Source organism: Citrobacter sp. L55, from assembly GCF_002850715.1.
In the GTDB taxonomy this organism is placed as follows: domain Bacteria; phylum Pseudomonadota; class Gammaproteobacteria; order Enterobacterales; family Enterobacteriaceae; genus Citrobacter; species Citrobacter braakii.
This window is the reverse complement of the sequence record NZ_KZ559409.1, coordinates 1-115,343: the sequence shown is the minus strand read 5'-3', so window position 1 is coordinate 115,343 and position 115,343 is coordinate 1. Positions and strand designations below refer to the sequence as shown.

100 protein-coding genes, 1 rRNA gene, 5 pseudogenes and 1 riboswitch (1 of these 107 running past the window's edge) are annotated in these 115,343 nt (G+C 52.7%); of the genes and pseudogenes, 53 read left to right on the top strand and 53 right to left on the bottom strand.

Going from position 1 to position 115,343, the window contains the following annotated elements:
- The 5 genes in view from B9P82_RS19825 to yihU are tightly spaced (at most 52 nt apart) and all read right to left on the bottom strand, a layout consistent with a single transcriptional unit that may run on beyond the window.
- Nucleotides 1–1,780: the 5' portion of an alpha-glucosidase gene (locus B9P82_RS19825; protein ID WP_101700784.1), read on the bottom strand. The gene continues 257 nt to the left of window position 1, outside the view; only the first 1,780 of its 2,037 coding nucleotides appear in the window; the start codon lies at nucleotides 1,778–1,780; the stop codon falls past the left edge of the window.
- Nucleotides 1,781–1,832: 52 nt separating this feature from the next.
- A complete protein-coding gene (locus tag B9P82_RS19820; protein WP_101700783.1) occupies nucleotides 1,833–2,708 on the bottom strand; it encodes an aldose-1-epimerase in 876 nt (291 codons plus the stop codon).
- Nucleotides 2,709–2,726: 18 nt separating this feature from the next.
- Nucleotides 2,727–3,968, bottom strand: a complete 1,242-nt coding sequence (gene yihS / locus B9P82_RS19815) for a sulfoquinovose isomerase (RefSeq protein WP_080859875.1) — start codon at nucleotides 3,966–3,968, stop codon at nucleotides 2,727–2,729.
- Nucleotides 3,969–3,980: 12 nt separating this feature from the next.
- Nucleotides 3,981–4,856 carry a sulfofructosephosphate aldolase gene (gene yihT, locus B9P82_RS19810; protein WP_016155170.1) on the bottom strand — a complete coding sequence of 292 codons (876 nt, stop codon included), beginning with the start codon at nucleotides 4,854–4,856 and terminating at the stop codon, nucleotides 3,981–3,983.
- A 19-nt stretch (nucleotides 4,857–4,875) separates the two neighbouring features.
- Nucleotides 4,876–5,766 carry a sulfolactaldehyde 3-reductase gene (gene yihU / locus B9P82_RS19805; RefSeq protein ID WP_101700782.1) on the bottom strand — a complete coding sequence of 297 codons (891 nt, stop codon included), beginning with the start codon at nucleotides 5,764–5,766 and terminating at the stop codon, nucleotides 4,876–4,878.
- 166 nt (nucleotides 5,767–5,932) lie between these two features.
- Here yihU and B9P82_RS19800 point away from each other — a divergent pair, with 166 nt between their 5' ends.
- From B9P82_RS19800 to fabY, 6 genes are all read left to right on the top strand, one after another.
- Nucleotides 5,933–6,829 carry a sugar kinase gene (locus B9P82_RS19800; RefSeq protein WP_019077939.1) on the top strand — a complete coding sequence of 299 codons (897 nt, stop codon included), beginning with the start codon at nucleotides 5,933–5,935 and terminating at the stop codon, nucleotides 6,827–6,829.
- A 33-nt stretch (nucleotides 6,830–6,862) separates the two neighbouring features.
- The gene (locus B9P82_RS19795; protein ID WP_016155173.1) at nucleotides 6,863–7,666 is read left to right on the top strand and encodes a DeoR/GlpR family DNA-binding transcription regulator; all 804 of its coding nucleotides are present in this window, start codon (nucleotides 6,863–6,865) and stop codon (nucleotides 7,664–7,666) included.
- Between the two features lie 104 nt (nucleotides 7,667–7,770).
- The gene (yihX, locus tag B9P82_RS19790; RefSeq protein WP_016155174.1) at nucleotides 7,771–8,370 is read left to right on the top strand and encodes a glucose-1-phosphatase; all 600 of its coding nucleotides are present in this window, start codon (nucleotides 7,771–7,773) and stop codon (nucleotides 8,368–8,370) included.
- Entirely contained in the window at nucleotides 8,364–9,236 is an 873-nt protein-coding gene (locus tag B9P82_RS19785) for a virulence factor BrkB family protein (RefSeq protein ID WP_019077938.1), read from the top strand. Before yihX ends, B9P82_RS19785 begins: the two co-directional genes overlap by 7 nt.
- Nucleotides 9,233–9,670, top strand: coding sequence for a D-aminoacyl-tRNA deacylase (dtd, locus tag B9P82_RS19780; RefSeq protein ID WP_101700781.1), 438 nt, complete (start codon nucleotides 9,233–9,235; stop codon nucleotides 9,668–9,670). The genes B9P82_RS19785 and dtd overlap by 4 nt, the downstream gene beginning before the upstream one ends.
- Before the next feature lie 44 nt (nucleotides 9,671–9,714).
- Nucleotides 9,715–10,656, top strand: coding sequence for a fatty acid biosynthesis protein FabY (gene fabY / locus B9P82_RS19775; RefSeq protein WP_049282313.1), 942 nt, complete (start codon nucleotides 9,715–9,717; stop codon nucleotides 10,654–10,656).
- 17 nt (nucleotides 10,657–10,673) lie between these two features.
- Here fabY and B9P82_RS19770 read toward each other — a convergent pair whose 3' ends face one another.
- The 3 genes from B9P82_RS19770 to B9P82_RS19760 form a co-directional block, all read right to left on the bottom strand.
- Nucleotides 10,674–11,126 (bottom strand): helix-turn-helix domain-containing protein, encoded by a 453-nt coding sequence (locus B9P82_RS19770; protein WP_080859878.1) that lies wholly within the window; start codon nucleotides 11,124–11,126, stop codon nucleotides 10,674–10,676.
- On the bottom strand, nucleotides 11,123–11,434 hold the full coding sequence (locus B9P82_RS19765) for a type II toxin-antitoxin system HigB family toxin (protein ID WP_019077936.1): 312 nt from the start codon (nucleotides 11,432–11,434) through the stop codon (nucleotides 11,123–11,125). Before B9P82_RS19765 ends, B9P82_RS19770 begins: the two co-directional genes overlap by 4 nt.
- A gap of 84 nt (nucleotides 11,435–11,518) precedes the next feature.
- Complete coding sequence (locus B9P82_RS19760) at nucleotides 11,519–12,448, bottom strand: alpha/beta hydrolase (RefSeq protein ID WP_101700779.1); 930 nt, start codon at nucleotides 12,446–12,448, stop codon at nucleotides 11,519–11,521.
- A gap of 205 nt (nucleotides 12,449–12,653) precedes the next feature.
- On the opposite strand from B9P82_RS19760, the gene B9P82_RS19755 reads away from it, so the two are divergent.
- Nucleotides 12,654–12,896 carry a ribbon-helix-helix domain-containing protein gene (locus tag B9P82_RS19755; RefSeq protein ID WP_016155181.1) on the top strand — a complete coding sequence of 81 codons (243 nt, stop codon included), beginning with the start codon at nucleotides 12,654–12,656 and terminating at the stop codon, nucleotides 12,894–12,896.
- Complete coding sequence (locus B9P82_RS19750; RefSeq protein ID WP_101700778.1) at nucleotides 12,896–13,270, top strand: type II toxin-antitoxin system VapC family toxin; 375 nt, start codon at nucleotides 12,896–12,898, stop codon at nucleotides 13,268–13,270. The genes B9P82_RS19755 and B9P82_RS19750 overlap by 1 nt, the downstream gene beginning before the upstream one ends.
- Nucleotides 13,271–13,306: 36 nt before the next feature.
- Here the strand turns inward: B9P82_RS19750 and fdhE are convergent, their stop codons facing one another.
- The 4 genes and pseudogenes from fdhE to fdnG all read right to left on the bottom strand — a co-directional run bounded on the left by fdhE (nucleotide 13,307) and on the right by fdnG (nucleotide 18,829).
- On the bottom strand, nucleotides 13,307–14,236 hold the full coding sequence (gene fdhE / locus B9P82_RS19745) for a formate dehydrogenase accessory protein FdhE (RefSeq protein ID WP_003028685.1): 930 nt from the start codon (nucleotides 14,234–14,236) through the stop codon (nucleotides 13,307–13,309).
- A complete protein-coding gene (gene fdoI / locus B9P82_RS19740) occupies nucleotides 14,233–14,868 on the bottom strand; it encodes a formate dehydrogenase cytochrome b556 subunit (protein ID WP_003028686.1) in 636 nt (211 codons plus the stop codon). Before fdoI ends, fdhE begins: the two co-directional genes overlap by 4 nt.
- Nucleotides 14,865–15,767, bottom strand: coding sequence for a formate dehydrogenase O subunit beta (fdoH, locus tag B9P82_RS19735; RefSeq protein WP_003028691.1), 903 nt, complete (start codon nucleotides 15,765–15,767; stop codon nucleotides 14,865–14,867). The genes fdoI and fdoH overlap by 4 nt, the downstream gene beginning before the upstream one ends.
- Before the next feature lie 12 nt (nucleotides 15,768–15,779).
- Nucleotides 15,780–18,829, bottom strand: a pseudogene (gene fdnG / locus B9P82_RS19730) (formate dehydrogenase-N subunit alpha).
- Nucleotides 18,830–19,023: 194 nt separating this feature from the next.
- Between fdnG and fdhD the strand changes: the two are divergent.
- A complete protein-coding gene (gene fdhD, locus B9P82_RS19715; protein ID WP_072161021.1) occupies nucleotides 19,024–19,860 on the top strand; it encodes a formate dehydrogenase accessory sulfurtransferase FdhD in 837 nt (278 codons plus the stop codon).
- A 128-nt stretch (nucleotides 19,861–19,988) separates the two neighbouring features.
- Nucleotides 19,989–20,201 (top strand): YdgH/BhsA/McbA family protein, encoded by a 213-nt coding sequence (locus tag B9P82_RS19710; RefSeq protein WP_003825262.1) that lies wholly within the window; start codon nucleotides 19,989–19,991, stop codon nucleotides 20,199–20,201.
- A 56-nt stretch (nucleotides 20,202–20,257) separates the two neighbouring features.
- On the opposite strand, the gene B9P82_RS19705 is transcribed toward B9P82_RS19710, so the two are convergent.
- From B9P82_RS19705 to B9P82_RS19680, 6 genes are all read right to left on the bottom strand, one after another.
- Nucleotides 20,258–22,003 carry a putative frv operon regulatory protein gene (locus B9P82_RS19705; protein WP_053388918.1) on the bottom strand — a complete coding sequence of 582 codons (1,746 nt, stop codon included), beginning with the start codon at nucleotides 22,001–22,003 and terminating at the stop codon, nucleotides 20,258–20,260.
- A complete protein-coding gene (locus B9P82_RS19700) occupies nucleotides 22,003–23,073 on the bottom strand; it encodes an aminopeptidase (protein WP_101700777.1) in 1,071 nt (356 codons plus the stop codon). Before B9P82_RS19700 ends, B9P82_RS19705 begins: the two co-directional genes overlap by 1 nt.
- Nucleotides 23,063–24,508 (bottom strand): PTS fructose-like transporter subunit IIBC, encoded by a 1,446-nt coding sequence (locus B9P82_RS19695; RefSeq protein WP_094169172.1) that lies wholly within the window; start codon nucleotides 24,506–24,508, stop codon nucleotides 23,063–23,065. Before B9P82_RS19695 ends, B9P82_RS19700 begins: the two co-directional genes overlap by 11 nt.
- Before the next feature lie 10 nt (nucleotides 24,509–24,518).
- Nucleotides 24,519–24,965: a PTS fructose transporter subunit IIA gene (locus B9P82_RS19690; protein WP_047357774.1), complete on the bottom strand. Its 447-nt coding sequence runs from the start codon at nucleotides 24,963–24,965 to the stop codon at nucleotides 24,519–24,521.
- Nucleotides 24,966–25,147: 182 nt separating this feature from the next.
- Nucleotides 25,148–25,471: an AzlD domain-containing protein gene (locus B9P82_RS19685; protein WP_016155190.1), complete on the bottom strand. Its 324-nt coding sequence runs from the start codon at nucleotides 25,469–25,471 to the stop codon at nucleotides 25,148–25,150.
- On the bottom strand, nucleotides 25,471–26,130 hold the full coding sequence (locus tag B9P82_RS19680) for an AzlC family ABC transporter permease (protein ID WP_016155191.1): 660 nt from the start codon (nucleotides 26,128–26,130) through the stop codon (nucleotides 25,471–25,473). The genes B9P82_RS19685 and B9P82_RS19680 overlap by 1 nt, the downstream gene beginning before the upstream one ends.
- 101 nt (nucleotides 26,131–26,231) lie before the next feature.
- On the opposite strand from B9P82_RS19680, the gene B9P82_RS19675 reads away from it, so the two are divergent.
- Together B9P82_RS19675 and B9P82_RS19670 are read left to right on the top strand one after the other, a co-directional pair.
- Entirely contained in the window at nucleotides 26,232–26,780 is a 549-nt protein-coding gene (locus B9P82_RS19675) for a helix-turn-helix domain-containing protein (RefSeq protein WP_016155192.1), read from the top strand.
- A gap of 336 nt (nucleotides 26,781–27,116) precedes the next feature.
- Complete coding sequence (locus tag B9P82_RS19670; RefSeq protein ID WP_101700776.1) at nucleotides 27,117–28,514, top strand: carbohydrate porin; 1,398 nt, start codon at nucleotides 27,117–27,119, stop codon at nucleotides 28,512–28,514.
- Between the two features lie 291 nt (nucleotides 28,515–28,805).
- Here the strand turns inward: B9P82_RS19670 and rhaM are convergent, their stop codons facing one another.
- The 5 genes from rhaM to rhaB form a co-directional block, all read right to left on the bottom strand.
- Nucleotides 28,806–29,120, bottom strand: a complete 315-nt coding sequence (gene rhaM / locus B9P82_RS19665) for an L-rhamnose mutarotase (RefSeq protein ID WP_016155195.1) — start codon at nucleotides 29,118–29,120, stop codon at nucleotides 28,806–28,808.
- On the bottom strand, nucleotides 29,117–30,265 hold the full coding sequence (fucO, locus tag B9P82_RS19660) for a lactaldehyde reductase (RefSeq protein ID WP_053388915.1): 1,149 nt from the start codon (nucleotides 30,263–30,265) through the stop codon (nucleotides 29,117–29,119). Before fucO ends, rhaM begins: the two co-directional genes overlap by 4 nt.
- 126 nt (nucleotides 30,266–30,391) lie before the next feature.
- The gene (gene rhaD / locus B9P82_RS19655; RefSeq protein ID WP_016155197.1) at nucleotides 30,392–31,219 is read right to left on the bottom strand and encodes a rhamnulose-1-phosphate aldolase; all 828 of its coding nucleotides are present in this window, start codon (nucleotides 31,217–31,219) and stop codon (nucleotides 30,392–30,394) included.
- Between the two features lie 143 nt (nucleotides 31,220–31,362).
- Nucleotides 31,363–32,622 (bottom strand): L-rhamnose isomerase, encoded by a 1,260-nt coding sequence (gene rhaA, locus B9P82_RS19650; RefSeq protein WP_019077926.1) that lies wholly within the window; start codon nucleotides 32,620–32,622, stop codon nucleotides 31,363–31,365.
- Entirely contained in the window at nucleotides 32,619–34,088 is a 1,470-nt protein-coding gene (rhaB, locus tag B9P82_RS19645) for a rhamnulokinase (RefSeq protein ID WP_016155199.1), read from the bottom strand. Before rhaB ends, rhaA begins: the two co-directional genes overlap by 4 nt.
- 300 nt (nucleotides 34,089–34,388) lie before the next feature.
- Here rhaB and rhaS point away from each other — a divergent pair, with 300 nt between their 5' ends.
- Nucleotides 34,389–35,237: an HTH-type transcriptional activator RhaS gene (gene rhaS, locus B9P82_RS19640; protein ID WP_016157890.1), complete on the top strand. Its 849-nt coding sequence runs from the start codon at nucleotides 34,389–34,391 to the stop codon at nucleotides 35,235–35,237.
- Nucleotides 35,238–35,342: 105 nt separating this feature from the next.
- Nucleotides 35,343–36,191, top strand: coding sequence for an HTH-type transcriptional activator RhaR (gene rhaR, locus B9P82_RS19635; RefSeq protein ID WP_101700775.1), 849 nt, complete (start codon nucleotides 35,343–35,345; stop codon nucleotides 36,189–36,191).
- Here the strand turns inward: rhaR and rhaT are convergent.
- Complete coding sequence (gene rhaT, locus B9P82_RS19630; RefSeq protein WP_046276208.1) at nucleotides 36,188–37,222, bottom strand: L-rhamnose/proton symporter RhaT; 1,035 nt, start codon at nucleotides 37,220–37,222, stop codon at nucleotides 36,188–36,190. The genes rhaR and rhaT overlap by 4 nt on opposite strands.
- 289 nt (nucleotides 37,223–37,511) lie before the next feature.
- On the opposite strand from rhaT, the gene sodA reads away from it, so the two are divergent.
- Both sodA and kdgT read left to right on the top strand, forming a co-directional pair.
- Nucleotides 37,512–38,132, top strand: a complete 621-nt coding sequence (gene sodA, locus B9P82_RS19625; RefSeq protein ID WP_016155203.1) for a superoxide dismutase [Mn] — start codon at nucleotides 37,512–37,514, stop codon at nucleotides 38,130–38,132.
- A 235-nt stretch (nucleotides 38,133–38,367) separates the two neighbouring features.
- Nucleotides 38,368–39,351, top strand: a complete 984-nt coding sequence (gene kdgT / locus B9P82_RS19620; RefSeq protein ID WP_016155204.1) for a 2-keto-3-deoxygluconate transporter — start codon at nucleotides 38,368–38,370, stop codon at nucleotides 39,349–39,351.
- Between the two features lie 41 nt (nucleotides 39,352–39,392).
- On the opposite strand, the gene B9P82_RS19615 is transcribed toward kdgT, so the two are convergent.
- A complete protein-coding gene (locus B9P82_RS19615; RefSeq protein ID WP_016155205.1) occupies nucleotides 39,393–40,289 on the bottom strand; it encodes a dihydrodipicolinate synthase family protein in 897 nt (298 codons plus the stop codon).
- 152 nt (nucleotides 40,290–40,441) lie between these two features.
- Here B9P82_RS19615 and yiiM point away from each other — a divergent pair, with 152 nt between their 5' ends.
- The 4 genes from yiiM (at nucleotide 40,442) to B9P82_RS19595 (ending at nucleotide 44,383) form a co-directional block, all read left to right on the top strand.
- On the top strand, nucleotides 40,442–41,116 hold the full coding sequence (gene yiiM, locus B9P82_RS19610) for a 6-hydroxyaminopurine reductase (RefSeq protein WP_101700774.1): 675 nt from the start codon (nucleotides 40,442–40,444) through the stop codon (nucleotides 41,114–41,116).
- A 228-nt stretch (nucleotides 41,117–41,344) separates the two neighbouring features.
- On the top strand, nucleotides 41,345–42,049 hold the full coding sequence (locus B9P82_RS19605) for a GntR family transcriptional regulator (RefSeq protein ID WP_019077919.1): 705 nt from the start codon (nucleotides 41,345–41,347) through the stop codon (nucleotides 42,047–42,049).
- Between the two features lie 8 nt (nucleotides 42,050–42,057).
- Nucleotides 42,058–43,014 carry a sugar phosphate isomerase/epimerase family protein gene (locus tag B9P82_RS19600; RefSeq protein WP_049040558.1) on the top strand — a complete coding sequence of 319 codons (957 nt, stop codon included), beginning with the start codon at nucleotides 42,058–42,060 and terminating at the stop codon, nucleotides 43,012–43,014.
- A 118-nt stretch (nucleotides 43,015–43,132) separates the two neighbouring features.
- The gene (locus B9P82_RS19595) at nucleotides 43,133–44,383 is read left to right on the top strand and encodes an MFS transporter (protein WP_101700791.1); all 1,251 of its coding nucleotides are present in this window, start codon (nucleotides 43,133–43,135) and stop codon (nucleotides 44,381–44,383) included.
- Nucleotides 44,384–44,423: 40 nt separating this feature from the next.
- On the opposite strand, the gene cpxA is transcribed toward B9P82_RS19595, so the two are convergent.
- Nucleotides 44,424–45,797, bottom strand: a complete 1,374-nt coding sequence (gene cpxA / locus B9P82_RS19590) for an envelope stress sensor histidine kinase CpxA (protein WP_016155210.1) — start codon at nucleotides 45,795–45,797, stop codon at nucleotides 44,424–44,426.
- Entirely contained in the window at nucleotides 45,794–46,492 is a 699-nt protein-coding gene (gene cpxR, locus B9P82_RS19585) for an envelope stress response regulator transcription factor CpxR (protein WP_006686193.1), read from the bottom strand. Before cpxR ends, cpxA begins: the two co-directional genes overlap by 4 nt.
- 150 nt (nucleotides 46,493–46,642) lie before the next feature.
- Between cpxR and cpxP the strand changes: the two genes are divergently transcribed.
- The 6 genes and pseudogenes from cpxP to B9P82_RS19550 all read left to right on the top strand — a co-directional run bounded on the left by cpxP (nucleotide 46,643) and on the right by B9P82_RS19550 (nucleotide 52,767).
- Complete coding sequence (gene cpxP / locus B9P82_RS19580; RefSeq protein WP_016155211.1) at nucleotides 46,643–47,143, top strand: cell-envelope stress modulator CpxP; 501 nt, start codon at nucleotides 46,643–46,645, stop codon at nucleotides 47,141–47,143.
- A 147-nt stretch (nucleotides 47,144–47,290) separates the two neighbouring features.
- Nucleotides 47,291–48,193, top strand: a complete 903-nt coding sequence (fieF, locus tag B9P82_RS19575; protein WP_016155246.1) for a CDF family cation-efflux transporter FieF — start codon at nucleotides 47,291–47,293, stop codon at nucleotides 48,191–48,193.
- A 185-nt stretch (nucleotides 48,194–48,378) separates the two neighbouring features.
- Nucleotides 48,379–49,341 (top strand): 6-phosphofructokinase, encoded by a 963-nt coding sequence (gene pfkA, locus B9P82_RS19570; protein WP_003028778.1) that lies wholly within the window; start codon nucleotides 48,379–48,381, stop codon nucleotides 49,339–49,341.
- A 205-nt stretch (nucleotides 49,342–49,546) separates the two neighbouring features.
- Nucleotides 49,547–50,535 (top strand): annotated as a pseudogene (gene sbp, locus B9P82_RS19560) (sulfate/thiosulfate ABC transporter substrate-binding protein Sbp).
- A 104-nt stretch (nucleotides 50,536–50,639) separates the two neighbouring features.
- Entirely contained in the window at nucleotides 50,640–51,389 is a 750-nt protein-coding gene (locus tag B9P82_RS19555; RefSeq protein ID WP_019077918.1) for a CDP-diacylglycerol diphosphatase, read from the top strand.
- A gap of 73 nt (nucleotides 51,390–51,462) precedes the next feature.
- The gene (locus B9P82_RS19550; protein WP_016157906.1) at nucleotides 51,463–52,767 is read left to right on the top strand and encodes an SLC13 family permease; all 1,305 of its coding nucleotides are present in this window, start codon (nucleotides 51,463–51,465) and stop codon (nucleotides 52,765–52,767) included.
- Between the two features lie 82 nt (nucleotides 52,768–52,849).
- Here the strand turns inward: B9P82_RS19550 and tpiA are convergent, their stop codons facing one another.
- On the bottom strand, nucleotides 52,850–53,617 hold the full coding sequence (gene tpiA / locus B9P82_RS19545; RefSeq protein ID WP_003028783.1) for a triose-phosphate isomerase: 768 nt from the start codon (nucleotides 53,615–53,617) through the stop codon (nucleotides 52,850–52,852).
- A 111-nt stretch (nucleotides 53,618–53,728) separates the two neighbouring features.
- Nucleotides 53,729–54,325 (bottom strand): YiiQ family protein, encoded by a 597-nt coding sequence (locus B9P82_RS19540; RefSeq protein WP_016155250.1) that lies wholly within the window; start codon nucleotides 54,323–54,325, stop codon nucleotides 53,729–53,731.
- 100 nt (nucleotides 54,326–54,425) lie between these two features.
- Between B9P82_RS19540 and B9P82_RS19535 the strand changes: the two genes are divergently transcribed.
- Nucleotides 54,426–54,857: a DUF805 domain-containing protein gene (locus B9P82_RS19535; RefSeq protein ID WP_047497573.1), complete on the top strand. Its 432-nt coding sequence runs from the start codon at nucleotides 54,426–54,428 to the stop codon at nucleotides 54,855–54,857.
- Between the two features lie 38 nt (nucleotides 54,858–54,895).
- On the opposite strand, the gene fpr is transcribed toward B9P82_RS19535, so the two are convergent.
- The 4 genes from fpr to B9P82_RS19515 all read right to left on the bottom strand — a co-directional run bounded on the left by fpr (nucleotide 54,896) and on the right by B9P82_RS19515 (nucleotide 59,260).
- Nucleotides 54,896–55,642, bottom strand: coding sequence for a ferredoxin--NADP(+) reductase (gene fpr, locus B9P82_RS19530; protein ID WP_101700772.1), 747 nt, complete (start codon nucleotides 55,640–55,642; stop codon nucleotides 54,896–54,898).
- A gap of 95 nt (nucleotides 55,643–55,737) precedes the next feature.
- Nucleotides 55,738–56,748, bottom strand: a complete 1,011-nt coding sequence (gene glpX / locus B9P82_RS19525; RefSeq protein ID WP_016155253.1) for a class II fructose-bisphosphatase — start codon at nucleotides 56,746–56,748, stop codon at nucleotides 55,738–55,740.
- Nucleotides 56,749–56,883: 135 nt separating this feature from the next.
- Nucleotides 56,884–58,392, bottom strand: coding sequence for a glycerol kinase GlpK (gene glpK, locus B9P82_RS19520; RefSeq protein WP_016155254.1), 1,509 nt, complete (start codon nucleotides 58,390–58,392; stop codon nucleotides 56,884–56,886).
- Nucleotides 58,393–58,414: 22 nt separating this feature from the next.
- On the bottom strand, nucleotides 58,415–59,260 hold the full coding sequence (locus B9P82_RS19515) for an MIP/aquaporin family protein (protein ID WP_101700771.1): 846 nt from the start codon (nucleotides 59,258–59,260) through the stop codon (nucleotides 58,415–58,417).
- Between the two features lie 428 nt (nucleotides 59,261–59,688).
- Here B9P82_RS19515 and zapB point away from each other — a divergent pair, with 428 nt between their 5' ends.
- The 3 genes from zapB to B9P82_RS19500 all read left to right on the top strand — a co-directional run bounded on the left by zapB (nucleotide 59,689) and on the right by B9P82_RS19500 (nucleotide 60,837).
- Nucleotides 59,689–59,934, top strand: coding sequence for a septal ring assembly protein ZapB (gene zapB / locus B9P82_RS19510; RefSeq protein WP_019077914.1), 246 nt, complete (start codon nucleotides 59,689–59,691; stop codon nucleotides 59,932–59,934).
- A 92-nt stretch (nucleotides 59,935–60,026) separates the two neighbouring features.
- Nucleotides 60,027–60,404, top strand: a complete 378-nt coding sequence (locus B9P82_RS19505; RefSeq protein ID WP_246842139.1) for a hypothetical protein — start codon at nucleotides 60,027–60,029, stop codon at nucleotides 60,402–60,404.
- A 43-nt stretch (nucleotides 60,405–60,447) separates the two neighbouring features.
- The gene (locus B9P82_RS19500; RefSeq protein WP_094761942.1) at nucleotides 60,448–60,837 is read left to right on the top strand and encodes a hypothetical protein; all 390 of its coding nucleotides are present in this window, start codon (nucleotides 60,448–60,450) and stop codon (nucleotides 60,835–60,837) included.
- A 42-nt stretch (nucleotides 60,838–60,879) separates the two neighbouring features.
- On the opposite strand, the gene rraA is transcribed toward B9P82_RS19500, so the two are convergent.
- The 7 genes from rraA to priA form a co-directional block, all read right to left on the bottom strand.
- Nucleotides 60,880–61,365: a ribonuclease E activity regulator RraA gene (gene rraA / locus B9P82_RS19495; protein ID WP_008787034.1), complete on the bottom strand. Its 486-nt coding sequence runs from the start codon at nucleotides 61,363–61,365 to the stop codon at nucleotides 60,880–60,882.
- A 92-nt stretch (nucleotides 61,366–61,457) separates the two neighbouring features.
- On the bottom strand, nucleotides 61,458–62,387 hold the full coding sequence (gene menA, locus B9P82_RS19490) for a 1,4-dihydroxy-2-naphthoate polyprenyltransferase (protein WP_016157915.1): 930 nt from the start codon (nucleotides 62,385–62,387) through the stop codon (nucleotides 61,458–61,460).
- A gap of 67 nt (nucleotides 62,388–62,454) precedes the next feature.
- The gene (gene hslU, locus B9P82_RS19485; protein WP_003028803.1) at nucleotides 62,455–63,786 is read right to left on the bottom strand and encodes an HslU--HslV peptidase ATPase subunit; all 1,332 of its coding nucleotides are present in this window, start codon (nucleotides 63,784–63,786) and stop codon (nucleotides 62,455–62,457) included.
- 9 nt (nucleotides 63,787–63,795) lie between these two features.
- A complete protein-coding gene (hslV, locus tag B9P82_RS19480) occupies nucleotides 63,796–64,326 on the bottom strand; it encodes an ATP-dependent protease subunit HslV (RefSeq protein WP_003028805.1) in 531 nt (176 codons plus the stop codon).
- A gap of 91 nt (nucleotides 64,327–64,417) precedes the next feature.
- Nucleotides 64,418–65,392, bottom strand: a complete 975-nt coding sequence (gene ftsN, locus B9P82_RS19475) for a cell division protein FtsN (protein WP_072034356.1) — start codon at nucleotides 65,390–65,392, stop codon at nucleotides 64,418–64,420.
- A 93-nt stretch (nucleotides 65,393–65,485) separates the two neighbouring features.
- Complete coding sequence (gene cytR / locus B9P82_RS19465) at nucleotides 65,486–66,511, bottom strand: DNA-binding transcriptional regulator CytR (protein ID WP_016157916.1); 1,026 nt, start codon at nucleotides 66,509–66,511, stop codon at nucleotides 65,486–65,488.
- Nucleotides 66,512–66,667: 156 nt separating this feature from the next.
- The gene (priA, locus tag B9P82_RS19460) at nucleotides 66,668–68,866 is read right to left on the bottom strand and encodes a primosomal protein N' (protein ID WP_016155264.1); all 2,199 of its coding nucleotides are present in this window, start codon (nucleotides 68,864–68,866) and stop codon (nucleotides 66,668–66,670) included.
- Between the two features lie 257 nt (nucleotides 68,867–69,123).
- On the opposite strand from priA, the gene rpmE reads away from it, so the two are divergent.
- The 3 genes from rpmE (at nucleotide 69,124) to B9P82_RS19445 (ending at nucleotide 71,868) form a co-directional block, all read left to right on the top strand.
- A complete protein-coding gene (gene rpmE / locus B9P82_RS19455; protein WP_008787040.1) occupies nucleotides 69,124–69,336 on the top strand; it encodes a 50S ribosomal protein L31 in 213 nt (70 codons plus the stop codon).
- A 339-nt stretch (nucleotides 69,337–69,675) separates the two neighbouring features.
- Nucleotides 69,676–70,356, top strand: coding sequence for an oligogalacturonate-specific porin KdgM family protein (locus B9P82_RS19450; RefSeq protein WP_047497584.1), 681 nt, complete (start codon nucleotides 69,676–69,678; stop codon nucleotides 70,354–70,356).
- Between the two features lie 87 nt (nucleotides 70,357–70,443).
- Nucleotides 70,444–71,868 carry an MFS transporter gene (locus B9P82_RS19445; protein ID WP_101700770.1) on the top strand — a complete coding sequence of 475 codons (1,425 nt, stop codon included), beginning with the start codon at nucleotides 70,444–70,446 and terminating at the stop codon, nucleotides 71,866–71,868.
- A gap of 53 nt (nucleotides 71,869–71,921) precedes the next feature.
- Here the strand turns inward: B9P82_RS19445 and metJ are convergent, their stop codons facing one another.
- Complete coding sequence (metJ, locus tag B9P82_RS19440; RefSeq protein ID WP_003825168.1) at nucleotides 71,922–72,239, bottom strand: met regulon transcriptional regulator MetJ; 318 nt, start codon at nucleotides 72,237–72,239, stop codon at nucleotides 71,922–71,924.
- Nucleotides 72,240–72,504: 265 nt separating this feature from the next.
- Here metJ and metB point away from each other — a divergent pair, with 265 nt between their 5' ends.
- Both metB and metL read left to right on the top strand, forming a co-directional pair.
- Complete coding sequence (gene metB / locus B9P82_RS19435; protein WP_101700769.1) at nucleotides 72,505–73,665, top strand: cystathionine gamma-synthase; 1,161 nt, start codon at nucleotides 72,505–72,507, stop codon at nucleotides 73,663–73,665.
- A gap of 2 nt (nucleotides 73,666–73,667) precedes the next feature.
- The gene (metL, locus tag B9P82_RS19430) at nucleotides 73,668–76,100 is read left to right on the top strand and encodes a bifunctional aspartate kinase/homoserine dehydrogenase II (RefSeq protein ID WP_101700768.1); all 2,433 of its coding nucleotides are present in this window, start codon (nucleotides 73,668–73,670) and stop codon (nucleotides 76,098–76,100) included.
- Here the strand turns inward: metL and B9P82_RS19425 are convergent.
- The gene (locus tag B9P82_RS19425) at nucleotides 76,075–77,250 is read right to left on the bottom strand and encodes a cytoplasmic protein (RefSeq protein WP_101700767.1); all 1,176 of its coding nucleotides are present in this window, start codon (nucleotides 77,248–77,250) and stop codon (nucleotides 76,075–76,077) included. The genes metL and B9P82_RS19425 overlap by 26 nt on opposite strands.
- A gap of 133 nt (nucleotides 77,251–77,383) precedes the next feature.
- Between B9P82_RS19425 and B9P82_RS19420 the strand changes: the two genes are divergently transcribed.
- Entirely contained in the window at nucleotides 77,384–78,940 is a 1,557-nt protein-coding gene (locus tag B9P82_RS19420; protein ID WP_049040565.1) for a bifunctional metallophosphatase/5'-nucleotidase, read from the top strand.
- Nucleotides 78,941–78,977: 37 nt separating this feature from the next.
- Here the strand turns inward: B9P82_RS19420 and B9P82_RS19415 are convergent.
- Nucleotides 78,978–79,211 (bottom strand): annotated as a pseudogene (locus B9P82_RS19415) (carboxymuconolactone decarboxylase family protein); the annotation flags it as partial.
- On the opposite strand from B9P82_RS19415, the pseudogene B9P82_RS19410 reads away from it, so the two are divergent.
- The 3 genes and pseudogenes from B9P82_RS19410 to katG all read left to right on the top strand — a co-directional run.
- A pseudogene (locus B9P82_RS19410) lies at nucleotides 79,205–79,591 on the top strand (LysR family substrate-binding domain-containing protein); the annotation flags it as partial. The pseudogenes B9P82_RS19415 and B9P82_RS19410 sit on opposite strands and share 7 nt — an antisense overlap.
- A gap of 157 nt (nucleotides 79,592–79,748) precedes the next feature.
- Nucleotides 79,749–80,636, top strand: a complete 888-nt coding sequence (gene metF, locus B9P82_RS19400; RefSeq protein ID WP_016155273.1) for a methylenetetrahydrofolate reductase — start codon at nucleotides 79,749–79,751, stop codon at nucleotides 80,634–80,636.
- Between the two features lie 168 nt (nucleotides 80,637–80,804).
- Nucleotides 80,805–82,984, top strand: a pseudogene (gene katG, locus B9P82_RS19395) (catalase/peroxidase HPI).
- A gap of 84 nt (nucleotides 82,985–83,068) precedes the next feature.
- Here the strand turns inward: katG and B9P82_RS19390 are convergent.
- From B9P82_RS19390 to ptsP, 3 genes are read right to left on the bottom strand one after another with little or no spacing between them, the layout of a single operon-like run.
- Nucleotides 83,069–84,172, bottom strand: coding sequence for a bifunctional L-1,2-propanediol dehydrogenase/glycerol dehydrogenase (locus B9P82_RS19390; protein ID WP_049040568.1), 1,104 nt, complete (start codon nucleotides 84,170–84,172; stop codon nucleotides 83,069–83,071).
- Between the two features lie 12 nt (nucleotides 84,173–84,184).
- Complete coding sequence (gene fsa, locus B9P82_RS19385) at nucleotides 84,185–84,847, bottom strand: fructose-6-phosphate aldolase (protein ID WP_016157926.1); 663 nt, start codon at nucleotides 84,845–84,847, stop codon at nucleotides 84,185–84,187.
- 15 nt (nucleotides 84,848–84,862) lie between these two features.
- Entirely contained in the window at nucleotides 84,863–87,364 is a 2,502-nt protein-coding gene (ptsP, locus tag B9P82_RS19380; RefSeq protein ID WP_101700790.1) for a phosphoenolpyruvate--protein phosphotransferase, read from the bottom strand.
- Nucleotides 87,365–87,672: 308 nt separating this feature from the next.
- On the opposite strand from ptsP, the gene B9P82_RS19375 reads away from it, so the two are divergent.
- The 5 genes from B9P82_RS19375 to B9P82_RS19355 all read left to right on the top strand — a co-directional run bounded on the left by B9P82_RS19375 (nucleotide 87,673) and on the right by B9P82_RS19355 (nucleotide 92,687).
- Complete coding sequence (locus B9P82_RS19375; RefSeq protein WP_003825153.1) at nucleotides 87,673–88,752, top strand: PTS fructose transporter subunit EIIC; 1,080 nt, start codon at nucleotides 87,673–87,675, stop codon at nucleotides 88,750–88,752.
- 14 nt (nucleotides 88,753–88,766) lie between these two features.
- On the top strand, nucleotides 88,767–89,087 hold the full coding sequence (locus tag B9P82_RS19370) for a PTS fructose-like transporter subunit IIB (RefSeq protein WP_016155279.1): 321 nt from the start codon (nucleotides 88,767–88,769) through the stop codon (nucleotides 89,085–89,087).
- Between the two features lie 100 nt (nucleotides 89,088–89,187).
- Complete coding sequence (locus B9P82_RS19365; RefSeq protein WP_101700766.1) at nucleotides 89,188–91,485, top strand: formate C-acetyltransferase; 2,298 nt, start codon at nucleotides 89,188–89,190, stop codon at nucleotides 91,483–91,485.
- Nucleotides 91,451–92,329, top strand: a complete 879-nt coding sequence (locus tag B9P82_RS19360) for a [formate-C-acetyltransferase]-activating enzyme (RefSeq protein WP_101700765.1) — start codon at nucleotides 91,451–91,453, stop codon at nucleotides 92,327–92,329. The genes B9P82_RS19365 and B9P82_RS19360 overlap by 35 nt, the downstream gene beginning before the upstream one ends.
- A 1-nt stretch (nucleotide 92,330) precedes the next feature.
- Complete coding sequence (locus tag B9P82_RS19355; RefSeq protein WP_016155282.1) at nucleotides 92,331–92,687, top strand: PTS fructose-like transporter subunit IIB; 357 nt, start codon at nucleotides 92,331–92,333, stop codon at nucleotides 92,685–92,687.
- Here B9P82_RS19355 and B9P82_RS19350 read toward each other — a convergent pair.
- From B9P82_RS19350 to argE, 4 genes are all read right to left on the bottom strand, one after another.
- Nucleotides 92,674–93,534 carry a helix-turn-helix transcriptional regulator gene (locus B9P82_RS19350; RefSeq protein ID WP_101700764.1) on the bottom strand — a complete coding sequence of 287 codons (861 nt, stop codon included), beginning with the start codon at nucleotides 93,532–93,534 and terminating at the stop codon, nucleotides 92,674–92,676. The genes B9P82_RS19355 and B9P82_RS19350 overlap by 14 nt on opposite strands.
- 86 nt (nucleotides 93,535–93,620) lie before the next feature.
- Nucleotides 93,621–95,354 carry a phosphoethanolamine transferase CptA gene (locus tag B9P82_RS19345; protein ID WP_101700763.1) on the bottom strand — a complete coding sequence of 578 codons (1,734 nt, stop codon included), beginning with the start codon at nucleotides 95,352–95,354 and terminating at the stop codon, nucleotides 93,621–93,623.
- Between the two features lie 209 nt (nucleotides 95,355–95,563).
- Nucleotides 95,564–98,215 (bottom strand): phosphoenolpyruvate carboxylase, encoded by a 2,652-nt coding sequence (ppc, locus tag B9P82_RS19340; RefSeq protein WP_101700762.1) that lies wholly within the window; start codon nucleotides 98,213–98,215, stop codon nucleotides 95,564–95,566.
- Nucleotides 98,216–98,558: 343 nt separating this feature from the next.
- Nucleotides 98,559–99,710 (bottom strand): acetylornithine deacetylase, encoded by a 1,152-nt coding sequence (gene argE / locus B9P82_RS19335; RefSeq protein ID WP_019077897.1) that lies wholly within the window; start codon nucleotides 99,708–99,710, stop codon nucleotides 98,559–98,561.
- A 155-nt stretch (nucleotides 99,711–99,865) separates the two neighbouring features.
- Between argE and argC the strand changes: the two genes are divergently transcribed.
- The 3 genes from argC to argH all read left to right on the top strand — a co-directional run bounded on the left by argC (nucleotide 99,866) and on the right by argH (nucleotide 103,102).
- Entirely contained in the window at nucleotides 99,866–100,870 is a 1,005-nt protein-coding gene (gene argC / locus B9P82_RS19330; protein ID WP_016155287.1) for an N-acetyl-gamma-glutamyl-phosphate reductase, read from the top strand.
- Between the two features lie 10 nt (nucleotides 100,871–100,880).
- Nucleotides 100,881–101,654, top strand: a complete 774-nt coding sequence (gene argB, locus B9P82_RS19325; protein ID WP_101700761.1) for an acetylglutamate kinase — start codon at nucleotides 100,881–100,883, stop codon at nucleotides 101,652–101,654.
- Between the two features lie 74 nt (nucleotides 101,655–101,728).
- Nucleotides 101,729–103,102 carry an argininosuccinate lyase gene (gene argH / locus B9P82_RS19320; RefSeq protein ID WP_101700760.1) on the top strand — a complete coding sequence of 458 codons (1,374 nt, stop codon included), beginning with the start codon at nucleotides 101,729–101,731 and terminating at the stop codon, nucleotides 103,100–103,102.
- A gap of 56 nt (nucleotides 103,103–103,158) precedes the next feature.
- On the opposite strand, the gene B9P82_RS19315 is transcribed toward argH, so the two are convergent.
- Nucleotides 103,159–105,603 carry a glycosyl hydrolase family 18 protein gene (locus B9P82_RS19315; RefSeq protein ID WP_047415545.1) on the bottom strand — a complete coding sequence of 815 codons (2,445 nt, stop codon included), beginning with the start codon at nucleotides 105,601–105,603 and terminating at the stop codon, nucleotides 103,159–103,161.
- A 482-nt stretch (nucleotides 105,604–106,085) separates the two neighbouring features.
- On the opposite strand from B9P82_RS19315, the gene oxyR reads away from it, so the two are divergent.
- On the top strand, nucleotides 106,086–107,003 hold the full coding sequence (oxyR, locus tag B9P82_RS19305) for a DNA-binding transcriptional regulator OxyR (RefSeq protein WP_003028858.1): 918 nt from the start codon (nucleotides 106,086–106,088) through the stop codon (nucleotides 107,001–107,003).
- On the opposite strand, the gene sthA is transcribed toward oxyR, so the two are convergent.
- Complete coding sequence (sthA, locus tag B9P82_RS19300; RefSeq protein WP_016155291.1) at nucleotides 106,986–108,386, bottom strand: Si-specific NAD(P)(+) transhydrogenase; 1,401 nt, start codon at nucleotides 108,384–108,386, stop codon at nucleotides 106,986–106,988. The two genes, oxyR and sthA, sit on opposite strands and share 18 nt — an antisense overlap.
- A 191-nt stretch (nucleotides 108,387–108,577) precedes the next feature.
- Here sthA and fabR point away from each other — a divergent pair, with 191 nt between their 5' ends.
- On the top strand, nucleotides 108,578–109,213 hold the full coding sequence (gene fabR / locus B9P82_RS19295; RefSeq protein ID WP_003028862.1) for an HTH-type transcriptional repressor FabR: 636 nt from the start codon (nucleotides 108,578–108,580) through the stop codon (nucleotides 109,211–109,213).
- 15 nt (nucleotides 109,214–109,228) lie between these two features.
- Entirely contained in the window at nucleotides 109,229–109,588 is a 360-nt protein-coding gene (locus tag B9P82_RS19290) for a YijD family membrane protein (protein ID WP_016155292.1), read from the top strand.
- Between the two features lie 45 nt (nucleotides 109,589–109,633).
- Here the strand turns inward: B9P82_RS19290 and trmA are convergent, their stop codons facing one another.
- On the bottom strand, nucleotides 109,634–110,734 hold the full coding sequence (gene trmA / locus B9P82_RS19285) for a tRNA (uridine(54)-C5)-methyltransferase TrmA (RefSeq protein WP_101700759.1): 1,101 nt from the start codon (nucleotides 110,732–110,734) through the stop codon (nucleotides 109,634–109,636).
- Nucleotides 110,735–110,849: 115 nt separating this feature from the next.
- Nucleotides 110,850–111,037, top strand: a riboswitch (cobalamin riboswitch).
- A gap of 64 nt (nucleotides 111,038–111,101) precedes the next feature.
- Between trmA and btuB the strand changes: the two genes are divergently transcribed.
- The 3 genes from btuB to B9P82_RS19270 all read left to right on the top strand — a co-directional run.
- Nucleotides 111,102–112,940 (top strand): TonB-dependent vitamin B12 receptor BtuB, encoded by a 1,839-nt coding sequence (gene btuB, locus B9P82_RS19280; protein ID WP_047497611.1) that lies wholly within the window; start codon nucleotides 111,102–111,104, stop codon nucleotides 112,938–112,940.
- Nucleotides 112,885–113,736: a glutamate racemase gene (gene murI, locus B9P82_RS19275; protein WP_016157938.1), complete on the top strand. Its 852-nt coding sequence runs from the start codon at nucleotides 112,885–112,887 to the stop codon at nucleotides 113,734–113,736. Before btuB ends, murI begins: the two co-directional genes overlap by 56 nt.
- Nucleotides 113,737–114,208: 472 nt before the next feature.
- Nucleotides 114,209–115,343: ribosomal RNA gene (locus B9P82_RS19270) — 16S ribosomal RNA — on the top strand; the annotation flags it as partial.

Here is a 115,343-nt window from a genome sequence, read left to right as displayed (position 1 = left end):
AATGTAGGAATAGCGGACGCATCACCGGCAGACCGGTAGCGCTGTTTTGTGCGACTGCCTGTTTCAGATACGGTTTAAGGGTGGTAAAGACGGTGGTCATACGAGCAAAGTGGGCGATGGTGTCAGCATCGCCATCAAACTGCCAGTTATCGCCAGGGCGGTTACCTTCGTGGGTGCGCATCATCGGCGTGAAGGCGCTAAAGTCACACCAGCGCAGCAGCAGCTCTTTGCTGCGTTTCATTTCAAATAGGGTGGTGTAGCCGCCGATATCGCTGTGGTGCAGACCATGACCGCTCATCGCCAGTGACAGCGCTGCAGGAACGACGGAAGCCAGACCGTCGTCAAGGCTCCAGTCAACGTTCTGATCGCCTGCCCACATCATGGTGGAGTATTTCTGGCTGCCGGTGTAACCCGCACGCATAAAGAACAGAATCTCGCCGAGCTTGCCAGTCTCCTGTAACGCTTCGTAGTTACATTTCGCCCACAGCGCAGGCCAGGCGTTATGCATAATTTCAGCGCTAATGCCATTGTGCAGGTAAGTGTCTGTTGGCAGGTATTCGCCAAAGTCGGCCATCCAACCGCCGCATCCCAGCTCAATCATGTTCTTTTTGATGACTTCTTTGAACCAGGCGTAGGCTTCAGGGTTGGTCAGGTCCACCACGCCGCCATAAAACTCGCCAAACTCAACCAGATAGTCAGCGCCAGAGGCATCTTTCGCCAGATAACCGTGCGCAGCCGCTTCAGCGCAGAGATCTTTATCGCTGGCGACGTACGGGTTGATGTAGGAGAGGAATTGCACGCCTTCTTCTTTCCACTGCTTAATACGGCTATCCAACTGAGGATAGTTGTCGCTGTTCCACTTCCAGTTCCACATCACGCGTTTGCCAAAGGAGGTCATGCGGATCCCGGACCAGTCCTGCGCCCAGATGCCGTTTACTTTCACGCCTGCGTTACGCATGGTGTCCAGTTTGTTCTGGCAAACCTCAGTACCGCCTTGAATACCGAGCGTGACGCCATCGTAGATCCAGTCCGGCAGCTCCGGCTGGCGTCCTAACAGCGCGGTCAGTTTTTCCAGTAAAGAGATGTAGGTGTCAGCGCATTCAAATCGTAGGGTGGTTTTGTCCTCCCACAATGCCAGTTCGTGATACTCCGGCGCGCTGAAGTCGAAATTCATATAGCAGCTGTTATCAACGTGGCAGTAGTACTTCTGCGTGCTGACGAAGGTCGGCTGCGGGAAAAAGGTCCAGTAGTAGTCACCACCAGCATTTTCTTTGCAGTCTGCCTGCCAGGTGACATAGCTATTTTTGTTACGGCCCACGCCCTGTTCGCTGGTCCACAGTGGGAACGGTTTACCGCGTAAGTCGAAATAAGAGAACTGTTCACCGCAGCCGTAAATATGATCGTCCGGGTTGGCAGCCAGACGCAGCCAGATGCGGTTATGGCTGAGGTCATCGTTGTGCAGATCCAGCTTCAGGCGACCCTGTTCATCGGTGGAGATGTGCAGCGTGGCGTTGATGGTGTTACCGCGACTGAAATGCACCTGCCAGCCGTCAGGCGACTCGCTGACCGTGGCGTCGGTCAGGGCAATCTTCTCATTGAGTTTGTCTTTAATGCTGAAGTTGCCGCGGAACATATCAATATCGGCAACGCCAGCGCCGATCCACAGGCAAGGTGTTTCTGTGCTGTGACGTAAAATCAGGCGCTGGTGGTATGTCAGCGTAAAGCCATTCTGTAACGTCGTTAGTTCTAAAGCGGTTGACCGTTGTTGTAGCGAATTCATTATCGTCTCCGTAAAAATAGGGTAATTCGGTAATTTTTGTTTTGGGATAAGGTTATTCGGCACCGATTAAAAAATGCATCCGATGCATCTCGCCGGGTGCCAGAGAGATAAGACTGATGCCTGAATTAAAGGCATCTGGCGGGCAGGTCATGGGTTCTACGGCAATCCCCAGACGGTGTAATTTCTCGCCGCTGTAAATCTGTAGCCACGGCTGGTCGCAACGTAAGTACGTCGTCATATTTTTCGTTGCACTGAACATGCTGACTTCCCATTCACGCCCGGACACAGGGGTTTTAAAGGTGTGATCGATCTGCGTTGCAGCGACAGGGCGCGGCGTGGTGAAATTCAGCGCGGTATTCTCAACGCGATGCGTTTCCAGGGTATCAATGTCAAAGACCTCATCTGTCGGAAGAGTGAGCGTACAGCTATCTATCTTCTCAAGACCACAGGTCAAATAGGGATGAGCGCCAGAACCATAAGGCGCTGATTCATCACCAATATTCAGCGTAGTAATAAAAATGTGCAGACCGCTTATTGCATCAAGGCGATATGTTGTTTCAACCAGTAATGAAAAGGGATAACCATAAGAGGGCGGCAGAAAAATCATCAGCGACACTTCCGATGCCGACTGCTGGTTAATCTGCCAGTCCCGCCAGGCCAACAGCCCGTGAATGGCGGTATGCGAAATAGGGTCGTTAACGGCAAGCTGGAAGGTCTTGCCGTTATGTTGATAGCTGCCGTCTGCAACGCGGTTTGGCCATGGGACTAACACTTTTCCTAAATGCGCCTGCGGCATCTCTTTCGGCTTATGTGGAATAACGATGTGACGCCCACGATGCATCAATTCTGCCAGCCCAGCGCCAACCGTGACGATTTTCGCCTCGTAGTGTCCGGCCTGAAGATGAATGGTTTTTCCACCACTATGCATGGCTGCTATCCTTGTGACTTATTTGGCGTTGATATCCAGAAGACCGGCAGCAACCGCCGGAGCAAGGCCCGGAGCCAGCGGTAGACGCGGGATTACCAGGCAGTGCAGCAGGTGATAAATGTCCTGCTTACCGTCCCAGACTTTGGTGGTCACTTTGTTATCGGTGTCCAACTCCTGCCACCATGAACCGGTCTCGTAGTCCATCAGATAGGTGATGCAGTAATCCCACCACTTCTGGTACCAGGCTTCGTACTGGCTGTCGCCGGTGAGGGTATACAAGGCATAGGCGGTACCCATGGCTTCGACTATCGGCCAACGCACTCTTTCGCGAACGATTGGTTTACCGTCCCAGTCCACCGAATAGACAAAACCATCCGCACCGTCCGGTGCCCAGGCATCACGGATGGTGGCGTGGAACAAGCCTTTGGCATCTTCCAGCAGCCAGGCGGGAGGCGTTTCGAAGCGGGCTTCCAACGCGGCATGCAGATGCAGCATCAGACGGCCCCATTCGATCCAGTGGCCCGGCGTGCCGCCGTATGCGCGGAAACGGTGAGCAGGGTTATCCTTGTTGTAATCGCGGATTGGGTTCCACTGTGAATCGAAGTGCTCGTTGACGCGATACTCCCCGCTGCGGGCCACGTCGTGAATAATCACCGAAGCAATTCGCAGTGCGCGATCGAGCCATTTACGGTCATGGGTAACGTCATAAACGATCAGGAAAGCCTCGACCGCGTGCATGTTGGCGTTACCGCCACGGTAATCTTCCGTCTGGCTGAAGGCTTCGTCCCAGGACTCCAGGCACATCTGCTCGTCTTCGCTCCAGAAGTACTTTTCAATCACCTCGATGGCATCATCCAACAATTGTCTGGCCTGTGGATGACCGGTAGTGACCGCGCTTGCCGCGCCGAGCAAGACGAAGAAATGCTGATAACCCTGCTTGGAGGCGTCCATCACGCCTTCGTCATTTACGCAGGCGTACCAACCGCCGAAGCGTGTGTCGCGTAGCGCACCGTTCAGCGCTTTAATGCCGTGATCGACGAGTTGGTATGCGCCAGGCCGACCCATCGACGCGGCAACGGAGTAGACGTGCAGCATGCGGGCGGTGATCCACAGATGTGTCCCCATATCTGCTCTGACCTGACCACTGTTTCCCAGCCAGCCAAATCCGGTAGGTACCGCAGCGTTCTTACCAAAGTTAAAGATGCGGTCTGTTTCCTGCTCCAGCCAGCGGTTGTGGCTTAGGGTGTTAAACCATTTCATTCTGAGATCCTCTTAGCGCCGGGCCATCATTTCATCGACGATATCGCCCAGACGCTGCAACTTAGGTGCGGAAACATCACGCAGCATCAGTTCGGTATCCGGCAGGCCAACCACGGATGACCAGACCGCACGTCCGGCCAGGAAGCCGGATGCGCCAGCGGTCATTGCTACGCTGACCGCGCGTGGGAACAGTTTTTCATCCACACCGGAGGAGAGAATGACCCACGGCATGTTGATGTTTTCATTCAGGCGCTGAGAGGCGCTAAGCAGCTCTTGTTGGGTTCCTTTGCCGTACAGAGGCATTTCGACCTTGTAGAGATCGGCACCGCTATCACCCAGTTCTTTCGCGGCATCGATAATGGCCTGTTCACGATCGAACTTATCGCCACGACGTGGCGGGCGAACAACCGGCTCGATGATGCTCAGCAGGCCATTGGAATGGCACAGTTCATTGAATTCTCCCACCATATCAAGACGTTGTTGGGCATCTTCATCGCTACGCCACAGCACCAGCAGTTTGAGGGCCTTGGCACCATCTTGCTTCACGGTCTGCGGGTCGATTTTTTTATCAATCACCACGCTATCGACCGGAATACCGTTACCCGGAATGAACTCATCAGCGGCCACAATCATGGCGCAGTTTTTGGCGACCGCGTTTTGCTCTACAACCTGGCGGTAGCAGAACTGCTGATCGACCAGAATGGCGGAGGCATAGGGGGAAAGGATCTTCGCCGCATTGACTTTGAAATCGGTCAGCACGCTGTCATTGACCGGGGATTTTGCACCCGCGGCGGCAAACATTAAGCGCATGGCTTCGCGCTGATCGACCGCCAGCATGGCAAACCCGCCGGAAGCTCGGGTGATATCTTTCAGGGTGTACTTGGTCATTGTTCAGTCCTTTTACTTATCAAAGTTGGGAATTCAGTCCGGCAGATGTCCGAACCTGCTCGAGTATTGCGGTCCAGTCTTCCCGGCCACGGCCAGCGGCCCGTGCCTGGTTATAGACTTCGCGGGAAGCGGCGCCGAGCGGCATCGGCACGTGCAATTGGTTGGCAACGTCCAGGGCGATGCCAAGATCCTTGTGAGCTAAATCGATCATGAAAGCCGGGGAAAGATCGCCTTTCAGCACTTTGTTCGGCCAGGAGGTAGTAAAGTGGCCTTTTCCGGCGGGGGTGCCGCTCATGACTTGCAAAGCCACATCGAAGGAGAGACCAAGTGCCTCGCACAACACGGCGGCTTCGGCAGAGAGGGCGTTTAGCGCGATACTCATGTAGTTGTTGATGAGCTTCACGCGGATCCCCATGCCGGGACCACCTGCATTGATCAATTCATTACCCATCGCCATCAGAACCGGTGTGGCGCGTTCTACCTGCTGTGCCGTTCCACCTGCCAGCAGCAACAGCGTTCCCGCTATGGCGTGATCGGAGGTGCGTCCAACCGGGCAATCCATCATATCGAAGCCTTGGGCACGCATATCGGCGATGAGTTTATCGGTTTGCAGTGGGTGAATAGTCGACATATCAATTACTAACGCCTGCTGGGAGAGGCTTTCGCAAATACCCTGCTCGCCGAACAATACGCTGCGCACCAGATCGCCGTTTGGCAGCATGGTGATGACAAATTCTGCACCTTGTGCTGCCTGAGCCGGGCTACTGGCAGGCTGTGCTCCTTTTTCCACCAGGCGCTGAACGGCATCCGGGTTAACGTCAAAGACGCTGAGTTGATGACCCTGCTTCAGCAAGTTGCTCGCCATGGGTGAACCCATCTGACCTAATCCGATAAATGCTATAACTGCCATAACGTTCTCCTGAGACGTGGATGTCATTTTTTGTCATTTAAGGTCGTTTGTTTCTGTCTGTTTTTGATCGTATTTGTAATTTATGGTCAAAAAATTGACAGTCGTCACTTTTTAAACATTTTGTGAAATTAAAATGATCCCATCTTGAAACGCCTAAGGAACGACCATGATTCGTATTGCTTGTGTAGGTATTGCCGTGATGGATCGCATCTATTACGTGGAAGGTTTACCGACTGAAGGAGGTAAGTATGTGGCGAAGCGTTATACGGAAGTGGGCGGCGGGCCTGCTGCAACGGCCGCAGTGGCTGCAGCGAAGCTGGGCGCTAAGGTGGACTTTATTGGCCGTGTGGGCGATGACGACACCGGAAATAGCTTGCTGGCGGAGCTGGAGTCCCTGGGGGTAAATACCCGCTATTCCCGGCGCTACGCGGGGGCGAAGTCTTCACAATCGGCAATTATGGTTGATGCGCAAGGGGAACGGATTATCGTTAACTATCCCAGCCCGGATTTACTGCATGATGCTGACTGGCTCAATGAGATCGATTTTACCCAGTGGGATGTGGTGTTGGCGGATGTTCGCTGGCACGAAGGGGCCAGGCAGGCGTTCACATTGGCACGTCGGGCGGGAGTGATGACGGTACTGGATGGTGACGTAACGCCACAAGATATCCGCGAGTTGGTGGCATTAAGCGATCATGCTGCGTTTTCTGAACCCGGTCTGGCGCGTTTAACCGGGATAAACGATCCTGAAGCCGGACTGAAACAAGCACAAACGCTCACAAATGGTCACGTATATGTAACGCGGGGCAGTGCAGGCTGCGACTGGATAAAAAATAATACGTTGCAGCATCAATCTGGATTTAAAGTCGACGTTGTTGACACTACGGGGGCGGGGGATGTTTTCCATGGTGCGCTCGCGTTTAGCCTGGCCGGTGGCGACCTCCCGGAAGAGGCCGTCAGGTTCGCCAGCGGGGTTGCTGCGCTAAAATGTACGCGTCCGGGAGGAAGGGCCGGAATCCCTGACTGTGATCAAACCCGATCTTTTCTGTCACTTTTTGTATAAAATGCCAGGGCAATGGTTTTTCGAGGAAATTTCATGAGTCTTACCGAACTGACCGGTAACCCGCGACACGATCAACTGCTTATGCTGATTAGCGAGCGCGGTTATATGAATATCGACGAGCTGGCCAGCCTGCTGGACGTGTCCACGCAGACCGTGCGTCGTGATATTCGTAAACTCAGCGAGCAGGGATTAATTACGCGTCATCATGGTGGCGCGGGCAGAGCCTCCAGCGTGGTGAATACGGCGTTTGAGCAGCGTGAAGTCTCCTGGACGGAGGAGAAAAAAGCCATCGCGGAAGCGGTGGCGGACTACATTCCCGATGGGTCAACGGTGTTTATTACCATTGGCACCACCGTTGAGCAGGTGGCCCGCTCGCTGTTAAACCATAATCATTTGCGCATTATCACCAACAGTCTGCGCGTGGCGCACATTCTTTATAACAATCCACGTTTTGAAGTCATGGTGCCGGGGGGAACGTTACGCCCGCACAACAGTGGCATCATTGGTCCTTCTGCCTCGGCATTTGTCGCTGATTTTAGGGCCGACTACCTGGTAACCAGCGTTGGCGCGATCGAAAGTGATGGCGCGCTGCTGGAGTTTGATGTCAATGAAGCCAGCGTAGTGAAAACGATGATGTCGCACTCAAGACACATTCTGCTGGCAGCGGATCATACGAAATATACGGCTTCTGCCGCGGTAGAAATTGGTAACGTCTCTCAGGTGACCGCGCTGTTTACCGATGAATACCCAGGTCCCGCATTGCATAATTTACTCCAGTCACAACAGGTTGAAATTGTGCAGGTGAGTCCTTCACAAGATGATGCTTTGGCCGTGTAATTCCTCAGATGATGGCTCGATAAGTTCGAAGCCATCACTCTCACATAGTCAAACTTCTCCTTTCCCGCTACAGTTATTCATCCACGGCGAATAAGGAGAAGGGCATGCTCTATATCTTTGATTTAGGTAATGTGATTGTCGATATCGACTTCAACCGCGTGTTGGGCACATGGAGCGATCTGAGCCGTGTACCGCTGGCCTCGCTGAAGCAAAGTTTCACCATGGGGGAGGCTTTTCACCAGCATGAGCGAGGTGAAATAACGGATGAAGCCTTTGCCGAGGCGCTATGTCATGACATGGCACTGCCGCTAAGTTACGAGCAGTTCTCTCACGGCTGGCAGGCCGTTTTTGTGGCATTGCGCCCTGAAGTCATCGACATCATGCATAAACTGCGTGAGCAGGGGCATCGGGTGGTCGTTTTGTCGAATACTAACCGTCTGCACACAACATTTTGGCCGGATGAATATCCTGAAATTCGTCAGGCTGCTGACCATATTTATCTTTCCCAGGATCTGGGCATGCGAAAACCGGAAGCGCGGATTTACCAGCATGTCCTGCAGTCTGAAGGTTTTTCTGCGGAAGATGCGGTCTTTTTTGACGACAACGCCGATAATATTGAAGGAGCTAACCGGTTAGGGATTACCAGTATCCAGGTCGTCGATAAAACGACCATTCCTGACTATTTCGCGAAGTTGTTATGTTAAAAAATGTTCAGCAACAAGCCAGGCACCATACGCGTCCTGTACGGGCCTGGCTGAAGCTACTATGGCAGCGGATTGATGAGGACAACATGACGACGCTGGCAGGGAATCTTGCCTACGTTTCACTGCTCTCATTAGTGCCGCTTATCGCCGTTGTGTTTGCTCTTTTCGCCGCATTTCCGATGTTTTCCGACGTCAGTGCCCAGCTACGTCATTTTATTTTTGCAAACTTTATCCCGGCGACGGGAGACGTCATCCAGCGTTATATCGAACAGTTTGTCGCCAACTCGAACAAAATGACGGCCGTTGGGGCATGTGGGCTGATTGTCACGGCGTTATTGCTGATGTATGCCATTGATAATGCTCTGAATACTATCTGGCGCAGTAAGCGCACTCGTCCCAAAGTTTACTCTTTCGCCGTCTACTGGATGATTTTAACGCTGGGGCCGCTGCTGGCGGGGGCTAGTCTGGCGATCAGCTCTTATTTGTTGTCATTGCGCTGGGCCAGCGATCTCAACTCGGTGATTGATGACGTCTTGCGTATTTTCCCTCTGGTGCTTTCCTGGCTCTCGTTCTGGCTGCTTTACAGCATTGTACCGACTACGCGTGTGCCCAATCGTGATGCGGTTATTGGCGCCTTTGTGGCCGCCGTGTTGTTCGAGGCCGGAAAGAAAGGATTTGCGCTCTACATCACGATGTTCCCGTCGTATCAGCTCATTTACGGTGTCCTGGCGGTGATCCCCATTTTATTTGTCTGGGTATACTGGACGTGGTGTATCGTCTTGCTAGGCGCGGAAATAACTGTCACTCTCGGGGAATACCGCAAACTTAAACAAGCCGCAGAACAAGAAGAAGCAGATCAACCATGATTGCATTAATTCAGCGCGTAACCCGTGCCAGCGTCACCGTGGAGGGCGAGGTGACGGGTGAAATTGGCCTAGGACTTTTGGTCTTGTTAGGTGTCGAAAGGGATGATGACGAACAGAAAGCGAACCGTCTGTGCGAGCGCGTACTCGGCTATCGAATCTTTAGCGATGCCGAAGGAAAAATGAACCTCAACGTGCAGCAATCAGGTGGCAGTGTGCTGGTGGTTTCACAGTTCACGCTGGCGGCAGATACCGAACGTGGCATGCGTCCGGGGTTTTCGAAAGGCGCTTCGCCCGAGCGGGCAGAAGCGCTGTATGAATACTTTGTTGAGCGTTGCCGCCAACAGGAAATGAATACGCAAACCGGTCGATTCGCTGCGGATATGCAGGTTTCACTGGTTAATGATGGCCCCGTGACGTTCTGGTTACAAGTATGAACCAGCTACCGGTGTGGCCGCGGGCAACAAGAGAGAATACGACTATGTATCACCTTCGAGTACCGCAAACAGAAGAAGAGTTGGAGCGTTACTACCAGTTTCGCTGGGAGATGTTGCGTAAACCGTTGCACCAGCCCAAAGGCTCCGAACGGGATGCCTGGGACGCGATGGCGCATCACCAGATGGTGATGGACGAAGAGGGAAATCTGGTCGCGGTCGGGCGTCTGTATATCAATGCGGATAACGAAGCCTCCATACGCTTTATGGCCGTTGACCCCTCAGTGCAGGAGAAAGGGTTGGGCACGCTGATGGCGATGACCCTGGAGTCTGTGGCGCGTCAGGAAGGGGTAAAGCGCGTAACCTGTAGCGCCCGTGAAGATGCGGTTGAATTTTTCGCCAAACTGGGGTTTGTGAGTCAGGGCGAAATTACCACGCCACAAACCACGCCGGTGCGCCATTTTTTGATGATTAAACCCATCGCAACGCTGGACGACATTCTCCATCGCGGGGACTGGTGCGGACAGCTACAGCAAGCCTGGTACGAACATATTCCATTGAGTGAGAAAATGGGCGTGCGCATTCAGCAGTACACCGGGCAGAAATTTATTACTACGATGCCAGAGACAGGCAATCAGAACCCGCACCATACGCTGTTTGCCGGAAGCCTGTTTTCACTGGCGACGTTAACGGGCTGGGGGCTTATCTGGCTGATGCTGCGCGAGCGTCATCTGGGGGGGACGATAATCCTCGCCGACGCGCATATCCGATATAGCAGGCCAATTACCGGGAAACCTACCGCTATTGCCGATCTGGGCTCGCTGAGCGGTGACCTGGACCGTCTGGCAAGAGGCCGTAAGGCGCGCGTTCAGATGCAGGTCGGGGTGTTTGGCGATGACACGCCGGGCGTCGTGTTTGAAGGTACCTACATTGTGCTACCCGCGAAACCGTTTGGCGCATATGAAGAGGGCGGGAATGAGGAAGAGTAGGTCAGAGGGGATCCTCTTTACTCGATGAATGCGTCTGCCGGAAGGTTAAAGCGTTCTGCGAGCATTTTAATATGACTTACAGTCAGTGCTCTGCGACCATTCAAGATGTTGCTGACATTGGATTTTGAACCAAGTTCGTTGGCAAGATCTGCTGCTTTGAGACCATATTGATCCATGAGCGTACGCAGTAACGCAACGCCATGAGGAGTATGTTCCAGTTGTTGGTTGAGGGCACTGAACTCAGGCGCATGTTTTTCGTAGTCGCGGATCCGAGCTGAAAGCAGCTCAAACAACGGGTTTTCCAGGTCGTTACGATCAACCAGAAACTCCACCAAAGCGAGTGCTTTTCGGTACTCTGCCTCATTTTGTTCTTTGCCTAACAGGGGGATTTTTTTCACTGCATCGGTAAAGGTATCGATCATCAATTTTACACTGGCTGTGTCTATCTGATGGCTTTCATGCGTTCTCATTCTTTGTGACCCCGATAGTATGTGGTTAGTCTGTCATACTCGGCATGGTGAACGATATGCTTCACAAATACCTTTTGCAGTTTGAAATCAATATAGGCAATAAGTCTCAAGCAGTTACCTGAAACATTAATCACCCACCATTTATTTCTGTATTTAAAATTATCCAGTGAAGGTATGTACTGCTTCATCTCTTCAGGAGTGTGGAACATTTTTTTCTCTAAAATATTCAGCAAATCAACGAGTGCTGCCATGTGGTTTGGAAAACGGAGTATTGCCTCGTTGAAAGGTTTTCGGCTGATAACATGCATGGTGTAGTTCCATTACAAGGTTTTCAACCTGAAAACAAAATAACGCAAGGTAATTAAGTTTTCAAGATGAAAGCAAAATATTAATCAAGCATGTCTTCCTGATACAGGATTTACGACGCGCCAGGCCACATCTCGCATAACATTTCGTGCCGCCTGGCTCACTCCTGCCAGCTGGAAAAATCCGTGGATAACGCCAAGATAGCGTTGGCAGGTACACTCCACGCCCTGCTCCTGGAACCGTTGATACAGGGCTTCGCCCTCATCGCGCAGTGGGTCGAATTCGGCTGTAATGATGTGCGTGGGCGGCAGACCGTTGAAGTCTTCACGCCAGACAGGGCTGGCTTCGGGATGCCGCAGGTCGGTTTGCGGCAAATACATCTCGTAACCCGAAAGCAACGTGTCACGTGTGATAATGTAATCCTGCCCATTTCGGTCGTAGCTCTCAAACTTGGCGGTCGCGTCCAGCATCGGGTAAATCAGCATTAGCTGCGCAGGTTGCCATTGATTGGCAGCTTTCAGGCGCAGTGCAGTGATCAGCGCCAGATGCCCGCCCGCACTGTCGCCAGCAAGCGTAATCCTGCCGCGGTCGACACCCAGTTTCTGGGCATACTTCCAGATAATATTGGCTCCCGTTTCAGCGTCGTTATGTGCAGCCGGGAAAGTATGCTCTGGTGCAAGGCGATACTGCACCGCAATGACTCGACAGCCGCTGTACCAGGCGAGCTGCCTTAGCTGGTTATCATGCGTCGCGAATCCGCCACTGACAAAGCAGCCGCCGTGATAATAGATAACGCAGGGTAGATTTCCCGTGGCGCCCCGCGGCGAAACAACGCGAAATGTCATTTCATCGAGTTCAATATCTTCAACCTGTACGCGGGTTTCAGTTTCTCCTGCCAGTACCGTGCTGACAATGTAGCCTGCTCTCCGGTCATCAATATTTTGCTCGCGCGAAGAAGGGCGTCCCGCCGCGATAAATGCCTCAACCAACTGTGCAATCCCGATTTCCAGTGCCATTTATTATTTTCCTTATCTGTATGGATATACAGTTTTATAACCTGGATAACCGCGAATGAGAATGGGAAAAGTGGTGGGGTGTACGATTCTGGAAAGCGGCTCGCAAAAGTAAAAATCGTTCGCGTGAAGGCTATTTTCTCGCTTTTCTCGGGTGTATGTTGTGTGGGAATTAATCGCCAATGATATACTGGAGGTATATGTGAGTATGATGGCTGGGATGGATATGGGCAGAATTTTACTCGATTTATCAGACGAAGTGATCAAACGTCTTGATGATCTCAAGGTGCAGCGTAATCTGCCGCGGGCCGAGCTTTTGCGGGAGGCTGTTGAACAGTATCTTGAGAGGCAGGATCAAGCTGAAACGACAATTTCACGTGCTCTTGGGCTATGGCAAGGTTGTGAGGAAGATGGCGTTGATTATCAGCGTAAACTCCGTGAGGAATGGTAATGGTCACAGGATCTGCGCTTTTTGATACCAACATCCTCATCGACCTGTTTAGCGGGCGAAGTGAAGCAAAACTAGCGATAGAAACATGGCCGCCGCAGAACGCAATCAGCCTCATTACATGGATGGAGTTGATGGTGGGCGCAAAAAAATATCATCAGGAATCTCGCACACGCGTTGCGCTAGGCGCTTTTAATGTGATCGGTGTTTCACAGGATATTGCTGAACGAAGCGTGAGTATCAGGCAGGAATATGGGATGAAATTGCCGGATGCCATCATTTTGGCCACTGCGCAGATTCATCGTCTTACACTGGTTACGCGTAATACCAAGGATTTTGCAGGCATATCCGGCGTGGTCACACCGTATACGTTATAACCCGGGCGACCTGCGCCGCCCGGTAGTGCGAAGAACTTACTCCCCTTCACCCGGGAACAGGAACGGGTTGATGGAGCTGCGGGCAAAGCCCTCTTGCTCCATGTGTGCGTCCAGCATCAGTGAAGCGAGATCGTCGGCTACGGCCTCGACTTTCGGGTCTTTTTCCTGATAGAGAATCTTCAGGTAAGTCCCGCAATCGCCGCAGCTTTCAGCTTTAATTGCCGCCTGTTCGTTATCCAGCGACCAGTAGTTCAAATCACGGCTCTGCTCACAGTTGCTGCACTTCACGCGCACCACGTGCCACTCGGTTTCGCACAGGTTGCAGTGCAAATAGCGCAGCCCCTGAGTGGTACCGATTTGCACCATGCTGGAGACCGGCATTGAACCACACACCGGGCAGTACTGACGCTGTTCGCCGTATTCCGCACGGGCTTTGCCGGGGATCAGGCTCGCCATCTGCGCCCAGTAGAGCGACAGGGCAGCCCAAATGAACGGTGCTTTGTCGCTGCTGACGGAGGCGAAATCGGAGGCAAACAGCGCGCTGGCCATCAGTTCCAGCTCCTGCTCCGAGGCTTTTTCCAGATTCTCGATCACGGCCAGCGCAGGGCCGCTCATTTCCGGCTTCAGCTCAGCAATTAGCGATTGCAGCAGTTTTTGCCAGTGCTTGTCGCGTGGCAGAACGTGGATATCCAGTGGCGGTTTGCCCTGATCGTTCGCTTCTTTGATGCGAGCGGTCAGATCCATCTGCAGCGGATGGTCGTACAACACCACTTCCTGCGCGTGAGCGATCAGCGCGGCAAAACGCAGGTAATCACCCAGCGGGTTGTTCTCGGCCAGCTCGCGCAGACGTTCAGCGCGGCGGTTATACAAATTTTTGAGTCTGGGGAATAATAACGGCGGAATCATATCCGCCGTGCGTTTCTCGCTCTTCTCCAGCTCATCTTGCGGGATTATGCGAATACTCATTCAGATGACTTTTCCTGTTTCTGGCGGACTTCACGGTACCAGCGCGGGTGATGTTTCTTCGCCCATGAGCTGGTAACCCATCCTTCCACCATCGCGGTAATGGTGCCTTTCACCCAAAGGGCGGCGTAAATGTGCACCATGATAACCACAATTAACGCTACTGCGGCAAATGAATGCAGCATTAACGCGAATCGGATCACCGGGATTGAGAAAGCAGGCGCAAAATACGGACGCCAGATGACCACTCCGCTCACCAGCAACAGGACCAGGAAGATAATCGCCGCCCAGAATACGCATTTCTGGCCGAAGTTATAACGTCCCGTGTCACCTACTTCCTCGTTGACGACAATCTTACGAATATTCTTCGCCCAAAAGATATCATCCCGATTGATTAGATTGTGGTGCCAGTAACGGAAAAACATGATGATAAACGAGGCAAACATGATCACGCCGACAAACGGGTGCACAATTCGCGCCAGTTGCGGCGTGCCCATGATGTGCATCAGCCAGTTAAAAGACGGGAAGAGAAAACCCATCCCGCTCACTGCCGCCAGAATGAAACAGAAGGCGGTGATCCAGTGGTTGATGCGTTCCGGCGCTGTGTAGCGCACGATGGTGTCACGTCGTTTCATTTGCGCACCTCGTCTTTTTCTTCATGCAGATTGTCTTCTTCCTCTTCCGCACGGTTCGGGCCTACGCCGACGTAGTGGAAGATACTGGCCGCAAATGTCGCTGCAAAGCCGACGGCTGCGAGAGGTTTCCAGATGCCTTTCCAGAACTTCACGGTGGCGCTGATTTCCGGGTTCTCCGGCAGACCGTGGTACAGATTCGGCTTGTCCGCATGGTGCAATACGTACATCACGTGCGTACCGCCAACGCCTGCCGGATCGTACAGACCTGCGTTTTCGTAACCACGCGTTTTCAGCTCCGCCACGCGCTCACCGGCCAGCGTTTTCATCGACTCTTTAGTGCCGAAATGAATAGCGCCGGTTGGACACGTTTTCACGCAGGCTGGTTCTTGTCCGACCACTACACGGTCAACGCACAGCGTACATTTGTAAACGCGGTTGTCTTCCGGGTTGAGGCGCGGCACGTCGAACGGGCAGCCCGCGATACAGTAGCCACAGCCGATGCACTGCTCGGACTGGAAGTCGACGATACCGTTGGCATACTGAATGATTGCTCCTTCGGCCGGACACGCCTTCAGGCAGCCCGGATCGGCGCAGTGCATACAGCCATCCTTGCGGATTAGCCACTCCAGTTTGTCGTTTTGTTCCACTTCCGAGAAGCGCATTACCGTCCAGGATTTAGCGGTCAAATCAGCCGGGTTGTCGTACACCCCAACGTTGTTGCCCACTTCATCACGGATGTCGTTCCATTCTGAACACGCCACCTGACACGCTTTACAGCCGATACAGGTGGTGACGTCGATAAGCTTCGCCACCTCTTCCTGATGGTCCCGCGCCTGAGGCGCGGGGGTGAAACCGTTAGTGGCGGAACGACGAATGATGTCTTGCGATTGATAAGCCATAGGTCGTCTCCGTTACACCTTTTCCACGTTCACGAGGAAGGACTTAAATTCCGGCGTCTGCGTGTTCGCATCACCGACGAATGGCGTTAACGTGTTAGCGATAAAGCCTTTTTTCGCCACACCTTCGTAGCCCCAGTGAATCGGAATACCGATAGTGTCGATATCCTGACCGTTGGCCTTCAACGTGCGAATACGTTTGGTCACCACCGCTTTGGCTTTAATGTAGCCACGGTTAGAGGAGACTTTGACGGTATCGCCATGAGAGATACCGAGCTTATTCGCCAGCTTCTCGCCAATTTCCACAAACTGCTCCGGCTGGGCGATAGCGTTAAGCAGCGCATGCTTAGTCCAGTAGTGGAAGTGCTCGGTCAGACGGTAGGTCGTACCGACGTACGGGAACTTATCCGCTTTACCCAGTGCTTCCGCGTCACCTTTAAAGATACGTGCGGCAGGGTTAGAGATAACGTTCGGGTGCAGCGGGTTAGTCCCCAGCGGCGTTTCAAACGGCTCGTAGTGTTCCGGGAACGGACCTTCTGCCATCTTATCGATAGCAAACAGGCGTCCCATCCCTTCCGGCTGCATGATGAACGGCCCAACGTTGCTGCCCGGCGCGGCGGCACTGTAGTCTGGAATATCCATCCCGCTCCATTTCGCCCCGTCCCATTTCAGGATCTGACGTTTTGGATCCCACGGATTCCCCTGCGGGTCAGCGGAGGCGCGGTTATACAGAATGCGGCGGTTGAGCGGCCACGCCCATGCCCAGCCCAGCGTATTGCCAAGGCCTGACGGATCGGCGTTATCGCGACGTGCCATTTGGTTGCCTTCCGGCGTCCAGCTACCGGCAAAAATCCAGCAGCCGCTGGAGGTGGTACCGTCGTCACGCAGTTGGGCGAACGAGCTAAGCTGTTGGCCTTTCTTGACGATAACGGCACCGGTGGCCGGGTCGATAATGTCGGCCAGGGCTTTTCCGTTGCTCTCCATCGCCACTTCTTCCGAAGCCGGTTCGTGTGGGGTGGAGTAGTTCCAGGTCATGCTCAGTACCTGTTCCGGGTTCGCGCCACCCTGCTCGGCATACATCTTGCGCAGACGCAGGAAGATACCGGCGAGGATTTCACCATCGGTAACGGCAATCCCCGGGGCATCCGCACCTTTCCAGTGCCACTGCAGCCAGCGACCGGAGTTGACGATAGAACCGTTCTCTTCGGCGAAGCAGGTGGACGGCAGACGGAAGACTTCGGTCTGGATTTTCGACGGGTCAACATCGTTCGACTCACCGTGGTTCTGCCAGAAGGTGGAGGTTCTGTGTTGAGCGGGTCGATGGTGACCAGGAACTTCAGTTTGGACAGTGAAGCCACAACCTTGTTTTTATTCGGGAATGATGCGACCGGGTTAAAGCCCTGGCAGATATAGCCATTCACTTTGCCCTGGTTCATCATCTCGAAGTACTGCAGGACGTCGTACCCTTTATCCCACTTCGGCAGCCAGTCGAAGCCCCAGCTGTTTTCCGCTGTCGCTTTATCGCCAAAGAAGGCTTTCATCATCGAAACGAAGAATTTCGGGTAGTTGCCCCAGTAGTTCACCTGGCCTTCCAGCAACGGTTTTGGCGTGTTGGCGGCAAGGTAAGTTTGCAGGTCAGTTTGCTTCTCGCTTGGCAGCGTCATATAGCCCGGCAGGCTTTGTGACAGCAGACCTAAGTCGGTCAGACCCTGAATGTTTGAGTGTCCGCGCAAGGCGTTAACGCCGCCGCCAGCCATCCCCATATTGCCAAGCAGCAACTGGATCATCGCCATGGTACGGATGTTCTGCGCACCAACGGAGTGTTGCGTCCAGCCCAGTGCGTACAGGAACGACGCGGTTTTATCTGGGCGGCTTGTTTCTGCGATGTACTCACAGACCTTCAGGAAGTCGGCCTTTGGCGTACCGCAGATATTTTCTACGACGTCCGGCGTGTAGCGGGAGACGTGCTGTTTCAGCAGGTTCCATACGCAGCGCGGGTGTTGCAGGGTGACATCGCGTTTGGCGAAGCCTTTTTCATCCAGTTCGTAGTTCCAACTGGTTTTGTCATACTTGCGTTTGTCCGCGTCGTAGCCGGTAAACAGGCCATCTTCGAAACCGTAATCCTCACGCACGATCAGGCTTGCGTTGGTATAGGCTTCAGTGTATTCGCGGTTGAATTTTTCGTTGTTCAGCAGGTACAGCAAAACGCCTGACAGGAAAGCAATGTCAGTACCGGAACGAATCGGAGCATAGAAATCAGCCACTGCCGCGGTTCGCGTAAAGCGCGGATCGATAACAATCAGCTTCGCGCCGTTGTGAATTTTGGCTTCCATCGCCCAGCGGAACCCGACCGGGTGAGCTTCAGCGGCGTTACCGCCCATCACCACAACGAGGTTGGCGTTTTTAATGTCGACCCAGTGGTTGGTCATCGCACCGCGACCAAATGTTGGAGCAAGACTTGCTACCGTTGGTCCGTGTCAGACGCGTGCCTGGTTGTCGACCGCGAGCATACCAAGCGCGCGGGAGAATTTTTGTGTTAAATAGCCGGTTTCGTTACTGGAAGCGGAAGCACACAGCATCCCGGTGGAAAGCCAGCGGTTAACGGTTACGCCTTCGGCGTTTTGTGCAACGTAGTTAGCGTCGCGGTCTTCTTTCATCAGCTTAGCGATGCGGTCAAATGCCTCATCCCAGCTAATCTGTTGCCACTTATCAGAGCCAGGTGCGCGGTATTCCGGGAATTTCAGGCGGCTTTCAGAGTGGATGAAGTCCACAAGTCCTGCCCCTTTCGGGCACAGTGCGCCACGGTTAACCGGGTGATCCGGGTCCCCTTCGATATGGAAGATGGATGCTTTGGCGTTTTTTGCTCCGTCACCGAGACTGTACATTAACAGTCCACAGCCAACGGAACAGTAAGTGCAGGTGTTACGGGTTTCGCGGGTGCGCAGCAATTTATATTGCCGTGTTTCCGCTAGCGCTACGCCGGGTGCAAAGCCCAGTGCCGCTGCCGTGGTGCCTGCCATACCGCCAGCGCAGATCTTAAAGAACTGCCTTCTGCTGACCTGCATGGTTCGCTCCTTGTTTCGACATTGTCACGTTCCCTTCGTTTTCCTATAACGCGAACGCGAGGGAAGTGGTTGTTATTTTTCTTTGCGGACGGGACCGCAAAGGTCCAGAATTGGGTGAATTTCCCTCCGTCCAAGAGGGGTTTGTAAAGAATACCACAATGTTGGTATGCGTGTTCCAATACGGTTAAAAGAAAGTGAATAAGATTATTCAAGAAAACATCAAGAATGTGACATCTCCGACAGGATCTCGTCAGTTGACCCTCTGGAAGCGCGAGGACTTGCAACATCCTCAGCCAGATGAGGTAGCTGAAGAAGTGCCTGTGGCGCTGGTATACAACGGGATTTCACACGTGGTGATGATGGCATCACCGAAAGATCTTGAGCACTTCGCGATGGGTTTTTCACTTTCTGAAGGCATTATTGAGTCCTCGCAAGATATTTACGGGATGGACGTGGTGCCTTCCTGCAACGGATTAGAAGTGCAGGTTGAGCTGTCCAGCCGGCGCTTTATGGGGCTGAAAGAGCGTCGTCGCGCGCTGGCCGGTCGGACTGGCTGCGGTGTTTGTGGCGTGGAGCAACTTAATGATATTGGCAAACCGGTCCAGCCGCTGCCGTTTACCCAGACATTCAATCTGGCGCATCTCGATAACGCCTTAAGGCATCTCCCTGATTTCCAGCCTGTTGGGCAACTGACAGGCTGCACGCACGCGGCTGCCTGGATACAGCCGTCAGGTCATCTGGCGGGTGGGCATGAAGATGTTGGACGTCATGTTGCGCTGGATAAACTGCTGGGACGACGTGCGATCGAAGGGGAAACCTGGCAGCAGGGCGCGGTATTAGTCTCCAGCCGCGCCAGCTACGAGATGGTGCAGAAGTCGGCAATGTGCGGCGTGGAAATCCTGTTTGCTGTTTCTGCGGCGACAACGCTCGCTGTGGAAGTTGCCGAACGCTGTAACCTGACGCTGGTGGGTTTTTGCAAACCGGGCCGGGCGACGATTTATACACATCCCGAGCGTCTGATAACTGAGTAACCAGTATTCAATTAATTTGAATAAGACTGGCAAATCCTTCCGCTTTTAGTTGTGCGATGAGATGGCTATTATTTATCACATCAAGGCACGGTGCCTTAATCAAACAACTAAGTTAAAGGGTTTATATCATGAAAAGCATCAAAACTTTTGTCGCAGTTATCGCTCTGGCTACTTCTTTCGGTTCTTTCGCTGCTCAGACAGTTACCGCAACCGGTTCTACACTGGAAAGCGCTGAAGCAAAAATTGCCGCTCAGGCTGAACGTGCAGGTGCCAGCGATTATAAAATCACTCAGGCATACACCGGCAACCGCGTGCACATGACCGCTGAACTGCTGAAATAAAATACCTCAGTACTGTCGAAAGAGCGCCCTTGAGGCGCTTTTTTCATTTCCGGTATTCACTGCCTGAGCAATCCGATAAACGCGTTATAGTCTTTCAATCCCGCAATAGTTTCTGCCGGATGGCTGCTCAGCACGCTGGATAAATAACTGAAGATTTTTAGCTCATGCCGCGCCTCGGCGGCGGCACAGGCGATCAGGACATGGCTGACCGGTTCGTTATTCACCAGAATAGGGTGTGCGAGGGTAATAAAGAAACCACGAAAGCGGCGCTCCTGTTCGCTCCAGCAATGAGGAATCGCCAGGCGATTCACGATCAGGTTTTCACCTTCATGCTCCCGGGCGCAAATGCGCAGCGCTTCGTCCTCGGTGATATGGCTCTGTGCCACAAGCTGGCCGCAGATCCGGCCGATGATACTCTGCCAGCTTTCGGCCTTCATATTGGCGTAATGGAAGCTGCCCGGCTGTAAAAAGAAACGTTCGGGCTGCTGGCGGATAAAGGCCGTTGCGAGGAAGTGTTTAATCTGCTCGGTACCTGCAGCGGTGATGATGTTCTTGATAGTTAAGGTATTTTTTATAGATTCATCAAGTAAATAGTGACTATTGTTGATGATTAACAGTGGGGTGATTTCTTCACTGATGGCGCTGACTTCACTCGTATTTCGCGCAATGATCACCCGACAATTCAGAACATCTCGCTCAATGGCCTGTTGGTTGATGGTGGCGATAGCATTCTGGTCGGATAACAAAATGACCGGCTGGCGCTCGTTTTGATGGCGCTCCAGGGCGCAGGCGAAGTAAAGCCCTATGAGGTCGCTATCGAACAGTGGGATATCCAGTTTTTCACGCAACAGGGCAATAAAACGCAGACTCAAATCGAAGGCGGCAGGCCAGGTCGACTTCAGGTTGTGCATACTGCTCTGGCGATGTTCTGGTACCCAAACCGGGGCAGAGACGCATCTCAGCAGGTGGCCGGTAATATTATCAACCAGTTGGGTATCGATAACGTTCAACGCAACGATGCCGGGAACGCTTTTTAACAACAAGGTCACCGCATCGGCAGAAATTGTCATTGCCTGCTGTTGTCTGATTTCCAGAAGGCCGATCAGTGTTCTGAAGGCGTTCTCGCCCAGGTAGACTCTTCCTTGTTCCACCGCATTTTTCAGTGAAACATACCGACACTCCGGCCATGATCCGGAGAGCTGGTTACGCAGGGCATAGACGGCCAGCACCAGACTTGCCAGGTACTCTCCCGAGATGAGCGGGAATTCATTAAGTTTTTCACATGCTGCATTGAGCCTGTCGATGTTGTCTCGGGTAATACCCGGCAGTGGAATTAAGAGGGGATCTTTTTTAAGCAGATTCGCCAACAGGATAATGCGCTTTTCTTCCGGTTCATCAATGAAATGACCGACGCCCGGGCGGCTGGCAAGACAAAAGGCGCGCTCATAGCGCTGCTTCAACCGTGGGAGACGATCGGCCACCCAGGTTTCAGGTAAATTGAGCGCCGAAGCCAGCTGTACACGCGGTGTAAAGGTATTGAGCAGAAGAAAGGCCAGCAACCGGTCATCATTATCATGGCGTTGCAGAAGCTGAAAATAACCGCGTCTGTCGACAATTTCCAACTGATAGCCCGCACTGCCGCCGGGCTGAATGCGGGCCTTACCGCTGAGGGTAAAATTGAGGTAGTCAATATCGCGCAGGATGGTTCTGCCTGAAACGCCAGTTTGCCGCGCCAGGTCGCCCAGCAAACACGGCTGCTGTTCAAGAAGATCCACCAATTTTAACTGGCGTTCCGAAAGCATTAACTCTCCCGGCGAAAGTCAGTAAGCGCGCGGACCTTTTCGGTCGACAGCGAGGTGAGCAGTTCCCGCACCAGCCTAAACAGCGCGTCGTAATCCGATGCAGAAATCATGCCGCTGTTGGCGTGGAGATAGCGCGTCGGCAGGCATAGCGCCGCCACCGGACGACCGCCGCCCATAACGTTATAGCGTCCACCGTCCGTCGCCCCGGTTTTCATGGTGCAAAACTGCAATGACGCACCGCTGTTTTCTGCACACGCTTTTAATGTGGCAACCAACTGCTGATTAGGGAAATAGCGCTTATCGAACAGCATCAGCCCTGGGCCCTCGCCAAGCTTGAGTGGGTATTTAATGCTGTCGATTCCGGGCACATCGCCCGCAACCGCAGTATCCAGCACGATCACCACATCGGGCTTGATATGCTCCGCTGAGGTTTGCGCCCCGCGTAGACCCACTTCTTCTTCCACGCTGCCCACGCCGTACAGGGTAATTTCAGGGTTATCCACGGTTTGTAAAAGCTCGGCCATCAGGGCGCAGCCGACGCGATTATCCAGCGCTTTGCCGACGATCTTATCTTCGCCCCAGCGAGCGAAATTGGCTTCCGGGCTAACGAAGTCACCGATCGCAATTCCGCGGTTTTCTACTTCTTCGCGGCTGTTGGCACCAATATCGATGAACATTTCGTCAAATGTCAGAGGTTGCTGTTTCTGCTTTTCCGTTAAGGCGTGCGGTGCCACGGAGCCGATTATGCCAGGGATTTTGACGCCCTTGCGGGTGCGGATGGCGACCCGGTGGTTCAGCATCGACTGGCTCCACCAACCGCCAATGGTGGTGAAGCGCAAAAAGCCGCTTTCGTCGATATGCGTGACCATAAAGCCCACTTCATCCATGTGACTGACGATGGCAACCTTCGGCCCACGGTTGCCCTTGCGTGCGACAAAGCTGCCGAGGCCGTCAAAAGTGATTTCATCGACGCTGGAATCCAGCGCATTAATGAGAAGAGTGCGAACTTCCTGCTCATCACCGCTGACGGCGCTGGCTTCGCATAACTGCTGAAGTAACTCAATGTTCATGGGCAAGCTCCTGCTGTGCGGCTTTACGTTTCAGCCACAATCCTTTCAGGATGATAATTAACGAAATGTTCAGCGCCAGACCGATAGCCAGCACCAGGTAAAATGCCCCCACCGGAGACATCAGGCCAATCAGCGGATCAAAGATACCTAAACCCGGCGCGAGACGTTTGATTCCAAAGGCGATGACCAGCATGCCGGTAATACCACCGGAGAGTGTATTGGCGGTAATCATCGGCAGCGGCGCGGCCAGCGCATAGGGGATTGCCGGTTCGGTGGCGACGGTGGCACCCACCACAATCGCACTGCTGGCGGCGGCCTTCTCCTGCTGGGTAAACAGTTTCGGCGCTAAATAGGTAGCGATACCTGCCGCGACGGGCGGCATCAGCGCCACCACGCCGACGATGGCGTACCAGTCATAGATATGTTTTTCCAGCAGTGAGAAGCAGAAGAACCAGGCCGTTTTATTGATTGGCCCGCCCATATCAAATGCCAGCATTGCGCCAACGAGGAAGGCTGCGCCCATTTTCATTGATGGTGGAATGGTGTTCAGGAAGTGCAGCAGCCCCCCCATGATGTCGGACATCACCGGGCCGATGACGTAATAAGTCAGTACGCCAAACACCAGCAAAGTGACAAACGGGATCAGCATGGAGCCGAGCAGCGGCTGCAACGCTTTGCCGAGCCGAACCTTGCGAAACCAAAGCACAAAGTAGCCAATTGCCAGCCCGAGTACGACCGCGCCGAGAAACCCCGCGCCGGACTGGGTGCCGAGTAGGCCTTTATCGTTCGCCAGGTAACACACCAGAAACGCCGGGGCAAAAGCGGGCTTATCGGCAATCGACCACGCGATGTATGCCCCCATAATGGGGATCATAAAGGTGAAACCCAGATAGCCGATGGATTCAACAACCCAGGTGAACGACGGCGCACCTTTCGACATATCGGCATAGGGCAAACCGAACTGCACCAGCATATTAGCGATGGCGACCAGAATACCGCCGCCAATAACAAACGGCAGCGCGGCGGAAACGCCAGCCATCAGGTGGCTCATCACGCTACCGTGCTGGACCTCCTGTTTTCCCAGCTTCACGCTGCTATCAGTGGCAAAAAGTTGTGAGTGAGTCGGTAACTGCGTAAAAATCAGGTCGATATTTTTCAGCGCCTGGGAAATGGCTATTTCATAGACTTTTTTCCCGGCGAAACGCGCCCGGTCTTCACCGCTCAGGCCGCGACCTGTAGCCAGAATAACGTAATCGGCAGCGGCAATTTCTTCACTGGTCAGTCGGTTTTCGACGCCGCTTGAGCCCTGGGTTTCGACTTTAATCGTATGGCCGAGCGAGCGCGCTTTTTGCTCCAGCGCTTCTGCCACCATATAAGTGTGGGCGATACCCGCCGGACAGTTGGTAATCGCCACTAAACGCAAGGATGACTCCATAGCCGCTTCCTTATGAGGTTAAGGTCTGATTGAGCAGGGCGAGCACCTGGTTGGTGTCGCCTTGCTTCAGTTGGTTGATGAAATCTTGATGGATAATTTTGCGGCACAGGGTGCCGATAATTTTGACCTGATCGTCCTCGCCCGTTTGTGGCACGCCGAGGCAGATCCAGCAGTTAACGTCCTCGCCGTCGCTGGCTTTCCAGTCCACTTTTTCTGATTTGCGCGCGAACAAGACGAAGGGGCGTGTGATACAGACGCTTTTACCGTGTGGGACGGCAATGCCCGAACCAAAGCCGGTGGAATGCAGCTTTTCGCGTATCAGCAGCGTTTGCAGGAAGGCGCTGCGGTCAGAGACGTAGCCATTTTGAAGCGCCATATTCGCCAGTTGCTTGAGGATGGCATAAACGCTATTCCCCTGAATATTCAGGTCAATGCAGTTAGCTGTAAGGGCTGTCATGATGGGACTCCGTTAAAAACTGTTTGATTTGATTTTAACGGTGAGATGGTGAAGAGATGAGCAGCAATATGTCAGCGGGAAGTGACAATTTGAGGCAGAGTTAGCGCCTGGTTTTGTGGGGTAAAACACATAACGCTACAGGTGATTACCCTGATGAATATTTCGCCAGGGTAATTATATTCTTAGTGTATACCCACCATTCGTAACAGCGCGGTTACCACCGCAGCGGCAACGATCACCACGATCAGCGGCATCTTACGCCAGGCGAGAAATACCGCAAAAGCCACGCCGAGTACGCGCGCCATTCCGGCAAAGTGTTCGCCCTCGTAAAAGGTGGTCGCCAGCGCAACGGAGAACAGTAATACCGTTGCGGCGTCGGAAAGCAGCGCCTGCGAGCGTTCTGAGAACGCTAAACGGCTTCCAAGCTTGGCTCCCCCTAAACGCATTAAATACGTTCCCAGAGATAACATGGCGATACCGACGATAAACAGCGTCATGTTGCCCATTATTTTTTCCTCGTCAGTAAGCCAAAGAGTGAGAGCAAAACCGGTAAACCGACCGGCGCAAAGGGAATGGCGGCAAGCGACAACGTGGCGCCGCTACAGGCACGAATCAGCGTAGTGCGGTTTTTGAATGCCGGGACGACCAGAGCCAGCAGAATGGCAGGGAAGACGGCATCCAGACCGATGGTTTCCGGGGCAGGGAGCAGTTTGCCGACGCCTGCGCCGATCAGGGTGCCAACAGGCCAGAAAATTGCGACGCCCAGACCGCACAGCCAGTAGGCGGCTTTACGTTGCTCAGGCGTTTTTTGCGACAGGCCAAAGACTACGCTTTCGTCGTTCATAATATGACAGCCGAGGAAACTGGCAGCTCGGGTGCCTACCAGATCGCGCACGGTGACGCCGAACGGCACGTGACGGGCGTTAACCAGTAAACCCGCAGCCGCAGCCGCCAGTGGATTACCACCGCTGGCGATAATGCCGATAAACATAAACTCGGACGCGCCCGCCAGCACAGTAATAGAGAGTACAAACGGTACCCACAGCGGGAAGCCGTAGGCCATCGCCAGCGAGCCGTATGACATGCCGACTACACCGACGGCCAGACAGACTAAAAATATTGCTTTTATCGTGTCGCCTTTGAGACTGGAAAAATAATGTTTCATACCGTTTTAGCCATATCGAACGAGTTTCCATTATAATGAACGCGACCAATTGGCTTTACAAGTCGAACAATTCGTTCGATATAAAAAACATGGAGTCGTGAATGACCCAGCCCATCAGTATGATCGCGAAAAGTCTGGTGCGTGAACGTCAGCGCACTGGTTTGTCGCTGGCGGAGATTGCCCGTCGCGCGGGGATTGCAAAATCGACACTCTCGCAATTGGAAGCGGGCAATGGGAATCCTAGCCTGGAAACGCTCTGGTCGCTGTGTGTGGCGTTAGATATTCCCTTTGCGCGCTTGCTGGAACCGCAGGAGCAAAAAACGCAGGTGATTCGCCGCGGCGAAGGGACAAAAGTCGTGGCTGAGCAGGCCCACTATCAGGCCATTTTACTGGCCGCCTGCCCACCAGGCGCGCGGCGGGATATCTATCTGCTGCTGACGCAGCCGGGCGCGGATCGTATTTCACAACCGCATCCACCGGGATCGGTTGAACATATTATCGTAACGCAGGGTAAGGCGATGGTGGGATTGACGGAAGCGCCGGAGGAGTTAGGTGAGGGCGATTATATTTGTTACCCTGCCGATCAAGCGCATATCTTTAAAGCACTGGAGCCTGACACTCAGGCGATTCTGGTTTCTGAGCAGAGTTAATTGAACGCTTATTAAATAAAGGCGCGGCGATTGTCGTTCGCGCCTTTATTATTTTTAATTATATTTTATTGTTATTCATATAAAATTGTTTTTATTATTTTTCGTTAATTTCAGCACTATTGTTATATCCCTCACATTCTTAATTATATCTACGTTACACATAATAAAATCAGTATGATAATAAATATTAGCCTGCACTGGTGCCACGTTTTAATGTTCTGAATTTATTTCAGTCATCGGTATCGTATTACCTATAAAAATATTTTTTGGATTTGCATGTTGCGCGTCTTCCGGTCGGAAGACGTTGGACGATCTTTATTTCAAGGAAAGCAAATAATGAAGAAATCGACATTAGCTTTAGCAATAGGTCTATTATTAGTGGCAAATAATGGCTTTGCTAAAACGCAAAAAATGACTCTGGAACAGCGGCTCGAACAACTGGAGGCTCGGCTGGAAGCTGCGGAAAACCGCGCGGCAAAAGCGGAAAATCAGGTGCAGCAATTGCAGGTACAGCAGGCTGCGGAGATCCAGGAAATTAAAGTTGCTCAGGGAAATACGCCAGTCAACGGCACTACGCCCGCACAAGAGACCAAAAAGAACGCCACTACCCCTAATCTGGTGCTCTCCGGCTATGGCGATCTGAAAATCTACGGCGACGTGGAATTCAACATGGATGCGGAAAGCAACAAAGGCGTGCTGGCGGCAACCAATTCGAATGTGGGCGACCCAACCAATGAACGCTGGGATCTGAACGGACGTATCCTGCTGGGCTTTGACGGTATGCGTAAGCTGGATAACGGCTATTTCGCCGGTTTTTCAGCGCAACCGCTGGCTGACATGACGGGTTCGGTCAATCTTGATGACGCCGCTTTCTTCTTCGGTCAGGAAAATGACTGGAAAGTAAAAGTCGGTCGTTTCGAAGCTTACGATATGTTCCCGCTGAATCAGGATACCTTTGTTGAGCATTCAGGGCATACCGCCAACGATTTGTATGATGACGGTAGCGGCTATATCTACATGATGAAAGAAGGTCGTGGCCGTTCAGATTCCGGCGGCAGCTTCCTGATGAGCAAACAGCTCGATAACTGGTATTTCGAGTTAAATACCCTGCTGGAAGATGGTACCTCGCTTTATCAGGATAGCCGCTATCATGGTCGTGAAATGTCGCAGGAGAAAAACGTGGCTTATCTGCGCCCGGTCGTCGCCTGGACACCGGTGGATGCGCTGACGATTTCTGCGGCCATGGAATCGAACGTTATCAATAACGCCTATGGATATACCGATGCTCAGGGCAACTTTGTCGATCAGTCCGATCGTAACGGTTACGGTATGACGATGACCTGGAACGGTCTGAAAGCCGATCCGGAAAATGGCCTGGTGTTTAACCTGAATACCGCTTATCTCGATGCGGATAACGAAAAAGACTTTACGGCGGCGGCCAACGTTCTGTGGAAGCGCTTTGAACTGGGCTATATCTATGCTCATAACAAGATCGACGAATTTAACGGTCTGATCGATCACGATGATAATGACTGGTTCTACAATGAGGGCACTTACGATATTCATACCATTCATGCGTCTTATTTAATTCCGAACGTGATGGATATGCAGAACTTTAATATTTATCTCGGCGCTTATTATTCGATGATTAACAGCGATAACAGCAATCCGGAGAATTATACCGACGACGACGACCGTTACGGCGCGCGTCTCCGTTTCAAATACTTCTTCTGATTTTCCGTTCTCAGGCGCCTGGATTCAGGCGCTTTTTTCTTAGAGCCTGGTCATCAGGTTTTTATTTCCCCACCCAGTTATTTTTGATTTTGAACTTGTCGGCGCGGTTGTAGCTACACGAGTAGTTAAATGCCGTCCCATCTTCCAGTTTGGTGACGCCGGAGACTTTCAGCATTGGCAAGCCTGAGCAGGTGCCGGGTCGTGGGGAAATGGCGTGGATGACAAAACGAACGCAATGCTGCTAACGGGAGAAAAAAGTTTCCTCCCCCGTCAGGGGAGGAAACAGAGCGGTTAAGGCAGATAAAACACTTCTTTTAGCTCAGCGCTGACTGGACTGTTGTCCGGGTTTGCCGGCATGACATCACGCATATGCTTCCACCAACGCTGGCAAACATCGGTGCTGGCAACGGCGTTCCAGCGCTCTTCTGACTCAATCTCGACGGTGGCGAACAGCAGGTTGCGTTCCTGATCGAGATAAATCGCGTAGTGATGGGCACCGTGCTCTTTCAGCACCGCTTCCAGTTCTGGCCAGATGGGATTGTGCCGACGTTGATACTCAACGTGCGCGTCGGCATTCACCTGCATCACAAAAGCCTTGCGGATCATAACGCCTCCAGATACAGCTCGCGGACTTCGTCGCGGCTGGCGGTGCGTGGGTTACACGGCGCGCATGGATCGGCCAACGCTTTATCCAGCCAGCCTTCAATATCCTCTTTCGTCACGCCAAGGGAACTAAAACCAGCCGGAATACCTACACGCTTGCTCAGGGCACGAATCGCGGTGATGGCCTCCATGCTTGCCGCTTCGTCGCTCATCCCGCGGGTGTCCACTCCCATCGCCTGCGCCACTCGGGCAAAACGCGCCACGGCGTTAGGGCGGTTAAAGTTTTCGATGATCGGCAGCAGGATAGCATTGCAGACGCCGTGCGGCAGGTTGTGGGTCGCGCCTGGCTGGTGTGCCAGCGCATGCACCAGACCCAGACCAGCACTGTTGAATGCCATACCCGCCAGATACTGACCAAACGCCATTTGTTCGCGGGCTTCGAGGTTATGACCATCGTCGACCGCTTTCGGTAGCCACAGGTTGATCAGGCGAATTGCTTCCAGGGCGTTGGCGTCGGTGAGCGGATGCGCGCCAACGGAAACATAGGCTTCCACCGCGTGAGTCAGGGCGTCCATGCCGGTTGCGGCGGTAACGGAGGCTGGGATTTCCAGCATCACGCTGGCGTCATCCACGGCGATATCCGGGATGATGTTCGGGTCGATGATCACCTCTTTGACCTTGCGGGCAGAGTCGATAATGACCGCGTTGCTGGTCATCTCTGCTGCTGTACCAGCAGTGGTATTGATGGCAACCAGCGGCACGCCCGCATTTTTCACTTTGCCCACGCCGGAGTAAGCGGTAGAAGGGCCAGGGTTGGCGGTCAGGATCTTCACCGCTTTGGCGGTATCGATCGGGCTGCCGCCGCCGAAGGCGATAATATAGTCACATTCTGCCCCCTGATATGCCGTAAAACCTTTCTGTACCAGCTCTTCTGTCGGATTCGGGAACACCTCATCAAACAGGTGGTAAGACATTTGATGTTCATCCAGTGCGACAAAGAGGCTATCCAGCAGGCCCAGCTTCACCAGTTGACCATCGGTGACGATCAGCGCTTTGCCCCATTGTTTATTCGCCACGAGATTCACCATATCGGCAATCGCGCCGGCGCCATGCAGGCTAATTTTTGGCAGTGCCAACATAAAGCTCATCACTATTCTCCTTAAAAAAAATCCCTGGTGCCCGATGGCATTACGCTTATCGGGCCGACGGTGAAACGTGCATCGTCATGTAGGCCGGATAAAGCGAAGCCGCATCCGGCGTTGAGTTGGCAGGTATCAGTACAGCTCTACGGCACTTGCCAGCGGAGTCACGCCAAAGCGTTTAGCCAGTGCTACCAGCTCTTCACGCGTGATGGTCTGCTTCATACCGCCCATCGAATAGATTTTGACTAAAACTTCGGCGGATTTTTCTGCGGTATCTATCAAGCCAAATGCTTCGTCGAGGGAGGGACCGCTGCCGAACACGCCGTGGAACGGCCACAGTACCAGCGAGTGTTTCTGCATTTCCTCGGCGGTTGCCTGGCCGATTTCATCCGTACCCGGCACCATCCACGGCAGAATGCCGACGCCATCCGGGAACACCACCAGACACTCGGTGCTGCCTTCCCACAGTTTGCGGGTAATCAGCGGGGTATTGTTTTCCAGCACGTAGGTCAGGGCGATCAGGTTGGTAGCATGGCAGTGCATGATCACGCGGTCTTTGCCGTTCGTCGCTTTAATACGCTCGCAATGGGAGAGGAAGTGAGCCGGCAACTCAGAGGTTGGCACCGCTTCGTGGGTCAGGCCCCAAAGGATGTGGTAGCCCGCGCCGTCGCTGTCTACTTTCACCACGCCCAAATTTGCCGCGGGATCGAGCTGAACGTTACGGAAAAATTTACCGGAACCGGTGACGATAAACGGCGTGTTCGCCAGCAAAGGCATTGGCTGACTTAGCGCGATATAGCGCGGTTTTTCGTGGAAATCGGCGCTAAATGGCGCAATGTCAGCCTCATCCAGACGCAGCGTCAGGTTGCCGCCGTTACGTTCGTCCCAGCCTTTCAGCCACGCGTCGGAAGTGGCTTTGATCATCCCCTGGACGAACCAGGAATTAGTCATGTTTTGCATATTCGGTGATCCTGTTGATTGCCCGATTATTATCGGGTCTTACGTAGGCCGGATAAGTGAAGATCCATCCGGCAATCGTCTTTCATTCATTGCCGGATAGCGACGTGGGGCGTCTTATCCGGCCTGTAAGCCTGGTGTCACGGTTAGCTACGTTTGCTCAAAATCTCTTTCTCATAGGCGCGCACGCTGTCCAGCCACTGGCTTCCTGCTGGCGTGTCGTGACGCTGGCAATACATCTCCCACACGGCCTGCCACGGCAGCGATTTTTGCTCTTCCAGCAAGGCCAGACGTGCGGTGTAGTCGCCGCTGGCTTCAAGCTGACGCAGTTGTTCGGTCGGTTCTAACAGCGCGCGCAGCAGGGCTTTTTTCATATTGCGGGTGCCGATAACCCACGCGGCGATGCGGTTAATAGAGGCGTCGAAGAAGTCGAGGCCGATGTGTACGCGGTCGAACAGGTTGTGGCGAACGATCTCGCTGGCAATCGCCTGCGTTTCATCATCCAGCAGCACCACGTGATCGCTGTCCCAGCGCACCGGACGGCTGACGTGCAGCAGCAGACGCGGTACGTACAGCATGGCGGCGGAGATTTTGTCGGAAATCACTTCAGTCGGATGGAAGTGACCCGCATCCAGGCACAGCGCGGTCTGACGGCTGGTGGCGTAACCCATATAGAACTCGTTGGAGCCCACGGTGTAGCTTTCGGCGCCGATGCCAAACAGCTTGCTCTCGACGGCGTCGATATGGTGCGCCGGGTCGAGTTTTTCGCTGATCACTTCATCCAGTGCTTCAAGCAGACGTTGGCGCGGTGCTAACCGGTCAACGGTAATGTCTTTCATGCCATCCGGGATCCAGATATTCATCACCGATGGCGTACCCAACTGCTCGCCAAAATACGCTGAGACGCGACGGCTGGCTTTGCAGTGGTCAATCCAAAACTGGCGAATGGTGTCATCGGCGTGGGCCAGCGTGAAGCCGTCGGCGCTCAGCGGGTGAGAGAAGCAGGATGGGTTGAAATCCAGCCCTAACTGGTTTGCTTTCGCCCACTCGACCCAGTTTTTAAAATGTTCAGGTTTGATTTGGTCGCGGGCAACCGGCGTATCGGACTCCAGATAGATCGCGTGCAAATTCAGACGTTTTGGACCCGGGATCAGGCTCAGCGCCTGCTCCAGATCGGCGCGCAGCTCGGTGGCGTTACGCGCTTTGCCCGGATAGTTGCCGGTAGCCTGAATACCGCCTGTGAGCGAGCCTTCCGGATTCTCGAAACCGGCGACATCATCGCCCTGCCAGCAGTGCATGGAGACCGGCAGACGATCGAGCTGGCGTAAGGCCGCCTCGACATCAATGCCTACCGCGGCGAAACGCAGTTTTGCCAGTTCCCAGGCTTGTTCAAGTTGAGTGGTCATGCGCAAAGCTCCTTTGTCTGTCGTAGTGATGGAAACTGCGCCTGGTAGCGGGCAATTTCACTTTCAGGATTTGGAATGAAGGTGGTCAGGTCGTAGTTGGCACGCACCACCTGACGGAAATCATCGACGTTGTTAAGCTCGTCCAGCGTCATCAACTGGATGCCAATATTGCCGAGCGTGGAGGCCTCAATCGGCCCGGACATCACGCGAATACCGCAGGCATCCGCGCACAGCTGGTTCAGTAGGGCGTTCTGGCAGCCGCCGCCAACGATGTGCAGTTGGCTAAATGCTGCACCACGCAGTTGTGCCAGTTCTTGCAGAATGTCAGCGTATAGCAATGCCAGGCTGTCGAAGATACAGCGCGCCAGTTCGGCGTTTTGCTGGGGAACGGGTTGACCCGATTCACGACAGGCCGCCTGAATTTCCGCGCTCATATCGTCGGGGTTGATAAAGCGATCGTCGTTCGGGTTTATCAGGAATTGGCAGGCCGGCAGCGCTTGCGTTTGGGCAATAAGCGTTGGCAGGTCGGTAATCTGGCGCTCTTTTAAAACGCGCTGGAGCAGCCACAGTCCCATGATGTTTTTCAGTACGCGGTAGCGCCCTTCCGCGCCCCCTTCGTTGGTGATGTTCGCCGCCAGCGCCGCATCGTTGGTATACGGCGTTCTGCTCTCAAAGCCCATCAGCGACCAGGTACCGGAAGAGAGATACGCACTATTTTTATCGGCCAGCGGTGAAGCGATGACCGCGCTGGCGGTGTCGTGACTGGCGACGGCCACAACCGGAATTTGGTTTTTCTGCGGGCAAATCCAGTGACCAATGACGTTCCCCGGATGCGTCGGGCGACCAAACCAGGCTTTGTCTGCCCCGGTCCACGCCAGCAGCGTGTCATCCCAGTCGTCGGTGTTGATATTGACTAACTGGGTGGTGGTGGCGTTGGTGTATTCCCAGTTCAATTTGCCGGTCAGGCGAAAGCTGAAGTAGTCGGGGATCAGCAGGGCATGTGCCACCTGCGCAAGCAGTTCTGGCTGCTGTTCAACCAGCGCACGTAGCTGATACAAGGTGTTAAACGGCAGAAACTGAATGCCGCTACGGCGGTAGATTTCACCTTTACCTGGCTGCGCCATCGCCTGTGACATAATGCCGGTCGTGCGGCTGTCACGGTAAGAGACCGGCAGACCAACACGTTGTCCGGCGTTATCGATCAATACGTAATCCACGCCCCAGGTATCAATGCCAATGCTGTCTATCCGAATGCCTTCATCACAGACTTTTTTCAGGCCAAGGCGAATGTCGTTTTCCAGGCTGTCGATGTCCCAGGTGTCAAAACCGTCCGTTTTTTGCAGACAGTTAACGAAGCGGTGGATTTCACGCAGCGTCAGGGTGCGGTGTTTACTGTCGTAACGTGCGAGCATTACGCGCCCACTGGATGCGCCGAGATCGACAGCGACACAATGGCGAAAAGTCATGGCGAGGTCCTTCTGAGTTTTATTGCACTCAGTCTAAGAACCCCGAATAAAGCGTACCTTCTTGACAGTGACAGCCCCAATTAGCGGCTGGCAACATGGCAAAGGTGAACGTGATGTTGTTCACAGTTTCCACTAATAGCGCGGATTTTGGCGGATGTGACGCCTTCCGCATTTCCCGATCTTTCCCGCCATTTCTTGAAGAATTAACCGTGTTTACGCACTTTGGCGTCAAAAAATTAAGGTGAGGGTAGGAACCCTTAATTACTATTCAGCCATATTCGTTAATCAGGGGGAGCCGTCATGACCGTACTGCATTGCGTGGATTTTTTTCCGACAGGTAAAGCGCCTGTGGCTATTGAACCGCGGCTTCCTCAGCCCGCGTTTCCTGAACATCATCATGATTTTCATGAAATTGTGGTGGTCGAACATGGAACGGGGATCCATGTGTTCAACGGACAGCCTTACACCATCAGCGGCGGTACGGTGTGTTTCGTCCGCGATCATGACAGGCATTTATATGAACATACTGACAATCTGTGTCTGACCAATGTGTTGTATCGCTCTCCGGATGCGTTTCAATTTCTGGCCGGGCTGAATCAGCTTTTGCCTCAGGAACAAAATGGGCAGTATCCCTCCCACTGGCGCGTAAACCAGGGCGTACTGCAGCAGGTTCGTCACCTGGTGGGGCAGATGGAGACGCTCGGCGAGGAGATGGATACGCCCACGGCGGCAAATCGCGAGATCCTGTTTATGCAGTTGCTGGTACTGCTGCGTAAAAGCAGCCTGATGGAAGCGGCGACCGATAACGATGCGCGGCTTAACCTTTTGATGGCATGGCTGGAGGATAACTTTGCCGAAGAGGTGTGTTGGGAGGCGCTGGCCGAGAAGTTTTCGCTCTCTTTACGCACTCTGCATCGCCAGCTTAAACAGCAAACAGGATTGACGCCGCAGCGCTACCTTAACCGTCTGCGACTGATTAAAGCCCGACATCTGCTCCGCCACAGTGATGACAGCGTGACTGATATCGCTTATCTCTGCGGTTTCGGTGACAGTAACCACTTTTCGACGCTTTTTCGCCGTGAGTTCGAGTGGTCGCCACGCGATATTCGTCAGGGGCGTGACCTTATAGCGGGAAGCAGCCTTCAGTAACGCGAAAGCTATCAACGTTTTTTACCGTCCGTTTGCTGATAATCATACCCTTTCATGCCGGATAAGCGCAGCGCATCCGGCAAGCGTACAGGTTGAGGTGATGTGATGGCGAATCATCTGGTTCTTTTGAAATCAGACTTTTTTGCGCATGAGCAGCAGGCTGTCGCCGTGGCCGATCGTTATCCGCAGGATGTCTTTGCTGAGCATACCCACGAGTTTTGCGAGCTGGTTCTGGTCTGGCGCGGCAATGGTCTGCATGTCCTTAACGAACGTCCGTACCGGATAACCCGTGGCGATCTGTTTTACATTCGCGCCGAAGATAAACACTCCTACACCTCCGTTAACGACCTTGTGTTGCAAAATATCATCTACTGCCCGGAGCGGTTAACGCTGAATGTTGACTGGCAAGGGGCGATCCCCGGATTTGACGGTACGCCGCGGCAGCCGCACTGGCGACTTGGCAGCGTTGGCATGACCCAGGCCAGACAGGTGATAAGCCAGCTTGAGCATGAAAGTAATCAGCGCGATGCGCAGGCCTTTACCATGGCTGAGCTGCTGTTTGGTCAACTGGTAACTCACCTTAAACGTCATCGTTATGCCACGGATACGCTTCCGGCGACGTCAAGTGAAACGCTGCTGGATAAACTGATCACCGCGTTAGCCGGTAGCCATGAGCATGCGTTCGAACTGGATACGTTTTGCGAGCGTGAACGGTGCAGCGAACGCGTTTTGCGCCAGCAGTTCCGTAGCCAGACCGGGATGACTATCAACCAGTATCAGCGCCAGGTGCGGGTGTGCCATGCACAGTATCTGCTCAAGCATAGTCGGTTGATGATTAGTGAGATTTCCATGCGCTGCGGCTTTGAGGATAGTAACTACTTTTCGGTGGTATTCACGCGCGAAACCGGGATGACGCCGAGCCAGTGGCGTCATCTCAGTACCCAACATGATTAGCTGGCCATTCCCAGACCAACAATGTTTGCCGCGACAATGATCACTACGCAGCCAAGACTTAGCACGCTGACCGGACGGCGACCCGCGTTTTTCCACTCTTTCAATACCAGTCCGACAATTCCGCCGCACAGAACATAGAAGCTCATGTGCAGCATCCAGCTTACATAGTCATACTGTGCCGGAATACGAGCGTGGCCCCAGGCGTAGAAGAAGAATTGCAGATACCACATCAAGCCACCAAGTGCGGAGAGCAGCACGTTGGTGATAATTAGCTGTTTGGCTAACGAGAAGTCAGCTTTTATCGACAAGTTTTTCACTTTTGCCAGACGAATGAAGCAGAAACCCAGGTTGACTAGCGCGCCACCGCCCATGATAACCACATAGCTTGGCAGGGCGACATACAGCGGATCAACGCCCAACGCGGCGGCGGCATCGTGCATTGGTTTAGCAGCGTTCATCGCAAATGACATCCCGGCAGAGAAAATGCCGCACATGACCGCCAGAACCAGCCCTTTTTTCAGATTGAACTCTTCCGCTTTGATGCCCATTTTGCGTTCTTTTAACTGACCCGCACGGGTAACAATGCCCACGCCAATCAGCGCGACCAGCACGCCAAGCAGCGTCATGCGTCCGCCAGAGGTGTTGATCAGTACATCAAAGTTGCCGTTAATAATCGGGGTCATCAGCGTGCCGACAATCAGCGTAATACCAATCGCAATGCCGATGCCCATCGACATACCGAGATAGCGCATGGTCAGGCCATAGTTGATATTACCAATCCCCCACATCGCACCGAACAGAAACACCGGCGCCAGCGTGGAGAGGCTAAAGGAGCTGAAGTAGGCCCAGAAATCGGGAAGTAACATGGCGCTGATGGTCCATGGGAGGATAAGCCAGGAGACGATCCCGCCAACCGACCACATCGTTTCCCATGACCAATGTTTGACTTGCTTGAACGGGGCATAGAAACAGGCGGCACTGGCTGCGCCTATCAAATGCCAAAAGATACCCATCGTAATCGCGTTACTCATGACTTAATCCTCGTTATTTTTTATCGTCGGTAATTACCCCTCCGACCAAACGAGTTTAAAAATTATGCAGGTAGTTAACCTTTTAACGATTGCCGCCATTTGGCGCATGTTGGCAATCATCACGTTAAGTGGGTGATTCGGCTCACATCTTTAGCAATGGACTTGAGTCATCAAAACCTTGTAAAAAGTACGGCATTGATAATCATTTTCAATATCATTTAATTAACTATAATGACCCAACTGCTTACGCGGCGTTAACACTGGCCGCCCGACAATACTGGAGATGATTATGAGTTATACACTGCCATCCCTGCCGTACGCTTATGATGCCCTTGAACCGCACTTTGATAAGCAGACGATGGAAATCCACCATACCAAACACCACCAGGCTTACGTAAACAACGCTAACGCTGCGCTGGAAAGCTTACCTGAATTCGCGAGCCTGCCTGTTGAAGAGCTGATCACCAAACTGGATCAACTGCCAGCAGACAAGAAAACCGTACTGCGTAACAACGCGGGCGGCCACGCTAACCACAGCCTGTTCTGGAAAGGTCTGAAAACCGGTACTACGCTGCAGGGCGACCTGAAAGCGGCTATCGAACGTGACTTCGGCTCCGTGGACAACTTCAAAGCTGAATTTGAAAAAGCTGCAGCAACCCGTTTTGGTTCCGGCTGGGCGTGGCTGGTTCTGAAAGGTGACAAACTGGCTGTTGTTTCCACTGCTAACCAGGATTCCCCGCTGATGGGTGAAGCTATCTCTGGCGCTTCCGGCTTCCCGATCGTGGGCCTGGACGTTTGGGAACACGCTTACTACCTGAAATTCCAGAACCGTCGCCCGGACTACATCAAAGAGTTCTGGAACGTGGTGAACTGGGACGAAGCTGCCGCGCGTTTCGCAGCGAAAAAATAAGTTCTACGCTTTAGTAAGCCCCTGCAAGCGATGCTTGTGGGGGTTTTTTTGTGATCAAAATCAATATAAAAACAATGATCCACTTAAATTGAAACAAGGTTTTATTATGCGAGTGGGATCACTTTTATAGTCTCTATGAATGTCTATCTTCGTTTCATCAAGACGGGCGCATCTCATAAGCAAGATGCAATCGCCCATAAAAATTGCCCCATTTTTATGTCTACAGGTGATGGAAATGCAGATCAAACGAACGATAGAGAAAATCCCAGGCGGCATGATGCTGGTGCCGCTTTTTCTGGGCGCGTTGTGTCACACCTTTTCCCCCGGCGCCGGGAAATACTTCGGCTCCTTTACCAACGGTATGATCACCGGTACGGTGCCTATTCTGGCGGTCTGGTTCTTTTGTATGGGGGCGTCGATCAAGCTAAGCGCTACCGGTACCGTACTGCGTAAATCAGGCACGCTGGTCATAACCAAGATCCTGGTAGCGTGGGTGGTCGCGGCGATTGCTTCACGTATTCTGCCGGAACATGGTGTAGAAGTTGGTTTCTTCGCCGGGCTGTCTACGCTGGCGCTGGTGGCCGCCATGGATATGACCAACGGCGGGCTGTATGCCTCGATTATGCAGCAGTACGGCACCAAAGAAGAGGCCGGGGCGTTTGTCCTGATGTCGCTGGAGTCTGGCCCGCTGATGACTATGGTGATTCTCGGAACCGCCGGGATCGCTTCGTTTGAACCACACGTGTTTGTCGGGGCCGTATTACCGTTCCTGATTGGCTTTGCGCTGGGGAATCTGGACCCTGAGCTGCGGGAGTTCTTCAGCAAAGCGGTGCAGACGTTGATTCCTTTCTTTGCCTTCGCGCTTGGTAACACCATTGATTTGAGCGTGATTGCGCAGACCGGTGTACTGGGTATTTTGCTGGGCGTGGCGGTAATTATCATTACCGGTATTCCATTGATTATTGCCGATAAACTGATTGGCGGCGGCGATGGCACGGCGGGGATTGCGGCCTCCAGCTCAGCCGGTGCGGCGGTCGCTACGCCAGTGCTGATTGCTGAAATGGTTCCGGCATTTAAACCGATGGCGCCGGCAGCAACTTCCCTTGTCGCCACGTCGGTGATTGTGACCTCCATTCTGGTGCCGATTATCACTTCCATCTGGTCGAAAAGAGTTAAAGCCAGGGCGGCGGAAATTGATATTCGTAGCGCCGTGAAGTAAGTCTCTTTTGCCGGATGGTCTGTTACATCCGGCTTAACGATTTACGCTTTGACGACAAATACCTCATCGATGGTCCGACACTCACCCTCGTTCAACTCTCCGCCGGCATTTCGTGACACGCCGGTGCAATAGCCAAACTTACGCGATACCACGGTTTTGATGGTGGTGACGAAATCTTCGCCGATGGCGTAGATGGACATGTAGGTGCCAATCTGGTCCTGAATGTCGCGAAGTGCTGTCAGGTCGCCCTGTTTAAATGCTTCCCGTGCGCTGACAAACAGTTCAGGCATGACGTTGTTTAATCCTGAAATCACCCCCGCGCCGCCTGCCAGCAGGTTAGGAATGTAGTATTCGTCATAGCCGGACAACACGGCAAAATCCTCCCGTACGGCGCGGGTGGTCTGGATCATACTGCGAGTATGGGACTGGCAGTCGACGGTATCTTTAATGCCTGCGAAGTTGGGGAACTCGGCGGCGAGGGTGGCAACCAGTTCAGGTGTTAAATCGCAGCCAGTGCGCGCCGGAAAGTTATAGGCAAACCATTTACCGCTGAGCTTCTGCCCCAACTGACGGAAGTAGCTCAGCAGCTGTTTTGCCGTTTGCCCATAGTAGTAAGGCGGCAGGATCATCACGGCATCGTAATCGGCGCGATACGCTTCCTGCGCCATCAACAGCACATCATTCTGGCAGGTGGATGAGACGTTGGCGACCATCTTCAGCGAGCTCATAGCGCGGGCCTCGCGGATTAGTAACAGCTTTTCTTCGAGCGTAAAGGAGGCAAATTCCCCGATGCTACCCATCAGCAAAATCACGTCGATTTTGGCCTCGGTAAGGCGTTTGAGATGCTGGCTTAGACCGTTAAGATCGATCTTGCCGTCATTATCCATTGGCGTAATGGAAGGACACCAGACGCCAGCAAATTGCGATTGACCAGTCACGTTGTTGACTCCTTATTTGAAATGATGTTTCAAAACCAGATTACATTGATAGCATGTGTCCCTAAGTTTCATGTGAACCGTGCTCTCATTTTGAGCGACTGGGGTAAAATAAATGTGGTGTAATGGGGGAAATTTATCGGGAGAGGGAACAGATGCGATATCCGGTCGATGTTTTTACAGGCAAGGTTCGGGACTACACGGGAAGCCGTCCCAGCGCGATTGCTAAGGTCCAGGTTGACGGCGAGCTGATGCTGACCGAACTGGGGCTGACGGGTGATGAACAGGCGGAAACGAAAATTCACGGTGGGCCGGATCGCGCGCTGTGCCACTATCCGCGTGAACACTATCAGCACTGGAGACAAGAGTTTCCGGAGCAGGCAGAGCTCTTTGTCGCGCCCGCGTTTGGCGAGAATCTCTCTACTCAGGGGCTAACGGAAGAGAATGTATTTATTGGCGACATTTTCCAGTGGGGAGATGCGCTGATTCAGGTCACGCAGCCGCGCTCGCCGTGCTTTAAGCTGAATTTCCATTTTGGCATCAGCGATATGGCTAGCCAGATGCAGGATGCAGGCAAGACGGGCTGGTTGTGCAGCGTCATCGCTCCAGGCCAGGTGTCGGCGGACGCGCCGTTGATCCTGGCTTCACGCGTCAGCGACGTCAGCGTGCGGGAGGCGATTGCCATTGCCTGGCATATGCCGTTTGATGACTCACAATATCACCGTTTACTCTCGGCTGCCGGGTTATCGAAAAGCTGGACCAGAACGATGCAAAAGCGTCGTTTAAGCGGCAAGATCGAAGACAATTCCTGCCGTTTGTGGGGAAAATAAAGCCATTCTGGCCATGCAATTAAATCAGGTGGTAACACCTGATTTGCCTTTCTCGTGGTTCTTATCTCTGCATACTAAGGCGGGTTAAAAAACCTGCTTGTCACGCCATGTTTTCAGTCCATTCTTGATACCTGGCCCACAAAAAGAAACTCTGCGTTGAAAAAAAACTTGAGTATTTCCTGCACTCAAATATCTTAGCTTTAAATTGGTTTAAACCAGATGAGCAAGATGAAAAAGAAAAACAATGTTGATGTGCTTAGAGAGCGCTTTGAAAGCTGGTTAAACGAGAATAATTTGCCAGCGGGCTCTAAATTGCCTTCGGAGAGAGAGTTATGTGAGTTGCTGGATGCGAAGCGCATGACCTTACGTCAGGTTCTGATTGAGCTTGAGATCGATGCGCGTATCTTCCGAAAGAACCGCAGTGGTTGGTTTATTTCATCGAAGCGATTTATTTATAATCCCAAATCACTTTCCAGCTTTAATGCTGAAGCCTGTGCTCAGGGGCGCAAGCCTTTTTGGGGGTATTTAACCAAAGAAACGATTGCGACGGTTCCGCACCATGTTGATGATGTTTTTCTCTCCTCCGGTGATCGCTATTTAGTTACCGGTTGGTGTGGTCTTGATTCGCATAAAGTGTTTTACCATGAGTCCTATATTGATGCTGATGTTGCGCCAGGATTCATTAACAAATTGGGCAATCAGTCTTTTGCCAGCGTCTGGGAAGATGCGTTTGGTCATGCTTTAAATATCAAAGAAATGATTTTTAAACCGGTCAATATGCCAGAAGTGGCCTGCAAAGAGTTGGGCGTTGCGCCTAATACTTATGGAATTTTAGTAGAAAAACATCGGGCTACCCGAGATAAAAAAGTGGTTCAGGTTGATTTTGAATACTGGCGACTTGAATCTGTGGAACTTGTTATTCGTGATGAATGAGAAAAATAATGGGAAAATGCAACCAAGAACTTCTCGCTGAACGTGCGAGAAATATACCACTGTACCTACATGCTTATGCCTTTCATCTGAATATGCGCTATGAGAGAGTCCTTCCGGGCGATCTTCTGGATATTGCGCATCAGCAACAATTAAAGGGAGTGAAAATACATGTTGAGGATGGTGAGTCCCAATCGCTGCAGAAACTAAACGATCGGCAGTTGCACGATTTTAAAGAAAAGGCCAAAAAATATAACCTCGATGTACATATTGAAACGAGCGCATCGGACAAGGTGACATTGACGGATGCGATCCGTATTGCTGTGGCAACTGGCGCAACTTCAGTACGTTTCTACCCCCGCTATGAAGGACATCTCAACGATGTCATGGCAAAGATTGCCAATGATATTGCGTGGTTGTCTCAGTATGACGATTGCGGACTAAGCTTTACTATCGAACAGCATGAAGATCTGCAAGGCCATGAACTGGTGACGCTGGTTAATAATAGTGGAATGAAGAATCTCTCTATTCTTTTTGATTTTGGCAACATGATTAACGCCAATGAGCAGCCGCTTTCTGCGTTAGAAGTTATGTCCCCTCTAATCACTCAGGTGCATATCAAAGACGCAAAAATTATTAAAGAAGGTAAAGGCTGGGGGCATGAGGCTTGTCGTTCAGGATACGGTGATTTACCAATGGAAGAGATGCTTAAGGCATTATTACTTTTAGGTGAGGACAAGCCGCAAGTAAATGCTTTTGGTCTGGAAGAGGAAGTTGAATATTATGCTCCGGCATTTCGTTTTGATGATGAAGGTGATAATCCCTGGATCCCATGGCGCGATGCAAGCTATACGCCGCTGCCCGACAGTAACATGATTGATGCGCGACTGGCGCAGGAAAAAGAACATGCTCTTGCTCAAATAAAGTATATCCGTGATTTATGCGACAAGTTTACAAGTAATAAATAAACTTCTTTTAATATTATTAAATGCGAAAAGGGTTATGAAAATAACTCTCTTAATTTATTAGTTATATGATTTAATTTAAATATTTCTCTCAACAAGCAATGAGGGTTTAATTATGTTCATGAACAAATGGGCAAGGCTCTGTTTTTTAATTTTAGGCGGCGGCACAATATTCAAACTTTCAAGTATGAAAGACGTTTTCTATGTGCCAATGCAAAGTGACTGGGGTTTAACCAATACGCAAATTGGTTTAAGTTTTACTGTTTATACGATTGTTCAGACAACCGGGCTTTTTCTGTCGCTCTATATCGCAGACCGTTATTCCAAGAAAATATTATTACCATTTGGTCTGATCGGCGTTGGGCTATGCGGTTTATATTTGGCGACGCTACCGTCATTTACCGGTTATCTTATTTGCTTTGCCGCAATGGCGTTCTTTGCCGATGTGGTTTATTGGCCGGTGTTATTGAAAGCTGTGCGTCTGCTAGGTACGCAAGAAGAACAAGGGCGCATGTTTGGCTTTTTAGAAGCCGGACGTGGCGTGGTGGATGTTATCGTCGCTTCTGGCGCTCTGTTTGTTTTCGTCCAGTTTGGTGAAGGTAAAGCGGGGATGCAGGCGGGTCTGTTGTTTTATACGGTCATTACGCTTGCGGCAGGTATTGTGACGTACTTTATTGTCGATGATGACAAAGTGAAAGGCGGCGAGAAAACCAGTGCCAACATGGAAGTCTTAAAGGGTATCAAACATGTGTTGTCCTGCCCTAACGTCTGGCTGGCTTCTTTAGGGATTTTCTTTGTTTATGCCGCGTACTGTGGCCTGACTTACTTCATCCCATTCTTAAAAGATATCTACATGCTGCCGGTAGCGCTCGTCGGCGCGTACGGCATCATCAACCAGTATGCATTGAAAATGGTGGGAGGGCCGATTGGTGGGCTGCTGGCGGATAAGGTTGCTAAATCACCTACGATTTACCTGAAGTGGACGTTTCTGATCTCTGCTGCTGCTATGGTTGTTTTTATGCTGTTGCCACATCAAACGATGAATGTGTATATCGGTATGGCGGCGACGCTTGGATTTGGGGCGATTATTTTCTCACAGCGCGCCATTTTCTTTGCACCAATGGATGAGATTGGTACCCCGCGTGAATATGCCGGTTCGGCGATGGCATTTGGCTGTATCATCGGTTATATGCCCGCCATGTTTGCGTATACGTTATACGGTTATTTACTGGATACCAATAGCGGCATCACGGGCTATAACTATGTCTTTAGCGTGATGATTGCGTTCAGCTTAATGGGCTTTATCTGTTCGACCATTCTGGTGAAGCGGATTAAAAAGCAAAAGCTAGCGGCTGCGACTGTGGCAGCATAATGTGAGAACTTCCCCGGCATTACGTTACCGGGGAAGCCTGTTAAGCGCGTTTATACAGCGGCAACCAAATTACCAGCCGTAAACCACCCAGCGGGCTGTCTTCGGCTTTCACCCAGCCACGATGCTGTTGGATTGCGGTTTCAACAATCGCCAGACCCAGACCTGTTCCGCCAGACTCGCGATCGCGCGCCTCATCGGTACGATAGAACGGACGGAAAATCTGTTCTCGGTCTTCAGGGCTAACGCCCGGGCCATCGTCGTCGACGGTGATGGTAATCCCATCGATATCCACCGCGAAGCCAACTTCAATCTGCGTGTGTGAATAACGCAGGGCATTGCGCACAATGTTTTCCAGCGCGCTTTCCAGCGCATTTGGGTTGCCGTACAGTGGCCACGGACCCGGCGGGAAATTCACCGTGAGTGATTTACCCATCTGCTCGGCTTCAAAGGCGGCGTTATCCAGCACTTCGCCCCACAGCTGATTGGCTTTCACCGTTTCACTGACCAGCGCGTTTTTCTGCTGATTGCGTGACATCACCAGCAGGTCGTTGATCATGCTGTCCAGTCGATGAGCTTCTGTTTCAATACGCTCCAGCTCTTTGCTTTCACCGCTACGACGGCGCAGCAGCGCGGTGCCCAACTGCAGACGCGTCAACGGCGTTCTCAACTCGTGAGAGATGTCCGACAGCAGGCGTTGCTGCGAGGTCATCATTCGCTCCAGCGCCGTCACCATCTGGTTAAAGCTGGCGCCTGCCGCCAGAAATTCCTGCGGACCGGCTTCCAGTTCCGGATGCTGGCGCAGGTTGCCCTGGGCCACCTCATCCGCCGCGTTTTTCAACTTACGCGCCGGTTTCGCCAGACTCCAGGCAAGCCAGAGCAATAGCGGAGAGCTGACTAACATGGTGACAATCAGCAACAACAGCGGTCGGTCGAACAGCAGATTGATAAAGTCAGATTGTGAGCTGCTGGCAGGTCGAATGAGATACAGCTGGTAGTTATCTTCGCCGTCTCTGACGGAGAAAGGCCCGACCATCTCAACGCGACCGTATTTTTTCTTTTGCGGATGGTCGGCGTTATCGGCCTGACCAATAAAGTTACGAATGATCTGCATTTCGTTGCGTTCTGCGCCGATCACGCGTCCTTCCGTCGTAACAAGCAATAACCGCTGTCCTGGCGGCGCCCACTTGTCTATCGCCCGAAACAAGCGACGCCACCACATCAAATCGTTGGGTGGATCGTTCGCCAGTTCAGCTTCAACGTGTTGCTCAATCATCAACCCCTGGCGCTGCTCGCTGTCCAGTAGCTCGGTCATCTGGCGTGAATCAAGCTTGGGTAACATCAGTACCAACATCAACACCAGTGCCAGCGTCAACCAGAAGATGGCAAAGATGCGCGCGGTTAAGCTCCCTATCATGAAGCGGAGACCATCAGGTAGCCGCGACCGCGCAGGGTTTTAAACCACGGGTGTCCGTCTTTACGTTCTGGCAGCTTACGACGCAGGTTCGAGATATGCATGTCGATCGCGCGATCGAAAGGTGTCAGGCGTTTGCCCAGCACTTCCTGGCTCAGGTGTTCACGCGAAACCACCTGACCGAGATGCTGTGCCAGCAAATAGAGCAGGGTGAATTCGGTGCCGGTTAATTCCAGGGTTTGCCCGTCAAAGCTGGCTTCCTGGCGACCCGGATTAAGGCTTAACGCATCCACTTCCAGAGTCGGCGAACCGTTGTCGCTGTTCTGCTGCTGTTCGCTCCAGTGTGAGCGACGCAAAATAGCGCGGATGCGCGCGACCAGTTCACGGTCGTTAAACGGTTTGGGTAAATAGTCGTCCGCGCCCAGCTCAAGGCCAAGTACGCGATCCAATTCGCTGCCGCGAGCGGTCAGCATGATTACGGGTGTCTGGTGTGTCTGACGAAGTGCTTTCAGCGTATCAATGCCATTTTTCTTCGGCATCATGACGTCGAGCAAAAGTAAATCGATGCTGTCATCCAGAAGCTCAAGCGCCTGTTCCCCATCATAGGCAACCAGCACATCGAAACCTTCCATTTCGAGCAACTCCTTTAACAGGGAAGTCAGCTCTCGGTCATCATCAACTAACAGGATTTTATTCATTGTTTACGTACCTCCGAGGCAGAAATTACGTCATCAGGCGTCGCTAATCTATGACTTTACGTTGTTTTACACCCCCTGACGCATGTTTGCAGCCCGAATCGTAAACTGTCTCTCGTTGAATCGCGACAGAAAAGATTTTGGGAGCAAGTGATGGGCAAAGTTACCGCTGCCGTCATGGCCTCAACGCTGGCACTGAGTACTTTAAGCCATGCAGCTGAAGTCGTCACAGGCGATCACTGGCACCTGGGTGAAGGCTCCGCGCAACGCAGCGTTCAGAGCCACATGTTCGACGGTATCAGTTTAACCGAACATCAACGTCAACAGATGCGAGATTTAATGCAGCAGGCAAGACACGAACAGCCTCCTGTTAATGTTAGTGAAATGGAGACAATGCATCGCCTTGTCACCGCAGAGAAATTTGATGAACGCGCTGTGCGCGCTCAGGCAGAAAGAATGGCGCAAGAACAGGTTGCCCGCCAGGTTGAAATAGCCAAGGTTCGCAACCAGATGTATCGCCTGTTAACGCCCGAGCAGCAAGCGGTTTTAAATGAGAGACATGAACAACGAATGGAGCAACTGCGCGACGTAGCGCACTGGAAAAAAAGCTCATCGTTGAATTTATTGAGTAGTAGCAACTCACGTTCCCAGTAGTAACCCTGTTTTCCTTGCCATAGACACCATCCCTGTCTTCCCCCACATGATGTGGGGGTTTTTTTTGCCCAAAATTTGTCACTCGGTTATTGCCTGACTGTTTTACTTCATCCGTTATACTAGCGGCATATCCTGGCAGGAGTGTTTATGAATCAAACCTATGGGCGGCTGGTTAGCCGGGCGGCAATCGCGGCGACCGTAATGGCATCGCTGTTACTTTTGATCAAGATTTTTGCGTGGTGGTACACCGGATCGGTCAGTATTCTGGCTGCGCTGGTGGATTCTTTGGTGGACATCGCCGCGTCGTTAACCAACCTGTTGGTGGTGCGCTATTCTTTGCAACCGGCCGATGATGAACATACGTTCGGACACGGAAAAGCGGAATCGCTGGCGGCGCTGGCGCAAAGCATGTTTATTTCCGGTTCGGCGCTGTTTTTATTCCTGACCGGGATTCAGCATCTCATCCAACCCACGCCAATGAAAGATCCTGGCGTCGGGGTGGTTGTCACCATCATCGCGTTAGTGTGTACAATCATTCTGGTCTCGTTTCAGCGCTGGGTGGTGAAGCGCACGCAAAGTCAGGCCGTTAGGGCGGATATGCTTCATTATCAGTCTGATGTTATGATGAACGGTGCGATTCTCGTGGCGCTTGGGCTGGCATGGTACGGCTGGCATCGCGCAGATGCCTTGTTTGCGCTCGGGATTGGCATCTATATTTTATATAGTGCATTACGCATGGGTTATGAGGCGGTACAGTCTTTGCTGGATCGCGCTTTACCCGATGAAGAACGTCAGGAAATTATTGATATTGTGACGTCATGGCCTGGAGTCAGCGGCGCTCACGATCTTCGCACGCGGCAGTCAGGGCCGACCCGCTTTATTCAGATTCATTTGGAAATGGAAGATAATCTGCCGCTCGTTCAGGCGCATTTAGTGGCTGAACAGGTAGAGCAGGCAATTTTACGGCGTTTCCCGGGATCGGATGTCATCATTCATCAGGATCCCTGTTCGGTCGTACCCAAGGAAGGCAAGATGTTTGAGCTTTTATAATTCGTTGTAAAAAAAGTGAACCGGGCCAGCATTTTGTGTATAAATTACCACCATTTGGCCTGACCTGAATCAATTCAGCAGGAAGTGATTGTTATACTATCTGCATATTCGTTGGATCGTTTCGATATGCGGAATCGACTTCCGGCAGCAGATTTCATTTTGCATTCCAAAGTTCAGAGGTAGTCATGATTAAGAAAATCGGTGTGTTGACAAGCGGCGGTGATGCGCCGGGCATGAACGCAGCAATCCGTGGTGTTGTACGTGCAGCGTTGACGGAAGGGCTGGAAGTCATGGGGATCCATGATGGCTACCTGGGTTTGTATGAAGACCGTATGGTTCAACTTGACCGCTACAGCGTGTCCGACATGATCAACCGTGGCGGTACATTCCTCGGTTCTGCCCGCTTCCCGGAATTCCGCGACGAAAACGTGCGTGCCGTGGCTATCGAAAACCTGAAAAAGCGTGGCATTGACGCGCTGGTTGTTATCGGTGGTGACGGTTCATACATGGGGGCAAAACGCCTGACTGAAATGGGCTTCCCATGCATCGGTCTGCCGGGCACTATCGACAACGATATCAAAGGCACCGACTACACCATCGGTTATTTCACCGCTCTGGGTACCGTAGTCGAAGCGATTGACCGTCTGCGTGATACCTCTTCTTCTCACCAGCGTATTTCCATCGTTGAAGTGATGGGCCGCTACTGTGGCGATCTGACTCTGGCGGCTGCCATTGCTGGTGGCTGTGAGTTCGTGGTGGTTCCGGAAGTGGAATTCAGCCGTGACGATCTGGTTGCTGAAATCAAAGCAGGCATCGCGAAAGGTAAAAAACACGCGATTGTGGCGATCACTGAGCACATGTGTGACGTTGACGAACTGGCGCATTACATCGAGAAAGAAACGGGTCGTGAAACGCGCTCAACCGTACTGGGTCACATCCAGCGTGGTGGTTCTCCGGTGCCTTACGACCGTATCCTGGCGTCCCGTATGGGCGCATATGCCATTGAGCTGCTGTTGGCCGGTCACGGCGGTCGCTGTGTAGGTATTCAGAACGAGCAACTGGTTCACCACGACATCATCGACGCGATTGAAAACATGAAGCGTCCGTTCAAAGGTGACTGGCTGGACTGCGCGAAAAAACTGTACTGATTGTTTTTCCGCGCCTGATGGCGCTAAGTGCATCAGGCCTACAGGTTGCAAAGACTTGTAGGCCTGATGAGCCGTTAACCACCATTCGGCACAATTCCCCGCATTTATTCCCCAAAGTTATAGCAAATCTTTTTTTATTCTTTAATGTTTGGATACCTTTCTGGCACGCTTTGCTCATCACAACACCACATAAGAGAGCTGGGCGATGAACAAATGGGGCGTAGGGTTAACATTATTGCTGGCATCGACCAGCGTTATGGCAAAGGATATTCAGTTACTTAACGTATCGTACGATCCAACGCGTGAACTGTACGAGCAGTACAATAAGGCCTTCAGCGCGCACTGGAAGCAGGAAACGGGCGACAACGTCGTGATCCGCCAGTCGCACGGCGGTTCGGGTAAACAAGCGACCTCCGTCATTAACGGCATTGAAGCCGATGTCGTGACGCTGGCGCTGGCTTACGATGTGGATGCCATTGCTGAAGTGGTCGTATCGATAAAAACTGGATTAAGCGTCTGCCGGATAACTCCGCGCCATACACCTCCACCATCGTTTTCCTGGTCCGCAAAGGCAACCCCAAACAAATTCATGACTGGAACGATCTGATCAAACCAGGCGTGTCGGTCATTACACCAAACCCGAAAAGCTCAGGCGGCGCACGCTGGAACTATCTGGCGGCATGGGGCTACGCCTTGCACCACAACAACAACGATCAGGCCAAGGCACAAGACTTCGTGAAGGCCCTGTATAAGAATGTTGAAGTGCTGGACTCCGGTGCGCGTGGCTCAACCAATACCTTCGTTGAACGCGGTATCGGTGATGTGCTGATCGCCTGGGAAAACGAAGCCCTGCTGGCGACAAACGAGCTGGGCAAAGACAAATTCGAGATAGTGACGCCGAGTGAATCTATCCTCGCGGAACCGACCGTTTCCGTGGTCGACAAAGTCGTGGAAAAGAAAGACACCAAAACGGTGGCGAAAGCCTACCTGAAATATCTCTATTCTCCGGAAGGTCAGGAAATTGCAGCGAAAAACTACTATCGTCCGCGTGATGCAGACGTTGCGAAGAAATACGAAAATGCATTTCCGAAGCTGAAACTGTTCACCATCGACGAAGAGTTTGGCGGCTGGACGAAAGCGCAGAAAGAGCACTTCTCTAACGGTGGTACGTTTGACCAGATCAGCAAGCGCTAAATAAGTCTGTGATTTACCGACCCGGTGGCATAACGCGACCGGGTTTTTTATTTGTCATGGTTTTGCGTTACTCTTGCCCTTCAATGAGATACAGGGAACGCGTAATGAAAAAAGCAGGCTATCTTTTACTGGCGGTGATTGTAGTCGCCGCTGCTGCAGGTATCGGGTACTGGAAATTCACCGGTAACCCGGACGCATTACGCCAGATTGTTCTTCAGCAATGCCTGCCGCACCAGTTGCAGCAGCAGGATCCCACGCCGTGCGCCGAAGTGAAGCCGGATGCCGGATATGTGGTGTTCAAAGATCGTAACGGCCCACTGCAATACCTGTTGATGCCGACCTGGCGCATCAACGGAACGGAAAGCCCGCTGCTGCTGAAATCAGGTACGCCGAACTTTTTCTGGCTGGCCTGGCAGGCGCGCAGCTTTATGAGCCAAAAATACGGTCAGGAAATCCCTGACAAAGCGGTATCGCTGACTATTAACTCGCGTAGCGGGCGTACGCAAAATCATCTGCATATTCATATCTCCTGCCTGCGAACCGATGTCAGAAAACAGCTGGATGACAATCTGGCGAAAATCAGCACTCGTTGGCTGCCATTACCGGGTGGGCTGCGCGGTCATGAATATCTGGCGCGTCGCGTCACGGAAAATGAACTGGCGCAACGCAGCCCGTTTATGATGCTGGCAGAAGAGGTGCCGGATGCGCGTGAGCACATGGGCAGCTATGCGCTGGCGATGGTGCGTCAGAGCGATGAGTCCTTTGTCCTGCTGGCGACCCAGCGCAATCTGTTGTCGCTCAATCTCGCCTCCGCTGAGGAAATTCAGGATCATCAATGTGATATTCTGCGTTAACCCCACCTAATCTGGCATTTACTCCGCATGTCTGTCCCCGTATTCTTGTTGAAAAAAACAACAGGAGACAGGCATGTCGCTCTGGCTTACACACCCTCTGTTTATCCCCTCTCTGGTGATTGGCATTACCATCCTGCTCTGGGCGACGTCGCTACTGCCGGAGTTTATAACGGCGCTGCTGTTCTTTGCCGTAGCAATGGTCGCCAAAATCGCCCCTGCGGATGTGATCTTTGGCGGATTTGCGTCTTCGGCATTCTGGCTGGTCTTTAGTGGTTTTGTGCTGGGTATCGCGATTCGCAAAACGGGGCTGGCGGACAGGGCGGCGAGAGCGCTGTCATCGCGATTGACCGATTCCTGGCCGTTAATGGTAGCGAGCGTGGTGCTGCTCAGTTACGCGCTGGCGTTTGTGATGCCGTCCAATATGGGGCGTATTGCGCTGCTGATGCCGATTGTTGCCGCAATGGCGAAGCGTGCCGGAATTAACGAGGGTACGCGCGCCTGGTATGGTCTGGCGCTGGCCGTCGGGTTTGGGACGTTCCAGCTTTCCGCGACCATTTTACCCGCGAACGTGCCAAATCTGGTAATGAGCGGCGCGGCGGAAGGCTCTTACGGCATCCACCTCAATTATCTTCCCTATTTGCTGCTGCATACGCCGGTTCTGGGTTGGCTGAAAGGCGCGGTGCTCATCATGCTTATCTGCTGGCTGTTCCCTGGCAAGCCCCACGCACCGCGCGATCTCACGCCAGCGGAACCAATGAGCCGGGATGAAAAACGCCTGGCCTGGATGCTAGCAGTGGTGCTGCTGCTGTGGGTAAGTGAAAGCTGGCACGGTATAGGGCCTGCGTGGACCGGGCTGGCGGCGGCGGTTATCACGCTGCTACCACGGGTTGGTTTTATCAATGGCGACGAGTTTTCCTCCGGGGTAAATATCAGGACCTGCATTTACGTGGCGGGGATTCTGGGGTTGGCAATTACCGTTACCCAGACCGGCATTGGCAATGCAGTGGGCGAGGCGCTGTTACAGGTGATGCCGCTGGATGCGGAAAAACCATTTACCAGCTTTCTCGCGCTGACCGGCATTACCACCGCACTCAATTTTATTATGACGGCGAACGGCGTTCCGGCGCTGTATACCACTCTGGCGCAAAGTTTTGCCGATGCGACTGGGTTCCCGCTGCTGTCGGTAATTATGATTCAGGTATTGGGGTATTCCACACCGCTACTGCCGTATCAGGCTTCGCCGATTGTGGTGGCGATGGCGCTTGGGAAAGTGCCTGCGAGGGCGGGGATGCTGCTGTGTATCGCGCTGGCGACGGCAACATATCTGCTTCTTCTGCCGCTGGATTATCTGTGGTTTAGCGTGTTGGGTAAGTTGTAAAAAAAAGCCCGGTAGCGCTAACGCTTACCGGGCCTACAGTCTTGGAGGGCGGGTCAGCGAAGCGCTACCCGCCTCAACAGCATTACGCCTGTTTAGCCGCTTCTGCTGCTTTAACGATGACCGCGAAGGCATCTGCTTTCAGAGAAGCACCGCCAACCAGCGCGCCATCGATATCCGGCTGAGCGAACAGTTCTGCTGCATTAGCTGCGTTTACGGAACCGCCGTACTGGATGATAACTTGTTCAGCGATTTTCGCGTCAGCTTTAGCAATGTGGTCACGAATGAATTTGTGAACAGCCTGAGCCTGAGCAGGAGTTGCAGATTTACCGGTACCGATAGCCCATACTGGTTCGTAAGCGATAACGACGCCTTCGAATGCTGCCGCGCCCTGAGTTTTCAGAACGGCGTCGATCTGACGTGCACAGACTTCTTCAGTTTTGCCCGCTTCGTTTTCTGCTTCGGTTTCACCGATGCACAGAACCGGAGTCAGACCTTGTTCTTTCAGTACGGCGAATTTTTTAGCGATCAGCTCGTCAGACTCTTTGTGGTAAGTACGACGCTCAGAGTGACCGATAATGATGTACTGCGCGCCGATATCTTTCAGCATTTCAGCACTTGTTTCACCGGTAAATGCGCCAGACAGGTTCAGGTCAACGTTCTGCGCGCCCAGGATAATGTGGCTACCGGCAGCGGCGTGTTTCGCCAGGTCGATATACATTTCCGGCGGAGCGATTGCTACTGCACAGCCAGCAACGCCAGCCAGTTCTTTACGCAGATTAGCAACCAGTTCGTTTACCATGTGGCGGCTGCCGTTCAGTTTCCAGTTACCCATCACTAAAGGATGTCGCATTTCATTTCTCCACGCTTGTCAGCGAATTAAGGAATATGGCCGCCCGTCAGGGCAGCATGGTCTGTGAAACAGTATAGAGATTCGTCTGCGGAAAGGCTTTGCTTTTTGTCATCAATTCGCCTTCTCAAGACTTTCTGATAGTGCCAGCTTAATCGGTTCAACAGCGAAGGTCAGCCCTTTTTCACCGTTATCTGCCACAACATAGCGAATTGCGCCTTCTGTTTCGGCGTAATAGTGTTTACCTTTGCCGGCAGCGAGCAGTTTTTGCAGCTTTTTCTGGCTCTGCTCTTTCGTCAGTAGCGGGGCGACGGTACGAATGACGGCGGTCATGTATTCCAGCGCTTTCGCTTTGGCCGCCTTTTGTTCTGGTCCCTGAATCGGCAACCAGGTTATCTGCATACTTTTGATTTTTAGCGTGCCGCGCTCAAGGGCGGAGGACGCATACAGGTTTTCATTGATTTTACTGGCCGCGCGGGTGAGGTTTGCCCGATCGCGGCTGCTGTCGATGGCGCGGAACTCATTCAGGATAAGCTTCGGATTCTGCGTATTAAAGTTTTCGCGAAACTGGCTAATCGACAGGTCAAAGGTCGGCGCACCCGCCAGTAAATAGGGGGCCGTGGTTGCCGTCGATGGCTCTTCCGCCCGTGCCGCAACGCTCGCGGTGAAGGCTGAAAACAATAATAAAAACAGTGTAAATCCTTGCTTCATCAATCGTACCTTTCGTTATGACTGCTCACGATTAAAACGGTAACTGTCGGGCTTGTCAAAAGGGTAAACTGTTCTGGAAGGTAATAATAAAGGAACTTACATGACCATACAGCAGTGGTTATTCTCATTTAAAGGGCGCATCGGGCGCCGTGATTTCTGGATTTGGATAGGTCTGTGGATCGTCGGAATGCTGGTTCTGTTCTCGCTGGCGAGCAAGCAATTACTCGATATTCAGACTGCGGCATTTTGTCTGGTTTGTCTGCTATGGCCGACGGCGGCAGTGACGGTAAAACGCCTGCACGATCGGGGACGTTCTGGAGCGTGGGCGCTGCTGATGATTTTGGCGTGGATGCTGCTGGCCGGAAATTGGACGATGTTACCCGGCGTCTGGCAATGGGCGGTTGGTCGCTTTGTTCCGACGCTCATTCTGGTCGGCATGCTCATCGATCTGGGCGCGTTCATTGGCACCCAGGACGAAAATAAATATGGTAAGGATACGCAGGACGTAAAGTACAAAGCCGAGCGCCAGTAGTTGTCGACCGGAGAAGCGCAAGCGCCTCCCGGCAACCCTCACCAGTAGTGCTCAGCAGTCATATGGCCCGGTCGACGGCGCAGGTGTTTGGTCATCAGCCGGGTCTCTTTCAGCAGTTGCTGCGTGTCGCGTACCATTTGTGGATTTCCGCACAACATCACATGGCTGGTTTCTTTATCCATTGGCAGCCCTACCGCCTTTTCCAGTTCACCGCTTTCAATCAGCGCCGGTACACGCCCGGTCAGCGAATCTACGGCTGTCTCACGGCTAACAACCGTCTGGATGCGTAATTTACCTTCGTAGCGCTTTTCCAGCGCCTGCATCAATGGCAGGTAGCTCAAATCGGCGGCATAGCGTGCGGCGTGGACCAGCACCAGATTTTTAAAGCGACCCAGATCTTTGCCTAGTTGCAGAATCGACAAATACGGGCCGATAGCCGTGCCGGTTGCCAGCATCCATAGCGTTTCGCAATCAGGGACTTCATCCAGCACGAAGAAACCAGCGGCCTCACTCACCACCTGAACTTCATCGCCAGGCTTTAGCGCCGCCAGTCGAGGGCTGAGTTTGCCGTCGGGAACCGTCACCAGATAAAATTCTAAGTCGGGGTTATCGGGCGCATTGACGTAGGAATAGGCGCGCTGGACGCGCTCACCGTCGATCTCAAGGCCAAGCTTGGTGAACTGACCTGCAGTGAAAGGAAGAACCGGAGCTCGCACGGTCAAACTAAACAGGGCATCGGTCCAGTTCTGCACCTTTGTGACTTTGCCTGTTACCCAATCTGCCATGGTTTTCTCCTGTCTGCTTTGATTGCCTTATCTTCGTTCGTTGGACGAAAGATTTCCAGCCCGGATGGGCTGGAAGGCTCTATTGATCAAATCAATTACAGGATGTGCGCCTGCACATCGGGATCTTTGCGATCGAGGTAGTGAATCGACTGAATGCGGCGGATCGTGCGTGATTTGCCGCGGATCAACAGCGTTTCGGTGGTTGCGATATTGCCTTTACGGCTAATCCCTTCCAGCAGATCGCCTTTGGTGATGCCGGTAGCGGAGAAAATGACGTTGTCGCTGCGCGCCATTTCATCCAGACGCAGCGCTTTGCCCGCTTCAATGCCCATCGCGGTGCAGCGGGCCAGTTCCTGTTCGCCAATACGACGGTTCTCTTCGCTATCGCCTTTGACGTCATGGCGCGCCAGCAGGCGGCCCTGCATGTCGCCGTCCAGCGCGCGGATGACGGCCGCGGAAACCACGCCTTCCGGAGCGCCGCCAATACCGTACAGCACGTCAACTTCGCTGTCTGGCATACAGGTCAGAATCGAGGCCGCAACGTCGCCGTCAGGAATGGCGAAGACGCGCACGCCCAGTTTCGCCATCTCTGCAATAACCTCGTCATGGCGTGGTTTTGCCAGGATGGTGACGGTCAGGTCACTCAGTGGTTTGTTCAGCGCGGCTGCAATGTTTCGCAGGTTGGTTTCCAGCGACAGGTTCAGGTCGATGGACCCTTTTGCGCCAGGACCGACAATCAGCTTTTCCATGTACATGTCTGGCGCGTTCAGGAAACAGCCTTTATCGCCTACAGCCAACACCGCCAGCGCGTTCGCCTGGCCCATTGCCGTCATACGCGTGCCTTCGATAGGATCGACGGCGATGTCGACCGCATCACCGTGGCCGGTTCCGACTTTCTCGCCGATAAACAGCATCGGCGCTTCATCAATCTCACCCTCGCCAATCACGATGGTGCCGTCGATGTTGACCTGGTTGAGCATAATACGCATGGCGTTCACCGCCGCGCCATCAGCGGTATTTTTATCGCCGCGGCCCAGCCATTTATAGCCAGCCAGCGCTGCCGCTTCGGTCACGCGTGAAAATTCAATGGCAAGTTCTCGTCTCATTGCAAACTCGTAGCTGAAAGGAATGGCGCGAAGTGTAGCACAGGGGAGGGGACTAGATTATTGATGTGTGTGCGGGGTTGCCCCCGCACGAAGATATTGCCGGACAAAGTAACGTCGCCATCCGGCAATGACGAATTACTCGTCGTGATCTTCCCACGCCATGGCGCGTTTGACTGCTTTTTTCCAGCCGCTGTAACGGAAATTACGCTCGGTGGTTTCGATGCCCGGGCGGAATTCACGCTCGATGACCGCTTTCTCCTGCAGTTCATCCAGATTCTGCCAGAAACCTACTGCCAGACCGGCAAGGTAAGCCGCACCCAATGCGGTGACTTCGCGGACTTCCGGGCGCTCAACGCGCGTGCCGAGAATATCGGACTGGAACTGCATCAGGAAGTTGTTGGCGACCGCACCGCCATCAACGCGCAGGGCGTGCAGGCGAATACCGGAGTCAGCCTGCATCGCTTCCAGTACGTCACGGGTCTGGTAAGCGATAGACTCAAGCGTTGCGCGGATGATGTGGTTGGAGTTTACGCCACGGGTCAGGCCGAAGATGGCTCCGCGTGCATACGGGTCCCAGTACGGTGCGCCAAGGCCTGTGAATGCCGGAACGACGTATACGCCGTTGGTGTCTTTCACTTTGGTGGCGAAATATTCAGAGTCGAATGCATCGCTGATGAGTTTCATTTCATCGCGCAGCCACTGGATGGATGCGCCAGCCATAAATACCGCACCTTCCAGCGCGTAGTTCACTTCCCCGGTCGGTCCACAGGCGATGGTGGTCAGTAGTCCATTTTCGGACTTAACGGCTTTCTCGCCAGTGTTCATCAGCATGAAGCAGCCGGTACCGTAAGTGTTTTTCGCCATCCCTTCCTTCACGCACAGCTGGCCAAACAGAGCGGCCTGCTGGTCACCGGCAATACCGGAGATAGGAATACGAATGCCGCCTTTACCACCTATGTTGGTCTGGCCGTACACTTCAGAAGAACGACGCACTTCTGGCAGCATTGCACGCGGAATATCCAGCGCATCCAGCATCGTGTCATCCCAGTCCAGGGAGTGGATGTTGAACAGCATGGTACGAGAGGCGTTGGTGTAATCCGTTACGTGTACGCGTCCCTGCGTCATTTTCCAGATAAGCCAGGTGTCTACCGTACCGAACAGCAGTTCGCCGCGACGAGCGCGCTCACGTGAGCCTTCCACGTGGTCGAGGATCCACTTCACTTTAGTGCCGGAAAAGTACGGGTCAATTACCAGACCCGTGTTATTACGGATGTACTCTTCCATACCGTCGCGCTTGAGCTTTTCGCAGATATCCGCGGTACGACGACACTGCCACACAATTGCGTTATAGATAGGTTTACCGGTCTCACGCTCCCAGACGATGGTGGTTTCACGCTGGTTGGTAATACCGATCGCTGCAATTTCATCGGAACTGATATCGGCTTTCGCCAGAACTTCTACCAGCGTGGAGCTTTGGGTCGCCCAAATTTCCATTGGGTCATGTTCTACCCAACCTGCTTTCGGGTAGATTTGCTCGAATTCGCGCTGTGAAACGCTAACGATATTCGCATCGTGGTCCATTACGACCGCGCGGGAGCTGGTGGTGCCCTGGTCGAGCGCAACGATATATTTTTTTTCAGTCATGATTATTTGTCCCGTAGTCACATTACTGCGAAGCTTTTTGTTGAGTGTTGGTCGCTACGTCTTTCTCTTCAATCGCGCAGACATCGCACGGTAAATGGCGACCAATCAGTTTGCGATATGCCCATGCGCCTAAAATCGCGCCGGTAATCGGGCCAAACACCGGGACCAGGAAGTAAGGGATATCACGACCACCCGTGAAGGCAATCTCACCCCATCCGGCCATCCAGGCGAAGAGTTTCGGTCCGAAGTCACGTGCCGGGTTCATCGCAAAACCTGTTAGCGGACCCATGGAAGCACCAATAACGGCAATCAACAAGCCGATCAGCAGTGGTGCCAGCGGACCACGAGGTACACCGTTACCATCGTCGGTCAGAGCCAGAATCAGCCCCATTAGAATAGCGGTAATGACCATTTCAACCGCGAAGGCCTGCACAAAATTGATATGCGGGTTCGGATAGGTCGAGAAAGTACCTGCCAGACCCAGGCTTTCGGTACTGCCGCGCACGATATGGTTAGTTTGTTCGAAATCGATGAAAAGATTGTAATAAAGCCCGTAAACCAGTGCCGCTGCGCAAAAGGCGCCGGCAATTTGCGAAATAATAAAAGGAGCAACTTTGCGTTTATCAAAACAGGCGAACGGCCAGAGTGCGATGGTTACCGCTGGATTCAGGTGTGCACCAGAAACGCCTGCAGTCAGATAGATAGCCATCGCTACCCCCAGACCCCAGATGATACTGATTTCCCACTGACCAAAAGTAGCCCCAGCAACTTTGAGTGCAGCGACACATCCCACACCGAAGAAAATCAACAACCCGGTACCGAGGAATTCAGCAATGCACTGGCCTTTTAAGGTTGATGTTTGACTCATAATCGGATCCTGAAGAGAGTTTAATGTTTATTGTATGCGAGAAGGTCACTGACATCCCCGGAGCCGGTAGGCACACTGTTAATTTATCGTTAACGCTCAAAAACGAGAAATATCGAAATTGAAATGTGTGTACTCCATCAACAAAATGAGCGTTATCGCGCCATTTCGCGGTATTTGTTATACAAAAATAGTGTGAGCTGAATCATTTCAATGATCAATTCGTTAACACTTAAGAGTTATGATAGTAATGTCACCAGGAGAAAGACGAAAAGTGTTGCAAACCGCAATCTGCGCGGGATGCCGCTGGACAGGGATGACGCGGCTTCATACAATCGGTGTTAAGTAGAGTGCGCTCGTTTTTATTAAGGCGTCGCCGGTTATCGGGACGAGGATTTTTATCCATCAACGCCTTGCAATTCAGGAGAGGTATGACGATGTCATTAGAAGTGTTTGAGAAACTGGAAGCAAAAGTACAGCAGGCGATTGATACCATCACGCTGTTGCAGATGGAAATCGAAGAGCTGAAAGAAAAGAACAACTCACTGTCGCAGGAAGTTCAGTCTGCACAGCAGCAGCGTGAAGAGCTGGAGCGTGAGAACAACAACCTGAAAGAACAGCAGAACGGCTGGCAGGATCGTCTGCATGCCCTGTTGGGGCGTATGGAAGAAGTCTAATTCTGATTTCTTTAAAAAGGCATCCATAATGGATGCCTTTTTACTATGTAGACTTTAGGATATCGTAATTCTCAAATTTCAAAGAATACGATATGACAAAAAGAAACGATATTATTGATAATTCGGATCGATTTATCACCAGAGATATTAGATATGGTCTTATCTATACAGATAATCTAGGGTGGATTGATTTAGGCCACTCTAATCCGGCAGGCGCTGAAAAATTATGGTTTGAAATGACAAGACCTTGTGGTGGTGATAGTGAATTTTATGAAGTAAATTACCATCAAAGTATGTCTAAAAGCATTCACGGTCTAAATATTAATACTGGTATATATCGTAGATTCATGGTGCGACGAGGATTGCAGGAGCGAATTCTGCAAGGTATTGCTTTATCTATATTCTTGAGTACGTCACATCGTTTCGAATCCTTACAGGATTTTTGGCCTTACACTTATTTATGGATGTAATAAAACCAGTTGTGAATCCAAATTATGTTCGGGAACGCCGTATATGACGTTTCGACGATTAGGTGTTATTATTGCATCTATGCTTTTTTTTGCGCTGCTTTATTGTTATTTCATGGTGAGTGTCTTTACAAAAAAATGTTATACGCAGCATGATTTATTAATTTATCAGTTATTAACGCCGAAATTGATTAAACAGGTTCCAAGGGTATCCAGCGACTGGTTTTTTGTAAGCCATACAGATGAGGGTAGCCATCTTCAACGCAGTGAAATAGTTTTTACGGGGATACCTAAGAATGATATTCACAGAGCAGAAGAAAAATTAAACGCATACGTTGAATCTTATCCTGCAAGTCGCGAGATGATGAGTGTCGTTGTTGAAGCAAGAGCTGGGAATTATGATGTTAAGGTCATTCACTACAAATCGGATGAATGAAGAAAATAAAAGGCCATCAAACTTGCTGATGGCCTTTTTCACTTACTCGATATCGAGCGGGTCTTCGGAGAGGATTATCCCGGTGTTGTCGGCGTACAGGTGGTCGCCGGAGAAGAATGTCACGCCGCCAAAGTTGACGCGCACATCGCTTTCCCCAATACCTTCTCCTGAAGCACCTACCGGAATTGCGGCAATCGCCTGAATGCCGATATCCAGTTCTTCCAGATCGTCTACCTGGCGGACTGAGCCGTAGATGACCAGACCTTCCCATTCATTCTGTACGGCCAGTCGTGCCAGTTCGGCATCGACCAGCGCACGACGGACAGAACCGCCGCCATCGACCAGCAGAATGCGACCACGGCCATTTTGTTCGAGCAGATCGTACAGCAACCCGTTGTCCTCGAAACATTTTACCGTGATGATTTGTCCGCCAAACGACGACCGTCCTCCAAAGTTAGAGAACAGCGGTTCCACGACGTTGACATCTTCCTGATAGATGTCACAAAGCTCGGATGTATCGTATTTCATAGGCTTAACGTTCAGTTGCTGCGAGAATTTTTAGTATATCGCGCTATGTGTACTGTTGGCAAAATCATCAATTGTTAATTGATATTTGTCAGTTAAAGAGACCACTGACTTAAGAAAATTCCAACGACAAACAGCAAGTTAGTTAATAGTGCCGCTTTTACGGTGCGTTCCAGCATCGGACGCATTGCCGCAGGATCCATTTCGCGCATCACGTAACGCGCCTGTTTGAAAAGCAGCGGAGCGGCAAGGATAAACAGCCATCCCCACAGACTTTGTAGCGAAAACAGGTTAAACAGCGCCAGGCAGACCAGCGTACCCATCAGCAGGCAGGCATGGTAGCGGCGGGCATTGACGGCACCTAAACGTACTACCAGCGTGTTCTTGCCGTTCTCTCTGTCGCTGTTGATATCGCGCAGGTTGTTGACGTTGAGCACGGCAGTTGCCAGCAGGCCACAGGCGGTGGCAGGCAGAATCAGCGCCGGAATCAGCGTATGCGCCTGCAGATACCAGCTTCCCATCACGCTAAGCCAGCCAAAGAATACCAGCACGGAAATATCGCCCAGACCGATATATCCGTAAGGGCGATTACCCACAGTGTAGGTGATCGCCGCGATAATCGACAGGCCCCCAAGTACCAGGAAACCGACAAAATCCGCCAGCGTGTGGCAGGCCACAGCAACCAGGGCCAGACCCGACAGACAGATCAACACCACGGTAACGATCAGCGCACGCTTCATCTGCTGTTGGGTGATAACCCCTTTTTGCATACCGCGCAGTGGTCCAATGCGGTCGGGCTTGTCGCTGCCTTTGACGGCATCGCCATAGTCGTTAGCGAGGTTGGACAGAATTTGCAGCAGTCCTGCCGTAATCAATGCCAACAGAGCAACCAGCGGATCGAAGTATCCTTGCCACCATGCTAATGCCGTACCGACGATGATCGCCGCGAAGGCGAGCGGTAAGGTCTTAGGTCGTAAACTTTCCAGCCAGGCTTGTGAGCGGCTAATTTTTTGTTGTTCAGTCATATTTAGCGCCAATAAAAATGGGGCTTTATCAGCCCCATCAACAGTGATGAAAATGCATTGAACGCGATTATAGGATAAAACGGCTCAGATCTTCATCTGCGACCAGCGCATCCAGATGTTTGCTCACATATTCGGCATCAATTGTGATGCTTTGGCCGTTTAAATCGCTCGCATCATAGGAAATATCTTCCATCAGACGCTCGAGAACGGTATGCAGACGACGTGCACCGATGTTTTCGGTGGTTTCATTGACCTGCCAGGCCGCTTCGGCAATGCGTTTAATGCCCGATTCGGTGAAGTTGATGTCCACACCTTCGGTCGCCATCAGCGCTTTGTACTGGACGGTGATGGAGGCATTCGGTTCGGTAAGGATACGCTCAAAATCGCTGGTGGTCAGCGCCTGCAGCTCGACACGAATCGGCAGACGACCCTGCAGTTCCGGGATCAGGTCAGACGGTTTCGCTACCTGGAATGCGCCAGAGGCAATAAACAGAATGTGGTCTGTTTTCACCATACCGTGTTTAGTGGAGACCGTGCAGCCTTCAACCAGCGGCAGCAGGTCGCGCTGTACGCCTTCACGGGACACGTCCGGGCCGGAGGATTCGCCGCGCTTACAGATTTTGTCGATTTCGTCGATAAACACGATTCCGTGTTGCTCAACGGCGTCGATAGCTTCCTGTTTCAGCTCTTCCGGATTCACCAGTTTGGCCGCTTCTTCTTCAATCAGCAGCTTCATCGCGTCTTTGATTTTCAGCTTACGCGGTTTTTGCTTCTGACCGCCCAGGTTCTGGAACATGGACTGTAGCTGGCTGGTCATCTCTTCCATTCCCGGAGGCGCCATGATTTCAACGCCCATCGGTGCGGCCGCGAGATCGATTTCGATCTCTTTATCATCCAACTGGCCTTCACGCAGTTTTTTACGGAACGCCTGACGCGCTGCTGAAGGTTCCTGCGGCTGCTCTGACTGTCCCCAGTTATTTTTAGCCGGTGGGATCAGCACGTCGAGAATGCGCTCTTCCGCCATCTCTTCGGCACGGAAGCGGTTTTTCTCGATGGCCTGAACGCGGACCATTTTGATGGCAGCATCGGTCAGATCGCGGATGATAGAGTCAACTTCTTTACCAACATAGCCGACTTCGGTGAATTTCGTTGCTTCAACTTTGATGAACGGCGCGTTGGCCAGTTTTGCCAGACGACGGGCGATTTCGGTTTTACCGACGCCGGTTGGGCCAATCATCAGAATGTTTTTCGGCGTAACTTCATGGCGCAGCTCTTCGTTGAGCTGCATGCGGCGCCAGCGGTTACGCAGGGCAATCGCCACGGAACGCTTAGCGTTGTCCTGGCCGATGATGTGTTTGTTCAGTTCGCTGACAATTTCGCGTGGGGTCATTTCAGACATGGGGGATCCTTACGCTTTGGAGTTCAATTCTTCGATGGTATGGAAGTGGTTGGTATAAATGCAGATATCCCCTGCAATATCCAACGCTTTCTCAGCAATCTCGCGTGCGCCAAGCTCGGTGTTTTCCAGCAGAGCGCGTGCAGCAGCCTGGGCGTAGGGACCGCCGGAGCCGATGGCAATCAGATCGTTTTCTGGCTGGATGACGTCGCCGTTACCGGTGATGATGAGTGATGCAGTTTCATCCGCAACGGCCAGCAGCGCTTCGAGTTTGCGCAGCATACGGTCGGTACGCCAGTCTTTTGCCAGTTCAACGGCAGCTTTCACCAGGTGACCCTGGTGCATTTCCAGCTTGCGTTCAAACAGTTCAAACAGCGTGAATGCATCCGCAGTACCACCCGCAAAGCCCGCGATGACTTTGTCGTTGTACAGACGGCGGACTTTCTTCACGTTGCCTTTCATTACGGTGTTACCCAGTGTGGCCTGACCATCACCGGCGATTACCACATGGCCGTTACGGCGTACGCTTACTATTGTTGTCACGAGCAGACCCCTTGGTTACAAATGCAAAACACAGGCCCCGCGCAGTATGCGGGGCGTAATGCAAGTATAGATGGGGGGGATTTTGGGGGTTTCAACCCCCAGTGGCGAGTCGAATGCAGTTTGTGTGACCAGCAACTTTCAGGCGGCTGATGGTGTTGTCGGCATTCTCTTTGCCTTTGACCGGACCAATGACCACGCGATTCCAGCCGTTATTGGTGGTAATACGTGAGTTGAAGCCTTCAAAAGCCAACTGCGCGCGCACGGTTTCTGCCTGCTCAGCGCCTTTAAATGAGCCGCACTGTACCATCCAGCGGCGTTCATCTTTTTTCTCCGCCGTCTGTTTTGGCGGCTGCGTTTCATTTGTTATCGGCGCGGCCGGCTGCGTTTTCGGCTGAGCGGCGGTGGTATGCGCAGGTGTTTGCAGGAGATCCTGATACGGCTGTTGGGCCGCCGGTTTTGGCTGCGCCTTCGGCTGCTGTACCGGTGCGGCTTGCGCAGTACGCGTTTGCTGCTGCTGGTACGGCTGTTCCGTTACCCGTTGGCGCGGCTGTTGAGCCTGCTGTTGGGTGTTATTCCACTGCTGCTGTTGCACCTGACGTTGACGCTGCAGCGTTTGCTGGCGTTGTTCCGCAGTTTGTTCGTTCCACGGTACTTCGTTGAGCTGCGTTGGCTGTTGGCGCATATCGGCCTGCATTTGCGCCAACAACTGGCGCTGCTCATTGGTTAGCTGATCGGCGTTCAGTACCTCGCCGCCTGCAGACGGTTCGGTAGGCGCACGTACGCCAGGCTGACGGCTTTCCAGCTCTTTGATGTATCGCCAGCGCTCTTCCGGTTTTGGCGGGATGCCATTACCGGTGACTTTCTGGTTTTGCAGCGTTTCGGACTCTTCTTTCTTGTGATGCGTAATGAAGTACAGACCACCGATAAAGGTCACGAGTACGGCTGCAGCAATAGCAACCATAGCGGGCGATACCGCAGGCGTATTGCGTTGTTTTTTCCGTGATGTGCTCTTCTTGCGCCGCGAAGGTGCCGGTTGGCCGCGACGTACATAATCTCGTTGTGCCACTATCGTTTCGCTGTATTTATTCGTTCGTCAGCCCGCCATGTTACTTAAGCGGCGGGCCTTTGACCAGACAGGGGAGTCCGAAAGCACTTTACTTTACGTCAGTGCCCGGGTAGTGCCCCGAATAATAAGCTCGCAGTCCAGTAAACGTGAGCCACTGCTGACGTTCTGACCTTGTAATTGATCGAGCAGTAACAGCATAGCTTCACGTCCGATATCGAAACGCGGCTGTGCGACGGTTGTCAGGGGTGGATCACAAAATTCCGTGAGCGAAATATTATCAAAGCCAATGATGGATAAATCGTCAGGTACCTTCAGACCCTGACGTTTGGCGTAAGAGAGTGCCCCCAGCGCCATGACATCGCTGTGGCAAAAGACCGCAGTAGGTGGCTGTGGAAGCTCAAGGAGTTGCTTAAGCGCATTGGCTCCCGCTTCATAGGTAAAGTCACCACGCGCGATGAAATGCGGATCGACCGTAATTCCACTGCGGCGCAATGCCTGAACGTAACCTTGCAGACGGTAATGGCACAGCGGCATATCCTCTGGTCCGGCGATACAGCCAATGCGTTTATGCCCCAGTTCCAGCAGATAGTTCATCGCGTTGAAGGCGGCGGTGAGATTATCAATGTGCACGGTGGGGAGTTCCAGCTCTGGCGCGAACTCGTTGGACATGACCATCGGCGGCAAGTTGCGCTGCTCTTCCACGCTGGCATCAAACGGCAGTCGCGAACTGAGCAGCACCATGCCATCGATCTGTTTGGTGATAATGAGGTTGAGGAAGGTCTTTTCCTGCTGATTCTGGTGGGCGCAGTCGCCGATAAGCACCAGATATCCCTGCTCAGCGGCGGTCACTTCTATGCCGCGAATCACTTCACTAAAAAACGGATCGCAGATATCCGGCACAATCACCAGAATGGTACGTGATTCATTACGCTTAACGTTGCGTCCCATTGATTGGGGTAAATATCCCACTTCCAGCGCAGCCTGTTCAACCTTGTTACGGGTTGACTGCGAGACTTTGTCCGGGTTCATTAATGCGCGGGATACGGTTGCCGTTGAGACTTTCGCCTTCAGAGCAACATCTTTCATCGTAGCGGCGGCAACCTGCTTATTCGGTTTCACTCTTTCTCCTCGCCAGAGAGCTGCTGGCACAGACTCGTCCTTGAATAGCCTTCATCTGAAACATTTTTATCAGATAGTTAATGGAAGCGGTTACAGAATTTTCATAAAAAGTGTGATGGATCTTTAATTTTACGATCCGCCTCGCATCGTGAGGGATTATCCCTCGATGGGATCGACATCCAGCACCCATTTAACCTTACGTGCATCGGGTAACGTATTGATCAGCGCCAGTGTGCCGCTGACGATATGCTGCAGGCGAATTCGCGACGGATGTTGCAACAAAATTTGCCAGCGATAGCGACCGCCGCGCTTGGGGGCCAGGGCGGGAACCGGGCCGAGCACCCACAGTTTGTCATCGGCAAGCGGACTGGCCTGGATCAGATTTCGCAACTGTTGTAAGAACATTGGCGCATGCTGGTTGTTATGATCTTCTGCCCGCACGATCACATGGCTGGTCCACGGTGGAAGCTGGAGCGTTTGTCGCTCGGCCAGCGCCTGCTCGGCAAACGCGTCATAACCTTTGTACAGCAAAGTTTGCAGCAGCGGATGCTCAGGATGGTGCGTTTGTAGCACCACTTCGCCCTGTTTCCCGGCGCGTCCTGCTCGCCCGGAGACCTGCGTGTAAAGCTGGGCGAAGCGTTCTGCCGACCGGAAATCTGCAGAGAACAGCGCGCCGTCAACGTCCAGAAGCGCCACCAGGGTGACGTCCGGGAAGTGGTGGCCTTTGGCCAGCATTTGCGTGCCGATCAGAATTCGTGCGCCGCCGCGATGTACTTCCGCCAGATGCTGCTCCAGCGACCCTTTACGGCTGGTGGTGTCGCGATCGATGCGTGAGATTGGCACGCCGGGGAAAAAAGGGGCCAGAGCCTGCTCAAGCTGTTCGGTGCCGAGTCCAACCGGAACCATATGCGTTGAGCCGCAGGAAGGGCACTGACGTGGTATTGGGCGCTGGCTGTCGCAGTGGTGGCAGCGTAAATGGTGCTGTGCCTGATGCAGCGTGTAGTAGTGATCGCAGCGCGGACATTCGGCAATCCAGCCGCAGTCATGGCACAGCAGTGCAGGAGCAAAGCCCCGGCGGTTCAAAAACAGAATCACCTGGTTATCCGCCTGCAGGTGCTGACGCATACGGGTGATAAGCGCAGGGGCGAGTCCGGCCTGCACCTGCTGACCTTTGAGATCCAGCACGTGCTGAGTGGCGGGGCGCGCATTTCCGGCACGGCGCGTCAGGCGCAGCATGCGATATTTTTTCTGTCGCACGTTGCACAGCGTTTCCAGAGCCGGAGTGGCTGAGCCGAGAATAATCGGGATTTGCTCGCTGTGGGCGCGATAAACCGCGAGATCGCGCGCATGATAGCGCCAGCCTTCCTGCTGTTTATAAGAGCTGTCGTGCTCTTCGTCGATGACAATCACGCCGAGATTTTTAAACGGTGTAAACAGCGACGAGCGCGTGCCGATAACAATCGCCGCTTCGCCATTTTTTGCTTTCAGCCAGGCCGAAAGACGTTCGCTGTCGTTCAAACCGGAGTGCAGGACTTCGACTGGCGCATTGAAGCGTTCGCGAAAACGGGCAATAGTTTGCGGCGTCAGGCCAATCTCCGGCACCATCACCAGCGCCTGTTTGCCCTGGGCCAGGACATTTTCCAGTACGCTTAGATAGACCTCTGTTTTGCCTGAGCCCGTCACGCCCGCTAATAGCCAGGCGCTAAAACTGTCCGCGGCGCTGTGAATCGCCCCGACGGCGGTGGCTTGCTCGGTGTTCAGTCGAAGACGCTCACCGGAAACCGCGTAGTGGGTACGCCAGTCGCTAAAACCAGGCGTTTCGCTCGCCAGATCGCACAGCCCTTTTTTCCGCAGCGCCTGTAATGCGGCGTCATTAAATTCGAGCTCAGCCACCTGGTCGCGCCAGATTTTTCCCTGGCGTAGCGCAGCCAGCGCCTGCTGTTGCTTGGGAGAGCGCTTGAGGCTGTTGAGATCAATAACCTGACCTTCTTCAGTGGCAAACCAGTACCATATGGGCGCGTTTGTCGCCGGGCGTCCCTGGCGCAGCAGGATCGGCAGGGCATGAAACAGTACGTCGCCGATAGGGTGATGGTAATAGTCAGCCGCCCACAACAGCAGACGCCAGACGGAGGTCGAATAAACCGGCTCGCTGTCCAGCACTTCGAGAACGGCTTTCAATTCGCTCAGCGGCAGTTCGCTGTGCTCGCTGACGGATAAAACGATGCCCACGCGCTCCTGTTGCTTGCCAAAGGGCACGCGTACACGACACCCGGCTTTGGCGCTCATGCCTTCCGGCAGCAGGTAGTCAAAGGTGCGAGGTAGCGGAACGGGTAAGGCAACGTGCGCAACGGGCATTGAATCATCCTGACTTGAAATCTGGCGGGTTAGTATACACATTAGTGAAGGGTAGAATGCGGATCAGTTTGCATGAGCAGGTTAATTTCTGTATGATTCGCCGCCTTTGATGCAAATTGATTGCGTCAAACAATGACCATTACCCGAGAGTTTCAGGCTGTTGATGCAGCGTGAAAGGTGACGGGGAATAATTAACATCGCGTGGTGTCTGGCGTTAGGGCTGGAAGAGCGACGCGGCCTTAAACCGAGGTTTTCCCATGAAAAAAGATATTCACCCGAAATACGAAGAAATTACTGCAAACTGCTCTTGCGGTAACGTCATGAAAATCCGCTCTACCGTCGGTCACGATCTGAACCTGGACGTGTGCGGTCAGTGCCACCCGTTCTATACTGGCAAGCAGCGTGATGTTGCTACCGGTGGCCGTGTTGATCGCTTCAACAAGCGTTTCAGCATCCCAGGCAGCAAGTAAGTTTCAGCTGTCAGAAAAAAGCGCCTTATGGCGCTTTTTTTGTATCTGCGCCTGCAGACTGAAATTCGTATTGATGTATTGAATGATGTCTTTTATTTAATAAGTAAAACAGTGTTTTTATTTTTACGATAAAATGTTTCAACTGGTGATCTGCGTCCTTTTTATCTTCTTGTTTTTGCCACTTATGCCAATCTTTGGCAAAATACCAAAGGTTTCTTCCTTCTTTCTAAAATACACTTTCGTGGAAATATAAAATTATTCTTATTCCTTCATCGTTTCTTCATTTATGGACGGAGCGAGATGGGCAATTTCCTAGATTTAGTGTGAAGAGGGATGGTCATGAAATTTAAATCCGCGTTATTACTGATTTCATTATTCTCTGCGGCCGCGCAAGCGGGTTATGTTGATTATCGACATGAATATTATGATGATGGTCGTAATTACGACCGTGTTTATATGTCGCATCGTTTTGCTACTGGTTTTGGTGTCGCAGTCGAGGCCATTTCACGTTCCGAAAATACGCAATCTAATGATGCGTGGAATAATATGGAAAGTAATGGCAACGAGTATACGGCGAGCTACCAGTTCACCTGGAATGACCTTGTCTGGCAGACGGGTATTGCGCTCGAAACGGGCGATAACATCGCGATTTATAAGCCTTATATTCGCGTGCAGTATAACATCAATGACCATTGGTGGACCGCGTTCCGCTATCGTCAGGAGTACATGCGCAGAAACACTGACGGCAAGGATGACCGTATGGTCTATCGTCCGGAAGCATGGCTCGGTTATAACATCAATGACTGGATGTTTGAGCTAAATGGCATTTATAAAATTGCCGATAGCGAAGATTTATATAACAACCGAAAAGACGATTACGAATATAACTTCCGTGTGGCGTATAAAATAGGCTCATGGGTTCCATTTGTTGAGGTGGGTAACGTTTCCTCGGGGTATAACACCACAACCACAGACGATCGTCAGACCCGCTATCGCGTTGGTCTCGGTTATAACTTCTGACCGTTAATACACTTCGTATCGATTTATTATGCTGAGCATCGGTATACGCATAGTTTGCGTGAATAATGTGTCTAAGGAGTTAACATCATGTCTAATGATGGAACAATGATTGGAAGCAATCAATATATTGCCGTCAGGCCTTTCGGATTAAGAGATAAATTCGGTTATTTATGTGGTGACCTCGGAACCTGTTTTATTCTTGGGCTGGTAAATAGTTTTTTAATGATTTATTACACCAACGTACTCGGTATTTCCGGTGTTATTGTTGGTTCACTCTATTTTGTGACCAAACTCTTTGATGCGTTTGTCGACGTTGGCGTAGGGCGCTTATGTGATACCTCTAAACTGACGGTTCATGGACGATTTAACCCCTGGGTGCGCCGCATGAAGTACCCGTTTTGCATCATTGCGGTCGTTCTGTTCCTGCCGTTTGTGCATGATTTTTCTTATACGGCGAAAATTATCTACATCTGCTGTTCCTATTTTATTTACGGTTCGCTGTTATCGACAGTGAGTATTCCGTATGGTGCCATGTCTGCGGCGATTAGCTCGAATCCGGAAGATCGCGTATCGCTGTCAACCTGGCGCAGCGTTGGGTCCGCCATCGGCGGCGGGACAACCGGCTTTTTTATTCCGATCCTGATGTACACCACTCTGGTGGACGGAAGCCAGGTGATCTCTGGACAGCATTTCTTCTGGATTGCCATTGGTTGTTCTGTGCTGGGGTTTATCTTTTTAACGTTGACCTGTCAGTTAACGACGGAACGCGTGCGGGTGGAAAGAAAAGAGAGCATGCCGGTTTCTGTGCTGCTGAAGGGGCTGATACGCAATAAAGCGCTAATTGTTTTAGTGGTTGTGGATCTGCTGATTGTGATTAATCAGGGGTTGTCTGGTACCAACATGACTTACCTGTTTAATGACTATTTCCATAACAAAGAGGCCATGTCCGTTGCATTGCTATTCACCTTTGGCTCTCTGGTTTTGCTGGCACCCTCGGCATCCTGGCTCACGAAGCGCTTTGGTAAGAAAGAAGCCAGCGTAGGCGCGCTGCTCTTTGCGGTAGCCATGTATGTGATTATGTACTTCACCCACATTACCGACGCGAAGGTTTATTTGGTTTTCCTGTTCCTGGCGACGCTGGGTGCCGGGTTATTCAACCTGATGATTTGGGCGTTTATGACCGATGTGTGTGATTATCACCAGTATGTCACCGGCGATCGTGAAGATGGGACCGTCTATGGCGTGAACTTCTTCGCCCGCAAGGTTGGCCAGGCGTGCGCTGGGGCTATTGGCGGCTTTATGCTGGCCATCATTGGTTATCAATCTTCGTCAACGGGCGGCGCTGTGCAAACCAGCATTGTGCAGGAAAACATCTATACGATGGCAAATCTGTTACCGGCTTTATGCCTGTTTTTGGCAGCGGTCATTCTGATTTATTTCTATCCATTGAACCGTAAAGAGACGCTCAAAATGGAAGAAACATTGAATAAGATTAATGGTATCAGTAAGTAACGTAGTGAGAAGCGGCGGGAGTAATCCCGCCTTTTCTCATCTGTCTTGAAAAATCAGTATTCCCACGTTTCCGGGTTGATACCCAGTTCACGCATAATTACCTTTGCTTCTTCCGGGATTTCATCGCTGCGCTCTTTACGCAGGTCGTCATCGTTGGGTAATGGTTGCCCGGTAAAAGCATGCAGAAACGCTTCACACAGCAGTTCGCTGTTGGTGGCGTGACGCAGGTTGTTAACCTGACGACGCGTGCGTTCATCGGTAAGGATTTTTAACACCTTCAGAGGAATGGAAACCGTAATTTTTTTGACTTGCTCACTCTTCTTACCGTGCTCAGCGTATGGGCTGATATATTCGCCGCTCCATTCAGCCATGAGATACCTAATCCTCTTTGTCATTAATATTGAGGCCAGAACCTGAGCCCGGACCATAATTGCGCGTAGTTTATCGTAGTGGCGTGGCCCTGACACGAAGTAAGCCGACGCAGATGTACGCTAATGCATATAATTTTAACGGCTATTTCCGGTTTGCTCAATCTATACGCAAAGAAGTTTAGATGTCCAGATGTATTGACGGCTATCGTAACTATGATTACTCTGGTGTCTGACTTTTCACCGACTCAGCCAGGATCTCCTCAATATGACGCGTAAACAGGCCACCATCGCAGTGCGTAGCGGGTTAAATGACGACGAACAGTACGGTTGCGTTGTCCCGCCGATCCACCTCTCCAGCACCTATAACTTTACCGGTTTTAATGAGCCTCGCGCCCATGACTATTCGCGTCGCGGTAACCCAACGCGTGATGTCGTTCAGCGTGCGCTGGCGGAACTGGAAGGTGGGGCGGGGGCAGTACTGACCAATACCGGCATGTCGGCGATTCATCTGGTGACTACGGTATTCCTCAAGCCTGGCGATCTGCTGGTCGCACCGCACGACTGCTACGGCGGAAGCTATCGTCTGTTTGACAGCCTGGCAAAGCGTGGCTGTTATCGCGTACTGTTTGTCGATCAAGGAGATGAGCAGGCGTTGCAGGCGGCACTGGCGGAGAAACCGAAGCTGGTGCTGGTAGAAAGCCCAAGCAACCCGCTGTTGCGCGTGGTGGATATCGCGAAAATCTGCAAGCTGGCGCGCGAGGCTGGTGCGGTCAGCGTGGTGGACAACACTTTTTTAAGCCCGGCACTGCAAAATCCACTGGCATTAGGCGCCGATCTGGTGTTGCATTCATGCACGAAATATTTAAACGGTCACTCCGACGTAGTGGCTGGTGTGGTGATAGCAAAAGATCCGGAAATGGTCACTGAACTGGCATGGTGGGCGAATAATATTGGTGTGACCGGCGGCGCGTTTGATAGTTATCTGCTGTTGCGCGGCCTGCGTACTCTGTCACCTCGTATGGAGGTGGCGCAACGTAATGCTCAGGCGATTGTGGATTATCTGCAAACTCAGCCGCTGGTGAAAAAATTGTATCACCCGTCATTGCCGGATAATCAGGGCCATGAGATTGCCGCGCGTCAGCAAAAAGGGTTTGGCGCGATGTTGAGTTTTGAGCTGGATGGCGATGAGCAAACGCTGCGTCGCTTCCTCGGCGGGTTGTCATTGTTTACGCTGGCGGAATCGTTAGGGGGCGTTGAAAGTCTGATCTCCCATGCCGCAACCATGACACACGCGGGAATGGCGCCAGAAGCGCGTGCTGCTGCCGGAATTTCGGAAACGCTGTTGCGTATCTCCACCGGTATTGAAGATGGCGAAGATTTAATTGCCGACCTGGAAAATGGCTTCCGGGCTGCAAACAAGGGGTAAACATGAGTGTGATTGCGCAGGCAGGGACGAAGGGTCGTCAACTGCACAAATTTGGTGGTAGTAGTCTGGCTGATGTGAAATGTTATCTGCGTGTCGCAGGCATTATGGCGGAGTACTCGCAGCCTGATGACATGATGGTTGTTTCAGCCGCAGGCAGTACCACTAACCAGTTGATTAGCTGGCTAAAATTAAGCCAGGCCGATCGTCTGTCTGCGCATCAGGTTCAACAGGCGTTACGTCGCTATCAGAGTGAGCTTATCAGCGGTTTGTTACCTCCTGAGGTGGCGGATGGGCTGATCGGCGCGTTTATTCACGATCTGGAGCGTCTGGCCGGGTTACTCGACAGCGGCGTGAATGATGCCGTCTATGCTGAAGTCGTCGGGCATGGCGAGGTGTGGTCGGCGCGTTTGATGTCTGCCGTCCTTAACCAACAGGGGCTGGAGTCAGCCTGGCTGGATGCGCGCGATTTTTTACGTGCCGAGCGCGGCGCTCAGCCGCAGGTGGATGAAGGTCTTTCTTACCCATTGCTGCAACAACTGCTGGCGCAGCATCCGGGCAAACGCCTGGTCGTTACCGGTTTCATTAGCCGCAGCAACGCCGGTGAGACGGTACTGCTGGGGCGTAACGGCTCCGACTACTCGGCGACGCAGGTTGGCGCGTTGGCGGGGGTTTCCCGCGTAACCATCTGGAGCGATGTCGCCGGGGTTTACAGCGCGGATCCGCGTAAAGTAAAAGATGCCTGTCTGCTGCCGCTGCTGCGTCTGGATGAAGCCAGCGAGCTGGCGCGTCTGGCGGCTCCGGTTCTTCATGCCCGCACCCTTCAGCCGGTTTCCGGCAGCGATATCGATCTCCAGTTGCGTTGTAGCTATACGCCGGAGCAGGGATCGACGCGTATTGAACGCGTGCTGGCTTCCGGTACCGGGGCACGTATTGTGACCAGCCATGACGACGTTTGTCTGATTGAGTTTCAGGTTCCCACTGGCCAGGACTTTAAACTGGCCTATAAAGAGATTGATCAGATTTTAAAACGCACCCAGGTGCGTCCGCTGGCAGTGGGTGTGCATCCTGACCGCCAGTTGCTGCAATTTTGCTATACCTCCGAAGTCGCTGATGGCGCACTGAAAATTCTGGATGAAGCTGGCCTGCCGGGCGAGCTGCGTCTGCGCCAGGGGCTGGCGCTGGTGGCGATGGTTGGGGCGGGCGTCACCCGTAACCCGCTGCACTGCCATCGCTTTTGGCAACAGCTGAAAGGTCAGCCGGTCGAATTCACCTGGCAGTCGGAAGAGGGCATCAGCCTGGTCGCCGTATTGCGTACCGGGCCAACGGAGAGTCTGATTCAGGGTCTGCACCAGTCAATCTTCCGCGCGGAAAAACGCATTGGTTTGGTGCTGTTCGGCAAAGGTAACATTGGGTCGCGCTGGCTGGAGTTGTTTGCCCGCGAGCAGAGCACGCTCTCGGCGCGTACCGGATTAGAGTTCGTGCTGGCAGGAGTGGTTGATAGCCGCCGTAGCCTGCTGAATTACGAAGGGCTGGATGCCAGCCGCGCATTGGCCTTCTTCGATGACGAGGCGGTAGAACAGGATGAAGAGTCATTGTTCCTGTGGATGCGCGCTCACCCGTATGATGATTTAGTGGTGCTGGACGTCACTGCCAGCGAGCAGTTGGCGGAGCAGTATCTGGATTTCGCCAGTCATGGCTTCCATGTTATCAGCGCCAACAAGCTGGCGGGGGCGAGCAGCAGTAATAATTACCGCCAGATTCATGACGCCTTTGAAAAAACCGGTCGCCACTGGCTGTATAACGCCACCGTCGGCGCAGGTTTGCCGATCAACCATACCGTGCGCGATCTGATTGATAGCGGAGATACTATTCTGTCGATCAGCGGGATCTTCTCCGGCACGTTGTCGTGGTTGTTCCTGCAATTTGATGGCACGGTCCCGTTCACCGATCTGGTGGATCAGGCGTGGCAGCAGGGTCTGACTGAACCTGATCCGCGCGTGGATCTTTCCGGCAAAGATGTGATGCGCAAGCTGGTGATTCTGGCGCGTGAAGCGGGTTACGACATCGAACCGGACCAGGTACGCGTAGAATCGCTGGTGCCTGCGCACTGTGAAGCAGGTTCTATTGACCATTTCTTTGAAAATGGCGATGAGCTGAACGAGCAGATGGTGCAACGCCTGGAAGCGGCACGTGAAATGGGACTGGTGCTACGCTATGTGGCGCGTTTTGACGCTAACGGTAAGGCACGCGTTGGCGTTGAAGCGGTACGCCCTGAGCACCCGCTGGCGGCACTACTGCCGTGCGATAACGTGTTCGCCATTGAAAGCCGTTGGTATCGTGATAACCCGCTGGTCATTCGCGGACCGGGGGCGGGCCGCGATGTGACCGCCGGGGCGATTCAGTCAGACATCAACCGTTTGGCGCAACTGCTGTAGTTTTTGTTGCCGGAAAACATGTGTAAACATCGCCCTCAATGAGGGCGTTGTATTTATCTGCCAGCGATCTTATCGCCTGAAACACCGAATGGGCAGAGTAACGGGTACTTTGCTCAAATTCCGTCTGTTGCCGCAACCAGGCGAGAAAACGATGGCTTGCCGCCAGGGTTATTGACGCGCTTTCTTCAACCCGCCCCTGCGTTAACAAACACACCATTTTACGCATATCGCCTCGTTGCCAGATTTGCCACTGATTTCGCCACCATCCCTGATACGTTTTACCCAGCAATTGCCAGGGCAGCGTGCGCTTATCGCTATTCATTTCTTCATCAATAAACCACAGCGAGGCGCGATGATGGCGAAACTGTTCCGCCCATGCGGTTATCGCTGCGCCGCGCAGGAAGCATTCGTGGGCAATAATATGGGTTTTTACCTCTGGCCACAGATGGCTCAGCAGGCGGAAATGCCCATGGGCAGTAATGACCGGGCGTAAAATCGCGCCGCTGGCGTTCCGTTTGAGTATGGCGCTGCCGTACTGGATTTCATCAAACTGGCTGCGGCGTAAAAACTGGGTTTCCCGCTGACTCACTCGCTCAATGATATCGTCGTGAATGACTGTTGGCTCAGCAGTGCCACGCCAGCGGTAAAGCAATGATATGCCGGCAGTGTGCGGCGTGAAGTTGCTGGAAATATGCAGAACATTGCCGCGAATAGCGTCAAAAGAGAGTAATACATAGAGTTGCTGGCCTGCACTAACGCCCTGAAAAGGGACGAGCAAGGGAATCGTCGCTATTTGTTCTGGTAAAACGATGCCGGTGGGAGGCGCCTGCTTTGGTGTCCACACTTTTTTGCAGTTTCGGCACTGGACGCGCTGGCTGCCCTGGGGATTATGCCCATAGCGGATGATTTCTCGTTGGTAGCAACATGGGCAAAACTGACCACGATTAGCGGCAAAATCCGCTAAATATGCCGACAACCAGCAACGGAACTGTTCCTCATCAAACAGCGGTGGAAGGCTGCCGCATGCCCGACAATGCAGTGCGGCATAACCCAGCCGATATTCTGGCCAGCTGTAATCAGCTGAACTCGCCAGCCCCAGATTTTTGCAGCCAAAGGATTTGCAGCAATTGATAGTGAACAGTGACGTCATCCTGTTACCAACGATTTTTAATGGTCGTTGATTTTGGCCTGCAACTATCACCGATGGATGTGAGTTTTCTCACATAAAAAAACCTTTCAGAACGTAACGTAGCGAATCTTTATATGACTGAAAGGGATTGGTTATGAAGCTAAAAATGCTTGCTGTCGGTGTTCTGGTATCTTTACCGCTCTGGGCGAGTGCCAAAGATGTCACGATTATTTATACCAACGATCTCCATGCCCATGTCGAACCTTATAAAGTGCCATGGATTGCCAATGGCACACGAGATATTGGCGGTTGGGCCAATATCTCGGCGATGGTGAAGCAGGAGAAAGCGAAAAATAGCGCCACCTGGTTTTTGGATGCTGGCGACTATTTCACCGGGCCATATATCAGCAGCCTGACCAAGGGGAAGGCGATTATCGATATCATGAACACCATGAATTTTGACGCTGTCACCATGGGTAATCATGAATTCGATCACGGTTGGGACAATACGCTGCTGCAGCTGAGCCAGGCAAAGTTTCCGATCGTGCAGGGCAACATCTTTTACCAAAACAGCAGCAAAATGTTCTGGGATAAGCCTTACACCATTATTGAAAAAGATGGCGTAAAGATAGGCGTGATTGGCCTGCACGGCGTGTTTGCTTTTGATGATACGGTTTCCGCTGCGACACGTGTCGGGATCGAGGCGCGGGATGAAGTGAAGTGGTTGCAACGCTATATCGATGAGCTGAAAGGCAAAGTCGATCTCACCGTGGCGCTGATCCATGAAGGCACGCCAGCGCGTCAGTCCAGTCTGGGGGGCACCGATGTACGCCGTGCGCTGGATAAAGACATCCAGACTGCAGGCCAGGTGCAGGGGTTGGACATCCTGATCACCGGTCATGCGCATGTGGGCACGCCGGAGCCGATTAAAGTAGGTAACACCCTGATTCTGTCTACCGACAGCGGCGGCATTGATGTGGGTAAACTGGTGCTGGATTACCAGCAAAAACCGCATCAATTTACCGTGAAGAACTTCGAGCTGAAAACCATTTTTGCTGATGAGTGGCAGCCAGACCCGCAGACGAAACAGGTCATTGATGGCTGGAATAAAAAGCTCGATAAAGTGGTGCAGCAGACGGTTGCCAACGCGCCGGTTGAGCTGACGCGTGCTTACGGTGAATCTTCTTCGCTGGGAAATCTGGCGGCAGATGCGTTGCTGGTTGCGGCGGGTAAAGATGTCCAGTTAGCGCTCACTAACTCGGGCGGCATCCGGAATGAAATCCCTGCTGGAGTCATCACCATGGGCGCAGTCATTAGCACCTTCCCGTTCCCGAATGAGCTGGCAACCATGGATCTCACCGGGAAGCAGTTACGTAGCCTGATGGAGCACGGCGCGGGTTTAAGCAACGGTGTATTGCAGGTGTCCAAAGGACTGGAGATGAAGTATGACAGCAGTAAACCGGTTGGTCTGCGGGTTAGCGTATTGACGTTAAACGGCAAACCCATTGAGGATGCCACGGTTTATCACATTGCCACCAATAGCTTCCTGGCTGACGGCGGTGATGGTTTCACGACATTTACTGAAGGTAAAGCGCGTAACACATCCGGCGGTTACTATGTCTCTAATGCGGTCGTGGATTATTTCAAAGCGGGAAATACGCTGACGGATGAACAACTCAAAGGCATGCGTGTGGAAGATGTGAAACCGTAGTGAGGTCAGGCCAGCAGATATTCCGCTGGCCTTTGTTTTAACCTCTGTGGGAGGCAAACACCTCTTTTGCAGCGAACAGGCCGTTGAGTGCTGCCGGGAATCCCGCATAAACAGCCATCTGCATCATCACTTCAATAATCTCTTCCTGCGTTAAGCCAACGTGCAGCGCGGCGGCGATGTGTACCTTAAGCTGCGGTGCGGCGTTACCCATGGCGGTGAGCGCGGCGACGGTGGCAATTTCTCTACTGCGTAAATCCAGCCCCGGCCTTACTCGCGTTCTGGCCAGAGGCGGCTCTGCCTTCGCTGTCGTTAACGTCGCTGAACCACCGACCGCTGTTCTGGTTCAAACGTGAACGTAACCCTGCTTTTTTTGATTACACTCGACACATTTTTCGTCGTGCTGGTTACTCTCCTGCACTTATTGAGGAGCCAATGGAACATGACGTGCTGCTGGCACGGATCGCGCAGGGTGACGGTCTGAGCCTGGTTCCGGCCTCCTTTTCCGCTATCCAGCGTCAGGGCGTGATCTTCCTTCCGCTTACTGATACAGAATTGCGGCTTAGCATGGGGTTAGCGACGCTGCCTGAGAACGTAATAAAAGTAGAGTGGCTACAGACGGTCGTGACGCAATCCCTCACCATTTCAAGCTGATGTGAATTTTTTTCACGTTGGCTGAGTATTCCTCACCTTTAACGATGATTTTTGTGTTGACGCCAGCATGCTTTTCCGTCATTTTTACATCTAGACGTCTAAACGTATAGCAGTTCACAACACAACATATAACGACAAAAGATTGATGAGGTAAGGTATGAGCTTTTTTCACGCCAACCAGCGGGAAGCCCTGAATCAGAGCCTGGCAGAAGTGCAGGGTCAGATTAACGTTTCGTTTGAGTTTTTCCCGCCGCGCACCAGTGAAATGGAGCAAACCCTGTGGAACTCCATCGATCGCCTGAGCAGCCTGAAGCCGAAGTTTGTTTCAGTTACTTACGGAGCAAACTCTGGTGAGCGCGACCGTACGCACAGCATTATTAAAGGCATTAAGGATCGCACAGGTCTTGAAGCGGTCCCGCACCTGACATGCATTGATGCGACCCGTGATGAGCTGCGTACCATTGCTCAGGACTACTGGCATAACGGTATTCGTCATATTGTTGCCCTGCGCGGCGACCTGCCGCCGGGAAGCGGTAAACCGGATATGTATGCTTCCGACCTGGTGACTCTGCTGAAAGACGTTGCAGACTTCGATATCTCCGTTGCGGCTTACCCGGAAGTGCACCCGGAAGCGAAAAGCGCTCAGGCCGATTTGCTGAACCTGAAGCGTAAGGTTGATGCCGGTGCAAACCGCGCGATCACCCAGTTTTTCTTCGATGTAGAAAGCTATCTGCGCTTTCGCGATCGCTGCGTGTCTGCGGGAATCGATGTGGAAATTATTCCGGGCATCCTGCCGGTATCTAACTTTAAGCAGGCGAAAAAATTTGCTGACATGACCAACGTCCGCATTCCTGCGTGGATGTCGACCATGTTTGATGGTCTTGATGATGACGCGGAAACCCGCAAGCTGGTGGGCGCAAATATCGCCATGGATATGGTGAAAATTCTCAGTCGCGAAGGGGTGAAGGATTTTCACTTCTATACCCTCAACCGTGCCGAGATGAGCTACGCTATTTGTCACACACTGGGTGTAAGACCTAACTAAACAGATGCCCCAGCCCTCTACGGAGGGCTTTTTGTTGATCATTTTGATCTACATCTCTGTAACTTAAAATATAAAAGGAATTAGCTATCGAATCTGTGGGTTATTTCGACTATATCTTATCTCTGGTGGTGTATATCGTAGTCAGAACACTGTAAAGGGAGCATATAGATGAGCATGTCCGACGATAGCCAAAACGCATCAACTGCCGGTAAGTGTCCTTTTCATCAAGGCGGTCACGATCAGAGCGCGGGAGCAGGAACGAATAACCGCGACTGGTGGCCAAATCAACTCCGCGTTGATCTTTTAAACCAACATTCCAACCGTTCGAACCCGCTGGGTGAGGACTTCGACTACCGCAAAGAGTTTAGTAAACTCGACTATTCTGCCCTGAAAGGGGATCTCAGAGCCCTTCTGTCCGAATCTCAACCGTGGTGGCCCGCTGACTGGGGAACCTATGCCGGATTGTTTATCCGCATGGCATGGCACGGCGCGGGAACCTATCGCTCTATCGATGGACGCGGTGGAGCGGGTCGCGGACAGCAGCGTTTTGCACCACTGAACTCCTGGCCGGACAACGTCAGCCTTGATAAAGCACGTCGTCTGCTGTGGCCAATCAAGCAGAAATATGGTCAGAAAATTTCCTGGGCCGACCTGTTTATCCTCGCGGGTAACGTGGCGCTGGAAAACTCAGGTTTCCGTACCTTTGGCTTTGGTGCCGGTCGTGAAGATGTCTGGGAACCGGATCTCGACGTAAACTGGGGTGATGAAAAAGCCTGGCTGACTCACCGTCACCCGGAAGAGCTGGCAAAAGCGCCGCTGGGCGCCACCGAAATGGGCCTTATTTATGTGAACCCGGAAGGGCCGGACCATAGCGGCGAACCGCTTTCTGCGGCAGCGGCTATTCGTGCGACCTTCGGTAACATGGGGATGAACGACGAAGAAACCGTGGCGCTGATTGGCGGCGGTCATACGTTGGGCAAAACCCACGGCGCAGCAGCGGCATCGCACGTTGGCGCCGATCCAGAATCCGCACCGATTGAAGCGCAGGGCCTGGGCTGGGCCAGCAGCTACGGTAGTGGCGCGGGCGCGGATGCAATTACTTCTGGTCTGGAAGTGGTGTGGACGCAGACGCCTACCCAATGGAGCAACTATTTCTTCGAGAACCTGTTCAAATATGAGTGGGTGCAGACTCGCAGTCCGGCAGGCGCGATTCAGTTTGAAGCGGTTGACGCGCCAGAAATTATTCCCGATCCGTTTGATCCGTCGAAAAAACGCAAGCCGACGATGCTGGTTACCGACCTGACGCTGCGTTTCGATCCTGAGTTCGAAAAGATCTCTCGCCGTTTCCTGAACGATCCGCAAGCGTTCAACGAAGCGTTTGCCCGTGCGTGGTTTAAACTGACGCACCGCGATATGGGGCCAAAATCGCGTTACATTGGCCCGGAAGTGCCAAAAGAAGATCTGATTTGGCAAGACCCGCTGCCGCATGCGTTCTTCAACCCAAGCGAAGAAGATATCCTGAAGCTGAAGGCGACCATCGCTGCTTCCGGACTGTCCGTGGGCGAACTGGTATCGGTAGCGTGGGCTTCGGCATCGACTTTCCGTGGCGGGGATAAACGTGGCGGCGCTAACGGTGCGCGTCTGGCGCTGGACCCACAACGCGGCTGGGATGTGAATGCCACCGCGGCACGCGTTCTGCCTGTGCTGGAAGGTATTTATAAGTCTGCCCATACTGCCTCGTTGGCCGATATTATCGTGCTGGCCGGTGTTGTCGGTATCGAGCAGGCGGCTAGCGCTGCGGGCGTCAGCATCAAGGTACCTTTTGCGCCGGGTCGTGTGGATGCGCGTCAGGATCAAACGGATATTGAGATGTTTGAACTGCTTGAGCCGATTGCCGATGGTTTCCGTAACTACCGCGCTCGTCCTGACGTGTCGACCACCGAGTCGCGCTGATCGACAAAGCGCAGCAGTTGACGCTAACCGCACCGGAAATGACCGTGCTGGTGGGCGGTATGCGCGTACTGGGCACCAACTTTGATGGTAGCCAGCACGGCGTCTTTACCGATCGCCCTGGCGTACTCAGCACTGACTTCTTCGTCAATCTGCTGGATATGCGTCATGAGTGGAAGGCGGTTGATGAGTCACAAGAGCTGTTTGAAGGCCGTGACCGTTCGAGCGGCGAAGTAAAATACACCGCAACTCGCGCCGATCTGGTGTTTGGTTCTAACTCTGTACTGCGCGCAGTGGCTGAAGTTTATGCCTGCAGCGATGCTCACGAGAAGTTCGTGAGAGATTTCGTTGCCGCATGGGTGAAAGTGATGAACCTGGATCGTTTCGATCTGCTGTAACAGACCATGCCGGATGTCGCTTGCGCGGGTCCGGCATAGTATGAACAAAAAATCCCCGCAATTGCGGGGATTTTTATTGGTCGGTTATTCCCACTCTTGCAGGTAACGTTGACCGTACTGGTCAGCCACCAGCAGGGCGGCATATACCTGGTCCGGCGTTGCGCCGCCAGGCATGTTGTGGATGGTTTCGCCTTCGGCACAGGCAGCTTCAGCCACAATGCGCATTTTCGCCGGAATATCCTGTTTGATGTCCAGTTGCGCCAGGGTAATCGGCAGGCCAACGGAATGACACAGCGCGGCAACAGTTTCAATTTCATCGATCGGCGCGTTTTCCAGTACCAGTTGCGTCAGCGTGCCGAAAGCCACTTTCTCGCCGTGGTAATAGTGATGCGCATCCGGGATTGCTGTCAGACCGTTATGGATGGCGTGCGCCGCTGCCAGACCGCCGCTTTCAAAACCGACGCCGCTCAGATAGGTGTTGGCTTCAATAACGCGCTCCAGCGCAGGCGTTACCACGTGCTGCTCGGCAGCCAGCATAGCTTTTTCACCTTCTTCTATCAGCGTATTAAAGCACAGCTCAGCCAGCGCCAGCGCCGCCTGAGTGCACTGACCGCCCGCCATGGTGGTTGCGCCGCTGCGTGAACAGGCGCGCGCTTCGAACCAGGTCGCCAACGCATCGCCGATGCCCGCGGCTAACAGACGCGCCGGTGCGCCCGCGACAATTTTGGTATCAACAATGACCCTGTCCGGGTTATTGGGCAGCAGCAAATAGCGATCGAATTCACCGGCATCGGTGTAAATAACGGACAGCGCGCTGCACGGTGCATCGGTAGAGGCGATGGTTGGCGCAATGGCGACAGGCACGCCCATAAAGTGCGCCAGCGCTTTGGCGGTATCCAGCGTTTTACCGCCGCCAATACCAAGTACTGCGCCACATTGCGCTTTTTCTGCCACGCCGCGCAGACGGTCGATTTCGTTTTGTGAACACTCGCCGCCAAACGGTGCAATCTCCAGCGCCAGTCCGGCATCCTGGAAGCTTTTTTCCAGTGCGCCCTGGGCAAAGCCTAAGACAAACTTGTCCCCAACGACCAGCCAGCGCTCTGCCAGTGGTTTGAGGTAGTTGCCAAGACGGGTAATAACATCGGCACCCTGGATGTACTTACCAGGTGATTGAATAATGCGATCCATACTTTATTTCCCTCACAGGTTGATGTGACCAAATGTATTGTTCCAGTCATGTTCAAACTTCTCTATTGCTGACTCTACCGCAGGGGTATTGAGCATTTGTTGCGCTACGTCTAATGGCAGGGTGATTGCTTCGCATCCTGCCAGTAAGCAATCCAGCGCCTGACGAGGGGTTTTAAAGCTGGCTGCCAGTACCATGCTGTTGGGCGCATGCAGTTCCAGTAACGTTTGCAGTTCTTGTACCGTGCGAATTCCGTCGCCGCCCTGCGCGTCAATACGGTTAACGTAAGGCGCGATATATTTCGCCCCCGCCAGCGCTGCCAGCAGCCCCTGAGAGGCACTGTACACGGCGGTTCCCAGCGTGGTGATACCCTCTTTTTTCAGCATCTTGATCGCGGCCAGACCTTCGGATGTCACCGGGATTTTTACCACCAGACCGGGGACCGCGTTGCTCAGACGTTTGGCTTCCTCCACCATGCCTTGTGCGTTGCGGCTCATGGTTTGGGCAAACAGAATGCCCTCTTCGCCAATGGCGTTTTGCAGGCGCGGCAGCACATCCCAGATGGATTCTTTGTTTGCTGCCACAATGCTTGGGTTGGTGGTGACACCCGCGATTGGGAAGATGCGTGCCAGACGTTCGACTTCCGCGACGTTGGCGGTATCAAGGTAAAGTTCCATACAAAAACACCCTCTTTAAAGTTCAAGTTCATGTTGCAGCAGGCTGGCGATAGCGTCGGCAGAGGCGGCGTTAACCAGCGCGTTACGGAATTCTTCATGCATAATGCGCCGTGCCAGACGCGAGAAAATACGCATATGCTGGTCGCCAGCGGCGTGTTTGTTGAGCGTCAGCATAATAATGAACTGCGCATCATCATCACCCCAACGTACCGGCGCTTGCAGGCGCGCTACGCTGATAGTGGACTGCTCAATATGTTCTGATTTGCTGTGTGGAATGGCGAAGCTAAAACCTAATCCGGTAGAGAAGACCGCTTCGCGCGCCCACAGATCGGCTTCCAGTTTACGCGGATAGCGGCAACGACCTGCCAGCAGGAGGTTGTCGGTCATCCCTTTGATGACCTCCTCTTTACTACGCCAGTCGCTATCCAGCGTGATGCACTCGGCGGTAACCAGAGGGGTATCCTGTTGGGTCATGCGGAACTGGGCCAGCAGATGTTCGACCTCCAGCGACGTTCGACACGCCATTGCTTGATTCAGCAACTGACGGCAGGCGCGGCTGTCAAGTTGCGCCATCCGCGCTTTGGCGGCGGGAATGGAGGGAGCGCTCATGCTGATCTCGTCCAGACCCAGTCCCACAAGCAGCGGTAGCACTGAACCTTTAGCGCCAAGTTCGCCGCACAGGCCAATCCATTTCCCCTGACGATGTACCGCCTGTACGGCGTAATCCAGTGCACGCAAGAAGGCTGGATTCAGGCTGTTGTAATGGCGGGTAACTTTGGCGTTGTCGCGGTCGACCGCCAGCAGGTATTGCGTCAGGTCATTACTGCCAATACTAAAGAAATCAATTTCTTCGCAGCATTGATCGATGATGAACATCACTGACGGAACCTCCAGCATGATACCGAGCGGGATCTTCTCATCAAACGGGATGTGTTCAGTGCGCAGTTGCTGTTTGGCTTCGGCCAGCTTCTCTTTGACCCACAGGATCTCTTCCATAGAGGAGATCATTGGGATCATGATTTTCAGGCTACCGTGCGCTGATGCGCGCAGGATCGATCGCAGTTGTGTGGTAAACAAAGCAGCGTATTCTTCATAGATACGCACCGCGCGATAACCGAGGAACGGGTTGGCTTCGGCAGGAATATTCAGGTAATCAACGGGTTTATCACCACCGATATCCATGGTGCGCACAATGATGCTGCGTCCCTGCGCGGGCTCCAGCGCCTGGCAGAAAATGTTGTATAGCTCGTTCTCATCCGGGGCGCAGGTACGGTCCATATACAGCATTTCCGTGCGGAACAGGCCAACCGCTTCCGCACCGTTGCCAAAGGCTGCTTGCGCTTCCACGGAATGGGCGATGTTGGCGGCGACTTCCATGCGGATGCCATCACCCGTGCGCGCCTCCTGGGTCAGCCAGATACGTTGTTGTTCTCGAATGGCATCCTGGATACGGGCTTCCTGCTGGTAGTAACGTACGACGGATTCATCAGGGGCAACAATGACCGCTCCTGCGTTACCATCGATATAAACCGTTTGCTGCAGCCATGGCATTAAGGGTTCAATATCCACGCCAACCAGCGTAGGAATGTTGAATGACCGGGCGAGAATCACCGTGTGTGAAGTGGTACCGCCGCTTTTTAACAGCAAGCCTTTCAGCAATGTTTTGTCCAGTTCGAGGAACTGGCTCGGTGTGAGCTCGTCCGCCATACAGACCGTAGGCTGGGTTAGTTTTCCCGGCGCAGGGAAACGCTGCTCTCCATAAATTTGCTGCAGAAGCTGGAAGCAGACATCGCGCACATCCAGCGCACGTTCCTGTAAATAACTGCTGCTGGAGCGGGCGAATTCATCACAAAAATGTCCGGCACTTTCGACAATCGCCTGGGCGCAGCTTAACCCGCGAGATACTCCAGCGAGCAGGTGCTGACGCAGTGAGAGGTCGCTTGCCAGCGAGCTGTGTGCTTCCAGAATCGCACTGGTTGCGCCGTCGCTGTCGAGTAACCGAAACGCAATATTCTTCATCAGCAGCGTTAAGCCGTTATCCAGTGCCGCCTGCTCGGTTTCAATATCTTTAGCGGATGGGAGATTGTTAAGGGCGTTGAGATCCAGCGAAGAGAGCAGACTCAGAATGCCTCCCGCACTGCCGCTGCAGACGGTGCGAGCGCGAAAAAGCTGTGGGTTTAGATTGGTGAGGGATGCAGGAAGTGGCTCCAGCTCGTTGCTTTTGGCTTCCGCTAGCGGTGCATCGCAGTGTGGAAATTCATTACGTAACCATTGGGTTAAATGCTGGTGGGCTGCCTGTTCATCAGCACCGGAAATCAGCAACTGGCAGCTATCACCTGCCAGAGTATCGGTGCCAATCAGCGCCAATGCGCTCTTGGCGTTACCCCTACGTTCGGTACGCAGGTTGTGCCACTCAATGTTTGAAGTAAAGGTGTTGCACTGCGTTTCTATGTGACTTGCCGGGCGCGCATGTACGCCATTGGGCAGCTCACAGGTAAATTCCACAATCAGGGCCATAGCCTCATCTCCCATAACGATTTCTCGCTACAGGATAAAAGGGCAACGCCTGAACCTGCCATCTGACAAATCTGCCAAAAACTGGATAAATGTAATGTAACCATCAAAGTGAGATATCCCTCACAAGTCAGCATGTCCTCTATAAACTCCGAGAAACTACAAGTTATGAGGCGGATCGCATTTTTGCGCTGACATTACAAAAGTCCAGCAAATGGCCTTTTTATCCACTGTTTGCGCCGCGTCGGATTGCCTATTGTTTTCCGCAACAAGTTTATGGATATGGGCTTTAGGCAGCCTGGGAGCGACTTATGAAAGAGTTGGTACAAATCCTGAAAAACACCCGTCAGCACCTGATGACGGGTGTTTCGCATATGATCCCCTTCGTAGTCGCGGGTGGAATTTTGCTGGCGGTCTCCGTCATGTTGTATGGCAAGGGCGCGGTACCGGATGCGGCGACCGATCCTAATCTCAAGAAACTGTTTGATATTGGCGTCGCAGGGCTGACGTTGATGGTGCCATTCCTTGCCGCTTACATTGGTTATTCCATTGCTGAACGTTCTGCTCTCGCCCCTTGTGCGATTGGCGCATGGGTGGGAAACAGCTTCGGCGCAGGTTTTTTCGGCGCGCTAATTGCCGGGATTATTGGCGGTATCGTCGTCCATTATCTGAAGAAGATCCCCGTACATAAGGTGTTGCGATCGGTAATGCCTATCTTCGTTATTCCTATTGTCGGCACCTTTATCACCGCAGGCATCATGATGTGGGGCCTGGGAGAACCCGTTGGCGCGTTAACCACTAGCCTGACCGAGTGGCTGCAGGGTATGCAGCAGGGCAGCATTGTGCTGTTGGCGGTAATTATGGGACTGATGTTGGCCTTCGATATGGGTGGGCCGATTAACAAAGTTGCCTACGCCTTCATGCTGATTTGCGTGGCGCAGGGTGTTTATACCGTGGTGGCAATCGCCGCGGTAGGGATCTGCGTGCCGCCGCTGGGCTTAGGTTTGGCGACGCTGATTGGTCGTAAGAATTTCTCTTCTGAAGAACGTGAAGCCGGTAAAGCCGCGCTGGTGATGGGCTGCGTTGGCGTAACGGAAGGCGCAATTCCTTTTGCTGCCGCCGATCCGCTGCGCGTTATCCCATCCATTATGGTGGGTTCGGCCTGCGGCACGGTAACCGCCGCGCTGTTTGGTGCGCAGTGTTATGCCGGCTGGGGCGGGCTGATTGTTCTGCCGGTCGTTGAAGGAAAATTGGGTTATATCGCGGCGGTTGCCGTGGGGGCTGTTGTGACCGCTGTGTGCGTTAACGTACTGAAAAGTCTGGCGCGGAAAAAAGTGTCTCAGGTCGACCAGAAAGAAGACGACCTGGATTTAGATTTTGAAATGAATTAAGTGAGGAATGAGTCATGACCAAGATTATCGCAGTAACTGCATGTCCTTCTGGCGTTGCCCACACCTATATGGCCGCCGAAGCGCTGGAAAGCGCCGCTAAAGCCAAGGGGTGGGAAGTAAAGGTTGAGACTCAGGGGTCGATCGGTCTGGAAAACGAACTGACCGCGGCGGATGTGGCAGAAGCCGACATGGTGATTCTGACCAAAGACATTGGTATTAAGTTTGAAGAGCGTTTTGCGGGCAAAACTATCGTTCGTGTCAACATCAGCGATGCAGTGAAACGTGCCGACGCCATCATGAACAAGATTGGCGCACACCTTGCGCAAACCGCATAACGGTTTGTTTGCTGGAGGGGGGCGACTTATCCGGCCTACTGATACGTAGGCCAGATAAGCACAGCGCCATCTGGCATCAGTTTTTCTACAGGAGTTCCTCATGACTAACCGTATCCAACGTTTAAAAAACGCTCTGTTTCAGAATAACCGCGAAATTTCGCTTGAGCGTGCGCTGCTATATACCGCCAGCCACCAGCAGACGGAGGGAGAGCCGGTTATTCTGCGGCGGGCGAAAGCCACCGCATATATTCTTGAGCACGTTGAAATATCGATTCGTGATGAGGAACTGATAGCTGGGAACCGTACCGTTAAACCGCGGGCGGGCATAATGTCACCGGAAATGGATCCTTACTGGCTGCTCAACGAGCTGGAGCAGTTTCCAACCCGTCCGCAGGACCGTTTTGACATCAGCGAAGAGGATAAACATCTCTATCGCGATGTGCTGTATCCGTACTGGGAAAAGCGGTCGATGAAAGATTTCATCAACGGTCAGATGACCGATGAGGTAAAAGCCGCTGTCCGTACGCAGATTTTTAGCGTTAACCAGACGGATAAAGGTCAGGGGCATATCATTATTGATTATCCACGCCTGTTGAATCTCGGGCTTGGCGAACTGGTAGCGCAGATGCGGGCGCATTGTCTGCAGCAGCCGGATAACCACTTTTATCAGGCTGCTCTGTTGCTGCTTGAGGCTTCGCAAAGCCACATTCTGCGTTACGCCCTGCTGGCAGAAAAAATGGCGGAAAACTGCCCGGATGCGCAGCGACGTCAGGAATTGCTGACGATTGCAGAAAACTCCCGCCATAACGCCCAGCATAAGCCACAAACCTTCTGGCAAGCATGTCAGCTGTTCTGGTACATGAACATTATTTTGCAATATGAGTCCAACGCCAGTTCGCTCTCACTCGGACGCTTCGACCAGTATATGTTGCCGTTTTATCAGACCTCGCTGACGCAGGGGGAAGATCCTGCACTCTTAAAAGAAATCCTCGAATCGCTATGGGTGAAATGCAATGACATTGTACTGCTGCGATCCACAAGCAGCGCGCGCTATTTCGCTGGCTTCCCAACGGGTTACACCGCACTGCTTGGGGGATTAACGGAGAATGGTCGTAGTGCGGTAAACGTACTGTCGTTTCTCTGTCTTGATGCTTATCAGAGCGTACAACTGCCGCAACCAAATCTCGGTGTGCGCACGAACGCGTTGATCGATACGCCGTTCCTGATGAAAACGGCACAGACCATTCGCCTCGGGACCGGCATCCCGCAAATCTTTAATGATGAAGTGGTGGTGCCCGCATTTCTTAACCGTGGCGTCTCGCTGGAAGATGCGCGAGATTACGCGGTAGTCGGCTGTGTCGAGCTGTCTATTCCAGGCAGAACATACGGTTTGCACGACATCGCCATGTTTAATCTGCTGAAAGTAATGGAAATCTGCCTGCATGAGAACGAAGGCAATCGCGCGCTGACGTACGAAGACCTGTTGAAGCATATTCGTGCCAAAATCAGCCACTACATTACGTTGATGGTCGAAGGCAGTAATATCTGCGATATCGGTCATCGCGACTGGGCGCCGGTGCCGCTGCTCTCCTCGTTTATTAGCGATTGCCTGGATAAAGGGTGTGATATTACCGACGGCGGCGCGCGTTATAACTTCTCAGGCGTACAGGGGATCGGCATTGCGAACCTGAGCGATTCGCTGCATGCGCTCAATGGACTGGTATTTGAACAACAGCGCTTAACTTTTGACGAACTTTTGTCGGTGCTAAAAGACAACTTTGCTACCCCGGAAGGCGAGAAAATTCGCGCCAGGCTGATTAACCGCTTCGAAAAATACGGCAACGATATTGATGATGTAGATAACATCAGCGCCGAACTGCTGCGTCATTACTGCAAAGAGGTAGAGAAATACCAGAATCCACGCGGCGGGCAATTTACGCCGGGTTCATATACTGTCTCTGCGCACGTGCCGCTGGGTTCGGTCGTTGGAGCGACACCGGATGGTCGCTTCGCCGGGGAACAGTTGGCGGACGGGGGGCTGTCGCCGATGCTGGGGCAGGATATGCAAGGGCCGACGGCGGTATTGAAATCGGTCAGCAAGCTGGATAACACATTGCTTTCCAATGGGACTTTGCTGAACGTGAAGTTTACGCCAGCCACACTGGAAGGTGAGGCTGGTTTACGCAAGCTGGCGGATTTTCTGCGGGCATTTACCCAGCTCAAGCTCCAGCATATCCAGTTTAACGTGGTGAATGCCGACACATTGCGAGAAGCGCAGCTGCGCCCACAAGATTTCGCCGGGCTGGTGGTGCGCGTGGCGGGTTACAGCGCCTTCTTTGTCGAGCTGTCGAAGGAGATCCAGGATGACATCATTCGCCGCACCGCGCATCAGCTGTGAGGTTATTGACCCACGTGGCGAGGACGTCGCGCGTATATTTAATATTCAGCGTTACTCACTGAATGATGGACGGGGTATTCGTACGGTAGTCTTTTTTAAAGGTTGTCCGCATACCTGCCCGTGGTGCGCCAACCCTGAATCTCTCTCCCCACGTATTGAAACAGTACGGCGGGAGAGTAAATGCCTGCACTGTACACCCTGTCTACGTGATGCTGATGAGTGTCCCTCCGGGGCGTTTGAACGTATCGGTCGTGATATCTCGCTGGACGAGCTGGAACGTGAAGTGATGAAAGATGATATTTTCTTTCGCACCTCTGGCGGGGGGGTGACGCTTTCCGGTGGTGAAGTGCTGATGCAAGCGCCCTTTGCCGTACGATTCCTGCAACGTCTGCGGCGCTGGGATGTTCGCTGCGCGATTGAAACGGCTGGCGATGCGCCAGCCAGTCGTTTGTTATCGCTGGCAAGAGAGTGCGATGAGGTGCTGTTTGACCTCAAAATTATGGATGTCCATTTGGCGCGTGAGACCATTAATATGAACCTGCCGCGCGTGCTGGCGAATTTACGACTAATGGTCGCTGAAGGGGTTAATGTCATTCCTCGCCTGCCGCTGATTCCGGGCTTTACGATGAATGTAGAGAACACGCAGCAGGCGTTGACGCTGTTGTCATCATTAGGCATAAAGCAGGTACACCTGCTACCGTTTCATCAATATGGCGAACCGAAATACAACCTGCTCGGATTACCCTGGTCGATGAAAGAAGTGCCCGTCCCGTCGGCGCAAGAGATAGGTTTTATACGTAAGATGGCAGAATGCGCCGGATTTCAGGTAACAGTAGGAGGATAGTATGGCCATCGCACCTGTACGATATCTGGTTGCTGTCACCGCGTGCGTAAGCGGCGTTGCCCATACTTATATGGCTGCTGAACGGCTGGAGAAACTCTGCCAGCAGGAGAAATGGAGCATCAAGATTGAAACTCAGGGCGCGTTGGGTACTGAAAATCGCCTGACGGAAGAGGATATTAACCGCGCTGATGCGGTGTTGCTCATTACCGATATTGAACTGGCAGGAGCAGAGCGATTTACGCAGAGCCGATACGTCCAGTCGGGCATTAGCGCATTTCTGCGTGAGCCGCAGCGGGTGATGAGTGCCGTGCGAAAGCTGCTTTCTGCGCCACAGCACACACATCTTACTTTGGATTAGCTTTTATCTCCGTCAGTTGGCTGTGGTATTGCCGACGATATTCTGACGGCGAACGTTCGGTATTTTTGCGAAACAGGCGGCAGAAATAGTTGCTGTCAACAAACCCACAGGTGTGCGCCACTTCTTTGATCTTCAGTTCATAACCCTTCAGCAGCGTTTTCGCGTGTTCCAGTCGCGTGTGATTCAGGTATTCGTTAAACCCGATAGCGCCCGTTTTTTGAAACAGGTGGGAGAGGTAATTGGGTGAGATGTAAAACGCCTGCGCGACGGATTCTCGGGTGAGCGGCGAAGCGTAGCGTTCATCAATATAGTCGCGAATGGCTTCGAAAAGCGCCTGACTGCGTGATGCGGTCTGGATCTGGCTGCCCAGCAGATCGCGGCAGTGGCTCAGTAAGCTCGCAACGATTAGCCTTGCGGTTTGTTGCTCCTGCGGTTGCATCTGCATTTCATTGAGCGTTTGCAGCAAGAAAGAGCCAATTCGTGGCCCACGCCGCGCGACGTGCTGGCGGGTAAGATTTTGATACTGCTTGCCGTCCCACTGGACGATGCTGAAACCAAGTTGCTGTTTGCCGAACAGAATGCTGAGCGTGGTGACCGGTGTGAGCCACTGCGGAAAGTTCCAGCTGCCAGCCGGAACGAATAGCACATCGTAAGGCAGTAACGTCGCGGATGCGCCAGTAACTCCGTTATCGATGAACTCACCTTCCAGCACAATTTCCAGCCGGGGAAAATCGACCTGATACGCCAGCTCCGGCGTTGAACTACTGCTGCTGGCAAAATAAACCTGGCGCAGCGGCGTGGGGCCGTTAATCAGGCGGGAGAGAAGATGGCTGACGTCGTGATACATGTTAATCCCTTGCAGGCAGCAGACAGGGGAAACAGTAACCGCCATCATAAAAAAAGGCCACTCTTTAAGAGTGGCCGATACGAGTATTACTGATTACCGATTTGATCGCCGTACGGCAGGCTATCGTAATCAATCAGGGCATTCTTTTTGTACGGATTGCCAATCCAGCGGGTCGTCTCTTTGAACTGCGGGCTGGTAATGGATCGGGTCGGATCGAAACCGTCGTAGGTGAATCCCGCTAAATCAGACCAGGTGTGGATAAGCTCTGAGCTGCTGTATTTACGATTCACATCCTGTGAGAAGTCACGCGGGTGTGCAGCCTGCCATTTTTCAGAGGTCCACAGCAGGAACGGTACCGTATACATATGGCGCGTCGGGTTGTCTTCATTACGACCCTGCGTTTTATGCGGTGGCGTATCGTATACCTCCTCCCCGTGATCGGAGAAGTAGAGCAGGAAGCCGTTCGGATCGGTCGCTTTATAGTCTTTGATCAGACTGGCAATGATATGGTCATTGTAGACATTCGCGCTGTCGTAATCGTTGTATGCTTCCAGCTCATCATCATCCAGGCCGGGGGGAACATGGTCGACATTGTTATCGAATTTACCCTGACCATCCGGATAGCGGAATTTGTACTTAATATGCGTACCCAGCAAGTGCACGATGATGAACTTTTTCGGTGCCGGGTCGGCCAGTACTTCTTTAAATGGCGCCAGCACATTGCTGTCATATTCGCGCGCACTTTGCGTACGCTGCTGATTCATATAGAACTGCTTATCCGTCTGCTTAGAGAACACGGTCAGCATGGTGTTGCGAGCCGTCATCGTCTGCTGATTGGTGATCCAGAAGGTTTTATAACCTGCCTGTTTCATCATATTCATCAGAGACGGTTGAGTCAGGTACAGGTCCGGATTCTTCTCGTTGGCGAAGGTCAGCGCCTGCTGCAGGATTTCAATGGTGTACGGACGTGAGGTCACGACATTATTGAATACGGTGAAGTTAGGATCGGATTTATGCAATGCATCCAGTTCTGGCGTCGTTTCGCGCGGGTAACCATACAGGCTCATGCGACCACGCTGCGTTGACTCGCCAATGACCAGCACCAGCGTACGTGGGGCATCGCCGGAGTTATCTCTGAAGTTAGCCAGCGGCGGCAGGGCATTGTTCTCATTCAGCAGGCTATTGAGTGAGGTCAACTGCTGACGGTACTGATAATACCCGGAGATGAATTGCCACGGTGCGGCGGGCTCCATACGTGAGGCGAGACCATTCAACGTTTTTTCAAACGGCTTGTGTTTGATGAAAGTGTTAACGGCTATCGGATGCAGAATCAAACCGTATAACAACGCAAATGACACCAGATAGCGCCAGGGCGATGGAATATGAACAGGGCGCAGACGCGTCCACAGCAGAATAGCGATAGCTGTATAGGCCAGGGCGATAAGAACAATTTTTAGGCTGAAATACTGGCTGAGATATTCGCTGGCTTCGTTCGCATTGGTTTCAAACATCACGTACAGAACGCTTTGCGAGAACTCTTGTCCGTAGATGACGTAATAGCTCAGAGCAGCCAGCGAGGCCGCCCATAGCACCATGCCAATGACGGCAGCAATAATACGGATACGGTTTGGAAATAAAAATACCGGGATCAACCACAGCGAACTGAATAGCAAGGAGTCGCGTAATCCATTAGTTCCGCTATATCCGGTTAAACAAATAACGACCTGGAGTAAAGTGGAAAAAAACCAAAAATAGAGGAGCGCCCAACCCAGGGCTTTCCAGCTAAATTTAGGTTTAGACTGGAGTTGTAAGGATTGCATAATGTGAGCCTGTCTTTAATCGTAGCGCCAAGAGTAGCGACTTAATATTAAGAGGAACTTAAGCATCACGATCTTAGGATCGTGTTTTGCTGTTGATATATTCACAATGTGAATATATTCAGGCGGGAATATATTGAAAAAGAAGCGGTTATGACAGCAGTTTTTGTTGTCGCCTTCATACAATAGCACGAAGGCGACGAGGGAGGACGTTAGCCTGTATTACGCATGCCGGCTGCGACACCAGCGATTGTCACCATCAGCGCTTGTTCAACGCGCGGATCCGGTGCATTGCCTTGCTCTTCTGCCAGGCGTGAGCGGTGTAACAGCTCAGCCTGTAAGACATTCAGCGGGTCAGTATAAATATTTCTTAACTGAATGGACTCGGCAATCCACGGCAGGTCGGCCATCAAATGTGAGTCGTTGGCAATCGCCAGCACGACATCGATATCGGCTTCCAGGCGCTGACGCAGCTCTTCACCCAGCGGCCACAGCTCTTTTTTGACCAGGCGCTGATCGTAGTATTCTGCCAGCCACAGATCTGCTTTGGCGAAAACCATTTCCAGCATGCCAAGACGTGTGGAGAAGAATGGCCAGTCGCGGCACATTGCTTCGAGTTCGCTTTGCTTACCGTCTTCAACCACTTTTTGCAGTGCGGTGCCTGCACCCAGCCACGCCGGGAGCATCAGGCGGTTCTGCGTCCAGGCAAAAATCCACGGAATTGCGCGCAGAGACTCTACCCCGCCGGTTGGGCGACGTTTTGCCGGACGTGAGCCGAGCGGTAATTTACCCAGTTCCTGCTCTGGCGTTGCGGAGCGGAAGTAGGGGACGAAGTCTTTGTTTTCACGTACATATCCACGATAGAGCTCACAGGAAATATCGGAAAGCTCATCCATAATGTGACGCCAGTTATCTTCCGGCTCTGGCGGCGGTAACAGGTTGGCTTCCAGAATTGCTGCGGTATACAGCGACAGGCTGCTGATGGTCACTTCCGGCAGGCCGTACTTAAAGCGGATCATCTCCCCTTGTTCTGTCACGCGCAGACCGCCTTTCAGGCTGCCTGGTGGTTGAGAAAGCAGCGCCGCATGCGCAGGCGCGCCACCGCGACCAATGGAGCCACCGCGACCGTGGAACAGCGTCAGTTCGATACCGGCTTTTTCGCAGGTTTTGATCAACGCGTCCTGCGCCTGATATTGCGCCCAGGAGGCCGCCATCACGCCTGCATCTTTTGCGGAGTCAGAGTAGCCAATCATGACCATCTGTTTGCCCTGAATAAAGCCACGGTACCAGTCAATGTTCAGGAGCTGAGACATGACGTCATCGGCGTTGTTGAGGTCGTCCAGCGTTTCAAACAGCGGGGCAACCGGCATAGCAAAACCGATACCGGCTTCTTTCAGTAGCAGATGTACGGCCAGTACATCCGATGGTGTTTTCGCCATTGAGATAACATAGGCGGCAATGGAGCCATACGGGGCTTCGGCAATGACCCGGCAGGTGTCGAGCACTTCGCGGGTGTCGTTGCTCGGCTCCCAGTTACGTGGGAGCAGCGGACGCTTGGAGTTCAGCTCGCGGATCAGGAAAGCCTGTTTATCCGCTTCCGACCAGTTTTCGTAGTCGCCAATGCCCAGATAACGGGTCAGTTCGCCAAGGGCTTCAGTGTGACGGGTGCTTTCCTGACGAATATCAATACGTACCAGCGGTACGCCGAAACATTTCACGCGGCGTAGGGTGTCGAGCAATTCGCCATTGGCGATAATGCCCATGCCACAGGCCTGCAGAGACTGATAGCACGCATATAGCGGGTCCCAGAGCTGTTCATTTTGGGTGAGAAGTCCCGCAGGTTTCGGCAATTTCTCGCCTTTCAGACGGGCTTCCAGCCAGGCCTGGGTTGCCATCAGACGTGAACGCAGGGTTTTCATCAGATAACGGTAAGGTTCTGCTGCGCCTTCTTCGCCCACCAGCGCCAACAGTTCCGGTGTGGCATCCACCATCGACAGCTCAGAAATCAGAAACTGAATGTCTTTCAGGAACAGATCGGTCGCTTTCCAGCGGCTGAGTAGCAGCACGTGACGGGTGATATCCGCCGTTACGTTCGGGTTGCCATCGCGGTCGCCGCCCATCCAGGAGGTAAAGCGAACCGGGACAAAATCAACGGGCAGCTTATAGCCCAGATGCTCTTCCAGTTGTTCGTTCAGCTCGCGCAGATAATTTGGTACGCCTTCCCACAGGCTATTTTCAACCACCGCGAAGCCCCATTTGGCTTCATCAACCGGGCTTGGGCGCAGCTTGCGGATTTCATCCGTATGCCAGGACTGGGCAATCAACTGGCGCAGACGGCGCATCAGCTGATGGCGCTCGTAATCGACGAGGTCTTTGTTATCAAGTTGCTTGAGACAGGCGTTCACTTCACCCATTTTATGGATCAGCGTACGGCGGGTGATCTCGGTCGGGTGGGCGGTGAGAACCAGCTCCAGGGAGAGAGATTCGACGGCTTTTTTGATGGTGGCTTCATCGAGGTTGGGCTGCTCTTTCAGTTTACGCAGAGTGCGAGCAATCACTTCCGGGTTGCTGGCTGCTTCGCCTTTTGGCGAAATGCTGTGGTACTGCTCGGCGGTGTTGGCCAGGTTCAGAAACTGGCTAAACGCGCGGGCAACCGGCAGCAGCTCGTCGTTAGACAGGTTTTGCAGCGTAGTGAGCAGCTCCTGGCGATTGACTTCATTGCCGGCGCGGGATGATTTGGACAACTTACGGATTGTTTCTACGCGGTCAAGAATGTTCTCTCCCAGCGCATCCTTGATGGTCTCCCCCAGCACTTTGCCGAGCATACTGACATTACTACGCAACGCGGAATATTGTTCGTTCATATTAACCCAGACACCCCATCTTTAATTTATGCGTCCTGTATCTTTCGCGCGACATCGGCGTTGGCTGCGCTTGCCCACCCGGTCACTTACTTATGTAAGCTCCTGGTATGAGCTCGCTTGCCGCCTTGCTGTGACACGAAATCTCTCGGACTTTGTTTGTTAGCCGTCTTTTATAAAGCCACGTAAAAGTCGTGACGTCAATTGCTGCGAAATCGGTTCAGCAAACGAAAAAATGACGGGAATTTACGTTATTTAATTCACATCGAATCAAATAAGCTTTGCTTATGGAAATGTTAATAAATTACCTCGCTTACCACTAAAGGGTTAGCGAGGCGATAAGCGGTTAATGCCAGCAGAAATGATGCACAACCTGGGTGATCAATTCGCGGGTTGGCTTAATAAAACGAGTTTCCAGATACTCATCCGGCTGATGCGCCTGATTAATGGAGCCAGGCCCCAACACCAGCGTCGGGCAAAGCGTCTGGATAAACGGCGCTTCGGTGCAGTAGTTCACCACCTCAGTCTGTGCGCCCAGCAGTTTCTCAACCACTTGTACCAGTTGATGATCCGGTGGGCACTCATAGCCTGGAATTGGCGGGTGCAGCTCCGACACCGTCAGGCGACCCGGCCAGCGCTCGCTGACCGGGGTCAGCGCGTCGTTAAGTAAGCCATTGAGATCGTTAAGCGTCATGCCGGGCAGTGGGCGAATATCCATATGCAGCTCGCAGCAGGCGCAGATTCGGTTAGCAGCGTCGCCGCCGTGGATGTGACCCAAATTTAACGTCGGATACGGGACGGTAAAAGCATCATGGTGATAGCGCTCTTTCAGATCATCGCGCAGATTCATGATATGGCCGATGGCATCATGCATCAATTCAATGGCATTCACGCCACGAGCCGGATCGCTCGAGTGACCCGATTGTCCCAAAATGCGAATCGCATTAGAGATATGACCTTTGTGCGCGCGGACAGGTTGCAAAGAAGTGGGTTCGCCAATGATCGCGCAGTCCGGGCGTAAAGCGGTGGTTTCAGAGAAATAACGCGCTCCCGCCATGCTGGTCTCTTCATCGGCAGTAGCCAGAATGTACAGGGGCTTTTTCAGTTGAGTGACGTCGACGTCACGCAGCGCGTCGAGGATAAAGGCGAAGAAGCCTTTCATATCTGCCGTACCCAAACCGTAGAGCTTATTGTCATGCTCGGTCAGGGTGAACGGATCGCGCGTCCAGCGTCCGTCGTCAAAGGGGACGGTATCGGTATGGCCCGCCAACAACAAACCACCGGCTCCCTGTCCAATGCTTGCCAGCATATTGAATTTATTGCGCGTGTCGGGAACCGGCTGGACCTCCACATTAAAGCCTAAATCTTTGAACCAGCCCGCCAGCAGAGTGATTAAACCTGCATTACTTTGGTCGAGCGCTTCTTCGGTGGCGCTAATCGACGGCATGGCAATCAGAGCGCGGTATATCTCGATAAATGGCGGTAAATTGTTTTTCATTGTTGACACACCTCGGGTCATGATAGTATCAATATTCATGCAGTATTTGTGAATAAAAATACATTAACGTTGAGCGTAATAAAACCCACCAAGTGTAAGGTGAGGTGATAAAGGCTTATATCTGGCAACAGAATCTAAGAAGGTGAGCAGCCCCGATGTTGAATACGCTGATTGTGGGCGCCAGTGGCTATGCCGGCGCAGAGCTTGTGACCTATGTAAATCGCCATCCTGATATGACCATAACCGCTTTGACCGTCTCAGCGCAAAGCAATGATGCAGGAAAATTAATCTCCGATTTGCATCCGCAGTTGAAAGGCATTGTCGATTTACCGTTACAGCCAATGTCAGATATCAGCGAGTTTAGCGCAGGGGTGGACGTTGTGTTCCTCGCAACGGCACATGAGGTGAGCCATGACCTGGCCCCGCAGTTTTTGCAGGCCGGATGCGTGGTGTTTGACCTCTCGGGCGCGTTTCGCGTAAACGACGGCGCGTTCTATGAAAAATATTACGGCTTTACCCATCAGCATCCCGACCTGCTGGAGCAGGCGGTTTATGGACTGGCGGAGTGGAGCGCAGACCAACTGAAAGACGCGAATCTGATTGCCGTGCCGGGTTGCTACCCGACGGCGGCGCAGCTGTCGCTGAAACCACTGATTGATGCTGGGCTGCTGGATCTCAGCCAGTGGCCGGTAATTAACGCCACCAGCGGCGTGAGCGGCGCGGGACGTAAGGCGGCTATTTCCAACAGCTTTTGTGAGGTGAGCCTGCAGCCGTATGGCGTGTTTACCCATCGCCATCAGCCGGAAATCGCTACTCACCTTGGTGCGGAGGTGATCTTCACCCCGCATCTGGGCAACTTCCCGCGCGGAATTCTGGAAACCATCACCTGCCGTTTGCAAGCGGGCGTAACCCATGCGCAAGTGGCTCAAACGTTGCAACAGGCGTATGGCGATAAGCCACTGGTGCGTCTGTATGACAAAGGCGTTCCGGCGCTGAAGAACGTGGTTGGCTTACCGTTCTGTGATATCGGGTTTGCCGTACAGGGTGAGCACCTGATCGTGGTGGCAACTGAAGACAACTTATTGAAAGGCGCGGCGGCACAGGCGATGCAGTGCGCAAATATTCGTTTTGGCTTTGCTGAAACGCAGTCTCTTATTTAAGGGTGCAACGATGAATCCATTAATTATCAAGCTGGGCGGCGTTTTACTGGATAGCGAAGAGGCGCTGGAGCGTCTGTTTACCGCACTGGTGAATTATCGTGAGTCGCATCAGCGACCGCTGGTCATTGTGCACGGTGGCGGCTGCGTGGTTGACGATCTGATGAAGCAACTGAACCTGCCGGTGAAAAAGAAAAATGGTCTGCGCGTCACGCCAGCCGATCAAATTGACATTATTACCGGCGCCCTGGCGGGAACAGCGAATAAAACCTTACTGGCCTGGTCGAAAAAGCATCACATCGCATCCGTGGGTCTGTATCTTGGTGATGGCGACAGCGTAAAAGTGACGCCGCTCGATAAAGCGCTGGGTCATGTTGGACTGGCGCAGCCGGGTTCGCCTAAGCTGATTAACACACTGCTGGAAGGCGGTTTTCTGCCGGTAGTTAGCTCCATTGGCGTTACTGAAGACGGACTGCTGATGAACGTTAATGCCGATCAGGCGGCAACGGCGCTGGCGGCAACGCTGGGTGCGGATCTGATCCTGCTCTCTGACGTAAGCGGTATTCTGGATGGAAAAGGCCAGCGTATTGCCGAAATGACCGCCGCGAAAGCGGAACAACTGATTGAACAAGGTATTATTACTGACGGCATGATCGTGAAGGTCAATGCGGCGCTGGATGCCGCGCGCACGCTGGGTCGCCCTGTGGATATTGCCTCCTGGCGTCATGCCGAGCAACTTCCGGCGCTGTTTAACGGCATGCCAATTGGCACGCGGATTTTAGCGTAAGTTTTTATTGAATGACCGTGGGCTGGGTAAGCGTAGCGCCACCCGGCGGAACTAACGAATAAAGGAACGATGTTATGGCACTTTGGGGTGGGCGTTTTACACAGGCAGCAGATCAGCGGTTCAAACAGTTCAACGACTCGTTGCGTTTTGACTACCGCCTGGCAGAACAGGATATTGTCGGCTCTGTGGCCTGGTCTAAAGCGCTGGTAACGGTCGGCGTACTGACTGCCGATGAACAACTGCAATTGGAAGAGGCGCTGAACACTCTGCTGGAAGAGGTTCGCGTTAATCCGCAGCAGATCCTGCAAAGCGATGCCGAAGATATTCATAGCTGGGTGGAAGGTAAGCTGATTGATAAAGTCGGCCAGCTTGGTAAAAAACTGCATACCGGACGTAGCCGTAATGACCAGGTCGCGACCGATCTTAAACTGTGGTGTAAAGACACGGTTATTGAATTACTGTCGGCCAACCGTCAGCTGCAAAGTGCGCTGGTGGTGACGGCAGAGAATAACCAGGACGCCGTCATGCCGGGTTACACCCACCTGCAACGTGCGCAGCCGGTGACGTTTGCTCATTGGTGTCTGGCCTATGTCGAAATGTTGGCGCGTGACGAGAGCCGTCTGCAGGATTCGCTCAAGCGTCTGGACGTCAGTCCACTGGGCTGCGGCGCGCTGGCGGGTACGGCGTATGAAATCGATCGCGAGCAGCTGGCCGGTTGGCTGGGCTTTGCCTCGGCGACGCGTAACAGTCTGGACAGTGTTTCTGACCGTGACCACGTGCTGGAGTTACTCTCCGACGCCTCTATCGGCATGGTGCACCTGTCGCGTTTTGCTGAAGACCTGATTTTCTTTAATACCGGCGAAGCGGGCTTTGTCGAGCTGTCCGATCGTGTAACTTCGGGTTCATCTCTGATGCCGCAGAAGAAAAACCCGGATGCGCTGGAGTTGATCCGTGGCAAATGCGGTCGCGTGCAGGGTGCGCTGACCGGCATGATGATGACCTTAAAAGGTCTCCCGTTGGCGTACAACAAAGATATGCAGGAAGACAAAGAAGGGCTGTTCGATGCGCTCGACACCTGGCTGGACTGTCTGCATATGGCTGCGCTGGTACTGGATGGCATTCAGGTGAAACATCCGCGTTGTCAGGAAGCGGCGCAGCAGGGTTATGCTAACGCCACCGAGTTGGCGGATTATCTGGTAGCAAAAGGCGTCCCGTTCCGCGAAGCACACCATATTGTGGGTGAGACGGTGGTCGAGGCGATTCGTCAGGGCAAACCGCTGGAAGCGCTGTCGCTTGCCGACTTACAAAAGTTCAGTCAGGTGATTGGCGATGACGTTTATCCGATCCTCTCGTTGCAATCGTGCCTGGATAAACGTGCGGCGAAAGGCGGCGTGTCGCCACAGCAGGTGGCGCAGGCGATCGACTACGCGAAGGCGCGGCTGGTGTAAAAAAAAAGAACCCCGTCGCTGTGAGCAGACGGGGTTCTGACTTTATGCGAAAAGGATTATTTCAGCATATCTTTCGTAACAACCAGTTTGGCGACGGTTGCCGGATTCGGTGTAACACGTTCAACGACAATGGTTTCACCTTCGGAGATGTCTCTTTCACCAGACGTTACCGTGGTGATATCTCCCGCTGTTTTGACAGAGCTGTAATAGCAGTTACCGTTGTCACAACTGAAGATGTAGTTACCGTTTTTCGCGTCACCCATCACTTTCACGACCCACGCAGAACCGTTCGCTGCTTTCCAGCCCAGCGCTTTGGCGTCAAAATCAACAACCACATTCGGTACGCCGTTGATTTTTTTAACCGTCAACGATTTCACTTCACCGGCATCCTTGACCGGATTGTTACCTTCCTGCATATCCCTCGTCACAGTGAGCTGTGCCAGGATTTCAGGATTCGGATTGGTACGTTTAACGGTGATCACTTTTCCTGGCGCTAACATGTAGGACATGCCACCGGTCCGTACCGTGCTTTGCGTACCGTAGTTAGAACGGTAGCTGTAGTAGACACTGTTGCCGGAGGTAGAGAAGGCATATTTACCATCCACATCTACCGAGTAACTGTTACTGCCGCTCAGCTTGCTGGTATCGAAATTTACATTGATGCGCTGCTGACCATCAAAAACATCGATATAAACCGCTTTCACATCACCGGCAAGATCGGTAGACGCTTCATCTGCGGAATTGTCATGCGTAAACGGCGCAAATACCTGGCTGTATGCGTACATCGGTGCCTGCTGTGCGGTCATGCCGCTGTGCTCCGGGCTGACCTGCTTCGCCACGCCCGGCTGATCGCGCGTCATCGACCACGCGCCAATCATGCCGAGGTTGCGTTTTTTCGCGTCGTCCATCACCAGTTTCGCATCGGACAGATAGAACACTTCGCCCTGTACATCGTTGTAACCGATCATCGGGGTGGTGCCCATCATGGCGTTGATCTCTTTGTCAGATTTCTCTGGCCAGATTTTCTTCAACTGGGTGAACATGTTGTCGATGGCGGACGTGGCGCATTTACCGTGGATGTTCTGCCCTTCGGTACCGTCTGACTGGCAGACGGCATTACCGTAGTCCATGGTCATTACGTTAATACCAGCCAGCTCAACGCCGACATGGCGCGCATTTTCCAGCACATACAGACCTTCAGCCGTCAGACCGGTCGGCAGAATCGGCAGGGTGTACCAGATACCGACTTTGCGACCTTCCTCTTTCCACTGAGCCTGAACCTCTTTTACTGCCTGGTTGCGGCGATCGATGGAATCCTGATCGGCCACCCATGTGCCTTCGATGTCAAAATCCAGCACGTTCAGGTTCAGGTTATCAACAATGTCGTAGTAGAGTTTTTGCAGATCTTTCACATTCTTACAGGCAGCCGCCAGCGGGGAGTTATTCGCTCCGCCAATGGAAACCATCACATCGCCACCGGCTTCACGCAGCGCTTTTATTTTACTGTACTGTGAGTAATCCTGCAGATTATAGGCCGTACCCCAGGTTGGGATGCACTGCTCGCCACTTTTCGCGACGACAAACGCCATGGTGAAGTGGGTAATGTTTTGCTCTTTCGCCAGTTTCGCCAGATCCGGAATGCTGTTCAGGCTAAAGTCGACGTATGGTGCATAAACGTGGGCAGGCCACGGATTCTTCGGCGTCCCTACGCGCTCTTTGGTGCCAGTCCAGTTGGTATAAATTGCCCATGGGTTTTTATCATACGGCATAACGCCTTTGACTTTCGTCTGAGCGACAAAAGGCGTTCCTTTGTACACCGCCAGTTTGCCGGGTTCGTAAAACGCAATGGAATTGATCTGTGGGGCATTCTTAAATTGTTCCTGGGTGAATTCGACCGTTGGGCCTAACGGTTTCCACGGACGGCCATTGGTGCCGGTCGGGTTCTGGTTACCTGCAATAGAAGGGTTTTCGCCAACGGTATAGTACAGTGCTTCATAAGACTGGCCGTCAACTTTGACCTCGTCCCCTTTGTTGTAAACCTGGCTGGAACGCCAGTCGGGTACTGGCGTATAGAGTTTCCACGGATTGTCGGCACCTGGGGTGAAGGAATAAGCCGGAATGGGCCTGGACGCTTCATATGTCACATCCTGATAAGCGACAATATCATCTTTGGCATAATCTTTTTCGGCGCTGAATGCGTCGTGGGCAACAGGCGTGGCGCTCCCGGATTCACAAGTGGTTGGGTTGCCATATTGATCGATTTCCGCTTTTGTGGCATCGCGCACATAACTCCACGGATTATCCCAGTTTTCAGCTGACGCGCCCTGTGGGCAATTATCGGCATTTACATACCAGCGGTTACTATAAACTTTACTGTCAAAAATAACTTCAATGGTGTTTCCACCTGCCTGACCGCTCCAGGCTTCCAGAGCGAATGCGTTTGCGGCGCACGACATCAGGCCTGCCGCGAGAAAATATCGCGAAATAGTATTGAGTTTCATAAAAGATTCCATTCGATAAATATTAGAAAAATATGGGTGAATGTACTCTAAATAATTAGAGTGGCGAAGAAACGAGTGTTCTTGCGATTTGCCATATATTGAATATCGCGCGGTTATTATTTATGAACCTGACAGGGCGTCAAATATATAAATGATACAAAATGTTTTTGATTATTTTAATTTAATATGGTTTTAATTTAAATAATCGGATGAGAATATGTAATTTATATTTTGTATATATTTTTTTGAATGTATTCGCGCCGGGCGCAAAAAAAATGCGGACTCAAGGTCCGCAAAAGTTCACGTTGGCTTTAGTTATTTCGAGTATGAGAGAAACTCTCAAAACGGACAGTAGCTTCAAGGGTTAAAGGGGTACCGTTCCGTTTCTGTGGTGCATTATTAAACAGAAAGCTTGATAGGGATAATCGTTCGTTGCTATTCTACCTATCGCTACGAACTATCGTGGCGATGGAGGATGAATAATGAATATTCGTGATCTTGAATACCTGGTGGCGCTAGCCGAACATCGTCACTTCCGACGAGCGGCAGACTCCTGTCACGTTAGTCAGCCAACGCTGAGCGGGCAGATCCGCAAGCTGGAAGATGAGCTTGGCGTCATGCTGCTGGAGCGTACGAGTCGCAAAGTACTGTTCACTCAGGCAGGTTTACTGCTGGTGGATCAGGCGCGCACCGTGCTGCGCGAGGTCAAAGTGCTCAAGGAGATGGCAAGCCAACAAGGCGAGACAATGTCTGGACCGCTGCATATTGGTTTGATCCCAACGGTGGGGCCATACCTGCTGCCGCATATTATTCCTATGTTGCACCAGACCTTCCCAAAACTGGAAATGTATCTCCATGAGGCGCAGACGCATCAGCTGTTGGCGCAACTGGATAGCGGTAAGCTCGACTGCGTCATTCTGGCGCTGGTGAAAGAGAGTGAGGCGTTCATCGAAGTACCGTTATTTGATGAGCCTATGCTGCTGGCGATCTATGAAGATCACCCATGGGCAAACCGCGACTGTGTGCCGATGTCCGATCTGGCGGGTGAGAAACTGCTGATGCTAGAGGATGGCCACTGCCTGCGCGATCAGGCGATGGGCTTCTGCTTTGAAGCGGGTGCTGATGAGGATACCCATTTCCGGGCGACCAGTCTGGAAACGCTGCGTAACATGGTGGCGGCAGGTAGCGGTATTACCTTACTGCCCGCGCTGGCCGTGCCGCCGGAGCGTAAGCGTGATGGCGTTGTCTATTTGCCCTGCATCAAGCCAGAACCGCGCCGTACGATTGGCCTGGTGTATCGTCCAGGTTCGCCGCTGCGCAGCCGTTATGAACAGCTGGCAGAGGCCATCCGTGGGTCAATGGATGGCCATTTCGACAGTGCGTTAAAACAGGCGGTTTAAGCCATTTAGCGCTGCTACCCGATAGGCTTCCGCCATGGTTGGGTAGTTAAAGGTGGTGTTAACGAAGTATTCGATGGTGTTACCACCACCTTTTTGCTCCATTATCGCCTGACCGATGTGAATAATTTCGGCCGCGCGTTCCCCAAAGCAGTGGATCCCCAGAATCTCTTTCGTTTCGCGATGGAACAGGATCTTCAGCGTTCCGACACTCATACCCACGATTTGCGCACGTGCCAGATGTTTAAACTGGGCGCGGCCAACCTCGTATGGAACTTTCATGGCTGTGAGCTGCTGCTCGGTTTTACCGACGGAGCTGATTTCCGGAATGGTATAAATCCCGGTCGGGATATCTTCGATCAGATGCGCGGTAGCTTCGCCTTTTACCAATGCCTGGGCGGCAATGCGTCCCTGATCGTAGGCCGCCGATGCCAGACTCGGATAGCCGATCACATCTCCTACGGCATACACGTGCGGCAGCGCCGTCTGGTACATGCTGTTGACCTTCAACTGCCCGCGGCTGTCGGTTTTCAGCCCAATATTTTCCAGCGCCAGCGAATCGGTATTACCGGTACGGCCATTGGCGTACAACAGGCAGTCGGCTTTCAGTTTCTTACCGGATTTCAGATGCATGATGACGCCGTCATCGCAACCTTCAATCTTCTCGTACTCTTCGTTGTGGCGAATGACCACACCGCTGTTCCAGAAGTGGTAAGAGAGCGAGTCGGACATCTCTTGATCGAGGAACGCAAGCAGGCGATCGCGAGTGTTGATTAAATCGACTTTGACGTCCATTCCACGGAAGATCGACGCATATTCGCAGCCAATTACTCCCGCGCCATAAATCAAAACATGGCGGGGTTCATGGTGCAGGCTCAGGATAGAGTCGCTGTCATAAACCCGGGGATGGGAAAAGTCGACATCTACCGGATGATAGGGGCGTGAACCACAGGCGATGATGAACTTATCCGCGGTCAGCGTTTCCACCGTGCCGTCGTGGCATTCAAGGGCGAGTGTGTGTTCATCAACAAAACGGGCATTTCCCTGCAAAATTTCACAGTGGTTGCGCTCGTAAAATCCTTGCCGCATACGCGTTTGCTGATTAATAACGTTATCAGCGTGGTTGAGAATATCGGCGAAAGAAGAACGAAGGAGTCGGGAGTGGTCGCTGTAAAGTGGGTTCTGATTGAATTCAATAATACGGCTGACGGCGTGGCGGAGGGCTTTCGACGGGATGGTCCCCCAGTGGGTACAGCCTCCGCCGACGTTATGATAGCGCTCAATCACCGCGACGCGCGCTCCTTGCTTAACCAGACCCATTGCAGCGCCTTCGCCGCCGGGACCGGAACCTATTACTATTGCATCGTAATCGTAGGAATGTGACATGGTCAGGCTTACCTGTTCTTATACATAAAAGCAACAGAATAGTAACATCGTTGTCGGGATAACCCAATTATCGTTGTGCTTTTTTGCGAACCCGAAGCACAAACTGCGCGTAAACAATCATTCACAAAGCCATGCCAACCGCCTAATCTCTGGTATAGTGCCAGCAAGGTATGTGGAAGGATTCAGACATCGTGATGGGCGTTAGAGCGCAACAAAAAGAAAAAACCCGGCGTTCGCTGGTAGAAGCCGCATTTAGTCAACTCAGCGCTGAGCGTAGTTTTGCCAGCCTCAGTTTACGCGAAGTCGCTCGTGAAGCGGGCATTGCGCCAACCTCGTTTTATCGCCATTTCCGCGATGTGGATGAACTTGGCCTGACGATGGTGGATGAGAGTGGTTTGATGCTGCGTCAGTTGATGCGTCAGGCGCGTCAGCGTATCGCGAAGGGCGGGAGTGTGATCCGCACCTCGGTCTCAACATTTATGGAGTTCATCGGCAACAATCCCAACGCCTTCCGTTTATTATTGCGCGAGCGTTCGGGAACCTCCGCGGCGTTTCGCGCAGCGGTTGCTCGTGAAATTCAGCACTTCATTGCGGAACTTGCGGACTATCTCGAACTCGAAAACCATATGCCTCGTGCGTTTACTGAAGCGCAGGCCGAAGCCATGGTCACCATTGTGTTCAGCGCCGGGGCAGAAGCACTGGATGTTGGCGCCGAGCAGCGTCGACAGCTGGAAGAACGGCTGGTATTGCAACTGCGCATGATCGCGAAGGGCGCATTTTATTGGTACCGCCGTGAACAAGAGAAGATGACGCATCACTCCGAGTAACGAGAAGGACGAGCAATGAAACAGTCAGGTCAAGATAAAGGTACGCTGCTGCTGGCGCTGGTTGCTGGCTTATCGATCAATGGCACATTTGCGGCGCTGTTTAGCTCCATTGTGCCATTCTCAGTATTCCCAATTATTTCGCTGGTGCTGACGGTTTATTGTCTGCATCAACGCTATCAAAACCGCACCATGCCTGTGGGATTACCGGGCCTGGCCGCCGCCTGTTTTATTCTCGGCGTTCTGTTGTACAGCACTGTGGTACGCGCTGAATATCCGGATATTGGCTCTAACTTCTTCCCGGCGGTTCTGTCAGTGATTCTGGTGTTCTGGATCGGCTTTAAAGTGCGGAACCGTAGACAGGAAATCGTGGAGTAATATTTGTAGGCCGGGCAAGCGAAGCGCCCCCGGCCAGGACATCATTTACTTGGCGGTCAGTAATACTCCGCACTCCATATGGTGCGTATACGGGAACTGATCGAACAGAGCCAGGCGTGAAACATTGTGCGTCTGGCTTAACGTTTCCAGGTTCTTACACAATGTCTCCGGGTTACAGGAGATGTACAGAATTCGCGGGTACGCCTGCACCATTTTCTCTGTTTCGCTGTCCAGACCGCTGCGCGGTGGGTCAACGAAAATGGTTTCACACTGGTAACTCTTCAGATCGATTCCCTGCAAACGGTTGAACTCACGAACCCCGTTCATCGCCTGAGTAAACTCTTCGGCCGCCATGCGGATAATTTGTACGTTATCAATATGGTTAGCCGCAATGTTGTATTGCGCAGCAGCCACGGACGGTTTAGCGATTTCAGTGGCCAGCACGCGGTTGAAGTTTTGTGCGAGGGCTAACGAGAAATTGCCATTGCCGCAGTACAGCTCAAGCAGGTCGCCTTTTGATCCCCTGGTGACATCAATCGCCCATTCCAGCATCTGAATATTCATGGCGGCATTCGGCTGGGTGAAGCTGTTCTCAACCTGGCGGTAGATAATCTCTTTACCCGCAACCGGCAAGCGTTCGTCAATGTAATCCTGGTCCAGCTCGATTTTGGTTTTGGTTGCCCGGCCAATCAGATGCACGTTCAGGTTTTGCGCCCGTAACGCATCCCGCAGCGCTTCAGCTTCCTGACGCCATTCATCATCCAGCTTTTTATGGTACAGCATCGATACCACCGCCTGATCGCTCAGGGTAGTGAGGTAATCAATCTGGAACAGTTTGTGGCGCAGGACGTGGTTGTTGCGAACGCCGTCGATCATTGCCGTCATCAGCGTGTTGATAAGCTCGCTGGCCGCCGGGAAACTGTCGACGCGGATACGGCTTTTGGTCTGGCTGTCGAACATGATGTGGTACAGATCATCCCCGTCATGCCACAGACGAAATTCCGCGCGCATACGGTAGTGGCTGACCGGCGAGCGAAACACTTCCGGAACCTGTGCATAAAATGGCGTCATTAAGCTCTGCAGACGCACTACTTTTTCAGCTAACTGGGCGTCGTACTGTTCTGTCGGAAGGTGTTCGGGGGTCATGATGCGTCCTGAAAAATAAAAGTACGCGGGGATTGTAGGGATTGCTCAACAGATGTCCAGTCATTGATGATTTCCGATATTGTGATGCGCGGTCTGGACACCAGGTTGTAACAAACTGTAGCATCCGTTTTCCGGTCCTGTGAGTTAAAAGGGAATCCAGTGTGAATCTGGAGCTGACGCGCAGCGGTAAGGAAGGTAGGAGATGAGCGCACCTGGTGCAGACACTGCGGCTTGCCGTGGGAAGTCATCATCTCTTTAAGTTGCCTCCAAGCCCGAAGACCTGCCGGCTAACGTCGCATCTGGCTTTCATCATCGCGTACTATCGGTGGGACCTGCGGCATCCTTCTTATATTGTGGATGCTTTACAATGATTAAAAAATCGTTGCTGTGCACGGCGCTGTCCGTCACAGCATTTTCGGGTTGGGCGCAGGACACTAGCCCAGATACTCTCGTCGTCACTGCCAACCGTTTTCAGCAGCCTCGTAGCGCTGTACTTGCCCCTATCACCGTTGTTACACGTCAGGATATCGATCGCTGGCAATCCACTTCCGTCAATGATGTGCTTCGTCGCCTGCCGGGCGTGGATATCGCCCAATACGGTGGTATGGGACAAAATTCGTCTATTTCTATTCGCGGCACCAACGCCAGCCATGTGCTGGTGTTGATTGACGGCGTGCGTCTGAACCTGGCAGGGGTTAGCGGCGCAGCCGATCTTAGCCAGTTCCCCGTCTCGTTAGTGCAACGTATCGAATACATTCGTGGGCCGCGTTCGGCGGTTTATGGTTCTGATGCGATTGGCGGTGTGGTGAATATCATTACTACGCGTGAAAAGCCGGGGACGGAACTCACTGCCGGTGTGGGGAGCAATGGGTATCAGAATTACGATGTCTCAACCCAACAACAGCTTGGCGAAAATACGCGCGTCACACTAATGGGCGATTATGCCTATACCAAAGGTTTTGATGTTGTCGCATACGGTAGCACTGGCTCTCAGGCTCAGCCCGACAAAGACGGTTTCTTAAGTAAGACGCTGTATGGCGCGCTGGAACATAACTTTTCCGATACATGGAGCGGGTTTGTTCGCGGCTACGGCTATGATAACCGAACAGATTATGACGCGTATTATTATCCTGGGACGCCGTTAGTGGATACCCGTCAGCTCTATAGCCAAAGCTGGGATGCCGGGCTGCGCTTTAATGGCGAGCTTATCCAGTCGCAACTGGTTTCCAGCTATAGCCATAGTAAAGATTACAACTATGATCCGGATTATGGTCGCTATGACTCCTCGGCCACACTGGATGATATGAAGCAATATAATGTTCAGTGGTCCAACAGTATGGTGCTTGGTCACGGTAACGTAGGCGCAGGCGTTGACTGGCAAAAGCAAACCACGACGCCTGGCACCGGGTATGTCACGGACGGTTACGATCAGCGTAATACGGGTCTCTACCTGACCGGGTTGCAGCAACTGGGCGACTTTACCTTTGAAGGTGCGGCGCGCAGTGATGATAACTCCGAGTTTGGCCGTCATGGCACATGGCAGACCAGCGCCGGATGGGAGTTTATTGAAGGCTATCGCTTTATTGCGTCCTACGGTACATCTTACAAAGCGCCTAATCTCGGACAGTTGCATGGTTATTACGGCAATTCGAACCTGGATCCTGAACAAAGTAAGCAATGGGAAGGGGCGTTTGAAGGCTTAACGGCGGGCGTGAACTGGCGTGTATCCGGATATCGTAATGATATAGACGACATGATCGATTACGACCCGCATACCGAGAAATACTTTAACGAAGGTAAAGTTCGTATTAAAGGTGTGGAAGCGACCGCAAACTTTGATACCGGGCCGTTGGCACATACGCTGAGCTACGATTATGTCGATTCGCGCAATGCGATTACGGACAAGCCGCTCGCACGGCGTTCTAAGAACCAGGTGAAGTACCAGCTCGACTGGCAGGTTTATGATTTTGACTGGGGCCTGACGTATCATTACCTGGGAACGCGTTATGACACTGACTACGTAACCTACCAGCCGGTAAAAATGGGTGGGGTTAGCCTGTGGGATCTTGGCGTGTCATATCCAATCACCTCACAGCTGACAGTTCGTGGTAAAATCGCCAACCTGTTCGATAAAGATTACGAGACAGTTTATGGCTACGCAACTGCAGGACGGGAATACACCTTGTCTGGCAGCTACACTTTCTGATCCGCGCCCCACTGTGCTGGTGTTTGATTCCGGCGTCGGTGGGTTGTCGGTCTATGACGAGATCCGGCGTCTTTTGCCGGATCTCCACTATATATACGCTTTCGACAACGTCGCCTTTCCTTATGGAGAGAAGAGCGAGGAGTTTATCGTCGAACGTGTTGTTGAGATTGTGACTGCGGTCCAGCAGCGCTATCCCCTCTCTCTTGCGGTCATCGCGTGTAATACAGCAAGCACGGTATCGCTCCCTGCATTACGTGAGAAATTTGCCTTTCCGGTTGTGGGCGTGGTGCCTGCTATTAAACCGGCGGCGCGACTCACGGCGAATGGTGTGGTGGGACTGCTGGCTACGCGTGCAACGGTGAAGCGTTCATATACCCATGAGTTGATTGCACGGTTTGCTAACGAATGTCAGATAGCGATGCTGGGTTCCGCTGAACTGGTGGAACTGGCGGAAGCGAAGCTGCACGGTGAAACCGTTTCTCTGGAAGAACTGCGTCGTGTCCTGCGCCCTTGGCTGCGGATGTCGGAACCACCTGACACGGTGGTGCTCGGATGCACCCATTTCCCTCTATTACGGGAAGAACTTTTACAGGTCCTGCCTGAGGGGACGCGGCTGGTGGATTCTGGTGCCGCGATTGCGCGTCGTACGGCCTGGTTATTAGAACATGAAGCGCCAGACGCGAAATCAACTGATGAGAATGTCGCATTCTGCATGGCAATGACCGCAGAAGCCGAACAATTATTGCCCGTGCTGCAGCGTTATGGCTTTAAGACGCTCGAAAAACTGGCTGTTTAGACTGTTTTGGTGGAAAAATAAGCACTCGGAAGATTATTTTAAATTTCTCCTTGTCAGCCTGAAATAACTCCCTATAATGCGCCTCCACTGACACGGAACAACGGATTACACGCCGCCGGGTCAGCGGGGTTCCACTGAGAATCTCGCAGAGAAAAGCAAAAATAAATGCTTGACTCTGAATGAGGAAAACGTAATATACGGGACCTCGCGACAGAGCGCTAAAGCGCGTCGCAACTGCTCTTTAACAATTTATCAGACAATCTGTGTGGGCACTCGAAGATACGGATTCTTAACGTCGCAAGACGAAAAATGAATACCAAGTCTCTGAGTGAACACGTAATTCATTACGAAGTTTAATTCACGAGCATCAAACTTAAATTGAAGAGTTTGATCATGGCTCAGATTGAACGCTGGCGGCAGGCCTAACACATGCAAGTCGAACGGTAGCACANAATTCACGAGCATCAAACTTAAATTGAAGAGTTTGATCATGGCTCAGATTGAACGCTGGCGGCAGGCCTAACACATGCAAGTCGAACGGTAGCACAGAGGAGCTTGCTCCTTGGGTGACGAGTGGCGGACGGGTGAGTAATGTCTGGGAAACTGCCCGATGGAGGGGGATAACTACTGGAAACGGTAGCTAATACCGCATAACGTCGCAAGACCAAAGAGGGGGACCTTCGGGCCTCTTGCCATCGGATGTGCCCAGATGGGATTAGCTAGTAGGTGGGGTAACGGCTCACCTAGGCGACGATCCCTAGCTGGTCTGAGAGGATGACCAGCCACACTGGAACTGAGACACGGTCCAGACTCCTACGGGAGGCAGCAGTGGGGAATATTGCACAATGGGCGCAAGCCTGATGCAGCCATGCCGCGTGTATGAAGAAGGCCTTCGGGTTGTAAAGTACTTTCAGCGAGGAGGAAGGTGTTGTGGTTAATAACCGCAGCAATTGACGTTACTCGCAGAAGAAGCACCGGCTAACTCCGTGCCAGCAGCCGCGGTAATACGGAGGGTGCAAGCGTTAATCGGAATTACTGGGCGTAAAGCGCACGCAGGCGGTCTGTCAAGTCGGATGTGAAATCCCCGGGCTCAACCTGGGAACTGCATCCGAAACTGGCAGGCTAGAGTCTTGTAGAGGGGGGTAGAATTCCAGGTGTAGCGGTGAAATGCGTAGAGATCTGGAGGAATACCGGTGGCGAAGGCGGCCCCCTGGACAAAGACTGACGCTCAGGTGCGAAAGCGTGGGGAGCAAACAGGATTAGATACCCTGGTAGTCCACGCCGTAAACGATGTCGACTTGGAGGTTGTGCCCTTGAGGCGTGGCTTCCGGAGCTAACGCGTTAAGTCGACCGCCTGGGGAGTACGGCCGCAAGGTTAAAACTCAAATGAATTGACGGGGGCCCGCACAAGCGGTGGAGCATGTGGTTTAATTCGATGCAACGCGAAGAACCTTACCTACTCTTGACATCCACGGAACTTGGCAGAGATGCCTTGGTGCCTTCGGGAACCGTGAGACAGGTGCTGCATGGCTGTCGTCAGCTCGTGTTGTGAAATGTTGGGTTAAGTCCCGCAACGAGCGCAACCCTTATCCTTTGTTGCCAGCGGT

Bases quoted from the DNA above. Each gene is read 5' to 3' on its own strand.
- B9P82_RS19820 (WP_101700783.1), bottom strand. From the start codon at position 2,708: ATGCATAGTGGTGGAAAAACCATTCATCTTCAGGCCGGACACTACGAG.
- yihS (WP_080859875.1), bottom strand. From the start codon at position 3,968: ATGAAATGGTTTAACACCCTAAGCCACAACCGCTGGCTGGAGCAGGAA.
- yihT (WP_016155170.1), bottom strand. From the start codon at position 4,856: ATGACCAAGTACACCCTGAAAGATATCACCCGAGCTTCCGGCGGGTTT.
- yihU (WP_101700782.1), bottom strand. From the start codon at position 5,766: ATGGCAGTTATAGCATTTATCGGATTAGGTCAGATGGGTTCACCCATG.
- B9P82_RS19800 (WP_019077939.1), top strand. From the start codon at position 5,933: ATGATTCGTATTGCTTGTGTAGGTATTGCCGTGATGGATCGCATCTAT.
- B9P82_RS19795 (WP_016155173.1), top strand. From the start codon at position 6,863: ATGAGTCTTACCGAACTGACCGGTAACCCGCGACACGATCAACTGCTT.
- yihX (WP_016155174.1), top strand. From the start codon at position 7,771: ATGCTCTATATCTTTGATTTAGGTAATGTGATTGTCGATATCGACTTC.
- B9P82_RS19785 (WP_019077938.1), top strand. From the start codon at position 8,364: ATGTTAAAAAATGTTCAGCAACAAGCCAGGCACCATACGCGTCCTGTA.
- dtd (WP_101700781.1), top strand. From the start codon at position 9,233: ATGATTGCATTAATTCAGCGCGTAACCCGTGCCAGCGTCACCGTGGAG.
- fabY (WP_049282313.1), top strand. From the start codon at position 9,715: ATGTATCACCTTCGAGTACCGCAAACAGAAGAAGAGTTGGAGCGTTAC.
- B9P82_RS19770 (WP_080859878.1), bottom strand. From the start codon at position 11,126: ATGAGAACGCATGAAAGCCATCAGATAGACACAGCCAGTGTAAAATTG.
- B9P82_RS19765 (WP_019077936.1), bottom strand. From the start codon at position 11,434: ATGCATGTTATCAGCCGAAAACCTTTCAACGAGGCAATACTCCGTTTT.
- B9P82_RS19760 (WP_101700779.1), bottom strand. From the start codon at position 12,448: ATGGCACTGGAAATCGGGATTGCACAGTTGGTTGAGGCATTTATCGCG.
- B9P82_RS19755 (WP_016155181.1), top strand. From the start codon at position 12,654: ATGATGGCTGGGATGGATATGGGCAGAATTTTACTCGATTTATCAGAC.
- B9P82_RS19750 (WP_101700778.1), top strand. From the start codon at position 12,896: ATGGTCACAGGATCTGCGCTTTTTGATACCAACATCCTCATCGACCTG.
- fdhE (WP_003028685.1), bottom strand. From the start codon at position 14,236: ATGAGTATTCGCATAATCCCGCAAGATGAGCTGGAGAAGAGCGAGAAA.
- fdoI (WP_003028686.1), bottom strand. From the start codon at position 14,868: ATGAAACGACGTGACACCATCGTGCGCTACACAGCGCCGGAACGCATC.
- fdoH (WP_003028691.1), bottom strand. From the start codon at position 15,767: ATGGCTTATCAATCGCAAGACATCATTCGTCGTTCCGCCACTAACGGT.
- B9P82_RS19710 (WP_003825262.1), top strand. From the start codon at position 19,989: ATGAAAAGCATCAAAACTTTTGTCGCAGTTATCGCTCTGGCTACTTCT.
- B9P82_RS19705 (WP_053388918.1), bottom strand. From the start codon at position 22,003: ATGCTTTCGGAACGCCAGTTAAAATTGGTGGATCTTCTTGAACAGCAG.
- B9P82_RS19700 (WP_101700777.1), bottom strand. From the start codon at position 23,073: ATGAACATTGAGTTACTTCAGCAGTTATGCGAAGCCAGCGCCGTCAGC.
- B9P82_RS19695 (WP_094169172.1), bottom strand. From the start codon at position 24,508: ATGGAGTCATCCTTGCGTTTAGTGGCGATTACCAACTGTCCGGCGGGT.
- B9P82_RS19690 (WP_047357774.1), bottom strand. From the start codon at position 24,965: ATGACAGCCCTTACAGCTAACTGCATTGACCTGAATATTCAGGGGAAT.
- B9P82_RS19685 (WP_016155190.1), bottom strand. From the start codon at position 25,471: ATGGGCAACATGACGCTGTTTATCGTCGGTATCGCCATGTTATCTCTG.
- B9P82_RS19680 (WP_016155191.1), bottom strand. From the start codon at position 26,130: ATGAAACATTATTTTTCCAGTCTCAAAGGCGACACGATAAAAGCAATA.
- B9P82_RS19675 (WP_016155192.1), top strand. From the start codon at position 26,232: ATGACCCAGCCCATCAGTATGATCGCGAAAAGTCTGGTGCGTGAACGT.
- B9P82_RS19670 (WP_101700776.1), top strand. From the start codon at position 27,117: ATGAAGAAATCGACATTAGCTTTAGCAATAGGTCTATTATTAGTGGCA.
- rhaM (WP_016155195.1), bottom strand. From the start codon at position 29,120: ATGATCCGCAAGGCTTTTGTGATGCAGGTGAATGCCGACGCGCACGTT.
- fucO (WP_053388915.1), bottom strand. From the start codon at position 30,265: ATGAGCTTTATGTTGGCACTGCCAAAAATTAGCCTGCATGGCGCCGGC.
- rhaD (WP_016155197.1), bottom strand. From the start codon at position 31,219: ATGCAAAACATGACTAATTCCTGGTTCGTCCAGGGGATGATCAAAGCC.
- rhaA (WP_019077926.1), bottom strand. From the start codon at position 32,622: ATGACCACTCAACTTGAACAAGCCTGGGAACTGGCAAAACTGCGTTTC.
- rhaB (WP_016155199.1), bottom strand. From the start codon at position 34,088: ATGACTTTTCGCCATTGTGTCGCTGTCGATCTCGGCGCATCCAGTGGG.
- rhaS (WP_016157890.1), top strand. From the start codon at position 34,389: ATGACCGTACTGCATTGCGTGGATTTTTTTCCGACAGGTAAAGCGCCT.
- rhaR (WP_101700775.1), top strand. From the start codon at position 35,343: ATGGCGAATCATCTGGTTCTTTTGAAATCAGACTTTTTTGCGCATGAG.
- rhaT (WP_046276208.1), bottom strand. From the start codon at position 37,222: ATGAGTAACGCGATTACGATGGGTATCTTTTGGCATTTGATAGGCGCA.
- sodA (WP_016155203.1), top strand. From the start codon at position 37,512: ATGAGTTATACACTGCCATCCCTGCCGTACGCTTATGATGCCCTTGAA.
- kdgT (WP_016155204.1), top strand. From the start codon at position 38,368: ATGCAGATCAAACGAACGATAGAGAAAATCCCAGGCGGCATGATGCTG.
- yiiM (WP_101700774.1), top strand. From the start codon at position 40,442: ATGCGATATCCGGTCGATGTTTTTACAGGCAAGGTTCGGGACTACACG.
- B9P82_RS19605 (WP_019077919.1), top strand. From the start codon at position 41,345: ATGAAAAAGAAAAACAATGTTGATGTGCTTAGAGAGCGCTTTGAAAGC.
- B9P82_RS19600 (WP_049040558.1), top strand. From the start codon at position 42,058: ATGGGAAAATGCAACCAAGAACTTCTCGCTGAACGTGCGAGAAATATA.
- B9P82_RS19595 (WP_101700791.1), top strand. From the start codon at position 43,133: ATGAACAAATGGGCAAGGCTCTGTTTTTTAATTTTAGGCGGCGGCACA.
- cpxA (WP_016155210.1), bottom strand. From the start codon at position 45,797: ATGATAGGGAGCTTAACCGCGCGCATCTTTGCCATCTTCTGGTTGACG.
- cpxR (WP_006686193.1), bottom strand. From the start codon at position 46,492: ATGAATAAAATCCTGTTAGTTGATGATGACCGAGAGCTGACTTCCCTG.
- cpxP (WP_016155211.1), top strand. From the start codon at position 46,643: ATGGGCAAAGTTACCGCTGCCGTCATGGCCTCAACGCTGGCACTGAGT.
- fieF (WP_016155246.1), top strand. From the start codon at position 47,291: ATGAATCAAACCTATGGGCGGCTGGTTAGCCGGGCGGCAATCGCGGCG.
- pfkA (WP_003028778.1), top strand. From the start codon at position 48,379: ATGATTAAGAAAATCGGTGTGTTGACAAGCGGCGGTGATGCGCCGGGC.
- B9P82_RS19555 (WP_019077918.1), top strand. From the start codon at position 50,640: ATGAAAAAAGCAGGCTATCTTTTACTGGCGGTGATTGTAGTCGCCGCT.
- B9P82_RS19550 (WP_016157906.1), top strand. From the start codon at position 51,463: ATGTCGCTCTGGCTTACACACCCTCTGTTTATCCCCTCTCTGGTGATT.
- tpiA (WP_003028783.1), bottom strand. From the start codon at position 53,617: ATGCGACATCCTTTAGTGATGGGTAACTGGAAACTGAACGGCAGCCGC.
- B9P82_RS19540 (WP_016155250.1), bottom strand. From the start codon at position 54,325: ATGAAGCAAGGATTTACACTGTTTTTATTATTGTTTTCAGCCTTCACC.
- B9P82_RS19535 (WP_047497573.1), top strand. From the start codon at position 54,426: ATGACCATACAGCAGTGGTTATTCTCATTTAAAGGGCGCATCGGGCGC.
- fpr (WP_101700772.1), bottom strand. From the start codon at position 55,642: ATGGCAGATTGGGTAACAGGCAAAGTCACAAAGGTGCAGAACTGGACC.
- glpX (WP_016155253.1), bottom strand. From the start codon at position 56,748: ATGAGACGAGAACTTGCCATTGAATTTTCACGCGTGACCGAAGCGGCA.
- glpK (WP_016155254.1), bottom strand. From the start codon at position 58,392: ATGACTGAAAAAAAATATATCGTTGCGCTCGACCAGGGCACCACCAGC.
- B9P82_RS19515 (WP_101700771.1), bottom strand. From the start codon at position 59,260: ATGAGTCAAACATCAACCTTAAAAGGCCAGTGCATTGCTGAATTCCTC.
- zapB (WP_019077914.1), top strand. From the start codon at position 59,689: ATGACGATGTCATTAGAAGTGTTTGAGAAACTGGAAGCAAAAGTACAG.
- B9P82_RS19505 (WP_246842139.1), top strand. From the start codon at position 60,027: ATGACAAAAAGAAACGATATTATTGATAATTCGGATCGATTTATCACC.
- B9P82_RS19500 (WP_094761942.1), top strand. From the start codon at position 60,448: ATGACGTTTCGACGATTAGGTGTTATTATTGCATCTATGCTTTTTTTT.
- rraA (WP_008787034.1), bottom strand. From the start codon at position 61,365: ATGAAATACGATACATCCGAGCTTTGTGACATCTATCAGGAAGATGTC.
- menA (WP_016157915.1), bottom strand. From the start codon at position 62,387: ATGACTGAACAACAAAAAATTAGCCGCTCACAAGCCTGGCTGGAAAGT.
- hslU (WP_003028803.1), bottom strand. From the start codon at position 63,786: ATGTCTGAAATGACCCCACGCGAAATTGTCAGCGAACTGAACAAACAC.
- priA (WP_016155264.1), bottom strand. From the start codon at position 68,866: ATGCCCGTTGCGCACGTTGCCTTACCCGTTCCGCTACCTCGCACCTTT.
- rpmE (WP_008787040.1), top strand. From the start codon at position 69,124: ATGAAAAAAGATATTCACCCGAAATACGAAGAAATTACTGCAAACTGC.
- B9P82_RS19450 (WP_047497584.1), top strand. From the start codon at position 69,676: ATGAAATTTAAATCCGCGTTATTACTGATTTCATTATTCTCTGCGGCC.
- B9P82_RS19445 (WP_101700770.1), top strand. From the start codon at position 70,444: ATGTCTAATGATGGAACAATGATTGGAAGCAATCAATATATTGCCGTC.
- metJ (WP_003825168.1), bottom strand. From the start codon at position 72,239: ATGGCTGAATGGAGCGGCGAATATATCAGCCCATACGCTGAGCACGGT.
- metB (WP_101700769.1), top strand. From the start codon at position 72,505: ATGACGCGTAAACAGGCCACCATCGCAGTGCGTAGCGGGTTAAATGAC.
- metL (WP_101700768.1), top strand. From the start codon at position 73,668: ATGAGTGTGATTGCGCAGGCAGGGACGAAGGGTCGTCAACTGCACAAA.
- B9P82_RS19425 (WP_101700767.1), bottom strand. From the start codon at position 77,250: ATGACGTCACTGTTCACTATCAATTGCTGCAAATCCTTTGGCTGCAAA.
- B9P82_RS19420 (WP_049040565.1), top strand. From the start codon at position 77,384: ATGAAGCTAAAAATGCTTGCTGTCGGTGTTCTGGTATCTTTACCGCTC.
- metF (WP_016155273.1), top strand. From the start codon at position 79,749: ATGAGCTTTTTTCACGCCAACCAGCGGGAAGCCCTGAATCAGAGCCTG.
- B9P82_RS19390 (WP_049040568.1), bottom strand. From the start codon at position 84,172: ATGGATCGCATTATTCAATCACCTGGTAAGTACATCCAGGGTGCCGAT.
- fsa (WP_016157926.1), bottom strand. From the start codon at position 84,847: ATGGAACTTTACCTTGATACCGCCAACGTCGCGGAAGTCGAACGTCTG.
- ptsP (WP_101700790.1), bottom strand. From the start codon at position 87,364: ATGGCCCTGATTGTGGAATTTACCTGTGAGCTGCCCAATGGCGTACAT.
- B9P82_RS19375 (WP_003825153.1), top strand. From the start codon at position 87,673: ATGAAAGAGTTGGTACAAATCCTGAAAAACACCCGTCAGCACCTGATG.
- B9P82_RS19370 (WP_016155279.1), top strand. From the start codon at position 88,767: ATGACCAAGATTATCGCAGTAACTGCATGTCCTTCTGGCGTTGCCCAC.
- B9P82_RS19365 (WP_101700766.1), top strand. From the start codon at position 89,188: ATGACTAACCGTATCCAACGTTTAAAAAACGCTCTGTTTCAGAATAAC.
- B9P82_RS19360 (WP_101700765.1), top strand. From the start codon at position 91,451: ATGACATCATTCGCCGCACCGCGCATCAGCTGTGAGGTTATTGACCCA.
- B9P82_RS19355 (WP_016155282.1), top strand. From the start codon at position 92,331: ATGGCCATCGCACCTGTACGATATCTGGTTGCTGTCACCGCGTGCGTA.
- B9P82_RS19350 (WP_101700764.1), bottom strand. From the start codon at position 93,534: ATGTATCACGACGTCAGCCATCTTCTCTCCCGCCTGATTAACGGCCCC.
- B9P82_RS19345 (WP_101700763.1), bottom strand. From the start codon at position 95,354: ATGCAATCCTTACAACTCCAGTCTAAACCTAAATTTAGCTGGAAAGCC.
- ppc (WP_101700762.1), bottom strand. From the start codon at position 98,215: ATGAACGAACAATATTCCGCGTTGCGTAGTAATGTCAGTATGCTCGGC.
- argE (WP_019077897.1), bottom strand. From the start codon at position 99,710: ATGAAAAACAATTTACCGCCATTTATCGAGATATACCGCGCTCTGATT.
- argC (WP_016155287.1), top strand. From the start codon at position 99,866: ATGTTGAATACGCTGATTGTGGGCGCCAGTGGCTATGCCGGCGCAGAG.
- argB (WP_101700761.1), top strand. From the start codon at position 100,881: ATGAATCCATTAATTATCAAGCTGGGCGGCGTTTTACTGGATAGCGAA.
- argH (WP_101700760.1), top strand. From the start codon at position 101,729: ATGGCACTTTGGGGTGGGCGTTTTACACAGGCAGCAGATCAGCGGTTC.
- B9P82_RS19315 (WP_047415545.1), bottom strand. From the start codon at position 105,603: ATGAAACTCAATACTATTTCGCGATATTTTCTCGCGGCAGGCCTGATG.
- oxyR (WP_003028858.1), top strand. From the start codon at position 106,086: ATGAATATTCGTGATCTTGAATACCTGGTGGCGCTAGCCGAACATCGT.
- sthA (WP_016155291.1), bottom strand. From the start codon at position 108,386: ATGTCACATTCCTACGATTACGATGCAATAGTAATAGGTTCCGGTCCC.
- B9P82_RS19290 (WP_016155292.1), top strand. From the start codon at position 109,229: ATGAAACAGTCAGGTCAAGATAAAGGTACGCTGCTGCTGGCGCTGGTT.
- trmA (WP_101700759.1), bottom strand. From the start codon at position 110,734: ATGACCCCCGAACACCTTCCGACAGAACAGTACGACGCCCAGTTAGCT.
- btuB (WP_047497611.1), top strand. From the start codon at position 111,102: ATGATTAAAAAATCGTTGCTGTGCACGGCGCTGTCCGTCACAGCATTT.
- murI (WP_016157938.1), top strand. From the start codon at position 112,885: ATGGCTACGCAACTGCAGGACGGGAATACACCTTGTCTGGCAGCTACA.